Here is a 115,343-nt window from a genome sequence, read left to right on the forward strand (position 1 = left end):
CTATTACTTGGTTATCAGCTATGGAGTGAAGTGCGTACGGAAGTGAATGCTAACGCCAATACGGCTGAGTTGCCTGCGGATAAGCTGCAGCTCATGCAACAGAAAAAAATTACGCTGTCTACTAATTTACCGTCGGAAACGCCGCGAATGGGTGACCTCACCTATTTATTACAGTCTGATAGTATGGAAAATCATAAAGCAGCGCCTATTAATCCACCTGTAGACAGTTCAGTGGTTTTCATTAGTAAGCAATTGACTAAGTCACTAGGTGATCTCATTCCGGATCTATCGGAGTATGCGTATGATGTGCATAGTAGTCGTGATGGTGTGTTCGTCTTGCAACGGATGGTCAATGGACGCCCGATGTTCCAGACGAAGCTAGAGTTATACAATAGTAATTTGAAAATTACAGCGTTTTTGCAGGATCGAGTGGAAATTACAGGTACAGGTGAGGAGCAGCAAGTATTATCTGCTTCAAAAATAGTATCTAGCTTAATTGAATCGTATCTAGAAAACGGTGTAGTCATTGTAGATATTCAGCTAGGATACTATGGACAAATATTTGACTCAGAAGTTCAGGTTGCAACGCCGGCGTGGCGTGTTATGCTAGATGATAGTAAAGTTTATTATGTTGATGCTATTAGTGGAGAGGTATTAACTGACAATACGGAGGACAAGCTATAAAGGCTCCTGTCAGCCAGGAGAAGGGATATGAACGAAGTATTATGGGATTACGATTTACAGTACTAGCGAGCGGCTCTACAGGAAACGCGACAATTATAGAAGGCAATGATAAGACGGTGATGATTGACGCCGGATTAAGTGCCAAAAAGCTCGATGAGTTAATGAAACAGCAAGGTATTAGTGGACAGTCGATTGATGCACTGCTTGTTACCCATGAGCATTCTGATCATATTAAAGGTTTAGGGGCATTTGCTAGAAAGCATAATCTACCAATTTATGCAAATGAAGCAACATGGGGTGCGTTGGAACGTCATGTTGGTACCATTAGCCCAGAGAAACGCAATGTGTTCGAAAGTGGCGAAAGCTTGAAGTTCGGATCTATGGATGTGCATACGTATAATATTTCTCATGACGCGGCCGAGCCAGTAGGCTACACATTTGAACAAGACGGACAACGATTAGGTGTTGCTACTGACCTTGGCTATGTAAGTGAAAAGGTAAAACAACAAATTATTGATTGTGATGTGCTTGTATTAGAATCTAATCATGATACTGAGATGCTGCGAATCGGGCGTTATCCTTGGAATATTAAGCGTCGCATACTTAGCGATGTTGGTCATCTATCGAATGTTGCTGCAGGAGAAGCTTTGATAGAGTTAATGACGGATCGTACAAAGCGTGTATATTTGGCACATCTTAGCCAGGATCATAATCAGATGGACCTAGCTATGTTAACTGTTAATTCTATATTCGAAAGTAATGGAATATTTTATAAGCGGGAGGAGTTTCCGCTAAGACCTACCTTTGCTGATCGACCGACACCTTGGGATGGGTTAGGTTTGCAATAAGCTGTTCAAGTGTTCGATCAATCCGATTCATCGTTCGTTGTAGCTCCGCATCGTTAACGAGTCCTTTCGAAGTTAGAATAGCAATTAGAGCGTTCAATGTAAGAAGGGTATGGTAATGCTCTTGCTTTAAGTCAGCTAATTGTGCGGCTAACTGAACATGTTCTAATGAATAAGAAGTTGACATATAATAAGCCCCCTATAGGAATTTTTTGTGTTTATAAATGATTTGCATAAGTAGTCTCTTATTAGTGTAGTCTAATCTCGCAAAAACATTCCTATTTCATGGGAAAGGTTAGTAAGATATAGAATAGTGGAGAGGGGCGATTATAGTATGGGCTTGTTTGATGACGATTTTTACTCATCAAAAGTTTCACGTAAAGCGTTACGGGAGCAATTTGGAGTAGGTAAGCGTTCACGTAGGCAGCAGCCTTTTTTACGTGATTGGAAAGTAGGTAAGCTATCAACACTGCAAATTGCATTGATCTCATCATTCTCAAGCGCTATAGTAGCTTGCTTGCTATTCGGATTTATATTTGGCTTTGGCGGAGGAGCGCCCTCTGATCGTGAAATTGCTGGTCTTGATCCGTCACAGCGTGCCGTTCAAGCGACAGATAAAGTACGACCAGCCGTCGTAAGCATTATTAATGAGCAGAAATTCACACTGGGTCTCGATAGTAAAATCGTTGATCCGGAAAGTGATGAAGGTAGTGTATATAAGGAAGCAGGGGTAGGTTCAGGACTTATTATTAAGAAGGATGATACTTACGCTTATATTATTACGAACTTTCATGTCGTTGCCAGTGCAGGACGTGTGCAGGCGGTGTTAACAACAGGTGAGAAACGCGAGGCGGAAATCGTCGGATTAGATCAAATTACAGACCTCGCTGTATTGAAAATAAAGGCTAAAGGTATCGAGAATGTAGCAGAGATCGGAGATTCCTCTTTATTACGTGCAGCTGAGTTTGTATTAGCTATTGGAAATCCACTTGGGATGGGTGAATCGATTACGCTTGGCGTTGTCAGTGTCACGAATGAAACAATCGCAGTGTCGCTTAATCAGAATGGGGTTATGGACTGGGAGCAGGAAGTTATTCGTGTCGATGCAGCCATTAATCAAGGAAATAGTGGTGGACCGCTCATTGATCTGAACGGTCAAGTGATAGGGATTAATAGTATGAAAATCTCGAATTTTGGCGTTGAAAGTATTGGTTATGCGATTCCGATCAACAATGTCATGCCAATTATCGATCAGTTAATTGAGCAGGGTTATGTATCTAGGCCATTTCTAGGTATAGGTATGCTTGATCTGCAGCAGTATTGGGCACAGCAGGAGTTAGATCAAGAAGCGGATAAGGATGAAGAAGGTACCGAAGGCGAATCGCAGCTTAGTTTGCCACGAGGAGTGTATGAAGGTGTTTTAATTACAGAGGTACAAGGCCCTGCACTTAAAGCTGAATTACAATATAACGATGTTATCGTGCAATTGGATGATACGAAGGTGAATAGTATACGTAAGCTTCGTAAATATCTATACGATCATAAGCAAGTTGGCGAAGAGATGATCGTTCATTACTATCGTGGCAAAGAACTGCTGCAGACGAAGGTCACACTTGGCGAAAATACGCCGTAATAAGTAGGAATAATAATGAATAACAACCTCACAGATAGGAAGAGACGCTATGTATTGTGTATGTAAAGAATGTATTGACGAAGCAATTGAACTTTTTGTAGATGAATATGAGGATGCACCAGATATGGTTGATTTGAACGAAACAGAATTTGCAGACTGGGACCCACCGCGTAAATGCGATTTGTGTGAGGAAGCCGCTGTAGTGTTGGTGGTCTAGATGCATATACAGATTATTGCAGTAGGAAAGCTGAAAGAAAAGTATCTCGTAATGGGTATGGCCGAGTATGCGAAGCGATTAGGGCCATATATTAAATTAACCCTTTCTGAAGTGCCGGACGAGAAAGCACCAGAAACGATGAGTGCTGCAGAAGAAGAACAAGTAAGAGATCGCGAGGGAGAGAAAATCCTCGCTCAAATAAAGCAAGAAGCTCATGTGGTCGCTCTCGCAATTGATGGAGAGCTATGGTCAAGTGAGGACCTTGCCCAGCAACTAGACAAGCTAGCCACGTATGGAAAAAGCCACGTGGCTTTTGTTATAGGTGGAAGTAATGGATTGTCGAGCAATGTGCTGAAGCGGGCGAATCAACGGTTGAGTTTTGGAAGAATGACGTTGCCGCATCAGTTGATGCGGTTGGTGTTGATTGAGCAGGTGTATCGTGGGGTGAAGATTAATCGGGGAGAACCATACCATAAATAGGGCGAAATTTTTGGCAAAAGGGCTTTGCAAGAAAGGGTTAGTAGAAAAAATTAATAAAGATAAAGATAACAAATACACAATGCTGGCAAACAGTTAGAGGATGGGCTTTCATTCCCAACGAAAGTCATGTGCATTAGGGTCTTGCGCAGCGGGAACGGAAAGCGGTGGAGCAAGGAGTCGAAGGGCCAATCCGGGAGTACACTTGCACGTAGGAGGCGGGTAATCTTTTACAGTCTATATATTAAAGAAGCTCGCTGTCGCAGCGAGCTTTGTTTGTGTCATCTTTCAACCTATTTCCAACAACCGTAATTCAACTACAACCTTTTCTCACCTATTAAAATAGTGGCCCTGTTCAAGGTCTTGGATCAGGCTAGGGTGGACCTGATGCCATCCTAAGCGTTCCTTTGTCAGCGAGCTCGACGCTGGATTATCCGTGGAGGCAGCGAAGGAGAGCCAACCGAAGTGAGCGTCTGCCTCTTCACGGGTGATGCTGACCACCGGCAGGTTTAAGTGACGTCCGATGACGCCGGCAATATCCCGGAAGGGCACTCCTTCTTCGGTGACCCCGTGATAGATGGCTTTCTTGTCGCCTTTGTCAAGCACCAGTCTAAAAAGACGTGCTGCATCCAATTGATGTACTGCCGGCCATCGGTTGAGTCCATCTCCCACATAGGCTGAAACCCCTTTTTGACGCGCGATCTCGATGAGGGTCGGAACGAAGCCCTGCTCGCCCTCACCATGTACGGACGGCGCGAGGCGGACGATCGATGACCGCACCCCGTGCTCAGCCAGCTCAAGCGCTGCCTCCTCGGAGCGTCGCGGCGTAGATTGCGTCGACGCTTGTTCTTCCGTCCCCAGGATTCCTGGTATGAGCATCAATGTGCCTGAGGTGGCCACGAATGGTTTCCCGGTACCCTTGAGCACCGATCCCATGGCCTCGATCGCCAGACTGTCGGCTGCTGCAGCCGCCTCAAAGCTGGCGAAGTCGTGTTTGAAGGCCAAGTGAATGACCCCGTCTGCCGATCTGGCACCTTCTCGCAGGCTATCAAGGTCATCGAGGTCGCCGCGGTGTACTTCGGCGCCGGACGCCTTCAACGCTGTGGCGGACTTATCCGAGCGGGCGAGTCCAACAACCTGATGCCCCGCATTGAGAAGTTCGCGTACGACGGCAGAACCGATGAACCCCGTTGAACCAGTTACAAATACACGCATAGTATCCATCCTTTCATCTCATTGGCATGATTAGGTACAGGAAAGATTATACAGCAAGGAATCTTTAAAGTAAACAAAATTTACTAAATTGGTTAAGTTTATAAAATAAGTTAATGAAGTTTGTAATCCTAGCGATTTTGCTATACTATTGTGAAGTAAGCATCAAAGGGGGCTTAAGTCGTGAGAAAACCAATGAGCGCAAATCATTATATGAATAAAATCAAGCCTATCGTTCGAAAGACCAAGTATAGCCAATTGAGAATCGACGATATCGCAAAATATATGGATATTAGCAAAGTGACGTTATATAAACATTTTTCATCCAAAGAGGATATTATCGAACAGGTAGTCGAATATGAAATTCAGTATTTGCAGCAGGCTGATCTCGTTGTAAATGATGATTCCCTCTCTTTTATAGATCGCTTCCAAAAAACATTTCTGCAATCGGTGCTGTGCGTTGCTTATATATCTGATTTGTTTCTGCAAGATCTCAAGGAATTTTATCCGACACTTTATGAAAAGCTTGTCTATGCCCAACAAAATCGGAATAAGAATTTGCAGGATTTTTTTGAAGCCGGGATGGACCAGAAGGTGTTTAACCGAATGAATGCCGTGCTGTCCTTGGTTCAAGATGACGCCACCCTGCGGCGTATTATGGAACCGACCTTTAGTATCCAATGGTATGATCTCACGTTAAAACAAGCCATTATCGAATATTATAAGATGAAACAGTATCAAATGATTAGGCCGGAACATTTGGGTACGATTGACGACTCCAATTTGGAAAGTCAGGTAGCGGAGATTTTACAAACCATCTCGTGACGTCAACGATGCATTTTTCGCAGAGATGATATCGGGGTAACCTTCCAGTTGGATTTGTACTACCTTGTCAGCATAAAAGTATGATTCGTAAAAGTATTCTTCATTCGGGTTAGTAGTGAAGACATCGACATCATTATGAATCGATATCCTCACGAACCCTAGATTCTATATGTGAAATCCTATGGAATAAACTCTTCATGGATATATTTCATGAAGGTTTTTTTCGCCCTATTTGTGTTACGGTGAACCGTATCATAAGTAGGGCGAAATTATTGGACAGAAATGAGCATCTTCGGACAGGAATGGAATCGCTTGATTATGTACAATGAAATTGAAAGGAGATGAGGTCTATTGGATACGTTAAGTTCGCTTCGTCTAGCTATTGATTATATTGAAGATCAACTTCAATCAAAGCTTGAGCTAGATGACATCGCAAGTGCCGCATTGTCATCAAAATATCATTTCCAGCGAATGTTCCATGCTTTGACGGGTTTCACTGTAACCATATATGTTCGAAATCGTCGCCTAACGCTTGCCGCTGAAGAATTGGCAGGGACGGACAGCAAGGTAATTGATGTCGCACTTAAGTATGGTTATGAGAGTCCGGAAGCGTTCGCCAAAGCTTTTCAACGGTTGCATGGTGTGACACCTTCAGCTGCAAAGAGAAAAGATGTAAAGCTCAAGTCGTTTCCTCGGATCTCCTTTCAAATTCATATCAAGGGAGATTCGGAAATGAACTATCGTATTGTGGAAGAAAATGAAACTCATGTAATCGGCAAGGATGTAGTCATTAAGAATGATGCTTATACGGAGATTCCTAGATTTGTGGAGGAAATATGGAAGAACGGCACGCATGATCAAATTAACGAGTCTTTGGGTAGATCAGCGGGAACACTGCTCTATGGTTATCATTATGATTTTGATGATGATGGAACAAAGCGTTATCTGATGGGTTATGAGCTGCCGGAAGGGAACAAAGTTCCGTCAGGGCTCACCACTCTAAATATTCAACCTCAAACCTACGCTGTATTCGAGGGCAAGGAAGAAGTTACGGAGGACGTTGAGAGTGGTCAGGGAATTCAGATTATTTGGAAACGTATCTATTCGGAATGGTTTCCGTCAGCAAAATTTGAACAAGTCGAAGGTCCGTGTATTGAAAAGTATTATTGGGTAAACGACCAGCAAGTCGATTCAATACACGAAGTATGGATTCCTGTTAAGCGAATAACTTAATCGCAAGCAAAAAAGACAGTAGAGCCCGGCGAGGGCACTGAAAAAGTCCATATAGTTTTCATAGTGGGAGGTATTCGGCGATTCAATCGTCAAATACCTCCCTTTTTTTTATTAAAAGCTATTTTTGATGTATCAGGTGTAGACATTGTTGAACGTTCAAAATATGATATGCCTTTTAAATACTTCCTAGATATGCTTATTGGGAAAACGGTTGAGATCGCACTGGAAAAGAACATGATCAAAAGTAAAACTATTATTATAGACGCCACCCAAACACTCCGTATAATGATAATTGTTGTAATAGCGAATGTATTCGCTAACGTCTTTGAGGACATTTTTATAGGTTTAAACTATAATAAATACCTATTTAAGTAATTTTGTGGTAATATAATGGGAGGAATTGCATAAGTAAATAAGGGTCTCAAATGATGGATACCCATATTAACAAGTTATTATAGGATGTCGTTATCATCCTATATGGAACAGACTTCTTTGACCTGTCCTCTTTTGATGGGGAAGCTAATCACTTAGTCTATTGTTTAATTACAAGGGGTAACCCCTTTTCATATAGATATGATAATAATGGAGGTTACATGTTATGAAATTTCTACGTCAATCTATAGTATCTGTAATATCGGTTATTCTGGCTTTGAGTCTTGTTCTTTCAGTTTCAGCTAATGGGGGTAAAGAGCTTACTCTTAATGATGTGACGCACTCCAAAGGTTTACTTTTTTCTAATGCTAATTTAAACAAGCTTGATGAAGGTTCACTCCCTGATCTAAAGGATGCTTTTGCTGCACAGGAAGCAACAATCTTATTCAATCTCGGAGTAATAACAGGAGATACCGAGGGTAACTTCAATCCTTATGCTAAGGTTACAAGGGCAGAGTTTGCAACTTTTTTAGTCCGAGCATTAGGGTACGGTGGCATGTATATAGGAGAGCCTGTGTTCGATGATGTATCGAATAAGTCTTGGTATTACTCTTACGTTATGACGGCATACACTGAAGGTCTTATAAAGGGAAAGAGGGATACTGTGTTTGATCCCCTTGCCCCTGTAACGCGAGAAGAAATGGCAGTTATGATAGAACGAGCAATCAAAACATTCGGATTTGACTTAACCTCAGTCGAACAATATACATACGAGGATTCCAATACGGTAAGTGACTGGGCGAAGGAAGCTGTTTCTTTTTTAGGTGGACTTGGCATACCTAGTTACTTCGAGGAGGGCTATGCTCCAAAGAAAGAAGCAACTCGATCTGAGGTAGCGTACATGATTTTTGGTCTTGTTGCAGTAAAAAATCTAAATAAATAAAATAGGCACAGAAAAGGCTAGAGCAGAAGCAGCAGTTGTTATGTTACGACATCAAAAAACCTTATAGATTTTAATTGAAATACCCAGAACAGATAATGGTGAATTCTTATTCGAATTTGAATGAGAGTTCGCCTATTTTATTTCGTTTTATAGATGTTACGTTGAACCGTATCATAAGTAGGGCGAATAATTTTGAGTGTAACTTTTTCATATATGTAATAAAAGAAAATAATTTCCATCTTGTGGTATAATTTCACTAGTAGCAAATATGTTCCATTAAGGATTTTAAGGAACAAAAACATACTAGGAGAGTGACATAGGTTATACAACCATACAAACTTCTTTCTGAGCTCCTATCCCGAATAGAAGCAAATGTTTCTGGTACGAGTGAGACAGAATATCTGAACGATCTCCCAATCTCCACGGTTCATTTGCGTCGACTTTTCAAGTTCGCTTTTGGCGTGCCGTTACAAAGCTATATCCGCTCTCGAAGGCTAGCCGTCAGCTTAGAGGATTTGATGCAAACTGAGAAGCGGGTCCTCGATATTGCCATCGAATGTGGTTATGAACATGAACAAACCTACATACGCGCATTCAAACGCGAATATGGGATAACGCCTGGCGAATGCAGGGAATCCGGCAAAAACATTCACATAACCCCTCCGCTTCATCTATTTCCAAAGAACGATGTTTGCGGAAATATGGTATACGGGCCGGATCTGGTCATGATTCCATCCTTTCATGTAATCGGGCGAAGGTATCAAATTGAGATTGCTGAAGCACCGACCAAAGCACCCGAAGCTGCCAAACAGTTTTGGTGGAACAAGCGGCATCATGTGCCTAATCCGGTGGAACCCAATATCTATTACGGTCTAACGAGGATAACTGATTCATCGCTTAGTTGGACGTACTATCTACCATCTATGCGTGTAACGGATCTGAACGATATTCCTGACGACTTTACAGGCGACACCGTCCCAGCTTCCATGTACGTCGGCTTTCGCTATATTGGAAACCATCATTACGAGGAGATTAGCGAACTACGCGCAGAGGCGCTGTATACTGCCATCGATAGGCTTGCCAAAGAGCACAACGGGAGATACGAACTTCTGGATAGCGAATTCTTCTTCGAAAAAATTGATACGGATGCATATGATGGGGAGTATTGTCAAATGGAGTGGTTTGCGCCCATTAGAGTGAACACCCTCTTAAAATGATCAAAAAAGTTCATTGAGCTTGCCATTATTGAGGTATGCTATTTTTGTAATTCATAAATGTTTGCACGAAAGGGAGAGATAGTTATAAATTATAACGAAGTTGTTGCAATCGGAGATACCTATTTACTTACAGTCGTATCAGAGATGTTCGGATTAGAAGGCTATGAAATTCAGCGAATTCCGGCACATGATGGAGGACGAAATGTCGTTTATACCTGTGAAAAAGAGGGCGAGAGCGCTAAAATACTCCGGATCGCTTTCTTACTAGACAGGAGCCGAGAAGATTTCCTAGGCGAAGTGGAATTTGTTCGGTATCTATTTGAGCACGGAGGCAGTGTCTCAAATGTAATCAGCTCCCGAAAGGGGAATCTGCTGGAGGAGATCACCCACAATAACCACATCTTTTTTGTCTGCCTGTTTGAAAAGGCTAAGGGAAAAATGCTTGTAGAAAATAATTATCGGTACCGAGAAGATGCTCCAATTACCGAATATTATTATAATTGTGGCAAAACCCTGGGTAGACTGCACCAAATATCGAAAGGGTATACGCCTGTCCAACGCCGGTATAGCTTTTTTGACAAATACAATGCCGAATATATCGATAAACTGATACCGGGCTCCTTATCTCTACTTAAGGAGAAGATGGTAGAGCTTCTTAAAACCTTAGAAGAATTGGACAGGAACCATGAGTCTTACGGTATGATCCATTTTGATTACAACGATGGGAATTACTCGATAGATTTTGATACCGGACAAATAACTGTATATGATTTCGATAATTCTTGTTTCTGTTGGTATATGTTTGACTTGGCCAGTCTCTGGACAAACGGAGTGGGCTGGATACAATTCGAACCAGACGCCGGCAAACGTAGAAAGTTTATGGATGAGTATTTTGGAACAGTCCTCACGGGATACAGATCCGAGACCGAGATCGACGATTCGATGTTGGATAAGTTGCCCTTATTTATTAAGGTATGCATTATGGAGAATATTGTGGATGCATTCGAAGTGATGCAGAATACCGGTGAGGAACCGGAGTGTGACGAGGAACTGTCTTATCTCATAAAATGTTTGGAAGACAATATTCCGTATAAGGGATTCTTCGATGAAATTTATTCTAGTGAAGAACCGTTTGAATATGAGGAATAAAATATTTAGTCTATTACCCTTTCAGCCTATAACCCAGATCTGAATTCCATCGAGCAGTTAGGCAATATTGTTTACGTTAATTAACCGGATCTCTAGGAGCTGTCACGCCGTGACAAGTTCCTTTTTACTTTTCACCGATAGACCCGTTAAGCTCAGCCTTACCATAAATAGTGCGATTTTTTGCTTAAATAAGAAATAAAGAAAAAGGCCCGACCAGCTTGTCTTCGCAAGCTAATCAGGCTGAGTAGAAGATTAACTGACCTGAGCAGAGGGGCGAATAATGATTTCATTCACCGAGGCCCATTCCGGTTGCTCGATGGCATAGCAGATCGCTTTAGCAATGTCTTCGGGTTGTAAAGGCTGTGTCGTTCCACGAGTTCTTAAAGCCTCCAGCGCATCTGTATCTGTAATCGTATCCTGTAACTCAGTTTGAACAATACCGGGAGAAATAATCGTTGTTCGAATGTTGGAAGGGGCTAGCTCCATACGGAGGCCTTCTGTTATGGCGCGAACCGCAAACTTGGTACCACTATATACAGCTCCAGCGACACCGACACGGTGGCCGGCAACAGAAGAAACATTGATGATATGGCCGGCTTGTTGTTCTTCCATCGCAGGCAGACATGCAGCGATTCCGTTCAATACTCCCTTAATGTTCACATCAACCATACGATTCCACTCATCGACTTTGAGCTTATTCATGAAAGACAGTGGCATGAGTCCGGCATTATTGATCCATACGTCTATATGACCGTAGCGTTCAAGCGTGATGCTGGCCAGTGCCTTCATTTCTTCGAGAGAAGTAACATCTGCGGCATAAGGGAATGCTTGCTTACCCGCTTGATTGATGCGTTGAACGGTTTCTTCTAATCGTTCGATTCGTCTTGCTGACAAGACCACCTTAGCGCCGAGGGCGGCTAACTTCTCAGCGGTCGCTTGACCAATCCCACTGCTGGCTCCTGTAATTACAACGACTTTTCCTTCTAGAGTTACCATGTATACCTCCTTAAACATTGGAGCGGGTGCTCCAATTGATGTTGTTGACCCGCAGCGTGGCTACGGGTCAACTTGAATTTGGGAAATGTGATTTTACAATTTGGGGGAACTTACCTCGCAGGGCTGTATTCTTCATCGAGAAATTGCTGTACAGCCTGGAAGACTTGTAATCTGTTCTTCTCAAGCATGACCATATGCGTTCCTTCTCCGATTTCGGCCCAACGCCGGTAAGGAGCGCCTGTTATTTCGGAGAATAACTCTTTTGCCAATTCGATGGGAACATCGATGTCCCAATCTGCATGAACCAATAGGACTGGAACCTTGATATCTCTAGGTTCATAGAATTTTTTGCCTGCGCCCCAATACTCACGTACATCTTGTATGGGACCGTTAGTGGCTTGGATACTCGGAGGGGTCCGCATCTTGCTAGTGGGGTCAGAAGCAAGTGTGGCTTCCGACCATTTCTCGAACCAGCCTTCTGGGAGGAGGCTGTCTCTCTTATGTTCCGGAGCAGCGCTTAACCATCTAACCTTCATTTGGTTTGTCGGAACGAAGCGATATGCTTCAATCTGACCGCCGGGATCAAGCGGAATTGGCTCTGAGCTAATCCATTGCGGCGCGACTAGTGAAAGTTTATTCACCTTATCGTTGTGCATACTGGTGTAAGCGGCAGCTATGGTCCCGCCCCAGGACATCCCGAACACATTGATTTTGGACAGTTTCTTTCGCTTCAAAATAAAATCAACGGCAGTACCAAAATCTCGAACGGCTGTTTCGGTTCGGACGAGCGGAGGATTGTGATCAGCAGGCTGCTCCATCTCGGGTGGGCGAGTCGATCCACCATAACCGCGTACGTTCACGGCATACACATCATAACCATGGCTGGCAAGGTAATCCAAAAAGGTAAAGCCATCGAGTGCGACATCGAAAAGACTTTCGATTGGATAGGTTGCACCATGTACGATCAATATGGTCCGTTCCGCAGAAAAGCTTTCACTGGAAGCCAAACGTTTATTTCTAACTAGCAGTTCAATGCCTGGTGTATCGCTTTGAATTCTATAGTCTTCCTTCACAATGAATTGCTCGTTAAATAATAGGCTTGCATTCATGTTATGTCACCTGCCATTCAACCAGATTCAATTACTCATAGCGCCATTCGTAGCCGTCTCCATCTCGACTCACATAACCTGCCGAAGTGCCAGGGAAATGCGTACCGAAATAAAGGGCGTTGCGATCCGCTGCATAGGCAAGCGCCCAAAGCCGCGACTCACGTGCTTGTTGATCGAATTCACAGAAGCAAGAGTTCCATTCTGGACGATATACCTGGATCGGATGATGCAAGACATCAGAGGCGAAGAAGGCTTCTTCCCCATGTGATGTTATACTGATCGACATTTGACCGATGCTATGACCCGCCGATGGGATGAATTTGATTCCATCAATAAAGTCTCCGCCCTCTGGTCCGATAAATTCGGCTAATCCCGCCTGGATGATCGGTAAAACACTTTCCTCGTAGGCATTAATGCTTACCTGGTTTGCCTCGTTATGGCTTTCCGGACTACCAAAGAATTTTTCCTCTATCTTCGGCATAATGTATTTGGCATTTGGGAAGGTTGGAACCCATTTTCCGTCAACTAGCTTAGTGTTCCAGCCGACGTGATCATAATGGAGATGCGTCAGCAAGACGTAATCCACTTCCTCGGGGGTTACGCCAGCTTCCTCCAACCATTGGAGATAGGGAAGCTGAAGATTGGAAAGACCCGGATTATTGGGCAAGTTTTTATCATTTCCAGTAGATGTATCTATTAAAATGGTATGCTCGGGAGTTTTCACGATCCAATTTCCGATCGTAATGATGACATGTTCCAGATCCTCATCCATGCTTCCTTTAAGCAACCAGTCTTTATGCTTTTCTAAGAAGGACGGATCCCAATCAGGAAGAAGGTCCTTCGCCGTATATCCGTTTGTTTCCAATTCATTTATGCGTCTGACTGTGATGTCTCCCACTTTATAGATCTTTGAGCCTAATGCCATAATTGTTTCTCTCCCACTATAATTTATTTATCGGATATTATGTCTTTGCAGGAAGAAACATGATGCTTGTTTCTCTTCCTAGAGCGTAAATTACGCTAGCAACGAATACTATCCAGATAGGTCTGAAAAATTTTAATTCGAAGGTCTTCTATCTGAAGTTGATGCATACTAGCCCCGGGAGCTAGCTTTGCATCAGCCTTGATATAAATACTAATGCAATCATGTTCACAAATCAACGTTTTTAGAACGTAATCCTGCCCTACTTCAAATGCTTGTAAAAGCACAAATTATGGCATATAATAACGATAATATTTCGCTGTCAGCGTAAAAAATAGAAAAGAGGAGAAATATCTACATGAATTCAATAGGCGATTCCATCCGTAAAGTAAGAAAAGAGAAAAAATTAACTCTCCATGACGTGTCCGAAGCAGCCTCAATCTCGCTATCGTTTCTTAGTGAGATTGAGCGGGATAAGGCTAATCCTTCTATGAGCGTATTAAAACGGATCGGCAATGCATTGCAAATTAATTTTAGAGATTTATTGGCAAATGATGAGCGAAGCACTGTCATAAGAAAAAACGAACGAAAGCCTCTTGTTCAATCTGAAGGCTCCAGGATTACCTGGTTTGCGCTTAGTCAGGGAAACAGCAATAAAATGGGCCCGCTTTATGGGGTACTTGAGGAAGGTGGCACTTCTGGGGAGATCGGTGTCGGTCACAGTGAAGGGGAAGAATTTACATTTGTAGTTGCAGGAAAATTAGAACTCTTTATTGGTAATGACCGCTATATTCTAGAGGAAGGAGATAGCATTTACTATGATGCTACCCTTCCCCATCGCTATAGAAATATTTGGAAAGGCGAAACCATACTTCTTGCAGTTTCGACTCCCCCGTTCTAATGTAGAGTATATATTTTTCATCTAATTCGTCTACAGATAAATGGCGGCCATGAGGCCGCCATTTGTTCTCGCTGATTGATCCGTTAAGGTGAGCCATATCAAAACAGGGCAAAATACTTTTCAAAAAGAGACGTGGCTGCGTAAGTTTTTTACATACAGTCCAATAAACGAGGAGCACCCATACAGGTGCTCCTCATTTATGATATTTAGAAAATTACGCAAACAATTCATTAAATTTCTTTTATACCTCTTTGCTGAAATACATTCATTATCTGCGTAAACCATGAACGTTTCAGCGTCAGTCCCATCATTGGGATAGATTGCTATACCGATACTCGCAGTTACATGCTAGACATTCTGGGTTTTGTTCACTTCTATCAATAATGTTGGTATCTTTGTGAATATTGAACGTTTCGACCACAAAATCGTTTACTGAACTAATGATGCCATCAGCATTTGTGATGATTATGCAATTCAGTTGCAGTCATGATACAAATACTTCCGAGTAAATTATTGTTATCTGTGTAATGAAAGGCCACTCCGTAGCATGCTGTGCCATAAAGGAGAGTATGGTAATGATTTGAACCTATAATTTGAACCGGATGGCTTTGTTGAAGAGATAGGCTCACGACATTCGTACCCATATCTTCTTGCGTAAATTGTGCGCCTACATGTATACCTAATGGATGAATTGTTTTTTTAATCGTTTCATCGCCAACCATATGTAGCAAATATCCATTTTCATCAGATATTACAATTAGTACAGGTGTTCCGCTTAACGAGTGCAAAATCTTTTTTGAAAAAAATTAACAACGGATATAATAATGCGATGCGAGAGTTTATTTTTCTTTTAAGTGTTTTGTATGAACTTTAATATCTTTGTATTTTCAGCCGTAGGAGTCACCCAATATTCTCCACAAAATGTTACTGCAAATTGAGTAGCTAAAAAATTTCGCTGTTAGAGTGATAAGGTGAACCGTACCACAAGTAACGGCAAGTTTTTCGGAGATACCCGAGTTCTTGGAAAGGCACTTTCCCAGGCATGAGTTTGGGATGGATCTTACTCGGAGGAAAAGTCGGTGTAAACGGGCTGCTGCTTGCTTTTGGAGTACAGAACGATGGGGTACCTAGAGGGGACTGTTGCTTGCTGAAGCAAAAGCCCCTCCGTTATTTGGTGGAAGGGGCCGGTTCAATTGACATTCAACATATTTGTTTCAAAAAGCGTGGTCACGACGTCGAGGCATTACTAGACGCTGAAGACCCTTTTTTTGTTCTTTCCGCCAGCTTCGTAATCGACTCAATGTCTAGATCGGTTAATTGATCTAGGAAATGTTTGCGTATGGCCATGGAGACAATGGGCCGGGCATCATCTAATGCTGACTTTCCAATGGGAGTGATGATGACTTGAACACCGCGATCTGCGTCTAATGGCTTTCTCATCACAAGGCTACGTTTTTCCATCCGAGTCAGATGATGTGACAATCGGCTCTTATCCCAGTCCATAGATTCGGCCAACTCTTGTTGGCGAAGGCTGTCGTTCCCCAAAAGATCTAAACGATCCAATACCCCATAATCGCCCTCGGATAGTCCGGTGCGCTCGGACATCTCTTTAATTACGCGACCGAAGATGCTGTGAAAGGAGCCTTTCCACTTATACCATAATTGAATTTCTTCATCGTTCAGTTTTCTCTTATCCATAGAAATATAATAGCACGGTTGACGTGACAACTTCAACCGTGCTATATTTGCTACAGGTTGACGCGTCAACCTGTTCTTAAATTGAGAAGACCAAGAAAGGAACATCTATTATGAAAATGCACGTAAGTACGTCTACTCCAGTCATCTCGGTAAAGCCGATAGTGCTGTCAGCCCCGGGCCGCAGTGAGGATTTGCAAGTGCGGGTATCAGCGCCAGCGACGGGTAGCCAATTACCTATTATTATTTTCTCGCAAGGCTTTGGTTGGTCGATGGATAGCTACGGTCCGTTAGTCGACTACTGGGCTGCTCACGGCTTCGTGGTCATTCAACCCACCCATCTCGACTCGAGGACACTGAATCTTCCTCCTGACGATCCCCGTACACCACTGATCTGGCGTTTCCGCGTCGAAGACCTGAAGCACATCCTTGACCAACTTGATCTTATTGAAGCTTCCGTTCCAGGCCTCAGCGGACGTCTCGACCGCAGCCGCATCGCCGCTGCCGGACACTCCTGGGGAGGCCAAACGGTGAGCATGCTGCTTGGCGCGCGAGTCCTCGATGCCAATGGCGAACCGGGAGAGGACATGTCGGACTCGCGGATCAAGGCGGGCGTATTGCTTTCCACGACTGGTCTTGGTGAAGCTGACTTGAGTCCGTTCGCGGCAGAGCACTTCCCATTTATGAACCCGAGCTTCTCCGATATGAAGACGCCGACTCTCGTGGTCGCGGGGGATCATGACCAATCCCACCTGTCCACTCGGGGGCCGGACTGGTTCACAGACCCCTACTTCCTGAGCCCGGGCAGTAAGAGCCTGCTCACCCTCTTCGGGGCAGAACATATACTTGGCGGAATCTCCGGGTACAACGTCGCGGAGACGACGGACGAGAACCCCGAACGAGTTGCTTTGCTCCAGCAGCTCACGTGGTCTTACCTTCGCGATGCGCTCAATCTCGACGATTCAAGCTGGTTGGCAGTTCGGAAAGATCTGGAGGAGGGTGCCAATCCATTAGGTCGTATCGAATCTAAGTAAGAACCTAAAAGGCGTGATCAAAGCGAATCAAAGAAATGGCTATCAAAAGGAATGCCCTAAAACTTGCCGTTACAGACAGTGCGGTGATGCGTATCGCGCATATTGGTACAGCAAAGAGTTGAGTTGAAAATTGAAGCAGCAATGCTAAAAGTGACAGTAGGTACGTAGGTCACAGCACTCGACTCATGTGGAGTGCTGTTCACTGTTAGTGAGGAAAGATTAATAACAAGATGTATCCAAGACGAGGGCTAATTATTAGTATTCGATGCAATGACCTATTGAATATAAAAGTGTATTGTTTAGGTTGGCTTTATTTCACATTAAATATTTACTTTTCAGTTCATCTTGTTGCTCTTTTGTGATATCAAGTTCTTGTTCGAAAAATGCACTAACGGAACCATATTGTTCGTCAATTGTTTGGAAGACGGCTTGGATATAACTTTCAGTAACACCTTGTAATAAACGAACGTTAGCTAGTACTTGCTCGTCTGAGGTTTTTTGAGAAGCTAATTTTACAGTTCCATCGATTTTTGGCTTAAGGAATTCATTCGACTTCAAGAAATCCTCAATGACTGTTTCGCGATCTACTCCGAGTACACTAAGCAATAACGCAGTTGCCGTGCCAGCTCGGTCTTTTCCTGCAGTACAGTGATACAATACGGCACCATCTTCATTTGCCAGTAAATATTCAAAAAATGATTTCAGCTGACCGATGGAATAGTCCTCTGTAACCAATTCGGGATATGATTTTACATTGTACGCTTCGACGTCTCCGCCCATCGTATCAACATAAGCTAGCAATATATCTGCAGGGTCTGTAAGCTTTGTTTTATTTTCATGCGTAATGCCTAGCTTCGTATCTTTAATAAGCGGAATAGCCGTATTCGTCACGCCATTAATAACAATCTCCGGATCTTTCGCTACCTCTGCTTCTGTTCTGAGGTCAATGATGTTTTTTATTTGATAATCATTCACTAATGTTTGAATATCTTGTTCAGTTAGTTTTTCAAGTGAACCACTACGAATGAGCATATGCGGCTTTACGACTTTCCCATCTAACGTTTCGTAACCACCTAAATCACGTGTATTTAGAGAGCCTTTAAGTTGTATTTTTGTTCCTGACGTTACAGTTGCTGTTTCGTTCGTGTCTGCAAGTTGATTGTTGGCTGTCGTTTCACTTGTAGGCTGGGGATTGACTACTTCCTCTGACTGATTCGAGCATGCTGCTAAAAGTAAACCGATTGCTAAAATAGAGCACAATAAATATGATTTTTTCATGATGCTTTATGTCCTCCTAGTTTTTAGTTACAGAATCAATAATACTACGTAATTATTAAATTCATGTAGAAGTTATGTTTTACTATTGTAAAGTTTATTGAGGCTGAGAGTTAGAGCATCTTGATATGAATGTTATAAAGAAGTACTCAAAGGGGTTCGATAAAAAGGCAGCCCAAATTGCGAAACAACTTGCACAGAACAATTTGAATAGCAAAGAGTTGTTCCTAATGAATGGTTTTAAAGCAAAATACCATTTGGGGTATAGCAACTTGACGTTCGAGTTGCTGAGATCGCCTAATCAATCATTTGTCTTATCAAATTCATGATTATTATTCTGTCTTAAAGTAAGCGTCAAATAGCTGGTTGCAGAAGGCAAGCCCTTGTTAGGCAGCGGTCGCCGTCTTGTCCTGCGTAGGGGCAACGCTTTTAATGCCTCGTCAAACTATAATAAACTTCGGTTCATTCCTTTGTAGAGCTCAAAATGCCTGTTTGTTTTGTTTAATTGAGAATCATCCATAGTACTACCACCTTATTGATCTAAATGTTTAAGGTGCTGCTTTTGCTTAAGCAAGGACTGTTTCAAATTTGAAGGGGTCTTCCAATCACAATTTCAAAGCTCAAGTGTTAATCATACTGTTCTGCCAATTCGTACGAAATTGCGCCGACCCGTTTTTTATGTTGACTCCCTTTCAAAACATCGCTATTGACATAGAGTAAACTCTAGACAATATAATGAAAACAACTTGTGATTAGGAGGATTTATAAATGAAATCAATATTTATTACAGGTGCATCTACAGGGTTAGGGAAAGCGACAGCCGTACATTTTGCAGAACAAGGATGGAACGTCGTAGCAACTATGCGATCCCCGGAAAAAGAAACCGAACTTATTAAGTATAATAATGTTCTTGTGACTCCTATGGACGTCCAGCAGCCAGAAAGCATCCATCGTGCTATAAGTGAAGCCGTAGAACGATTCGGACAAATAGACGTACTTATAAACAATGCAGGATATGGAGCAGTGGGAGTTTTTGAAGCAGCTACAGAAAAACAAATTCACAACCAGTTTGACGTAAATGTTTTTGGATTAATGCGAGTGACGAAAGCCCTATTACCACATTTTAGAGCAAATCAGAAAGGCATGATTGTAAACATTTCTTCTCAAGGCGGAAGAATCACGTTCCCTTTAACCTCTTTATACCATGCAACTAAGTTTGCCGTAGAGGGCTTCTCCGAATCGCTGTCCTACGAACTCGCTTCCCAGAATATTCAGGTTAAATTAATCGAGCCGGGCATTGTAAAAACTCCGTGGTACAGCTCCGCCGAAAGATTGAACGATGAATTGCTGTCAGACTATAATGATTTCTCCGAATCTTTCAATAAGGGGTTTGAGAAATTCACCCAGAAAAATGCTCACCTACAAGCCACAGCAGAAATGGTCGCTCAAACCATTTTTAGAGCAGTAACGGACGAAAGTGATCAATTTAGGTATCCCGCTGGCCAAGATGCTGAGGAAATATTGAAGTTTCGCGAACAATTAAAAGACGAGGAGTTTAAAGCGTACGTACACAGCCAAGTTCTTGGTTAAAGGGGGGGTTCTTATTAATTACTCGATTGGCAAGGTTGCAGAAGAAACCGGTCTGTCTATTCATACCTTACGATATTATGAAAAAGAGGGGATTTTTCCTCCTATAAAACGTAACGAATTCGGCACAAGAGTCTTTGACGAGGATGACATGGAATGGCTTAAGTTCGCTCTCTGTCTCCGGGACACCGGCATGACCATTGAAGAAATGAAGACTTTTGCACAATTAACCCACCAAGGCGATGGAACAATCCCAAAACGTGTCGATCTCCTGAATCGGCAAAAGGAGAGGGTATCGAACCAAGTCAACCAATTAATGACATATGCATCTATGATTGAATACAAGCTTGAAAAGTATGGTGAGAAGTTCTGAAGGAAGTTTTCAATTTAAAGTTAAACCTGATCGGACAAAAGTAAAGCTTTTGTCCGATCAGGTTTTCGTTTTAAATCAGCAGACTGGATCATCAGGCATCACGATGATGCCGATTCCGTGCAGCGCCAATCAGCATGGGAATGGCAATCAGAAGGCTGATCATGACCGGAACAATTGAGCCCTCGAGTCCAAAATCCCCACCTGTGAGAAATGCAGTACCGTTCACTTTCACAGTAAACAGACCTGCTATAGAGTGACCAGAAATAGGAATGCCAAGTAAACCCTCAAGTGTATTCCAGGAAAAATGCAGCCCCATGGCAAACCACAGGTTCCGTCGCCACAAGAATGCAGCTCCGAGCAGAACCCCTGCTTCTAAGGTGATAGCGAATGCACTCCATAGCGTTGCCCCTGGATTGCCAAGATGGGCAACTCCAAAGAATAGTGAGGTCACAGCGAGTGCAATCCAGCTGCCCCCCAATTTCTGAATGGCTTGAAACATAAGCCCGCGAAAGATAAGTTCTTCAATAATAGCTGCACTTAAAGCTGCTGTAATAGAAGTGATTAGAACAGAACCCGTATTCGCAGCACCCGCCCATTGAAAGGAATAACCTCCAGCAGCAACAATAATAAAAGTGGACACCGTGATAAAGATTGCTCCGGTTAGTAATCCCATGCCAGCTTCAATTCCTGCACGTTTTCTTGATATCTCAGGAATTGACCGACGGGCCATGTATTTCATTGTTAGCCTATAGACGATGATGGCCACAACCCCAGCCGTTAGCGTCAAAAGAAGGGAGGCAACTCCCCCTGCTTGTTCTGCTAATGGCCGGAATAATGCATCCACGAGAATAATGCCGATAGATCCCACAATCATCCAGATGATTGGAAAGCGCCAAAATCGATTCCATGTACTTAATTTCCCACCAATTTGCTCTTTCTCTTTATGTGCTGACATTTTCTTCATATCTTGCTTCAGCTCCTCTATTGCTTGATAGTCATGAGTATAAGCTGAAAAAGTCATAAAGAGAAAGTGCACTTTAGTCATTATTTGATCATATGAACATGCCCAAATAAGCTGGCATCTATAATAGCTACCAGCTTATTGGGTATCGGCTTCTTAGTGATCCATGAATCCCGAATCTCGTGCTTTACGGGCAGCCTCTCGCCTTCCCCTCACATTAAGCTTCGAATAAATCGTTGAGATGTAATTTTTAACCGTCCCTTCGCTAAGAAACAGCGCCTCAGCTATGTCTTGATTGCGCAGGCCAGAAGCCAGCTTATGCAGCACTTCAACTTCACGAGCGCTCAGCCCGTATTCATTACTTTTCGTGGCGGAAGTATTGTTCATACTTTTGATCATTTTACTTGCCATCTCCTGCGTGATTAAAGTCCCTCCCGCATGAACCACCCTTATGCCTGCAGCCAGTTCCCTGGGATGAATGGCTTTGAGCAGATAACCTTCTGCTCCATGGCTTAACGCCGCCAACACATATTCTACTTCCCGATAGGAGGTGAGTATGATAACTTTGATTATAGGCATCCGTTCTTTAATCAGGGCCGTTGCTGCAACGCCATCCATGACTGGCATATTGATATCCATGAGCACAATATCCGGCTGAAACTGCTCACAGCCTTTGATTGCTTCTTCCCCATTCTTGGCTAACCCGACGATATCTAAATCCTCTTCCATGGACAGTACAATATGCAGACTCTCCAGAATTAATTCCTGATCATCGGCAAGCAGCACTTTAATTTTCGCCATGAAGCATCGCTCCTTTCAGCGGAATTTCACATCTGACTTCGGTAATCGCTACAGTTCCCACTTTAGATGACACAAACAGGCTGCCTCCCAGCCGCTCAACCCGATGTTTCATAGAGGTTAAGCCGAAGCCATATTCCAGCTTGTCAATCGGCTTTCCATTATTTTGAATGGATAATTGCAGAATGGACTTGGAAAATCGAAGCTCCAGATGCAGTTGAGACGCTTTTCCATGTTTTAGTGCGTTCGTAAAAGACTCCTGGATGACTCGAATAATCGCTTGTCGCACTTCAAAACGCATCGGCTGCTCTGTTCCTAGCAGACTCATAGTCAGGACTGTTCCAGTGTGCTCCCGGAAACTGACCACAAGCGCCTCAACCTGTCGTATTAAAGTCGACTCCTCTTCTTCTCCCATCTCGTGTACAATATTTCTCATTTCGTCCAGATTCTGCTCAGCCAATGCTCTTAAACGAATTAACCTGTCTTTGACCTCGGTAGGCTTGTGATCCATAAGGGCAATGGAAGCATCAAGGCTCATAATGAGTGAGATAAAGGAGTGACCCAGTGTATCATGAAGCTCCTTGGACATGCGGTTGCGCTCTTCAATCAAAGTCATCTTCTCAATCTCAGCGGCGTAGTGGGTTAACAGTTTATTTTGCTGTTCCACTTCGGCTACCAGCTCATTTTTCTGAGAATACGCATTGGCTACGAAGCTTGCCCAAATGCCGATGAAGCAGAATAAAAGATTGTCTGTTCCGATACTAAGGGTTTGTTCCCAAGGTAATTTTAGATAAGACTGAAAGATAAAAGGAATTAAAGTAACTGTGGGAATGATCCAGAGCGTCTGCTTAGTCAATAAGTACCCCATTATAAGACTCGGCAACAAGTAGTCTGCTTTTGAAGTCAGATCCGGGTGGAAGACAGAATTCACATAATAAGAACCGCCCAACAATAGCTCCAGTATGCAAAACCAGACTTTGTTCACCCGCCGCCCAGGAAACCAAAATATCATAGGGACGATAAGCGCTGCCATCAGCCAGATTACGTTTAATAATGTATGATTTGACAGCTCGCTTTCTGTAAAAAACCGAGACGACAGCAAAATATAATGGTAAAAACGAAGAGCAAATATGCCCCAATCCATGAAAGATAATATTTTTTTTATATCGTCATCCCACTTTTCTAGTAAAATAAACCAGTATCAATGAACCCAGTGTATCATTATAGCTTTCTTTCAACAATTGTACTTCTGCTTATAAGCATTTATTTTTTTTGCAGCCTTTCCCATACCTGATTGGTTGCTTCGGTGGAGGGCATTTAATGGGGGACCCTTCGATTTCGCTCTATAAATGTTACGATGAACCATATCACAAATAAATGAGGTTTTTGTTTATCCTTAAATAACCGAATTGAAACGCACATATTTCCAATTTTATAACAAAATTAAGTTGTTTTATGGAAAGTGTTGTTTAGAGTGAAAAAAGGTATTATAATAACTTGTGGTTTAAAACAAGTTAATTAACTATTATAGATACTTGTAAGTGTAGTTGTTATTAAGTTAGAGTAATGTGGAATGGTATTTTGTATATTTTTTTGACTAAATTGAAATCGATTTCAATTTAGTCAAAAAATGTTTTCCATGAATTTAACAATCCACTATAGATCCTAGTAAATAACAACACAGAGAACCAAATAAATATAAGTGGAGGATGTAATGATAGCTGAACAGTCTGAAAAAATGAGTGGTGTAAGTACAATAAGACAACTACCTAAACTTCCAATTAGTATGATTTGGATGATAAGTTTTGGTTTCTTGGGTGTACAAATGGCGTTTGCTTTACAAAGTTCAAATATGGGGCGTATCTTTCAAACGATTGGTGCAGATCCTCACTCATTAGGGTTTTTCTTTATATTACCTCCGCTTGCGGGGCTAATTGTTCAACCTATAGTAGGTTACTTATCGGATAGAACTTGGTTTCCCAGATTAGGAAGACGTATTCCTTATTTAATTGTCGGTGCTATAGTCGCCGTCATTGTTATGTGTCTACTACCCAATTCAGGTAGTTTTGGATTTACATCAGTAGTAGCATTGACTTTTGCAGCCGTTACTATTTTATTCATGGACGTTGCTTCAAACGTAGCTATGCAGCCATTTAAAATGATGGTTGGTGATATGGTCAATGAAGAACAAAAGGGTTTTGCCTATTCCATTCAAAGTTTTCTTTCAAATAGTGGTGCTGTACTAGCTAGTATTTTTCCGTTTGTTCTTACGATTCTAGGTGTCTCCAACACAGCGCCTGAGGGAGTTGTACCACAATCAGTAGTCATTTCCTTCTATGTAGGTGCAGTTATACTAATCATTTGTAGCTTATTTACTGTATTAAAAGTTAAGGAGTATACACCTGCTGAATATGCCGCATATCACGGAATAGAACATAAGACGAAAAAAGAAAAAGTAAGTATGATTGCGTTACTTCGTAAAGCTCCAAAAATATTCTGGACGATTTCTTTAGTTCAACTATTTTGTTGGATGGGTTTTCAGTATTTATGGACGTACGGTACAGGAGCAATTGCAGACAATGTTTGGAATACAACTGACGCATCTAGTGCAGCCTACCAAACAGCAGGTAACTGGTTTGGTATTCTTTCTGCAGTACAAGCCATTGCCGCAGTAATTTGGTCACTTGTACTGTCACGTATTTCTAATGATCATCGCAAAATTTGGTATGCATTAAGTTTATTAATTGGTTCAATTGGATTTGGTACTATATTCTTTATCGAAAATCAAAATGCATTAATTGTTTCATTCTTTTGCATTGGTATTGCATGGGCAGGTATGATGATGTTCCCATTCACAATGTTAACCAATGCTTTGTCAGGTGAAAATATGGGCACATATTTAGGTCTATTTAACAGTAGTATTTGTATCCCTCAAATTATTGCTTCTTGTCTTAGTTTTGCGTTGTTCCCATTATTGGGTGCTTCAATGCCAGCTATGCTTTTAGTTTCAGGTGTTTTACTTGTATTGGGAGCGATATCTGTTGTGACTGTTAAGGAAACTTATTTAAGTTAGGTAGTGTTATTTATAACACTATGGTGGGTCGTACTATAAGGAAGCACATCACTTGGATTTTTAGAAGCGTCAATGAGCAATTCAATGTCTTTGACGCTTCTTTTTATCTTTGTAGACTTAGGCTATAGATTTGTTGTCTCTTCAGGAATATAATTGGGTAATTAAATGAATCCCGATTTCATTTCTATGAAATGACCAAATAGTTTAGTACGGAGTGAAATATATGCCTAATATTAACGATGTTGTCCGCCTTTCAGGAGTTTCAAAGTCAACGGTGTCTAGGGTAATCAATAACTACCCGCATATTGCATCAGATAAAAGAGAACGTGTTTTAAAGGTTATGAAGGAAATAGGATATATACCGAACGTAGCAGCTCAAAGATTAAGAGGGTTAAATGGTACTATAATTGGCGTAATTGTCCCTAGAATAGTTAATCCGTTTTTCTCACACCTAGTGGAAGCGATTGAAAAAGAAGGCTATATAAGAGGATATCAGACGATTATTTTTCAAAGTCATGAAGATAGTGAGCGTGAAATAAATTTTCTTAACTTAATGAAACATAAACAAGTTGATGGCGTCATTATGACGGCATATGAAAATGATTGGAATATAATCAATAACTATTTGAAATATGGTCCGATTGTCATGTGTAACGAGTATTTATCTGAACCGGTCGTACCAATGGTAAGAGTGGATCAATTTATGGCTTCATACGAAGGTGTAAAACATTTAGTTAGCCAAGGACATCGAAAAATTGCTTATTGCACAGGTGGCTTATTTAGTCAGTCAGGAAAAGATAAAGACAGAAATCAAGGATACCAGAAAGTATTAACAGAAGCTGGAATCGAAATCAATCCGAATTGGATTTTTATAAAGAGACATACTGTAGAAGATGGTCGAAAAGTATTGCATCAAATTTATGATATGCAGGATAGGCCGACAGCTATTTTCACAGGAAGCGATGAAGTTGCCGCAGGTATAATTATGGAAGCTAGAAATCAGGGGATACGTATACCAGAGGAACTTGCAATCATTGGATTCGACGATCAACCTTTAGCACAAATGCTATCACCAGAACTGACTACGATTAAACAGCCTGTCAGTGAAATGGGCTATACTGCAATGGATTTAATTATTAAGCGGTTGGAAGGTAAAGATGTTGAAAATAAAATGTACACATTACCTTTTCAATTAGTGGCCAGAAAAACAACATAAATGTATAAAGGTGAAATATCCTCTATCTATAATCAATATTTTTCGAATCAAATTGAAATCGTTCCCAATAATTAAAGACATTCAGTAGTAATCAATAGAGTATTTTTTATAATTAGGAAATGTGAAAGTGAGGAAATAAGTATGAAACAAACATGGTGGAAAGAAGCTGTAGCTTATCAAATTTATCCACGTAGCTTCGTTGACACGAACGGTGATGGTATTGGTGACTTACAAGGTATAATAACAAAGCTTGATTATCTAAAGGATCTAGGAATTGATGTCATTTGGATTTGTCCAATGTATAAATCTCCAAATGATGATAATGGCTATGATATTTCTGATTATAAAGATATCATGGCTGATTTCGGTACAATGGCTGATTTCGATGAATTATTAGAACAAGTACATGCTCGTGGTATGAAGTTGATTTTGGACCTTGTTATTAACCACACATCCGATGAACACCCTTGGTTTATTGAATCGAGAAAAAGTAAAGATGATCCATACCGTGACTATTATATTTGGAGAGATGGTAAAGACGGTAAGGAACCGAACAACTGGGAAAGTATTTTCCACGGTTCAGCATGGAAATATGATGAGTTAACCGATCAGTATTTCATGCATATCTTCTCATCTAAACAACCTGACCTTAACTGGGAAAATCCAGTAGTACGAAAAGAACTAATCGATACTGTAAACTGGTGGTTAGATAAAGGTGTAGATGGATACCGTGTAGATGCGATTTCACATATTAAAAAAGCGCCTGGTTTCCCTGATTTACCGAATCCAGATGGCTTAGACTATGTATCTTCATTCCCGTATCATCTAAATCAACCAGGCATTCAAACTTTCTTAGAAGAACTTCACCGTGAGACCTTTGCAAAGTATGATATTATGACTGTTGGTGAAGCTAACGGTGTAACAATCAACGAAGCAGATGACTGGGTTGGCGAGAAAAACGGTAAGTTTAATATGATTTTCCAGTTTGAAGCGAATGGACTTTGGGGTCAAGAAACTGAAGGTAAATTAGATTTATTGGCACTGAAAAACGTATATACGCGCTGGCAAAATGCCTTAGAAGGTACAGGTTGGAATGCGTTATTCCTTGAAAATCATGATTTACCACGTTCTGTATCTGTATGGGGCGATGATAAAAATTATTGGTTAGAATCATCTAAAGCACTGGCTACATTATTCTTCTTTATGCAAGGAACTCCGTTTATTTACCAAGGTCAAGAAATTGGTATGACGAATACGAAATTTGACTCTATCGATGATTACAACGATGTATCTGCAAAAAATGCTTACCGTATCGGAATTGCCGCTGGTAAAACGCATGAAGAAATTATGGCACCGATTTGGATCAATGGACGAGACAACTCTCGTACACCGATGCAATGGACGGCTGGAGAAGGTGCTGGCTTTACAACAGGTACACCTTGGTTGAAGCTAAATCCAAACTATAAAACAATTAATGTTGCTGCAGCGGAACAAGATAAAAATTCTATCTTAAGTTATTACAAGAAGATGATCAAGTTGCGTAAAGCTGATAAGCTATTAGTATACGGTAAATACGACCTAATCCTGCCTGACAATGAGCAAGTTTATGCGTATACGCGTGAATGGAATGGCGAAAAAGCAGTTGTTATTGTTAATATGTTCAGTAAAGAAGTACAGATTTCATTACCTGAGCAGTTAAACAACTACAATTTTGAGTTAGTATTAAGTAATATCAATACATCGGATTCATATGAACAAAGTATGACGCTTGCACCGTATGAAGCACGTATTTATCGTTCGAAATAATGAAGACATCAAAAAGAAGTTTAAGTTAGTGAGTAAAAAATCCCCAGTAAGATAGACACTTTACAATGGTCATCTTATTGGGGATTTTTTGTCTTTCTCCCTTAACTACAGCACCATCCCCACCTACTGATACAACCAAATCCCCGAAACCGTCATAATCCCCGGCAACGCAGCTTCATCTACCGACACATTGTCATACCAGCCGCCTACGGCAAGGTTGAGCACTAGATAGAAGGACTCGTCAAAGGGCATAATGTCCGGCTGCTGGTGACGCTCGGCGTAGCAATGTCCATCTACTAGCCAGCGGATCGAGTTAGCATCCCATTCTAGCGCATAATCATGAAACTCATTAATCGTACTATTTTTAAGCTTATAGGAGAACTCATCAGTTACTTTATGGTCCCAATCTTTCCCGTAGTGTAGCGTACCTGATACTTGCTTAGGTAGGCGACCTTTTGCTTCCATAATATCGATCTCGCCCGATGCGGGCCAAGGTCCATAAACTTCTTGCTGTGGAAGCAACCAGATCGCAGGCCATAACCCCTGTCCTACAGGTAACTTTGCGCGTACAATTAGCTTGCCGTAGCAATAAGAAAGATGGTTTTTAGTGTCCAAACGAGCGGATGTATAGGCAAAGTTACGGCCGTCTACTTCGATTGATTCGCGGTGCGCACATAGGTTTAAGCCAAATTCATTGATATACAGGTTGTTAGAATTCCCCGTGTAAAACTGCTGTTCACCATTACCCCAACCTGGGCATACGACATTACCATTACTATCAAGTAAGTCATTGCCTAGGCGTATGTTCCATGCACTTAGATCGGTTTTATCATCTGTAAAATCCTGCTGCCATATAAGCTTATTCATCTCTTATACACTCCTTTCATCTATCCATAGCATACTTAAATTTAGTGTATGGTCAATCGAATCTAAAAAATTGGGATAGGGTCAATTAAACTGTACCCTACAGGGTAGACTTTTTTCAAAGTGTCTACTCTATAGGGTACAGTTTATATGTAACATCTAATTGGAGGCCGGTCCTATGAAGAAAATCGATTATAGTCTTTGGCTTATCCGGATGAGCCAAGGCGATGAGGAAGCCTTTCGGACGGTATATGAAGTGACGCGGGATCATGCCTACGGGCTGATTTATTATCTCTCTCCGAGCAAGGAGGATGTTGGAAACATCATGAGTGAAGTTTACATCGAGTTGTTGAGTAGCGCGGAAAATTACCGACCAGAGCAATCTTTTGTATCATGGTTTAATGGGCTAATCGTAAGGCAAGTGCGGAATTGGAAAAGAAAAAGCTGGAGGTACTATCGGATCCTAGAGAAGGTGAAAATGTTGGTAGATGTGTCATTTGATCGTAAGGCAGAATCGCGATTGTCTGCGATAGGTGACCAAATGGAGCTTCTGCCCATCTTGAAAACACTACCATATAAAGCTAAAGAGGTTATTGTTCTTCGATGCACAGCAGTGGAAAGCAGTATTGGAGGAAAAAGAAGTTACTGAATCGGTTCCAGAATCATTGCTTGCAGGAGCTTACGAATTTGAGGCAGGGGCGATAAATAGCCCGTTTTATTCTACGATGGGATTGGACGCAATGGATTTAATAGATGAAATGAAAGCTGAGAAAAAGAACATAGACGAGGATAAGCCATTGTGGCGATTAACGGACATTACCACCTTTCCAGGGCAATCTGTCTACACTTCTGTTTATCGCGATACGAATGGAGAAGCACTCTACTTTACTTGGCAAGTCTTTAATGATTCATTCATGAAGGTCGAATCACTTACTTCACCCTCCACTGAATACGTGGAGTTTGATTTAGATGATAAGAAGATTCACTATGTGAAGAACAATGAATCGTTATTCGGCGATAGTACTGTACTTCAAAGCATGATGTGGATTGAAGAAAAGGAAAATGGAACTATTGTTTACAGTATAGAATCTGATTCTGTAAATATGACGAAGGAAAAATTAATTGAAGCTGTAAAGGGCTTGCGTTAAATTTAGTATACTAAAAAAGTGCCTCTTGAGAGAATAACCTTCTTCAAGGGGCACTTTCTTTTGCTGCTTTTCTTTTGATCGCCATCTGACGTTCATGTCGCTGTTATTTCTCCGTTTTTTGCATTCCAATAAGTCATTATCATAAACATTGCCTGAACATGCTTTAGGTCTTACATCGATAGGGGCTGAACACGCAAGATATTCGGCCGATTATATATGGCAGTGGTTGGAAGGTCCTTGTGCATAACGGTGGTGATGTGATACGATATCCTGATCACGGCGAGCATAAAGAATGCCTTCTTCGCGATATGTGTATCGGTATGATGAAATACCGCAGAGCGGTTGTGCCTTTTGCCGGGGGTACAAGCACCCTAGTAAAATGTTCGCAGAAATATGTCCGTATGTTCCAGCGACGATCGATCCCCTGAATGTAACAGGGGATCGGTCTTTTATCTTTTTTAGAAGCATTTTGAAAAATGCTAATTATAAGTAACCATGAAGACGATTAAAAATTATCGAGGTGTCAGTTGGAATGAATTCAGAGAAATTTTTCAAGCATCCTTTGGGCGTTATGTTCGCTGCAACATTAGCGTCATTACTGTGGGGGAGTGCTTTTCCGTTTATTAAGCTTAGTTATGGCGAACTGGAAATTGGCAATGAGGATTGGCCTGAGCAGCTTTTGTTTGCAGGCTATCGCTTCGTCCTTGCCGCGCTGCTCATCCTTTTGTTCATGAAATTAATCCGCAGAAAAGCTGGGTATCAGCGAGGGACAATACTCAAGGTCAGCAAAATCGGACTTTTCCAAACCTTTCTTCAGTATGCCCTCTTTTATTACGGCTTGAGTATGATCACAGGAATCCAAGGTTCGATTATCGCGGGGACGACCTCATTTTTCCAAATATTGATTGCCCATTTTATGTATAGGAATGATCGTTTTAATTTGAGGAAAGTCATTGGTATTGCACTAGGTTTCGGGGGAATCGTCTTGGCCAATATGACGAAAGGTGAGATGTCCTTTCATATGGGCGTTGGGGAAATCTGCTTGCTGCTAGGCTTGTTTTTCGGTGCGTTTGGTAATGTTCTTTCCAAAAATGAAGCGACAGAGCTGGATGTCCTGTACATGACGGGTTGGCAGATGTTACTTGGCGGAAGCGCATTGTTAGCTGTCGGCGCGTTTTTTGTAGGGCCTTTTCCGTTTGCTTTCACTTGGAATACGCTACTAATGCTGTTCTATTTAGCGTTTCTGTCTGCCACAGGCTTTGTGCTTTGGAATAATATTATGAAATACAATAAGGTCGGGAGCGTCTCGATGTATTTGTTCTTGACGCCTGTGTTCGGTGTGGTGTTGTCAGCGTTGATGCTAGATGAGGTTGTGCATCTAATGGTGCTTGCGGGGCTAGGTTTGGTTGCTTCGGGCATTGTCATCGTTAATCGGCAGAAACAGGATGCGATAGATCCTTCCTAACTTCCATCAATGCAATTACGAGGCGACAAATAGTTCTCTCGAAAAATCCGCACTATAGATGATATGGTGAAGCGTATCAGTGTAAATTATCGAGGAAATAAGGGTATTCTTTACAATAAGAATGGCAAGTTGGGAATTAGGAACGCTAGTCAAAAAAGCCTTAACCCTTCTAATAAAGTAGGGTTAAGGCTTTCGTTATTCATTAAGCTAGTCGCATCTTAAAATCTTCATAGCCGAACTCGCGAACGACACGGCAATTGCCGTCTTGCTCCTGCACTGCGATGGCAGGCAGTGGCATACCGTTAAAGGTATTAGTTTTGACCATGGAGTAGATCGCCATATCCCCAAATACCAACCGGTCGCCGTTCTTTAAGGGCTGATCGAAGGAGTAGTCTCCGATTACATCACCCGTAAGACAGGTCGGACCGCCAAGTCGATAGGTGTAAGGCTTCTCGCCAGCTTCGCCAGAACCGAAAAGCGGCGGACGATAAGGCATTTCCAGAACATCTGGCATATGACATGTCGCCGATGTGTCCACGATAGCAATTTCGATACCGTTCTTATTCATATCCAGTACGGAAGTGACTAGATAGCCCGCATTGAGCGCAATGGCTTCTCCAGGTTCAAGGTAGACTTCTAAGCCGTATTTATTCTGCATACGCCCAATACAAGCTTCAAGTCTTGGGATATCATAGTCTTCTCTAGTGATATGGTGACCGCCACCGAAGTTGATCCATTCCATTTGAGACAACCAAGGTCCGAACTTGTCTTCGACTGCATCAAGTGTAGTCTCCAAGTCGTCCGAGTTCTGTTGACAAAGGGTATGGAAGTGCAGTCCCGAAACGCCTTCAAGTAGATCCGGACGGAAATCCTCTAGCTTCACACCAAATCTTGAACCTGTCGCACAAGGATCATAGATTTCATGTCCCTCTTGTGTTGAGCATTCTGGATTGATGCGAACTCCTATTTTTCTACCAGCAGCAAGAGCTTTTGCTTTATACTTTTCCAGCTGAGAGAAGGAATTAAAGATTATATGATCACAAATAGCAATGATTTCTTCGATTTCATCTTCACGATAGGCAGGAGCAAAGACGTGATTTTCTTTGCCCATTTCCTCGTGACCTAGCCGCGCTTCGTATAAACCACTCGCAGTCGTGCCGCTTAAATATTTTCCAATGAGTGGATACATAGCAGTCATGGAAAAAGCTTTTTGCGCCAGCAAGATCTTGGCTCCCGTACGCTGCATAACGCCGCTTAGAATATTAAGATTTTTTTCGATGAGTGCTTCATCGACTACAAAACAGGGTGTAGGTAATTCTTCAAACCTCATGTTAGCGAACCAACTCCGGCTTTTTAGCTTCCTCCGGCAATGCGTCAACAAGCACCGGATTAAAATCTTCTACCCATGGAAGTCCCCATTTGTTTAGCTCTTCCATGAATGGATCTGGATCGAACTCTTCAATATTGAATACGCCCGGTTTATTCCATTTACCAGTCATGACCATTGCCGCACCGATCATTGCAGGAACACCAGTTGTATAAGAGACAGCTTGGGAGCCAACTTCTTTATAGCACTCTTGGTGATCGCAAATATTGTATACATAGTAAGTTTTGTCTTGACCGTCTTTTTTACCTTTGAAGATACAGCCGATGTTCGTCTTGCCCACCGTACGAGGTCCAAGTGAAGCCGGGTCTGGTAGTACAGCCTTCAAAAATTGAAGCGGAATGATTTTTTTTCCTTCGTATTCGATCGGTTCGATAGAAGTCATTCCTACGTTCTCAAGAGCTTTTAAGTGCATAAGATAGCTCGGTCCGAAAGTCATGAAGAAACGGATACGTTTCAGTCCAGGCATGTTCTGTGCAAGAGATTCAAGCTCTTCATGATACAGTAAATACATGTCTTTTTGACCGACTTCAGCGAAGTTATATTCACGCTTAATTTCCATCGGTTTCGTCTCGATCCATTCTCCGTTTTCCCAGTAGCGTCCATTAGCGGATACTTCACGAATGTTAATTTCCGGGTTGAAGTTAGTTGCGAACGGATAGCCGTGATCGCCGCCGTTGCAATCCAAAATGTCGATATATTCGATTTCATCAAAATAGTGTTTCAGTGCATAAGCAGAGAATACGCCAGTTACGCCTGGATCGAATCCGCTACCCAAAAGAGCTGTAATTCCAGCTTTTTCAAAGCGCTCACGGTAATCCCATTGCCATTTATATTCAAATTTCGCCGTATCTTCTGGCTCATAGTTTGCCGTATCCATATAGTTCGTTTTAGTTGCTAGGCAAGCATCCATAATCGTCAAATCTTGGTAAGGTAGAGCTAGGTTCATGACGATATCCGGTTTGACTTCATTAATTAGAGCGATTAGCTCATCTACATTGTCTGCATCAACTTGTGCAGTCGTAATTTTAACTTTGCCACCGTCCAATTTTGCTTTCAGATCATCGCATTTTGATTTCGTGCGACTCGCGATACAGATTTCTTCAAAAACCTCACTGTTTTGAACACATTTGTGAATTGCTACTGATGCTACGCCACCGGCGCCAATGACTAGTGCTTTTCCCATTTTTCGATCTCCTATCCCAAGTGAATTTTTATAAATGTAAAAACGGCAACAAAAAAAGCAAGCGAAACACGCACGATGCGCACCACACTTGCTCTGATATATATAAATAATAAGATAGTCCCATTAAATATGACTGGACAAACTTCTTGCGTGCTCGTCAGTCATCAAACGTATAGTTTCATGGAAAGGTTCTTAATATTCAAATATATCATGTTAGGATCAGAGTCTATATAGCAAATAATTACTTTTACCACTCTTATTGACCGTTTCACAAGTTATGTGCATATGCACTGGTTGTAAAGTAACCAACTTATAAAATTTGAGCTTTTAACTCAATCAATAAGGCAACTAAAGTTGCCAATCGGCATTTGACCGGGCTGTCCGTATGGCCATAACTTCTTGTTAGAAGTGGTCAAAGGTTATCTGCTTGGAAAGATCCTACATGCTTTGAATATTAGCTTTCCAAAATTTTATTCTTTTTCATAATAGCAGGATAGGGATGAGCAAGCAAGAGATTTTTTTTGAAGAATGTAATTAATTTAGAAACGTTGAAAATACAATGGGATAAGGAACTATGCCCTGACCTTTACTATTCTGCTTATTCTGCCTATTATTTATACTCACTTGCCTATTGTTAGACATCTAGAAAGTCGTCTTAACCTTGAATTTTGACCGTTTAGCTTAAAAGCGTATCTTAATCTACACTCACCGCTTAGATTAATGTATGAGTACATGAAGCGAAAGGTGGGCCATATGAAGAAGATAACATTGAGAGTAATCGTTTGTGTGATTATTGTAGTTGGCATTGGATGGGGTATATTAGCGATTATGAATAGACCGATATCGGAAGAGGCGGTTATTGAAAAAATCGAAAAACATTTAACCAAAATAGTAGAGAACAACGATTCGCTATCTAGCGTATTATTAACCATTCAATCCAATCAAACAGACTACTTTGAACAATTTGCAGTTGGTACGCAAAATCAATTGTCAGATCAACCTGTTCAATTTGATAGTCAATATCATTCAGCCAGCATAGGTAAAACGATGTGTGCTGCTATCTATGGTATGTTAGTTGACGAAGGGAAAATCAGCTATGACGATAAAATCAGTTCTTGGCTAGGTGATGACATCCTAAAGGGATTATTTGTAATAGACGGAATAGATTATAAAGACCAGGTAACGCTACAACAATTACTGAGTCATACATCGGGAGTTGGTGATTATTTCGAAGGTCCAGTAACAAGCGGAAAACCACTATTAGAAATGATTTCGACTAATCCGGATCTTTCATTTACTCCAGAAGAGTTGATTGCATTTACTAGAGAAAACCAAGATTCTGTAGGACTTCCGGGTCAACAATTTTATTATACGGATACGGGATATATTTTGCTTGGACTTATGCTGGAAGCTATCGAGAAAGAGGCGTATTCTAACATTTTAGAAGAAAGAATATTTGAACCCTTGGCCATGAATGATAGTTATTTAATGTTTTATAACGATGAACCGGCTGATATTGTTGGGATTTATATCGATGGCATTGACTATAGCGGTAGAAACGCGTTATCGATTGATTGGGCAGGCGGCGGAGTTGTTACGACTATGGATGATCTGTTAACGTTCATGAGGGCTCTAGAAAATGGCGCTTTACTGTCTGCTGAAGTGTATAGTCAGATGACTAACTTTAGTCAACGCTATGAGAAAGGTATTTACTACGGCATGGGCATGATGTATTTTGATTTTAGTGAGTTGTCATTTCTGCTTAGCTCAATGAGTGATGTTTATGGTGCTGTCGGAGCTACAGGAACTTATGCATTATATGATAAAGAGGAAGATACCTTTTTTATTGCAAATTTTGGATCGACTGATTATGCGGAAAAAGGTATAGAAGAATTAGTTAAAATAAGAATGATTTATGATAGGATGATAGTAAAGTAAACATTCTATAAGTTGTAAATAGGAGACACATGATGGTTCAATTATTGTGTTCAAATAAAGTGTATGAAAAAATGAAACAAGAATTAGCCAAATACCAAATAGACATTATGGGGTGTAAAAGGATTTATACGAATCAATAAATCACAACTCGTTAATCTGCTGCACGTTAAAGAAATTATTCCTTGGTTCAACTCTAGATATGTACTTAGAATGGATAATAACGTTGAGTTAGAAGTGTCAAAAATGTACTCAAAAAAGCTTCGCAACACACTCAAAATATAGGAGAGCCACAATGGATAAAATTCATTTGGAAAATATAATAAAGTCATTTTTTTTGGGTCTCTTTATAGGTATTCTACTACAGTTTTACAACGATACAGATGTGCTTTTCGCATATAAAATCATGACGGTATTAGCTAGTGGAAGTATAGGTTTCATCATTGGTTTTATAACGGAATGGCTAACAGTAATACTCCCAATTCACATCGCAAACTCCAAAATGTACTTCTTTATAAACAACCTCATTGCATTAATTATTACCACTTTAATCATGTTATTCTTAGTTATAATTACAGGTAGTCAAATGGAGAATCAAGGAGAATTCATGCCAATATTATGGACAGTGCTTGGTATTGTATGCATAGCAAATCTATTCGATTATATGATGTATCGGCGAGTCCAGCATAAATTAAAAACCTTTAAGGCATTGATTAAAGATAAATAAAGGTATTTACAGTATGTTATAATGTAAAAAACTAGATGAACCTAATTTATTTGCAGAAGGAGTCAATATGATGAAACTTATTTATACTGGTAAGACAAAGGATGTATATGCGCTGGAAAATGGGGATTACCTATTGAAGTTTAAAGATGATGTAACGGGAGAGAATGGTGTGTTCGATCCAGGTGCTAACACAATTGGTTTAGTTATGGAAGGTTCTGGGCGTGCGGGACTAAGCTTAACGAAGTTCTTTTTCGAGAAATTGAAAGCAGCAAATATTCCGACTCACTACATAGATGCAGATATTAATGAAGCAACAATGACTGTGGCACCTGCCACTGTATTTGGAAAAGGACTTGAAGTAATCTGTCGTTATCGTGCGGTAGGAAGTTTCCTTCGTCGCTACGGCTTGTATGCACAAGAAGGTCAAGCATTGGATGCTTTTGTAGAAGTGACGTTAAAGGATGATGATCGCCTGGATCCACCAATCAGTGCGTCTGCTCTTGAGATGCTAGGTATATTGTCAGCAGAGGAGTATGCTGATCTTGAGCAATTGACGAAGAAAATTAGTGAAATTGTGAAGGACGAGCTTGGCAAGAAAGGCATCGAGCTTTATGATATTAAATTAGAATTTGGTCGCATCAATAAGGATGGGCAGGTTGTTCTTATCGATGAAATTTCTGGTGGCAATATGAGAGCTTACAAGGACGGAGTATACATTGCACCTCTTGAGTTGGAGAAATTGATGCTAGCAGCTGAATAAATCAATATCGAATTCATATGAAACAAGTTGATTTTTACATAGAAGCCGTTCTATTTCCGGGGTTTTTCTGGATAGAACGGTTTTTTTGTGTCCAGTCATACGATCTAGTGCTATTCGAAAAACTAAAGCATGTCAAGCAGCAACAAAACTGAAGAGGCTCACAATAACGATTTGATTATAAGATTCAAATGTTCTATAATATTTGAAATCCATACGTAAATACGAATGGTAGAGTAATGAACCTCTCTGCAACAGCGGAGGGGGTATTGCTTTTTTTTGTTTTAAAAAATACATATTAATCGAAAGAGAGGATTATTAAAGTGAAATTATTTAATTTTAAAAGTATAAGATCGAAAATGTTATTTGGATTTTCTTTAGTTATTGCATTGGTCGTTATTTTTGGGGTTTATACTTTTTTGGTTGTCGACAGAAGTAATAAGGAAGCTAAAAATATTGTAGAGAAAGAGCTGCCACTTTTAATTGCTAATGAAGGTATGACGACGACTCTTGCGAATCGAATCTCAACGGCTCGCGGTTATGTACTATATGGTGGTGATTATAAAGAAAGATTTGACGAGTACACTGAACAGGGAAAACGTTTTGAGGAAGTAGCTAGAGGGATAGGTGCATCCGAGGAATTTGACAAGCTTATTGAACAGACAGTTGTATGGAGAACATATGTTGCAGAAAATGTATTCGCTGAATACGACAAAGGAAATGTAGAGCTAGCTCGAAGAAATCTAGCAGAAAAAGATCCGATGATCCGCGAACTAATGGCTGGTTATGAGAAGATTGCTGCAGAACGTCGGGATTCAATTAATGAGATCGAGCGCCTCATTGTCGCAAACGGGGAATCAACATTAATTTTTACAACGATCATAACGATATTGGTTATACTACTTAGTCTAGCTACAGCACTAATTAGTTCTAAGCTTATTACAACTCCTTTAATTAAGGTTATGGAGCGAATGAAGTTAATTGCGAACGGTGATTTAAGTCATGAACCTCTAGTAACGAAGTCACAGGACGAAGTAGGTCATCTTGTTGCTGCAACAAACCAAATGAGCAGTAATGTTCATGAGTTATTGAGAGAAATAAACTTTGTTTCCAGTTCAATAACAACTCAAAGTGAAGAGTTAACGCAATCAGCAGATGAAGTGAATTTAGGTTCACAGCAAATCGCAATTACTATGCAAGAATTGGCGATTGGTACAGAATCACAGGCTACAAATGCAAGTGGCTTAGCTGCAGTTATGGGAACATTCTCTACAGTAGTTCAAGAAGCTAATGAAAATGGTGAACGTATTGACCAAGCCTCCAGTGAAGTACAAATAATGACTCGTGAAGGCAGTAAATTAATGGAGTCTTCGAACAATCAGATGGGAAAAATTGATCGAATTGTACAAGATGCAGTTCAAATGGTGCAAGGATTAGATATGAAGTCACAAGAGATTTCAAAATTGGTTTTGGTTATTCATGAAATTGCAAGCCAAACGAATCTACTGGCATTAAATGCGGCCATCGAGGCTGCAAGGGCAGGTGAGCATGGTAGGGGATTTGCCGTAGTAGCAGATGAGGTTAGAAAGCTTGCGGAACAAGTGTCTGCATCTGTAACTGATATTACAAGTATAGTAGCTGGTATACAAAATGAATCCAGTATAGTTACGGAATCATTACAAGAAGGCTATAAAGAGGTTAAGCAGGGAACGAGCCAAATTCAAACTACGCAGGAAACTTTTGCTGAAATTAGCTCGGCTGTATCTGGAATGGCGGATAGAATTAAAATAGTATCTGAGAACCTTTCAAATATCGCTTCAAATAGTGAAACAATGAGTCAATCGATTTCTGAAATTGCCGCTATTTCAGAGGAGTCAGCTGCGGGTGTTGAACAAACCTCTGCTTCATCTCAACAAATTAGTAGTTCAATGGATGAGGTAGCCGATAGTTCCAATCAACTTGCACAATTAGCTGGAAAATTAAATGGATTGATTCAACAATTCAAACTTTAGAGTGCGGAGAATACTATTTATTAAGCCATATTGCTGGGTGTTAGTAGATAGTTTTACTTGTAAACAAGAGCATACGTTCAAACAATTTTTCCACTTTGCACCGGGGGAAGTTGGCTTGGACCAAGAGACGAAAATTTGCCGAACTAACAATTTGAATGAAGCAAATTTGTGTGTTATACCGGTTCAGCCCGAAAAACTTCAGACGGAAATGGACGAAGATGAAGGTTGGGATGATTACATTAAGCAGCTTAATAACATGGGATTGGAACAATTAATGAAAATTCGTACTGATGCGTATAATCGTTATATGAACGTACAATAAATAGTATTTTATAAACAGCACTGCCCTAGCATTATTGAGGGCAGTGCTGTTTTGTTAATTTCAAGAAACAATTGTAACCGTTTTCCTTTCGTTATAGAATAGATTGAAAAAGTGGTATCGTCGTGACACGGCATAAAGGAGCATGTGTATGGAGAGGTTCTTATCTAGTGAAAAGTATATTCCGTTCACGTATAAGATGATGATTCCATATCTCATTCTAGTATTGCTAACAGATCTGTTGGTAGGCTATATAGCATATACGATGCTTATCCAATCTAGGACTGAGATGGCGGAAACGAGTATCCGTACGGCATTGCAGCAGACAAGGAATAATATCGAGTACCAGACGGATGAAATTAAACGGATGACTGATTCGCTGTTTCTCAACACGCTCTATACTGTTAATGAGTCGATGCTTGAAATTACTGGTGACGATATGTCGCTGCCTATTGGTAGAAGCGATTATTATATTCTTTCTCATCAAGCTATCGAAAACAAGGAATGGTTCAAGTCGATCATTACGAATAACAAAGACAGCTTGTTTCTTCAAGTGGATACGGATCGTCACGATGAACGAAGGGCGTGTCTATATCTCTCTCGAAAAAGAGTTGGAGCAGGTGAGGATGTATCTTGAAATCCAGAGGGTAAAGTATGCGGATGCCTTTAGAGTTTATTATGATATTGATCCGGAAATTTTACATATCCCCATCATTAAGCTGATTTTACAGCCATTTGTTGAGAATATATTCAAGCATGCCTGGTTCGGGGAGACGATCGCGATCCGTATTACTGGAAAGCGTCTTGGCGACCGTATTGAACTCAAGGTCATTGATAACGGGATTGGTATGCGGCCAGATACACTTCGGAAAATGCGGTCAAGCGCGATTCATTCGGACAGTTACGGTCTAAGAAACGTGGAAGAACGAATCAAGCTGAGATACGGTAATGATTTTGTTATTCATATCGGTAGTCACTTTGGAGCGGGAACGACAGTTCAAATCATCTTACCCGTCAATAATGCGGAAATCCGAGAAGTAATGGGAGATTAGGAGCACTTATGGCGATGGAGATTAACGTTCTGCTAGTAGATGACGAAGTAGTAGATTTGGAATGGTTGAGACGACGTGCGGCAGGTGTTTTCCAATCTGTACTTGGATTTGCGAAGATCTTGACGGTGAACTATGCTGTCCGTAGATACGATAAAGACCGTGCCCTTTTCTAACCGTATAAGGAGCTAATTTTCGGGTAATGGAGGTAACGATATGAAGCAGCTCGATCGTAAATTATGTTCGGGTACGTATATGGAACGATCCATTTGATATGCGATTAATATTTGCTGGCAAACAGCTAGAGGATGGACGTACTTTGGCTGATTATAATATTGCGAAAGAAGCAACACTACATCAGGTACTTAGAGGTGGACCTACAATTTAAAATAATTACGTTACCAGAACTTGAATATGGAAAGTTACAGTTACGTGCCGACGATGGAACTCTCAAAACGTATAAATTAACGATTAATCGCCTTGTTAATGATGAGGATACAGCTCCGCTGTGTCAATTTACAGATATTAGGAATCAATAGGTTGATTTAATTTGATTTATATGTTATAATTTTAATTTGCTGTTATATATGTCTATGTATGTTTTATGATAAGTCTATGCTTACATAAAACTTCCGATTAATATGAAAATCAACTATTTAAATATATGAATGTGCGGCTGTGAAAATCATATCGAATAGTATTACGATATAATCTTAGTGAAATTATAGATTTTTATGTTAATGATGTTTACGAAAGTGATGACCTTAATTAGTAAATAAGGGAAACCGGATGTATCTAACAGATCAAGGCAGGACAGAATTGTTGGATCTTTTTTTGGTGAATGATACGCTCTCACTTGAGAGATGAATGAACAATTTTCCGTGTACAGATTTGTAAGTGGAGCCGCTTAAGAGTGGTGACTGTTTCGAGAGGTAGGGCGAAACCGTAGGACAATTTGCCTTAAATATTGCAAAGTCACAACCAATTCATTGGTTGTGACTTTTTTTGATTTACAAGAGTATGTGTTATGCTATTGTTCTCACTAATATTCATTTGAGGAGGGGAAAGATAAGGTAAGTAGTGTGACAAAACAGCACATATATTAAAAAGTTAAAAGAGGAGTGCAAACGAAATGAACAAATACAGTAAATGGTTAATTCGCGTCTCTGCAGTTTATGCATTAATTGGCGCATTGATTGGATCTGATGTGGCAGGAAGAGAAGACTATGAATTGGTTCCTGGTCACGCCCATATCCTAGTTGTCGGTTGGTTAACGTTGTTTGCATATGGAATTTTTTATCATGTATTTAAAGAGATCGGTATGAGAAAGACAGCAAAGTTACATGCTTGGACCAGTCTAATAGGCGGCGGACTTATGCCGCTTAGTATGCTTTTGTACAAAAAAGTTGATAACACGTTCACATTGATAACATTTATTTCGACAGCTTCTATATTGTTATTGGCTATGTTCCTGTTCGCCATTCTTGTGTTTTTTGATAAAAAAATATTTTCTCAAAAATAATCAAGCATAGACAAGGAGCTTCAGTTGTTCTTTTAATATCGGCCTAATTACTTTTCGAAAACCATAACAAGTGCATTACTTAAATCTCTGCCAGCGGGTGTTATATATTTGCCGCCCGCATATAAGGCACTTGATGCGCCACCGTCTAAATTCATCGCTTCGACTGCTTTAAGTTTAACCATTACCTCTGCTAGCTCTGGAATCGATGCCGCAGATGTGGTTACAATAATTACTTTTCCATCCGATGTAATGCCAATTGCACTACGTGCACCGCGGCTAGTAAGAATTTTAGGGTCTTTAAACCCTTCGCCTACGGGATCAGTTTCCACTTTACTGTTACGTACAAGTCTTGGACCTGCCTGCAGTGCAGTTTCGACAATACCTTCATCAAGAAGCTTTTTCAACTCACTTTCACCATCCGCGATAAGTGCCTCACCGTTTGTTGTATACACAAAAACAGAGCGTTTATCCCCTGAAGCTTTATTAATTACTTTTCCATCCTTCACGATATATCCGTAAGGGATCTTCGTACTAGTTTCCGAATATGCATTGAAAAACGTACCATTTACAGCAACCGAAGCTTTAGAGCGCTCGACCATTTGCTTGAAAGACTCCGTATTACCAATTTTATTGTTGGCATACACCGCATCGAGTCTAACTTTTGGATGGTAGAGGTCAATATGTACTGTGTTAACGTTAATTGTTTTGGTAGAGGTCGCTATTTTTGAACTGCTTGTCCGTACAGATTCATTCAACGCTTTTTCAACTCTACGTAACGGAACAGCTTCAATATCTGTTTGAACGGTATCATTTTGTATAAGAACAGGTCCTTCTTTAAGCCAAGTTACCTTGACACCAAGTGCTTCTCCAATAAAGCGAAGAGGAACATAGACCGTTCCTGATAAATTAAAAGGAGCGGCATCGAGGTTGCGTTGTTCACCGTTCACAACAGCAATTGTGGAACCAACGATAAGTTCAACGCTATCCGTATTATTTGAAATTCGAACTTTATTATTAGTGCCGTCCCATTTGACTTGGAATCCAAAAGTTTCAGCAGCATAGCGAATGGGTACGAACGATCTTCCTGCTGATTCTTGTACAATTCCGTAAGTTTTGGCTGCTGAAGCTGAGTTGTCGAAATTAAGCTGAACAAGAAGAATAAGTGCTGCAGATGCTAATATAATTTTTTTTATCATTTAACATTCCCCTATTCCATAAGATGTTATTATTAATCATTTTACATGACAAAATAGTTTCTGGAAATTATATTATGTAGAAGAACAATATATAATCGTGTTTAATATGTTTGTTAGCAATAAACTAGATGCGAACTTAAGGGATGATGCAAAGGTGGGGACTTTAGATGAAAGAAAAACTTTTAGCTGAAATTGTGAATTTACATAGACCAACACCTGAATATATTGAGACCGTCCATAAATTAAGAGAAAAACTTCTGCATGCCATACAACTTGGTGATCGTGAGTTGATGAGAGAATAGACCAAATTGCTTGAATGGTTATATAAATGTTTCATCAATCATTATATAATTAAGCTACTTATGATCATGTTGTTTTTCGAGTAGGAGGCGAACTTGTTGAAGTGGATTATGGGAAAGAATAAGAAACTCATTATCGTATTAATAATTGTCGTTGTAGTTATTGCTGGTTTGCTCGATATAATATTTAAAGGATTATTGTATCAAGTATTATCTAGCTTGCTTTAAGCTTATCTATTGCAAAGAACGTTTCGTTAGAAGTAGACGGTAAATTGTATAATGGTTAGCACGAAGCGAAATAATGTAAGGTAGAATATACAAGTTAGACTACAATTAGCGGAGGTGCAGGATGGAGCTTTGGTTTCTGGGTACAAGCGCAGGTATGCCGGTTCGTGGAAGGAATGTAACATCTATAGCACTACGAACATCCCAGAATAGTGGATCGTTTTGGATGTTTGACTGCGGAGAGGGTACCCAGCACCAACTTTTACATACTTCCTTGAAGCTTACCCGTATGAGTAAATTGTTTATTACTCACTTGCACGGGGATCATGTCTATGGTCTCCCAGGTTTATTGAGTAGTCGCTCATCGCTTGGCAGTACAGAATCGTTACATATTTATGGACCGCCAGGATTGCGTGAACTTATAGAGACGAATTTGCGGATAACTGGAACTCACTTGAGCTACCCGTTGCAGATTATGGAAATTGCAGAAGGTATCGTATTCGAGGATGATCGCATAACTGTTGAGGCGGCGAAGCTGGATCATCGGGTCGATAGCTTTGGATATCGAATGATTGAGCATGAGCGGCTGGGCGCACTTAATGCCGATTGGCTTGCTGAGATGGGTGTACCACCGGGTCCAATTTATGGGCAATTGAAGGCGGGTAACGATGTAACCTTGAAGGATGGGCGTGTAATTCGTTCCGTTGATGCAGTTGGCGAGCCATTACCTGGTCGCATCATTACTATACTTGGCGATACAAGGCCTTGTGATAATGCTGTGAAGCTCGGCAAAGGGGCGGATGTACTTATTCACGAGGCAACATTTGCTCATGATTTGGTTGATAAGGCACATGAGTACGGACATTCCACTGCTTTACAAGCGGCAGAGATTGCGCAAGCTGCGGGAGCTCAACGACTATTTATTACTCATTTTAGTTCGCGATATATGTTAGAGGATTTGGCGAATCTTGAGACGGAAGCTAGAAGTATATTTAGCCGCACGGATGCGGCTATAGAACTTAAGCCATATACGATATCTTACTAAACAGTTCTTCGTACTCACAAGTAGTATTGAAGCAATATTTTATTTCAATCCATATGTTTCTTTGGGTGTGAAACTGCCGATACCTTTTAATTCATAATTAAAGAAATTAAGAATAATCTGATTTTCAGTTTCAATAGAGTAATATTTATTAATATCTGCTTTTCCACCTTGTAGCATATTTGCAAGTATAGGAGAAAAAAGAGGTAAATCCGTCAGACTTAAATGTTTTGCACCTTGAAAATGAACAGTATATACCTCTAAAAAGTTTCTATCAGCTACTTTGTTTGCCGCATAAGTGGAGCTACTATCAAGCTGTACCCAAACATCGTCAGAATAAATATTAAGAAGTGGGATCGTGTAGATGTTGCCACTTGCAACTAAATCATCAATTTCATGATTATAATTAAGCTCGCTAAACATCGGGCCATCAATATTGACAACTGCCTGTATATCGTCGCGCTCTCTGCCAAGCCCAATACTAGCTGCGCCGCCCATGGAGTGCCCAAACACACCTATTTTATTTGTATTGATAAGTTGATAAATGGGGTTATTGTCGCTTTTGGATTTATTGAGTATCGTATCAATTACAAAATTCATATCGTCTGTTCGCAGCTTCATCCATTTTTGAATGAGCCCATGGGTTTCCTCGATTGTGTAAATACCATCTTTGTTGGCATTGCTGACTTCTTGATAATATTCTGGATTGATCATAGCCGTTGTTCCATCTTCTGAAGCCGTATAAAAGGAATGATAGGGATGATCGATTGAAACGACTACATAACCATGGCTTGCAAGCTCAGTATAGGTCGAGGTATTGCTTGCCTTAATCCCGTATGCCCCGTGTGAGAATACTATAAGCGGGTATGTGTCATCTACAAGTTTGGGGTACCAAAATTCCACGTTAACAAATCTGTTTTCTCCCGTATCGGTAAATGTCTCAATACGATTTTCGTCAATGTAGGTGTAAGTAGCGGTTGCGACTTCATGTTCACCTGTAACTTTTGGTGATTGATACTGCGGAAATATGAGTACAGGTGCAAGAGCGAGCATCAACACCAATATCATAATAATTAATTTCCTTACAGTGTAATGGGGTTTGTATGGTTTAGTATGTATTTTATTACCGATAAGCGATACAGTTCCGATTACCGCCAGTATAAATAGCAGTATTGCAAGCAACATCCAGCGGAAACTCCAAACGATAACTGATAAAAGCGTGAATGTTATAAAGGTAATAAATACAACAATTCTGATCCAATTTCTTATTTTTTGATGGCTATTCTTCGTTACAATACAATATAATGCAAAAGCAATCTCAATAATTAAAGCGATAAAAAATATTAACATTCCCATAGAATATACTTCCTTCCCAATCTTAATCATTTATTATGACTTCATCATAAAAAACTGCTGAAAGGAAGTATATAGAAAATCAATAAGCTGTATCTATAGGCGAATAAGTTGCATTATTCTTTTATTGATTAACCTCAATTGCTTTGTCTTTTAAAATTCTTTAGTTTTTCGTTAATTTTTTTTGTTTCTCTTTTATCATTTTGCCATGACAGTAGACGTACTATGACATAGACTACTGCTATTTCTAACACTAAAATGAGTATGCTTGTTGCACTATTCACAATACCAATTAGAAGAGCAAGGGAAATCAATATAATCTCTAAAGCAAAAAAATGAATGACAATTCGTACACGCATTTTCTTCTCGCTTAGATCATGAGATGAATACAAAATAAATCCCGTTAATGCACCTAAAAGTGAAAATGCCATAATGATATAAATTGACTTCAAATCAAATGCCACATCGGGATAAAAAAATTGTCGCAAAATAGTAATGATAATGATTATTGAAGCAAAGATGGTCAAGAAGTCTTGAATAATCTCTTTTGTAAATACAGTAAGCTTCATAATTATCCTCCTCTTACAATCCCAACATATTTTTAAGATCAGGAACATACTGCCTGGATATAACAACGCGTTCCCCGTTATCAAGCACCGCTTCAAATCGGCCACTTATTGAAGGATGAATAAATGAAATTTTAGCTATGTTCAAAATAGTTGATTTGGATGCACGAAAACAGTTCTTTTCTTTGCATAATTCTTCTAGCTCATAAAGCTTTTGTTTTACCTCAAAAACCTTGTCTTTACAGTAAATAAAAACCTTTCCGTCAACTGCTTCGAAATAATAAATATCACTAAGCTTTATACGATGGACACTCTCATGATGAAATCCGAGCAGAATGAGATTTTCTGTGTTCAGTTTATTTACTATTTCGGATATTTTGTCGTCTACCTCATGGCATCTGATGAGGATTTCCTCTTCCTGTTCTTTGCTTATTTTTTCTATTGAAATCTTTATATCCTCACCTACTTATCAAATAATTGGTGAAAAATTTACCTTATTACCATCAATGTGAACTATATCATAAGCAATGGAGAAATGGTGGTTTAATTAATGGTATGATTGAAGTGACTGGTCAATATGTCTCGCCGACTAGATCTGGCACCATAGGTATCGACCTATATATATCGCTCATTGGGCTGCTGTCATTGTAGCGATCTTTGCACCAATTACAGTACGTGCATATATGCGCCGGATATAGAGACTAGAGGAGGGACAAGATGTATTCATGGCTCAAAATGGCGGTAGTTTTAATTGTGACGGCGTTCCTAACTCGATTGACCCCATTTTCATTCTTTTTTCGTAATGTAGATACGTTAATTCATGAGCTTTCGCATGCTATCGCTACTTTAGTGCTGTCTGGAAAAGTAATGTACATTCATCTGTTCAGTGATCAGAGCGGCTTGACGCTCTCTTCCTATACAAGTACGTGGAAGGGAATTCCGATCTCGTTGGCTGGTTATATGGGGTCAGCGCTGTTTGCAGTTTTTTTGTTCTTGTTATTCGCCCATCGCAAGGTAAAGGCGGGTTTAATTATTATTGCTGCTTTAGCGTTGTTTGGACTGCTATTATTTGTGCGAAATGGTTATGGAATGATGTGGAGCGGCGGGTTTATTGCTGTAACCGTTTTGGTATATGTAGCTGCGCCTGCTTGGCTGCGCAACGGCTATTATTTGCTGATTGCTTTTATATGTTTAGTAGAATCGGTGCTTAGTTCTTTTACGATCTTATTGATGTCGTTATTAACCCCTGATGCAGCAGGTGATGCGATAAATCTAAGTAAATATACGCATATCCCTGCTTTTGTATGGGGCATATTGTTCGTCTTATTTTCCTTGTGGTGTGCGAAGCACTCTACGGCATTGCTGTTTCGCAAAGAGCCAGCGCAGAATTAATTGCTGCGCTGGCTCCCTATTATTTCGAACTTTTTATTAGTCGCGGTCATGATCGTCATCATCATCATCGCGGTCGTTATGATCGTCGTCGTCATCACGGTCATCATCATCATCATCGTCGTCATAATCGACAGATAATATTTTGCCTGTGTAAGCGTGGACGTCTACTTCAACCTCACCACGACTCGTTGTTAGCTCGACTTCATATAAGCGAATACCGTCATCAGTGTCTTTCTCCGTACTTTGTACTGTTCCTTTTACGTGGTTAGCTGCGATTGTAGCCGCTTCTTTAGCTGTAATCATCGTTTTGCTAGCGTTGTTGTTTGCTGCTGCATTAGCTTGCTTTTGTTGCCCGACTGGTTTCTGCTCGTTTTCCATCTTGGCCTTTAAAGTTTCGCCTGTATAGGCATCGATGTGTACATCGTATTCTTGCTTGTTTTTGATAATATCAAAGTCATAGTAGGTGAAGCCGTCATCGTGCTCTAGCTCTACGCTTTTCACTTTACCTTGTACGGCTTTAAGTGCTAGTTGCTGCGCCCGCTCTGTACTAATTTTTTTGTTGTTGTCCGCTGATACGTTTGTCGATACTGCACCTGCTCCAATTACTCCTGCTACCAATACTGCAGCTGATAAAGCTAAAATTTTCACTCGTTTATTCATCTGTATTCGACTCCTTTGAATATTTATTAGGTACAGTTACTACTTTACACCCCAATAATGAGAAGAAAGAGAGAGAAACATTAGAAATTGATGAGAATTCGCTATTGATCGCTGTCGTCGTTATCATTATCATCGTCATCATCATCTTTTTCCCATACAACCGACATAATGGCTCCAGAAATCGCATTTACTTGTACGACTGCTTCTCTGTCATCGTCGACATCAATTTCGACAAGATAAAATTTTTTTCCGTCCTTGGCTGTTTTTAACGAAATATCTTCAACTTCACCTTTGATATGGGCAGCAGCAAGTTTACCAGCTTTATCTGAGGTTAGTTGTTCTCTACTTGTCCCATTAGAGCTACTTGGAACGCTTGATGGGGACGGTTTTGTAGTAGCAACTGGTGTCGGTGAAGGAGCTGGAGTAGTTGGCTTTACTGACGCAGTAGGCACTGTAGTAGATTCCCCTGTACCGTCTTGGTCCAGAGAAGAATCATCTTCCTCCGTTAATCCCTGTAGCCGCTGGAGTGTAACGACTTCTCCGCTGTACGCACCAACCTCTACTTCATATAGACCTTGGTCAGTTTGGAGCTCCATGAGATATACATCGCCCAATTTAACATTGCTGTTTATAACTCCGGAATATTTGGCTAATAGAGCTACTTCTGCCGCTTCCCGCGTCAACAGTTCGGCTTTTCCAACCCAAGGCTTCCAAGTTAGCGTCGTGACAATAACGGCAACTACAAGTACACTGCTGCCTAATATCCATCGCCATCGTTGATTCATAGTTATCACCTCGTATTGCATTTTTCGTTATTATAACCAATTAAAATGAGAAATTGATGAGAGTTGGAGCTTACCCCAGTTATAATTTATCCAGCGTTATGGTCACGGTTGTGCCGACACCCTCTAGACTATCCATCTCGATATGAGCTCCAAGCGCTTCAGCAATTTGCTTGGCTAGTGACAAGCCGAGTCCTAGACCGCCGCTCTGTCGGCTACGTGCTTGATCGATACGATAGAAGCGGTCAAATACTTTATTGAGCTCCTGCTTCGGTATGCCGACTCCACGATCCATAATACGAATCCAGCCGTTCATATCTGTTGATCCTAATGTAAGTGTAATCGGTTCATCGCTATATTTGCGGGCATTGTCCAAAAAAATATACAATAACTGCTTAAACAGCTGTTCATCTGTGGAGACGGTAAGAGTGGAATCTCCTTCTACATAGACATCGCGATTATAAGCATTTTGAAATGCAGCAGCAGTATTTTTCGTTAATTCCGCGGCATCAAGCTTTCCTTTTTTCATAATCCATTGTTCGTTATTTCTGGCAAGGAGTAACAGCTGTTCTGTCATTTCTCGCATGCGAATCGCTTCGGAATGAATAGCTTCGATCGATTCTAGGAAGAGATCGGGGCGCTCCAATCCTTTTCTTTTTAGCAAATTAGCATAGCTTTCTATAACGGTAAGCGGGGTACGCAATTCATGTGAGGCATTCGATACAAAGCTTTCCTGCTTGGCAAAGTTGCTTTGTAGCAATTCGATCATTCGATTGAATGTCTCTCCCATCTCGACAAGCTCGTCCTTTGAAGTCGTTGCGAGTGTCAACTGCTTAAATTGACCGCTCTGTTGTATATCTCGCATCGTAGTTGTCATGGAACGGATCGGCTTCATAATTAGCTCACCTAATAGCCGGCCAGAAATAATGACAGGGATAAGCGCCAGCAGTGTAACCCCAATGAGCAAAAAACGTAGTGATCGCAGCGTACTTATCGTTTCTTGCAAGCTTTCCGTTGTTTGAATATTAACGACTTCTCCACTGTGCCAAATAACAGGCATAGAAATGAGCACGTAGCTTTTCCCATCATGCTTTATGATTTCAGACTTTTTTTGCGCATAGTAAACAGGTAGCTTATTGCTCAGCGCAGTCTGCGATGGTGAAGTGACAGGTGGATAGCTCTCTCCGTTTGGAACAACAATTTGCAGCATTCCATCAATCGGGGCATATGCACGAAGCAAATCTGAGAGCGGCATTGCGGCATTGTCCTGTAAGCCGCGGGAAATCGCTGCTGTTTCGGTTTTTGCTTGCTCAATCTCGCTATTAAGCGACATATAATTAAATAGAACATAGATGGATGCATTCATAATAATAAGAAGTGCAGCGAACAAAATCGACGAGTAAAGATGAATTTTACTTTTTAGTTTCATTTTAGGTCGTTTCCTTTAATACATATCCGACACCGCGAACCGTGTGGATCAGCTCAGGCAGTCGGCCAGTATCGATTTTTTTGCGAACATATCGAATATAAACGTCTACAATATTTGTTTCTCCGTAATAATCAAATCCCCAGACTGCTTCGAGAATTTGCTCGCGCTCTAGCACCTGCCGTTTGTTTTTTAGCAAATAAACGAGTAAATCATATTCACGGGGGGTAAGCTCAATAGCGCTCCCGCCACGAATGACATCTCTCGTCTTTTCATTTAATTTGAGATCGGCTGCACATAGCCATTCCTCTTCTTCACGTTCTAACGTCGGCGTCGCCATGCGCAAACGAAGCGAAGCACGAATCCGAGCAAGCAGTTCTTCAATTTGAAAAGGCTTTGTTATGTAATCGTTGGCTCCATAATCAAGCCCGGATATTTTATCTTCAACAGAGTCTTTTGCGGTTAGCAAAATAACCGGTGTAACGGAATCATGAGTACGGATACGTCGTAGTAATTCAATTCCGCTCATTCCCGGAAGCATAATATCAAGCAGCACTAGATCCCACTTAGCGCTGTGGAACGCTTCCAAGGCTGTAAGACCATCTAAGCAGCGCTTCACTTGATAACCTTCCATTTCAAGCTCAATTTCCAGCAACCTAGCTATTTTTTCTTCGTCCTCGACAATTAGTATGGAATGCTTCATAGTTATGCTCCTCCCATGTTGCTACTTTTTCACTATAATAACATAATGAATGTAAAATGCTTAAAAGGCTAGACATCCCGAAGAGTCTGACCATTTGGACAGACTCTTTATTTGTTGTGTAATTTGTAAATAGATAACTGTCGACTGTTCCCAGCTTATATGCCATGCTACTTTGCAATCGTAAATGTGACCGATGTTCCTACACCTACACTGCTTTCAATAGTTAGGCCGCTGCCGTAAAACTGCATTAAACGGCGATGAGTATTGAGCAGGCCGATGCCTGAGCGCTTATTCGATTGTCTATCTAATATATGCTTCAAAGTGTCGGCATCGATGCCGATTCCATTGTCAGAAACACAAAACTCAACTGAATGACCAAGATCGGTAATCCGAATACGGACCTCCCCGCCTGCATTACGCATTAATAGACCATGGGTAACAGCATTATCGACCAGCGGCTGAATCGTTAACGGAGGAATGCTAATATTGATGCGATCGTCAACCTCCCATACAACTTGCAGTCTTTCTTCAAACCGCTCTTTTTGAATAAATAAATAGGAGCGAATGAGCCTAAGCTCACGTTCAAGCGGTACAGCCTGATCAGAGTTTTGAAAATCAATGCCGAGCCTAAAGTAATTCGTAAGCTCTTGGATGAGACCATCCATTTTATCCTTATCACTCCAGCTAAGTGCCGATAGTGCATTAAAGGTGTTGATCAAGAAATGAGGTTTAATTTGCGCCTGTAGTAACGCCGCTTCCATTCGCAATCTTTCATTTACTGAATTTTTCAAATTTGTTAATGATCTAACTCTAGCCCTAAGCTCTGTAGCATTGATTGGCTTGGTGACGTAGTCATTTGCACCTGACAGAAATCCTAATTCAATATCTTTATCGCGATTACTTGCTGTCAGCAGCAATATTGGAAGCTCCGTAATAGAAAAACGCTTGCGAATACGGGCAGTTAGCTCATAACCAGACATAATTGGCATAACGACATCCGAAATGATGAGATCCCACTGATTATTTTCAACTAGCTTCAGTGCTTCTTGTCCGTTGATTGCAGTAACGACTTCGTAGCTGTCATCCGAAAAAATTGTTTTGAATACACTTAGATTGACGGGATCATCATCGATGACGAGTAGACGAATTCGGTTAAGTGCTGAGCTATAATCATTAGACTCGTCATCACCTTCGGAAGATAATGGAGCGCTAGTGGTACTACTGTCCTCTGATACAATAGTAGTCACGTCAGTTAATCCATCGTTAATGACTTCAGAGTCAACGAGCTGTAATGTAAATGTGAAGGTAGATCCTTGATTCGGTATCGAGTTAACGGTAAGCGTTCCGCCATGCATGTCAACAAGCTGCTTGCAGATGCCCAGTCCCAGTCCAAATCCACTCTTGAATGGAGTTGAATTGGATAAGCTCTGCTCATATGGTTCGAATATAGTGCTTAACAACGCTGCATCTATCCCGATGCCTGTATCTGTAACGGCTATACTTGCCCATCCATCCGCAATATGAGCCTGTACGGATACCTCCCCTACATTGGAAAATTTAATTGCGTTATGCAGTAGATTGAACAAAATTTGATTCAGCCTATTTTCATCAGCATGAACATGTGGGAAATTGACTGGAATGTTGTTCACAAGCTGAATGGGCTTGCCCTCGGTCATAAAGCGTAGCGTATCGATGACGCTCGTAGCTACGTTATGTACTGATATATTAGTACGGTGTAAACTAATCCGATTTTCCTTCAAGCGAGCGATATCCAGCAAATCATTCAAAATATAGGACATTCGCCGACCGACTTTAACTAGCAATTGCAAATCATTCGCGCTATTATTGTCTAGCTTATCCTGTTCTCTTTCTGACACAGATTGCGAAATATTAATAATACCGTTGAGCGGATTGCTTAGCTCATGAGCAACCGTAGCAAGGAAGTCATCCTTTTGCTTGTCTGCCTGTTGCAATGTATTAGCAAGCTGATGCGACTCTTTCGATAATCGGAAAAAGCGTCTGAACCAAAACGCCGAGAAGCAGATCATCGCAATGATGAGATCGAACGGATAGGAAATTATATCGATCGCAAAAGTAATAAGCACGACGAGCCATATCATACTACTAAATGCCGCTACAGCAGCAAGCAGTAAGAAAATATTGTCGGAATCTATTTTGGTTGCTGATTTGTACATGACCGTAAGTGTGATTATACAAGGAATGAACGTAAGCAAAATATACACGTTTTCCAGTGTGATCGTAGTCGATAAAGGTAATAGTAATATCGATAGTGCTCCAATGACACATAACAGCTCGTAAATGAAAGAGAACCGACGATGTAGTGATAATCGAAGATTATCCTTAATTAACAGATGCAGCATAACTCCACCGAATAGCATCATGAGATACATGGACTTTAAGCTCCATTCAAATGAAAATGGAATCCATGTCAACAATAGTCTTTCGCCTTGCCACAGCGTTGCGAAAATGACGCATCCTATCATTAGTGAATAGTAAATTAGCCGCTTATTTCGATCCCCGACTAAATATAATACGAGGCCGTAGAAAAGATGGATCGCATAGGCGACGCAAGCAATCCAAACCATATTTTCGGAAAAGCCTAAATCCTTCCTTAAAGTACTATCTAATCCAAACTTAATCGGATCTACAATTCCACCATTACGAACGTTATCGAAATTGGCGACGTGAATAACGAGTTCAATTTCGCTTTCATCGTGTAGGGTAAAGTACATCGTATATGGAACGTCTTGTGGTGCATAGCTATCTTGGCTCTCGGCTGGTTGACCGGAATGACCGATAAGCTGTTTATTCAAGAAAACTTCTGAGGAGCTCTTAATACTAGATATGTGCAGACCGTAGGAATTCCCCTTGTCAGGATCTATTAAAATTTTCAGACGGTAAGTACCAAATCCGTATTTTTTGCTGCTATAATTGCTACCAATAAATGTCCAATTGCTAGGCACTTCAATGGACTGACTGGAGGTCTGCCGATTACGTAGAGTGGACTCATCGTGTAGTAGAAACGTATTAGCGTAAAATTCCCATTCGCCATTAAGTGGAAGTGAGCGGTCGGAAAAGTTATCCCAGTCCCGCAGGTCAAGCACACCATTCACGGCAACAGGCTGATTAGTCGTTGCGTTGGATTGCAACCATAGCAGTCGGAAACTAGTCAAAACGGCTAAAAACAGTATCGTTATAATCCATATTTTTTTTGTCGTCATAATAAACTAACATTCGACATGATGTGCAAGATTCCCTTTGAGATTGGATAGATATTACAAAGTTATGATCTGAATCTGAAAGAGACGGTATAATTGAAAACAATCTCATGTTATTTAATTTGATTAACGAAACATAGCGTTTCTAAGCCTTTTGGGCATTCGAAACGCTATTTTTAACTACCGCTACTGCAATATGACTGAGGGATTGGCTTTAGTTGTAGTTTTATAGTGCGGCTTTTATCACTTTTTTATAATAGAGTACAGATAGTATACCGAAGATGGAATATAGTACGGTATATAATAACATAACCACAATCATTGGTGTCCAAACTTCAGTTCCGAATAAGAACCAACCGGATTGAACGGCAAAATAGCTATGGAAGAGCCCGACGATTAAAGGAATTCCAAAATTGTAAAGTTGCTTTGCCCGAATCCCCCTCAGCAAATCTCCTTGGGTGTAACCTAGTTTCCGCAAAATGTTGTAACTCGGTTTTTCATCTTCACTTTCATCCATTTGTTTAAAATAAAGAATACATCCAGAAGCAATGAGAAAAGTTAGCCCTAAGAAGCCAATAATAAACATGATCAGACCCATACTTGTCTTTTGAGTACTGCTCATTTCAAGACGAGAAAAGTTAGCATCACTAAAATTTGAAGCTAGAAAAATTTCATTTGCTTCTTTAATTTGATTGTCATCGTAAATATCAATTCCTATATATAAGGATGATGGTTTTTGTATTGTTGGATCAATATCTTGCTGTAAACGTTGAAATACGTATTCATCTACAATGGCAACGGGCAGTCCGCCATCTGTAAAATTATATGAAATAACGTAGTCGTTTCTTAAGCCTGCATATTGTTGAGGAATAACTTCATGTTCGCCTATTAATTTGATTTGACCAGATTTTTTCAAGGACATAAATTTTTGTAGCAAATCATTATAACCGGTAAGAATGGTTTCATCAGCAGACACATCGATATCTTCAACGGTTTGATCACTAATTACAGAAATGGTCATTGAATTCGGCTCAATGTTTAATTCACTTAGGTTTGCATCTAATATATTTCGTGCGTCGATCTTTACTTGAATGACATCAATTACGTTTTCTTTAAATGTAATATCCTTTTCATGTAAGGCCAACTTAAATTGCTCGGCATCTTCTATGTTCGTCATCGAAAAGTTTGCAGGCACATTATTTACTGCTGATTTCTCTGCTGAGTAATAAGCGATATAACTTAAAGATAATAAACCGATAGCAAGTGCAGAAACCGTCGTAATAATTGTTAATAATGAAGCATTCGATTTCATTCGAAACATAATCGATGAAAGGGATAGTACTTCATTAATATTTAGATACCCGCCTTTTCTTTTCCTAATAATGTTAGCAATAAAGCGGACAGACCCTTTATAGAAAAAGAATGTTCCGATAATGACAGAACCGAGAATAAAGCTCATTGCTAGAAATAATTCCATCATCGATGTAATGTCTCCACCAAATAATTTGGTCGATACATAGTATCCTAACAAGATTAATGAAATACCAAATATACCGATCAGCATTTCAAGGAAAGAGGTTTTCTTTATTTTACCTTCTGTTGATGATGTCACTCTAAATAGGGACAATATCGTTTGCCTTCTAATAAATGTATAGTTCATCATCATAATAAACAGGTAGATGACACAAAAAACAATGATTGTTTGTATAAACGCTTGTTTAGAAAAATTTAGCTGAGCGATGTCTTCGATACCAATCGTTTTAAATAAGATCATGATGATTAATTTTGATAAGGAAAATCCAACAAATATCCCAATGAATAAGGAAATGAAATATAGTATTAAATTCTCTACACTTAAAATGCGGAAGATTTTATTTTTTGTCATCCCTATTAATTGTAATAGACCAACTTCTTTACTGCGTCTTTTAATGAAAATATTATTGGCATATAAAAGGAAGATTGAGACAATCAGAACAAGGAGCACTGAGGCGGTTTTAATAGCTGCTGCACCTTTAATAGATCCTTTAACTTCATCCATTGATAAATCATATTGCAGTGTGACAAAAGCAAAATAAAGGGCAATACTAAAGACTAGTGCAAATACATAAAGATAATAATTTTTAAGATTCTTTTTCAAATTTTGAAGGATGAGCTGATTAATGTTCATAGTGCACCCCACCCAATACACCTTGCGTTTTCATAATATCGGTAAAGAAGGATTGTCGTTCTTGTTCACCTCTAGTAAGCTGCGTATAAATTTGCCCATCTTTAATAAAAATGACTCGATTACAATAGCTTGCAGCAATTGGATCATGAGTGACCATAATAATGGTAGAGTTACGTTTTTGGTTTAAATCACTTAGCTTGTTTAATAGATCAGAAGCAGATTTTGAATCAAGTGCACCTGTGGGTTCATCAGCGAAAATAATACTGGGCTCATGAATAAAAGCTCTAGCTGCTGACGTACGTTGTTTTTGCCCACCTGAAATTTCATTTGGATACTTATCTTTCAGATCATAAATTCCTAGCTCTGTAGCGACTTCCTTAAATTTTTGATGGGCTTCTTTTTTTGGCGTCTTTGTTATCGATAATGGCAATAGAATGTTCTCTTTCACCGTTAGCGTGTCTAATAAATTGTATTCTTGAAAGATAAAGCCTAAATATTTTTTGCGGAATTCGGCTAGTTGTCTTTCTTTCATTTTTGTCATTTCAAGGTTGTTAATTTTGATCGTTCCATAACTAACTTTATCAATGGAGGAAAGGACATTGAGGAGTGTTGTTTTTCCCGATCCGGATGCTCCCATAATACTAACGAATTCACCTTGTTTAATGGTAATGTCGATTCCCTTTAATACTTCTTCTTTATTCGATTTATTTCCAAAGCTTTTAGCGATTTTATTTGCCTCTAGAATATTCATATCGAAATCTCCTTAAATTTTTTTATATACTTTCTAAAATTACTTCTTCGATAATAAAAAGTTACCTCAGAAGCATTAGCTAAAGTTAATAACTTTATTATAAAAAGGGATCACGTTCTTTGCCTTTCATTCACCTAACAAAATACAAAAGCATGTGACATTATTGTCACATGCTTACAATATTAACGAAATCATTATTTTTTGGAAACGTTAAAGTAAAGGTTGTACTTGAGTTTAGGTGTGACTCCACATCTATATGGATGAGCAATGAATCTGCTGCTTTTTTTGTTAGATATAAGCCCATGCCTGTTGATGAATTATCATAATGTGTAGTCGTTGATGTAAAGCCTTTATCAAAAATCCGAGGAATATCTTTGGCATCAATTCCACGCCCAAAGTCTTTTATTCGTAAGTGAGTTTGATTATTATGCTCATAGCTTTGAATGATAATATCATGTGCTTCACTATATTTAATGGAATTAGTTAAAAGTTGTCGGATGATGAAGGACACCCATTTAGCATCGCTTGTAACTTCTTTTATTTCTAACTGAATGTCAAAGCCAATTCCTTTTTGAATACACCATGACTGTAACGATTTAATTTCTTTGAAAACTAAAGATTTTAAATCAATAGTTTCTATATATAAATCATTTTCTATAAATAATAGACGCTTCTGATGTAACTGTTGGTCCAAGAGCAAGTGAATTCTGAGCCATTCATAAGTTAGATGAGCTTTTAATGTTTTATCATCTAATCGCTCAATCATTAAATGCATAGTCGTCAACGGTGTTTTCACTTCATGAATCCAAGACAAGAGTTCGTCTTGCTCTTGCTCTAACAGAATACGATTTTGCATAGCTATCTGTCTCAAATGCTCTGATTGATCAGTAATGCTTTGTTCAACTATTTTTTCAAAAGGACTATCAGGTTGGTTTATAGCTGATAAATCAAGATTGTTCTCCCATTCCTCTAGGCTTCTATAAAATTTTGTTTCTTTGTTGTAGCGAATGATTAAAAAGAAGATAAAAATCATCATTGTTAAAAAGACCATATAGAGAATGGGCTGGAATGAGATCGTCGCATCAATATAAGCAATAAAGATGATAAGAAATTGCTGGAATAAAAACAGAACAATCCAGCTCCAACGTTCACGTAAAAATGTTATGACCATTAGTGAGCCTCTTCCATAGCGATATAACCTTGCCCGGTTTTTGTCTCGATAAACCGCCCTAAACCAAGCTCATCTAGTTTTTTACGTAATCGATTTAGATTGACCGTTAAAGTGTTATCACTTACAAAGCGTTCATCATCCCATAAGCTTGTTATTAATTCTTCCCGACTAACGATCTTATTTTTTTTCTTGATCAGTAGTTTTAGAATGTAAATTTCATTCTTCGTTAATTCGATTGATCCTACCTCATTGGTAACGATATTTTTTTCATAATCAACCGTTGCACCGCGCCATGTTTTCAGTGTTATTGGTTCCGTATTATAATTATACACACGGCGAAGAATAGCTTGTACTTTAGCAACCAATACTTCAAAATGAAACGGCTTTTGAACAAAATCATCAGCTCCCAACTGCATCGACATAACCATGTCAGTTGGATGGTCACGGGAAGATAAAAATATAATAGGAACGTTTGAATGTGACCGAATTATTCGACACCAATGAAACCCATCAAACTTTGGAAGTTGAATATCAATAATAACTAAATCGGGTTTTATCGCTATAAATTGTTCCATCACCATACTAAAATCTTGAATGCCGTAAACTTCATAAGACCATTGCGTAAATCTATCTTTGATTTCATTAAATAGAGTTTCATCATCTTCAATTAACATCAATTTAAACAATGGATTCACCACACTTTCAACTTTTTCACCATTTAAAGTTTATAGCAAAACTTTTATCAATTTGATTGTATACAGACTAGTATTTGAACGGTGCCGGGAAGTCATTTTTAGAACCAGGCACTTACGCTATTTAACATGAATGACCATCTATTTGTGGTTATTTAATGTTGAATTGTGATGAGTTGTTTGGTTTTTTTATATTCATTTGAAAGATTGGAGCGTAACGATTATGTTGAAGAAGATTGTTATACACCTAAAGTGGTGGATATTTGTTTATATATTGCTAGGATTCACAATTCAATTTTTAAGTAGTTTAGGTATTGTGCTGTTCCAGAAAATACTCGATATGATAATGGTAATCAATAGTTTTAGTGACGTGTCATCCTTAATTATTAGCTATGCACTATTGCTAGGTGGGGTAGCTACACTTAACTATTTTGCGGAATACCCAAGTGTACATTTATCAAATAGTATAACAGAAAGATTGAAAATTATGGCATTATCGAAAATATCTCGAATTGATTATCAAGCATATCAACATATTGGTACGGGACAAATGATAAAAGTTATTGAGAATGGAGCTTTTGCTGGAAACAGTATTATTTTTTCATTCTTTCTCAGAACACTTCATGAGTTACTGCCAACAATTATTTACAGCTTATTTTTTATTAGTTTCTATGACATAAGAATCATGGTAGTGATCGCGGTTGGATATGTATTCATCTTTCTTGTAACGAATATACTATTGAAATATTTGTACAATATAAAATCTACGATACTTAAAGAACAAGAAAATATGTCTAGATATTCGATACGTGGATTCATGGAGTTAGTCGTCTTTAGAACCAACAAAAGATATGATGCAGAGATCAATAAGTTAAGTGTTACTGCACGTAATATTATAAAAAGCAGTTCTCAACTGAAAATGATACATGAATCTTTTTTCGCTATTTTTGAGTTATTTATCACTTCTATAAAAATCATAGTTATGATTTACGGAATTAACAGTGTGTTAGCAGGTGAGATATCGATTGGGATTGTCGTGGCACTGTTTATGTTTATTGATAAGATTTATTCCCCAATTGCAATTTTCAATATTCTTTTTGTGGATTATAAACTTAATAAGGTTACTTATAATAGGTTTAATGATTTTATTAATGCCCCAGAAGATAGCAATTTGGAATCGGGGCATAAGATTATTGAACTACAAGGTGATATTGAATTTAGAAATGTTTCCTTTAATTATGGTAGTGTCAAGATATTGAACAATATATCTTTCTCGGTTGAACGAGGAGCATCGGTTGCTTTTGTTGGCTTAAGTGGGGGTGGAAAGTCCACAATTATTAAATTAATTGTAGGGTTATTAAAGAAAAAGAAAGGTAACATCTTATTGGATAAGCTAGAGATAGATGATATTAACCTTAACAGTTACTATGATCATATTTCCTATTTATCACAAGATACTCCGATTTTTGATACTTCTATTAGAGGCAATATTGTATTTGATCATAATATTTCAGACGAAGAGATATATAGTATTTTGGAAAAAGTTCATTTGAAGGAGAAAATATTAAATTTACCAGAGAAATTGGATACTTTGATCGGTGAGAAAGGTGTCAAATTATCCGGAGGAGAAAGACAACGATTAGCATTCGCCAGAATACTTTTTCAAAAAAGAAATGTGTTAATACTTGATGAACCCGTATCGGCATTAGACAATCTCACGGAGAAAAGTATAATGGAAACTATTTTGAACGAATGTAGAGATAAAACAATAATTATAATTGCTCATCGGTTAGATTTTATAAAGGATGTAGATAAGATATTAGTTGTGGAGAATGGCTCTATTGTGGGTGAAGGGAAATTTGATTGCTTAATAGAACATAATGATTCATTCAAAGCGTTATGGAATCGAAAAAGCAAGGATATATTGAGCGAATGAAGCCACGGTAACATCTTAACTATACTGAAACAACGAAAGGCACCCATATTGGGTGCCTTTCAATTTTGTATTTAGATTAGGTGGTTTAATTCACCTTGCATCTGAATGGGTTACTTAACACTTGTTGTATTACTTCGTTTCAATTATCGCTACTGCTTTCGCATCAAGTGTTAGCTGCTGCGCTACTTCATTCTCGCTAATCAGTTCTGTACCTTGCAGCTGACCCAAATCAATCTGCACAGCTTCATCATTATGATTCAGAATAAATAGTAATGGCTGCCCCTCTGGAGATACTCGTGTTGATACCTCTACACCAGAAACGGGTGCGATCGGAGCAGTAATTCCTTTATCTTCACAAATATGAGCCAATAATCCCTGCAAAAATGCTGGCTCAGGGCTAGTAGCTACATACCAAGCTTGACCTGCACCAAACTGATTCACGGTTAGTGCAGGCATTCCTTTATAGAAATCACTGCCGTAAACAGCTTTAACTTCTGCTCCCTCAGCATGAATCAGATCGCAAAGGATGTTACAGCTATATTCTCCTGATAATGCTCCAAGTTCAGCAGGCAGTACGATTTGATTGCTTTGATCAGGGAATAAAGCATCAATCTCCTCAGCCCATATGCCTAGCACTTTACGGAGCTCGCCAGGATACCCTCCAAGCGTGACGATATCATTCTCATTAACAATTCCACTAAAGAAGGTCGTTAAGAATGTACCTCCTGCGTGCACAAATTGCTCAACCTTAGCAGCATAGCCTTCCTTAACCATATACAGCACAGGAGCAATAACTATATCATAGTCTGATAAGCTATCTTCTACGCCAATCATGTCAACTTGGACGTTTTGCTGGAACAAGGCATCATAATATTTGTGTACCTCTTTAACGTAATCTAAGGCAACAGTAGGACCGCTAGATAGCTCAATTGCCCAGCGATTTTCCCAATCAAACACGATAGCCACTTTCGCTTTAATGCGACTATCTAATATTTTATCTGATAAAGTATATAGCTCTTGTCCTAATTGTGCACATTCACGAAATACTCTTGTATGCTCATGTCCTACATGCTCAATAACAGCACCATGGTATTTTTCACATGCGCCGACTGATCTTCGCAATTGGAAGAACAGTACCGTATCTGCACCATGCGCAACAGCCTGATAGCTCCAAAGCTTCATAACACCTGGGCGCTTCAAGGAATTGTATGGCTGCCAATTTTGCTGACTTGGTGTTTGCTCCATGAGCATAAACGGCTGTCCTTGCTTAATACCTCTCATCAAATCATGCGTCATCGAGGTTAAACTAATAGGTGTATCAAGCGACGGATAATTATCCCATGAAACTACATCTACTTCTTTAGCCCATTTAAAGTAATCCAGCTCTTTGTATAAGCCCATCATATTCGTTGTAACGGGCAGATCAGGAGTATGCTTTTTGATAGCAGCATGCTCAAGCTTATAGCATTCAAGCAGGCTGTCAGACATAAATCTACGATAATCTAACGATATTCCTTGGAAGTTAGTACGGTCTGCACCCCATTCCTCAGATAAAGCACTAGGAGGCACAATTTCCTCCCAATCGTAGAAGGTATGTCCCCAAAAGCGTGTATTCCAAACTTTATTAAGCTGTTCAATGGTATGATATTGTTGCTCTAGCCATGTACGGAAGCCTGCTGCACAATTATCACAATAGCAGTATCCACCATATTCATTACTAACATGCCAAACGAGTAGTGCTTCATGATCTTTATAGCGATGAGCTAGCTTTTCGGCTAATCTTTCAGAATATTTCCGATAGGTAGGACTGCTGGGACATGAGTTATGTCTGCCGCCAAATTTGCGCTTACGCCCATCAAAGTCTACACGCAATACATCAGGATATTGGCGAGCCATCCAAGCAGGATGCGCCGCTGTACTTGTCGCTAAGCATACGTATACGCCATCTGCATGCAATCGTTCAATAATTTGATCTAAACGAGAAAAATCGTACGTATCTTCAGTAGGCTGCAATAATGCCCAAGAAAATACGTTAACCGTAGCTACGTCGATGCCGGCAAGTTTGAACATGCGTACATCCTCGTCCATAACCTCGTGATCCCATTGCTCAGGGTTGTAATCCCCACCGTACCATATTTTTGGAAGCTTGCTATTGATCATGTATACACCTCATTTACCAGAATTAGATATAAGAATAAGTACAGTATATATTAATCTCAAATGTGTTAAAATATAATATATTTTCAATCTTATATAATAATATGGAAGTATAATGATAAAGAGGTGAAGGGAATGCGGCATACGCGATTTGAATTAACGCCATCTGCAAGCGGTGGTTTTCCTTTGTTTATCGAGAGTATAGGACATCATGAGGATCAAGAAAAGCTAGTTCGACCCGACGGGTTTACACACTTTCATTGGCTGCAAACGTACGAGGGGGAAGGTGAATTTATTATTGAGGATAAGTCGTATCGACTTACTAAAGGGTCGGGGGTTTTGTTATATCCTGGAGTATCCCATACGTATTATGCGGTGACAGAGCAATGGTGCACACAATATATTACGTTTGGCGGTAGTGATGTTGATACGATCCTGCGCACGCTTAATATGCAGCAGTCTGCCTATTTCAGCTGGGAGGAGCAATCTCCGCTACATATGGCGATTACGAACATCATCGAAAAGCTTATAAACATGAATAATGAATTGTATTATTCTAGCTATGATGCATCGGCTGACTTATACTTTTTCTTTATGCAGTTGAAGCAGCATGGTCAAATGAATAACCGTACCTCGATTCAGCGTCATATTGTGCAACTGCAGCCAGTACTGGATTGGTTAGAAATCCAGTATGCTGATCCAAACGTAGGTCTAGAACAGATGGCAACGGTGCTTCAGCTCACGCCAAGGCAGATGAATACATTGTTCCAAACAGCCTTTCTTGTATCTCCTTATGCATATCTTATAAGGCTGCGACTTAGAAAATCTAAGGAAATGCTATTGCATGAACGAGAGCTAACGATTACGCAAATTGCGAGCCGTGTAGGCTTTCGCGATGTCAGTCATTTTGTAGCTAGTTTTCGTAAGCAGATGGAATTAACTCCTGAGAAGTTCAGGTTAATGAATTAAGTGGAGGAGGAAGTGGGTTCTATTTAGTTTATTATGAACCTATTTAGGTGCCTATTTTAAATATTTCAGTAAAATTCAGAATATTTCATTTGAAACATGGATAAAATGAAACTATAATTTAAAAAACGTCTATTTTTTGAAAATAGAGAGGTGAATTTATGAAGTATGAAAAGTTATCTAAGCTTTTTTATAAATTGGATGCAAGCTCTTATCACGATGAGTTGCAAAAAAGAAAAGATAGCTATGGTAGCTATCTAACATCATTAATGATCCGAGGATTTAGAAAAGAGCAGCATACGAAACAATCATTTGAGCTGTTTTATGTAAACACGCATGACTTAATGAATCTTAATAATGAAGTATTATTGAATAGTTCTAAAATATCTTCACTTATTAGTATGTTACCTGACTTTGTTGTAAAGCCTTATTTTAATAAATTGATTATTAATGAGGCAAAAAGCAATAATGAGATCGAAGGAATCCGTAGTACAAAAAAAGAGCTACAAGAGGCTCTTCGAGCATTAGAAAAATCCGAACCTAAATATAAGAGGTTTCAGGGTCTAATGAAAACATATCGATATATCGATCAAATAAACGCATTTGAAGATGTTCAAGATTTTAGAACGTTGTATGATGACTTAGTGGCTGATGAAATTACAACAGAAGATATTCCCGATGGAGAATTGTTCCGCAAAGAATATGTTGAAGTCAATGACGGTGGTGTAACGACTCATATCGGTATGAGCTCTGAAACGAAAATTATTGAAGCATTAGGCGCACTAATTACTTACTTGCAAAATGAATCTCATCCTGCATTGTATCGGTATATGGTTGCTCACTATTACTATGAGTACATCCATCCATTTTATGATGGTAATGGCCGAACAGGACGTCTAATTGTGGGGAGTTATTTGTCGAGATATTTGGAAAAATACTCGGCCATAACCTTTTCTTATGCTGTGAATAGAGATAAGTCAAAGTATTATAAAGCATTGGAAGAAATAGCATCGCCTTTGAATCAAGGAGATATGACGTTCTATTTAATTAATATGCTGGAATTACTATCTATCGGACAAAAAGGCATTATTGAAGATCTTGAAGTTAATTTAATGAAGCTCGAGCGGATTAAACAATATATTAAACATAATAAGTGGCAAAGCCTGAAAAACGAAAGCGAACTATTGTATATCATAATTAGCATTAACACATTTGTAAAAGATAATTTGATTTTATCTGTGCAAGATTTAATGGAGTTATCTCATAAATCTAGACATCTAGTTAATAAAGTGATGGATTATTTGATGCAGCAGGGATATGTTGAACTAGTAAGCAAAAAACCAAAAGCATATAAAATTTGCGATGAATGCCTAGAAAATATTTTATCATCCTAACCGCACTTCTAATGTACTCACAGAATGTGGTATAAATAACCGTTAACCTCTTCCTATACAAGGTCTACCCCTACTTAAACTATATGTAGAGATAGACCTTATATTTTTTTGTTGCCTTATTTCTATCTACAACTAGACGTTCAACTCCGGTGTCTGTCTAGTCGATGGTTTAACAAAACTAACTAATAACCAACGTGAGATTGGTCCAACGATTAGTAATTGCGCTGGAAGTGCCACGATAATATTTAGTCCAACAGTTTTAACATATGCAATGAAATATGAACCCTCAATTCCAATCAATGTCGCCTTTAGAATAACTCCGTAGACTGACATAATAAGAACCATGGAGGGAACCATACAAAAAGCAATCGCCAAAATAAAATTGATTTTCTTCGATTTATCATATGGAAGTGATAGGGCAAGTTTTCGCGCTCTAGGCTCAACTAATGATTCAACGATAAAAGCGACAACAAACGTTATGACAAATTGAATCAATGCACTTCCAATTGTCAATTCTGAAAATCCGTGTAAAGCTGTGTTATAAGTGGACATAATAAAAACCATCCCAAAACACATAAATAGTCCGAAAATAATACCTTCTTTTTTGTTACTAGGCAAACTAAGACATCCTTCCTTTTAAGAGCATAACGTTGATTATAGAGGACCGATTTTCTTTTCATAAGTGACGTTTTTGTGAATTTTAGAAATTAAATATTTTGTTGGCATTTAACGGTAGTTACTACCATGACAACACCAACGTATTGAGCTATACTTAGAAACGTTATAAACACCCTTCAAATTTTTATTTTCAGCCGAGAACACTCGTGACTTCAGTCGTGAGAGGTTCAAAGAAAGGGGTTTTTGTTATAATTAAATTACATAATGTTAGTAAAAATTACTCGCAGTTTCAGGTGATTAAACCTACATCTTTAACGATATCTAAAGGTGAAATATATGGAATTATTGGAGCTAGCGGAGCAGGGAAATCCACCTTGCTGCGGCTTATCAATTTGTTGGAAGTTCCCGATCAAGGTGAAGTGGAGGTTAATGGTCAGCAGCTAACACGTTTGAACAGTTATAAGCTGAGGCAAGCACGGAAATCAATTGGGATGATCTTTCAGCATTTCAACTTAGTTGCCAATAAAACAGTTTATAATAATGTAGCAGTGGCCTTACAATTGGCAAATTATCCAAAGGAAGAACGCCGAAGTCGCGTGTTGGAGTGTCTACAATTTGTTGGCTTGGAAAGCTATATGGATAAATATCCTGCACAGTTGAGTGGTGGTCAGAAGCAGCGTGTAGCTATTGCTAGAGCATTGGCGAATAAGCCACAGCTACTACTCTGTGATGAACCAACCTCGTCTCTCGATCCGAATACAACGGCTGAAATATTAGCAGTACTAGAAAATATTAATAAGCATCTCGGAGTGACAATCGTTATCGTTAGCCATGAGATGGATGTCATTCGCAGTATATGTCATCGCGTAGCTGTCATGGCGGATGGCGAAATCTATGACACGGTAGCGATCCAGCCTAAAGGGATTCACAATATAGACCATAGCCCTGAAAGCTTTGTAAAGCAGCTAACAAAGGATGGTGCGAGCGACCATGCCTGAAGTTTTAGTGCAATATCAAGCGGAAATAATCAAAGCTCTCGGCGAAACCTTTGTCATGGTTGGTGCTTCTATTGTGGCTGCGGTGCTGATCGGATTGCCTGTTGGTACGTTTCTGTTTCTCTGCAGGAAAGAGCAGATGCTAGCGGACCGATTTACCTTTCATCTTTTAAATTTGTTAGTCAACACGATACGTTCGTTTCCGTTTTTATTGCTGGTTGTTTTTCTTATCCCATTTACAAGATTAATTGTTGGGACTGCGATTGGCACTATAGCCGCAACTGTGCCATTAGCAATTATAGCGATTGCCCACTATTCGCGCTTAGTCGAGCAATCGTTGCTTGATGTACCTAAAGGAGTGCTCGAAGCGGCAATTTCAATGGGAGCATCGGTTAAAGATATTATTTTCAAGTTTCTGTATGTAGAGGCTCGCTCTGGACTTGTGCTCGGATTAACGACATCGATCATTAGTTTTATTTCATACTCGACGATTATGGGTGTTGTTGGCGGGGGTGGTATAGGGCAATTTGCGATTCAATATGGTTATCAGCAGTTCAAAACAGACTTGATGCTCTATGTTATTATTATTATAGTTATACTGGTACAGCTGATCCAATGGGTTGGCTCAACTGTATCCAAAAAAATAGATAAAAGATAGATAAGAGCTTATGCTTTCGAAGTAACTTTTTTATCGAAGAGGCAGATTTTGCAAGTACATAAAAAGTATAGCCTATGCTTTCGAAGCAACTTTTTTATCGAAGAAGCAGATTTTGAAAGTACACAAAAAGTTTTAAGGAGAGAAATAAAATGAAAAAAATGCTGTTAATGTTTACGATACTTACATTTATTGTAGCTGGTTGTGGTCAGGCGAACGAAGGTAATAAAGCGAATGAAGTCAATAATAGTGGAAATGCGCAAGTAACATTGAAGGTTGCTTCATTAATTGCTCCAATGACAGAAATTCTCGAGCTTGCTAAGCCGAAGCTAGCGGAACAAGGAATTAATCTTGAAGTTGTTGTACTAGGTGACAATGTTCAGCCTAATAGCGCGCTTGCAGCAAAAGAAGTGGATGCGAACTTCTTTCAACATGTTCCGTATATGGAAGAATTCAATAGAAACAAAGATACAGAGCTAGTTCCTGTTACACCGATATATTTTGCCAACTATGGTGTATATGCTAAATCGTACAAATCTATGGATGAATTACCTGAAGGTGCGGTCATTGCTATAGCGAATGATGTATCTAATGTGGATCGTTCATTGGCGATGCTGGCTCAGAATGATGTCATTACGCTGAAAGAAAAGACGGGTACTTATTATACACAAGCAGATATTATCGACAACCCGAAAAATTATAAATTCGAAGAAATTGATTTGTTAATGCTAGCGAGAATGTACGATGACGCAGATGCAGTCGTTATGACACCTGCGTATGCTGCACCGCTTAACTTAACGCCGAAGAGTGATGCTCTTCTTACGGAAGGAATCGAAAATGATTTTGCGATTACGTTAGTAGCACGTAAAGATAATGCTGACTGGGAGCCAATTCAAAAGCTAGCTGAAGCGATGACAAGTCCAGAAGTAAGTAAATTTCTAGAAGAAAATTATAGTGAAACGGCAATTCCAGCATTTTAAACAAATTAAAGGCGAATTCTCATTCACAGTTGAATGGAGATTCGCCTTTATCTATTAATAAGCTTCTTAGCTCACATCAACTCGATCTATACTTCTAAAGCTTAGATAGCTTATTAGTATTCCAATTGCAGCAAGAGATAATGGAATAGCTATGATGGAGCTTAGGGAAAAACCCATATTGTTGGAGCATATGATAGACACGATTAGAATCGACGATACAATAGTTGCTGGTACCGATTTCTTACGCATACCAAACGCAAGTGGCAGTAGGCTCATACCTGCAGCACCGAGAGCTTGCATCACCACATAAATGGCATGTTGAACTAAAATCTCACGTGTTAACGTGTCGGATACGTAACCAAACCCAGAATTAATTGCGATAAACAATGCGTCAATGATAAGGTTCGCTATAATGACATTGGCAAATACCCAGACGAATACAATCGACAGCTTAGCAAAGATGAGTTTCTTACGACTAATTGGATAAGTGAATAGAAGTGCCATCGTCTTATCTTTGAATTCCGTAATAATTAGTTTGGACAAGAGAACTGATGCGTAAATAATAAACGTCGCTCGAACGAAAATGTCGATCATTTGGAACATTTCTGCATAGTTCTGAAAAACAGGATCTGTACTGTCTATGCTTTCAATAAAGTATAAGAGTAACATAAAACCAGCAATGACCCCATAAGCGATCAACGAACCCCAAATATAGCTATTAAAACGTCCTTTCTTAAGCTCTAGCTTGATGAGATGGAACATAATCAACGCCTCCTTTAATCATATCGAAGAAATATTCCTCTAATGTATGATGACGACGATTAATTGACTCGATGGGTACATTGTTCATGATGAGTCCTTTGGATAACGCTTCTTGCGTAATGCTTGAATCATAGATACGAATAACATGATCGCTAATCTTTCTGAAATTTTTAATTTTCAGCGTTTCAGCTAACACGAATGATGCTGAGATAGTATCTGATGTTGTAATTTCTACATAAACAGTAGCAGAAGCACGTACTGTCTCCATCGATACCTCTCTGATCATTCTTCCCTTATTGATAACCCCAATCGTATCAGCTACTTGCTCGATCTCTGTAAGCAGATGACTGGAGATAAGTAGAGTCATGCCCCAATCATCACGTAATCTACGGAACAAATTTCGCATAGCGTGAATACCTTCTGGATCTAAGCCATTAATAGGTTCGTCTAATAGTAATAATTCGGGTCGAGTAGAAATTGCTCTAGCAATACCTAGCCTCTGTCGCATACCGACGGAGAATTGCTTTACAGGCTTGTTCTCTACACCAATCAGCTGTACTAGCTCTAATGCATCGTGAATGGCTTGTTTGTTGTAGTAACCCATGTATTCTGTATGCAGCTCCAAGTTTTGTACCGCCGTTAGTTTTTCGTAGAAGGGCGGGATTTCTATTAAGTGCCCAATTCGCTTAAGATGATCTCTTGAATCAAAGTTTATTCGCTTCCCAAACAGTTCGATTTCACCGCTAGATGGTTGCACCAGTCCAAGCAGTATTTTCATTAATGTCGATTTACCAGCACCATTAGGTCCTAGAAATCCATATATCTCACCCTGTTGTACACTCATATTGACGCTAGACAATACATCTGCCTTGTCATAATTTTTGTCGAGTAACCGCGTTCGAATAATTTCTGCCATTGTGTTCACTCCCCTTGATATCAACATAATGTAATCATATCGTGGAAATCTCACTTTTTAATGTCGTAAAGCTTACTTATTTCTTACTTTCTTGGGGAGATCTTATTGCTGCAGCTGGAAGTGTTATGGTGAAGCTAGTATGCAGACCTGGGACGCTCTCAAGATTAATGCGCCCTCCTAATCGTTCAGTAAGTTTTTTTGCGATAGTAAGACCAAGTCCGCTACCCTGTATATTACGATTTCTTGAGTCTTCTATTGTATACATTCTCTCAAAAACTCTAATCAAATCTGCTTGAGGTATACCACGACCTTGGTCTTTCACCACAATCTGAATCTTTCCTTCTAATGGAGTGAGAGATAATCCAAGATAACGACCATCGGCACCATAGCGAACGGCATTTGAGAGTAGGTTATCGAGAATTCTCGATAATGCTTCTTCATTCGCATATACGAATACCGCCTCGTCGGGAAGATTAATATCGACCTTGAAGTCATGCTCAGCGAGGAGATCGTAGTATGCTAGTATGCGATGACGGCAGACTTCGCACGCATCGATAACAGAAAGTGGAAGATCAAAGTCATCGGTCTCGAGTCTTGTTAGATCGAAGAATGTATTGATCAGTTCATGCACCTCAACGGTCTTTTTATATACTTGATTAAGCATTCTTTGCCGTTCATCTTGTGATAAATCTGTATTCCGTGTAAGCATTTCTGCATAACCCATAATAACGGTGAGTGGCGTCTTCAAATCATGGGATACATTAGCTAGCATCATACGCATTGCCCGTTCCGTTCTTGTGTAATCAGAAGCTAACTGACTGGAATGATCAAGTAATGTATTGATCACTTGAAGTAATTCTCTTAAATGGCTATCACCAGTTACAATAAGGAGACGTTCTTGTAGTTGATAGTTTTTACTCTCTGTAAATTCATGGAGCTTTGTACTTATGTACATTAGCTCTTTTCGAGTTAACTGGTTCGTCATGCGCTCGCGTACATACAAAAATAAAAGTCCGACAATAGGGATGATCCAAATCCACCAGAAGTCTCTCATCTAGAGTTCTCCTAGCCGGTAACCAATTCCCCATAGTGTACGAATGTAGCGTGGGTTGGATGGATCATCTTCAATTTTCTCGCGTAAGCGTCTCATATGCACGTTAATGACATTATCATCTTGGTAATATTCTTCGTTCCATATGAGTTGGTAAAGTAAAGCCTTCGTATAAACCCGTGTTGGGTTTTGAACAAATAGCTTTAGAATTTGAAATTCAGTTGCCGTAAGCTTGATTTCCTGATTACGCTTCAACACCTTAAAGTTATCAGGATCAATCATTAATTCACCAACGGAAAGCTTCTGTGAGATCGATTCATGTTCAGATTCCACATTTGAATATTGAGTAGCTCTACGAATGGATGCCTGAACACGAGCAGCCAATTCAAGAAGAGAAAATGGCTTCGTTATATAATCATCAGCACCAAACCGTAAGCCAAGCGCTTTTTCAACTTCGTGATCTTTCGCAGAAAGGATAATTATGGGCACACGACTTTGTCCCCTTATAAGTTGCAAAATGTCTAGTCCATTCAGCTTAGGTAGCATTAAATCAAGCAACACTAGATCATAGCTGCTGGACAGGAATTGCTTAAGAGCCTGTTCACCGTCATTAACAACAGTGGTTGTATAGCCCTCTTTGGTCAAGTAATCGGCCACCATTGTGCTGATGGCAGGATCGTCCTCGATAAGCAGCAGGTTTCCCTCCATTGCTTAATTCCCTCACTTCATTCATATATTTTCAGTTATTTCCTATTTTACGGTAGCGGTGTCTTTCCTACAAGAAGTTTCCTATTTGGATTAATTGTGTAGATTTATTCGCGTGAGTGATTAGTTAATTGAGATTTGGTTTATTTTAAAATGATTTACAAAAAAACTATTTTTTAGTATATTTGAGAAAGGACATAATATATTTATAGATTGATAGTTTTATGTTCTACAAATATTCTCAGAATGGAAGTGGAACTAGTGGAGTCTCTTAATTACCACTCTACCATATGAGAGAGAACACATCGTTTGTTTCCTCCCACTTGTAATTACATATCATATTATAGTGAATTGGAGTAATGAATATGAAACAGAGTTTGGTTCGTATAATCATTATAAGTTGTTTTATGCTTACCATCGTAGGATGCACTAATAAAGATACCGAGTTAGTAATAGAGAACCCAATGAAATATAATCCTAATACGGATTATCAATATTATCTACATCATCAAGGAACGGGGCAAGGAATAACGGAGACCGAGGATGGTTATTATTTTCTTAATGGATCGTATTTGTATTATATGGATAAGCAAACTATGGAGCCTATCTTATTAGATAATAATCCTAACAACGATTGTAGCTCGTCAGATAATGAAAGTATTCCTCAAAAATGTAATGCCTATATATATAACTCCTATATAAACTTTCCAGGATCGATCACTTATTATAAAGATCATTTATATGTTTTAGAGAAGAGTGATCGAACGGATAAGGATGCATTCGGAAGTAAGCAGTATGTGCTAGTTCAAATGAATACAGATGGCACGAAGCGTAAGGTCATTCGTGAATTTGATACTTTACCTATGCCAGTTGTTATACATCGTGATCATATTTATTTTGTGAAAAATACAAATAATGATGAAAATTCAACGATCTTTTCAGTGCCGTTAGCTGAGCCTAGAAAGGAAGCAACTGCAGTATATACAGTTAAACAGTCAAATATGAATCTTAATGATATTAGACCCTATGGAAATTATTTATATTTTATGGAATCAGGACCGAATATGTATCGCACAGTTATGCATAATTTAAGTACGCACGAGAACAAATTGTTGTATAGCGAATATGAAGGAAATGCTCTAATTACTAGTATTCTGGGAGATAGATTGTTTTTTAGTTTATTTACGGGCGATGTACTAGATGAAAAATCATGGGATTCATATAGCTCGAACTTAGTAGGAGAAGATGTTGTTAAGCTCCCGACAAAATTGCCGATAATTAGTAAGACTCATAAGGATGCTCAATACATCTTTCTTAATCCAATCAGGGTGTATAGTATGCATGAAGATTTTTCAGATGTAGAGGAAGCAATGGTAATTTACGATTCGAATTATAAAGAGGTTGATCGGATCGATATGTCGATGTTGGATCGTTATTCTGTCGATATTACTGGAAACGATCAGCATATGTTTTTTCGATCTTATAGTGATGGTAGTCTCGTAAGTCTGTATTACTTAGATAAATCGAAGATTAGCAACGGTTCTGCAAAACTAGAGTTGTTATTAGAATCAGCTTTCCCTCAGCGTTAACTGAATATGGATAAAATATGAAGTAGGGATTAATCTATGAAAATACTACTATATGAAATATTAAAAGTAACTAAAAAGAAGGTAATGATAACACTTATTCCGCTATTAATTATTGGTAATTCATGGATATTCATTCAACAGGAGATGAAGACTAATCGAGAAATAATCGAACATCGAGATCAATATACTGCCTATGAGACTCAATTTCGTGATCTTCCTGTTGAACAAGCCTACAATCAAGCGCTAGTGACCCGTGATAAATTTAGTGGATTTCAATATTATCTTTTTATTCAACAAAATTCAAATAGTGATATTGCCTATATGTTTGAAGCCGATGAAGATTATAAACGGTACGGGTCATTATATCCAGATAGTGAATATTTTAATAATGAATCGTTACTATTACTTCATTCCAATTTTAATTTTTCAGTAATTGAGCAACTCGAAGCACTGATGGCGTATCCTGATTATGTAACACGCATCGAAATGCAGGCTAAGAACATGCTTAAGTACTCTATTTTTAATCAAGAGGACAGTTTTACATATCGCAACATTGTTAAAACAGAGAAAGATTTTATTGCAGTGAAAAATGTACCTTTGCAGCTTGACTTGGATTATGGCGTCGTATCCAGCACCACGTTTCGTATGACAGATATAATGATGATTACCGTTCTATTTATGTTAACTATATTCATATTCAGTACAGAGAGAGAACAAGGACAATTGATGTTGCTGCGCACGATGAAGCATGGTCGAGCACGGTTATTTATTTCTAAACTACAATTGCTCATTGGCTTGACCTTAATAATATCACTTATATTTTATGGTTCAATTATGCTTATCGCAAATAGGCTGTATGGCTTCGGAGACGTATCGCGATATATCCAGTCGATGGGAGCTTTCAAATTTGCCCATTTACCCTTGACGGTTAATGAATTTTTAACGTGGTTTCTCATTGGTAAATTAACGATATGTATATTTTTGGCACTCTTATTTGCAATTATATTTCTACTTTTTAATCATCTAAGCAAATCGATTGTCGTACTTGCTCTATTACTTAGTTCAAGTTATATGGCCTATCAATTTATTCATCCATCCTCTTACCTCAATACAATCAAGTATATAAACATCATCGCATTTTTAGATACCTCTTATCTATTATCGAACTATGTTAACTTGAATATATTCGGATATCCCGTTAACCGTGAATTTGTTTCGTTGTCGATTATTATATTTTTAATATTACTATTTTTTATTATATGCAATATCGCTTTTGCAAGATCGAATTCAAAATTAAATGGAGTTAACTGGATATTTTCGAGAAGATCTATGCAGGAATTAGCTAATATAATTAATGGTAGTAGTAGAAGTATATCCATCATATGGCATGAATGTATAAAGCAATTATGGACTGCTAAAGGATGGATCGTACTAATCATTGCAGTACTTATTTGTGTTCACGATATCAATAGTGCAAAAATGATCATGGATAATGATCAATATTACTATAACGAGTATATGGATACATTAAGCGGTCCATTTACTGAAGAAAAACAAGCATTCGTTGAACAAGAAATGAAGCGTCTGGATAATGTCGGAACTGAATCAAAATTGGCGGATATACAATATCAAGCTGGTGAAATAAATTTTGAGAAATATAAAGCAGCCCAAGATGAACATGCCCAACTCATGGTGAGAGAGCAAGCTATTTCAAAGGTGTATTTGCAATATCAATATTTATTGGAAAAAAAACAGACAAGTAGCATTGATGTTTATTTCGTTAATCAAATTTCGGCTGATTACTTATTCAATAATGTGAATCGAGATCAGATTAATGTAATGATGGTTGGATTGTTATTGACTTTATATTTGGCAAGTAGTTATACAGTTGATCATCGTTATCAATTATTAATGTTGCTAAGGACAACAAAGCGAGGAAGATCACGTTATTTTACTACGGTCTGGTTATTTGGATTAGGATCTGTAACGTTAATATTATTTTTAATTTACATTCCTCAATATATAAATGTCTTACGATTGTATCCCTCTATCGAGTGGCAGGCGCCTATTCAAAGCTTAAAACAGTATGGAGCATTAGATATTCAAATAACATTAAAGCAATTAGTCGTTATTGTTAGTATTGGTCAATGGATAGGTGTTTTAGCGATTAGTGTCGTCTTTTTATTACTATCACAATGGTTGAAAAGATTATCTCTAACATTGCTATCAGGAATTGTGCTGGTGCTTTGTCCGACTTTTACAATATGGCTTAAATACTACGAGATTGCGAAGTACACGTTACACTATCCTCAAGTTTTATATATGATGCTCGCTCAGCAACAAATTGGTGAAGTATATATTTATTTCTTCGGAATAGTTACGTTGATCATTGTTTGCTTATATTTGTCATGGCGCTATTATGTATCTGGAAAGATATGGACTAGTAAATCATCTAACAATGAAAAAGTTAATGAATTTACTGCTAAGGAGGTTGAGATTGATTGAAGCTGCATATTTCCCAGGTGAGTAAAAGCTATCAGAAAGGTAAAGTAAAAGCGTTAAATGGAATAGATTTAGAACTGACTCCAGGTGTATACGGCTTATTAGGACCAAATGGTGCTGGAAAATCAACTTTAATTAACTTATTAGTCGGAAATTTAAAAGCAGATACTGGAACGGTTCTTTACAATGATTGCGATATTGAGACGCTAGGACAGAAATATCGCGAGGTTCTTGGATATATGCCACAGCAACAACAAATATACGATGATTTTACAGGGACAAGGTTTTTATGGTACATGGCTGCAATGAAAGGACTAACTAAAAAACAAGCGAAAACATCAATTAATCGATTACTTGACGTAGTAAACTTACAGGAGCATGCTCATAAACGTTTATCGACTTTTTCTGGCGGGATGAAGCAAAGGATATTGATAGCCCAAGCTTTACTTAATGACCCTTCTATTCTAATTTTGGATGAACCTACCGCAGGTCTTGATCCAAAAGAGCGGATTAACATTAGAAATTTTATTTCTACCATTTCACTTAATAAAATTGTTATTGTTGCCACACATGTTGTAACTGATATTGAATTTATAGCAAAAGAAGTGATTTTATTAAAAAAAGGGAAGCTTGTCTTGAAGGACGAGCCTATACGGTTATTAAAAACGATGGATGGGCATGTATTTGAAGTGAATATATCAAATGCTCAAGAGCTTGAAAACTTACAAAATCATTATCGAATTAGTAATATTACGAACGATAGCCGTGGAATTTATGCGAGAGTTGTAAGTGAGAAAGCTCCATTGGAGTATCATCATCAAGTAGTGCATCCGAATTTAGAAGACTTGTATTTATTTCATTTTGACTAAATAATTAGCTTGCATAATAAAGGCGAATTCTCATTCAGAGTTGAATGGAAATTCGCCTTTATCAATTTCTAAATGATATCAATACGATCAATATTTCTAAAGCTTAGATAAGAGATTAGAATTCCAATTGCAACAAGAGATAATGGAATAGCTATGATGGAGCTTAGGGAAAAGCCCATATTGTCCGAGCATGTAATAAGTACATAAGAATGGAGGATACAATCGACAGCTTAGCGGTGGTCAGCTCTGGTTCGCGTTACGTAATAGTAACTACGATGCAGTAGGAATCTCTAGATCTATTGCTTCTGCATTAGGATCTAACCATGCTTTAATAGCTAATTGTACTGCCTCTAAACTACTGTCTCTTGGCATATAATAATATACTCCGTTGATTCTTTCATCATAACCATCAATCATGTAGTTAGATATTTCAGGAGTGGATTTTACTAAGGCTTCTGCCCAATTCATGATATCTTCTGCCTTCATATTTGTTTTGAAATTTTCTCCACCTATTTGAATAAGATCGTCGATTTTTGATAAGTTTCCTATATTCTTCATTTCCTTAATCATCGCACTAATAAAAATTCGTTGTCTTTCCGTTCGCTTGAAGTCAGAATCTTCACGATAGCGAACATAGTTAAGGGCATCAGTGCCAAAGTATTCAGGCTTATTTGCTTCAATTGTAAATTTCTCGTGACCCCTGCCCTTATTAACAATATCCTTTGTAATAGGAAGCTTTACTCCTCCTATCGTGTCTACCACATCTTTTAGTCCATTAAAGTTAATCGTAGCGTAGTAATGGGCAGGATTCCCCAAAAACTGCTCAATCGTTTCGATGCTCATTTTTGCACCACCAAAGGCGAAGGCGGCATTTACTTTATCCTTGTATTTCCTTCCTACAATATCTACACGGGTATCCCTCGGTATTGAAATGAGCAACAATTTACTATCCTTTGGTCGAACTACAGCGTAAATTAAAGCATCAGATCGCCCAGTTTCCTGCTCTCTTTGATCAACGCCCAGTAACAATAATGAAAATGGTTCCTTATCTTTAATTCCTATCGGTGGCTCAACATTATCTATCGGGACATAAGCTTCCTCGAATGCTTTACCGATCTCTTTGGAGTACAATGCTTTAAATAAATAGAGGGCAATTTGATTTTTGAATGTTAACCCACATATTACAGCGATACATATGACTATTAAGCTTATATATAATATTATTTTTTTGCGTTTCTTTTTATTGATATGATTTAGAGTTCTTGAAGTAGTCTTGTTTGGCTTGTTAGTTGACTGCTTTACAGTACTCAATCTTTTCACCGCTTCCTATTATATAATTGCAATATTATGTAATTAATAAGACGTAGAGTGATTATTAAAGCTTGCATTTCATATCTAAACGATAAAACCCAGTATAACGAAAGAGGAAGATAAACCTCCTATTCGGATGATTTACCTTCCTCTTTATATGTATTATCATTTAATTATTTAATCTAACAAAATAAATTTAAGAGGATGTTAGAAATAGTGAATATGCTCTTACGTTAACAGTTCTTGAAGCGCATTTTCCAGTGTTGGATAAGAGAAGGAAAAGCCATGCTCTAATAATGAACTTGGTAGAACTGTTTGACCTTCCAATATGAGAATACTCATTTCTCCTAATAGAAGCTTTAGCATAAATGCAGGAACAGGCATCCAGTGTGGTCGATGTAGCACTTTCCCAATCATTTGACCGAACACTCTTATATTTACAGGATTAGGTGCTGTAAAGTTGACTGGACCTACAATGGAAGGGTTGGATATACAATAAAGCGCTGCACGAATGACATCATCGATATGTATCCAAGATAACATTTGCTGACCACTTCCAATAGTACCCCCGCCATACAACTTATAAGGTAGGACCATACGAGGTAGTGCCCCTTCATGTTCACCAAGAATAACGCCAAAACGCATCAATACAGTTCGTATTCCGCTATTGCTGGCTTCATGTTCCCATTGATTGACGGTGTCAGATAGGAAATCTGAAGGTTTCATCTGATGTTGCTCTGTGAACGTTTCAGTATGGGAAATGCCATAATAACCTACAGCACTAGCATTCAGTAACACGCTCGGTTTATGTTGCAAAGCTGCAATAATTCGCTGAATTTCCTTTGTTGCAGAGAGGCGACTGTCTAAGATTCTGCTTTTTCTTACAGTTGACCAGCGACCGCTATTCAGTGACTCTCCTGCAAGATTAATAATAGCCTCAACGCCCTCTAATTGTAGCTCTGGTTGATCTCCGTCATTAAGCCAATTGACATAGGTGACACCTTCCATAGGAGAATAAGGCTTCGTATTGCGTGTAAGGATGAATACCTCATGTTGATGATCTAGAAGATGTGATTGGAGCGCTTTCCCGACAAAACCATTACCACCAGCAATTGCAATTTTCATGGTTTTCTCCTCCTCGTATAGATGAGATATACTTTATGAACATTATAGTACATATCCACATAATAATTTACTAAACGTCTAACGATTATTACAAGATCACGTATCTGAATATTTAGATGCAGATTTATTGCTATTATCGGAGAATGTTTTTGGCAAGGATGCTATATTACAAATCAGAACCATATTGGATACCGGAAGAACATTAATGTTACGACACCCATCTTATCTCATCCATGGAGATTTTGATGATTCACATATATTCGCTCATCAAGGAAAGTTCACTGGCATTATTGACTTTGGAGAGATTCAAGGAAATAGTCCACTATATGATCTAGGTCATTTTAAATTGCACGATGGGTATTATGGATTGGGGTTAGAAGACTTGGTATGGTGTACAACAGAACGTGGGGCAGATATCGTGAACACTCCGTTTGTTGATGATGACCAAATCCCAGCATGGGGTAAAGCATATGTTGAAGCAACCCGTAAGCATGGGCTAATGAACGGTCGGCAAGAAAATCACTTTGTGCCAACGGGATTAACGACAAGAGCAGAAGCTACCGTCGTTCTTTTACGTCTATGGAAGCAGCTTCATCCATAACATCTACTATGAATATAAGAAATGGCGATGCAGGAATTAATTCCTACATCGCCATTTCTTTATGTTCGGAAAAGCTGTAATATGAGAATCATAAAGAGAAAGGAGTTTCTTTATGATATTTACGGCAGAACTTATCTTTATGATTATTTCTGTACTTATGATGGGGATTGTATTTTCCGTTTTGTACCGATTTAGACGAGAACCTGGCGTTCGCTATATGATGGGCGTGGTCATTTGTCGAATTATATTTGCAAGCAATGTTGTTCTAGAGACAAACAGCTTTTTATTGATGGAAAAGCTAATTTTTCGTAATATTCAGCAGACCGCGTTGCTTTTTATAGTGCCATTATTTATTGTATTTATATATGAGTTAACGGGATCCCGTAGAGTGATGAAGTGGTCATGGAAGCTTGCATTATTTGCAGTATTTACTTTATTCGCCATACTTATTTGGCTTGATCCGTATATTCATGTCATCTATTACTCCGTTGAGTTATATGACGATCAATTAATTACAACAAGAACAATGTTTGCAACGATGTTTAATTTGCTTTGCTACGGTGCATTAGCACTGAGCATGTACTTATTACTTAGATATATATGGGCAATACCGCATCATTTTCGCAAACCAGGAATGCTAGTGGTGCTATTAGCCACATTGCCATTTCTGATGGAGCTGATGAAATTTGTTAATCCACTATGGTCACCGTGGCTAAAACCACTATCTGTTTTTTGTGGGGTGACGGGTACGATCATGGTGTTAATTGTATTGCGAACTAAATTTTTCTCAGTTGTACCAATTGCGAAAAATATTGTATTTGACACGATTCAAGAAAGTATTTTAATAACAAATGCTGCGGGGAAAGTGATCGATAATAACAAAAAAGCCATTCAGTTTTTTTCGGAAATGGGTTATGCCGATTTTTATGGTCACTCGATATCCGAGCTACTAGAGCGTTGGCCAGAGTGGCATCAATTATGTCAGTCTGCTCAACAGGGTAGTGTGGAAATTGATGTGTGGCAGGCAGGAGAACGGAAAATTTATCGTGTTAATGTATATCCGCTGCGGGTATTGCGCAATCAAAGCCAAGGAAGTGTGTCAGTAATCTTTGATATAACAGAGAAACAGGGACATTTGGAGAAGATTGCTCATCTGAATAAATTAAAGGATCAATTATTTACGATTGTTTCTCATGATATTCGAAGCCCACTAGCGATGCAATATCAATTAATAGAGCTGCTAGAGCATGATCTTGAACGCTTCGATGCGGAGCATCAGGAAGTTATCGTTAAGCTGGGTGAGCAAATCCGAAATACACTGGGCATGTCTAACAATTTGCTAGAATGGTTCCGTAGTCAACGAGAGGATATCGCACTCAGGCCACAACTGTTAGAGTTGCTAGAGGTTGTAGGGGAAAGTTGTCAATTACTACATATGAGTAGCGCAGCAAAGCATTTGCGTATACATAATAGCATTCCTGCAGGTACTTGCGTGTTTGCCGATCGCGAAGCTATTGGATTAATTATTAGAAATCTACTATCCAATGCAATCAAATTCACTCAAGTGGGTGGTTCAATCGATATCCGTGCAGAGCAGTCTGGTGATATGGTCATTGTATCCGTTCGGGATAACGGAATTGGGATGGATATAGATATGGCGAAGCAACTTTTCGTTGCTAAGCAAATTTACTCATCTATTGGTACATTAGGTGAAAAAGGGGCAGGACTTGGCTTGCTTGTTAGTAAACAATTTGTACAGCTAAGCGGGGGAACGATGTGGGTAGAGAGTGAAGTAGGGCAAGGGAGTAGCTTCTACTTTACGATAAGAAGCGGGGCGGATTTATGAAGGTTGTTATCGTAGATGATGAGCCAATTATGCTGTTAGCTATGAAGCGAATGCTGTCTAGCATGGAAGAAATTGAACTTGTTGGTAGTTTTCAAAATGCGGCGGAAGCAAGTGATTATATAGAAAAATATCCTGTCGATCTTGCATTTTTGGACATTCAAATTGCTACCGATGATGGAATTGAGTTAGCGCGCCATTTACGCTTAACGCATCCAGATCTGGATATTGTATTTACAACGTCGCATTCAGATTATGCAATGGCAGCTTATGATGTTTATCCTCTGGATTATATGGTAAAGCCGATTGGCCGACAACGATTGACCCAAACGATCACTAGAGCAATTCAAAGACGCGGTTCATCCGCTAATGCAAGTAATCAGCTAGCGGGTGCGAATAAGTCTAGGTTAAAAGTACGTACACTCGGCTGTTTGGAGACTAGCAGTGTGGAGCAGGGCATAGTAAAATGGAGCTCGAAAAAAAGCGAGGAGCTATTTGTCTATTTAATATTACATCGAGGTCAAAGTGTAGCGAAATTGCGGGTAATGGAAGATTTATTTCCAGATATGCCTTATAAAAATGGAGAAGTATATCTTCATACAGTCGTTTATCAGCTAAGAAGAGCACTTAATCCTCATGGATTCAAAGAGATCCTAATATCAGGGCAGGAGCGGTATAGGATAGAGATGAGTCAACTAGACGTTGATTTTATTCAATTTGAGCAGGGTGTAGATCAGCTAACGAACATTAATGATGATAATGTTGCGAGTGCTATCGAACTAGAGAAGCAATCTTCGGGAGAGCTTTTTGAGGAGCAGTCGTTTGTCTGGGCAGCGATGGAGCGGGAGAATATGAATGTGTTGTACCAAACGTTCGCTAATCATCTGGCCAACTGGCTAGTTGCGAGTGAACGATATGGAGAAGTAATCCAGATTGCACGAAAACTAGTTGCCCGTAATGAATTTGATGAGCGATCGAATCAGCTTCTACTTAAAACCCTTGGAGCAATGGGAGATAAGCAATCGTTCCATAACTACTATGAACGGTATGTACAGTTGTTGCAAATCGAGCTAAGTTTGCAGCCATCGCCTGCGATACAGAAAATTTATCGTCAATATCGGTGAAAAAACATATTGTTTTTATGAGCAGTGTTACATTGACAGCTCCAATCGGTGTCGCACATACTTTTCGCAATGGGCATGATGAGCCCGTTATATTTCAGCTGAAATTGACACCACCGCAACAGTTCGAAGGATCTGTACGTATTCATTATGGATTAATAGATGTAAATGACGAGTTTCTATAAAAAAAGTGCTAGAGCCTCATGGATAAGTCACTTCATGTCTATTCAAGTTTAAACAATATATAATTATTATTATAGTGATAGATATTTTTAATCCTTAAATAATTTTGATCAGTTTATAATGGATATATAAAAGGTTTGTGACTAGGTCGTACCTTGGCTTGTTTTGACTCCTATAAAGGAGCGCCTACGTCTTTTATGAAAATTTCAGGGGATAAGGAAGGTAGAAATGAGCGACAGACAGCAAAAAACAGACGTTATTTTAATTGGAGCCGGAGTCATGAGTGCGACTTTGGGAGCATTACTGAACGAATTAGTACCAGAATGGGAAATTAAAGTGTTTGAGAAGCTTTCAGATGCAGGTGAGGAAAGCTCTAACGAATGGAATAATGCGGGAACAGGACATGCTGCACTGTGCGAACTTAACTATACCTCCGAGAAACCGGATGGATCAATAGACATTAGCAAGGCTATAAAAGTTAATGAACAATTTCAACTTTCAAGACAATTTTGGTCTTATCTTGTGGACAGCGGTCTGATACGCAACCCGCAGGACTTTATTATGCCCTTACCTCACATTAGCTTAGTACAGGGTGATAAAGATGTTACATTTTTGAAAAAGCGTTTTGAAGCGTTATCATCTAACCCATTATTTCAAGGGATGGAATTTTCCACTGATCCTGAAAAGCTGATGGATTGGATTCCGCTTATTATGGAAGGTCGTCAATCGAATGAATCCATAGCGGCAACGAAAATCGACTCAGGTACAGATGTTAACTTCGGTGCTTTAACACGCATGATGTTTGACTACTTAAAGCATAAAAACATTCAAATAAACTATAAACATAGCGTTAGTGATATTAACCGTACGAGCGACGGCTTATGGGAATTGAAAGTACGTAATCTTGATAGCGGTACCGTTGAACGTCATACTGCAAAATTCGTCTTTATCGGCGGTGGTGGTGGAAGTCTACCCTTACTACAAAAAACGGGCATTCCTGAATCAAAGCATATCGGAGGATTTCCGGTAAGTGGACTATTTATGGTATGTAACAATCCAGATGTTGTAGCGCAGCATCATGCCAAGGTATATGGTAAAGCTAAGGTTGGCGCTCCTCCAATGTCTGTCCCGCATCTTGATACAAGATTTATCGATAACAAAAAATCATTACTGTTTGGACCGTTTGCTGGATTTTCACCAAAGTTCTTAAAAACAGGTTCGATGTTTGATCTAATTGGTTCTGTAAAACCGAATAACGTCTTAACGATGTTAGCAGCGGGTGTCAAAGAAATGTCATTGACAAAATACTTGATCCAGCAAGTTTTGTTATCGAATGAAAAGCGTATGGAAGAGCTAAGAGAGTTTATCCCGAACGCGAAAAGCGAGGATTGGGGTATTGTAGTAGCAGGGCAGCGTGTACAGGTCATTAAAGATACTGAGGCTGGCGGCAGAGGAACACTACAATTTGGTACGGAAGTTGTTAGTGCAAGCGATGGCTCAATTGCTGCATTACTGGGAGCTTCTCCAGGTGCTTCTACTGCGGTTCACGTCATGCTCGAAGTTTTGCATAAATGCTTCCCACAATATATTAAAGAGTGGGAGCCGAAACTTAAAGAAATGATTCCCTCTTATGGCGAGTCACTTGTGGAAAATCGGGAACTTTTCAATCAAATCCATGCTTCAACAGCGGAAGCGCTTGGCTTAGCGGGTAAAAAACAACAACTAAATACGAAATAATCTGTAGTGGTACGTACGTTGTATACGACGAAAAAGAGGATTTCGCACATGATGTGTGAAATCCTCTTTGTATTGCGATACTTATGATGGAAACTCAGTTTTAGTAGGTGCTGCATAGCCTTCTGCATACGTATTATCAATAATCGATCTAATTTCTTGTAGAGTTTTTCCTTCTTGAGTCATATTGATAGCATCAACCGCAATAGCATGGCATCCATTTTATAATTTCAGTAGACAGTCCAGCGGCCTCGTAAACTAGGCGGATCTGTTCGTTTTGTCCATCCAAAAAGGAAGGTAATATCGTTGCGGATGCAGTTTCTTCTTGTATATCTCCACTTACATGTAAATGCTCATTGGTTTCTACATGTCCATTTTCATTAGTGTGTTCTTGATTATGTGCCCCGTTTTGCGAGCTACAAGCAGTAATAACAATAACTGACGTTAACAAAATGCTAATCTTCGTAAGAAAAGAGCTCATTATTTCACCCCATCATCCTGAGTATATTTCATTATATTATACTGCTTCACTACTAGTCCAAGGTTGCGTTACGGACACTACCGTTTCTCCAGTTCTTATCGCTTGATCAATTAGCATTCCGATATAATGATCTTGAGACGCTTCCGGAAGACCATAGAAGGATGGACCTCCTGCAGCATAATCTGCGATCTTGATAAGACAGGTTGCAATGGCAATCTCATCATCATACAATCTTGCTGGCATAAATGGATTTTCATACACCCATTGCTCGCCTGCCATAATTCGTTTAAGGAAATAACCTTCTGCATTTTCGTACTCGCCTTTATTGATCCGTTATGAAATCGTAAATACCAAGCTTGCCGCCAAAATCTAACCAAGCAAGATCTCTCTCTGATTCAACTAATTTATCTTCCGTTGGCGGGCCACTTCGGTTAGGTCCAGCTACCCAATCGGAATGAAATCTCATACCCCTAATGCTCACATTCTCGAATTGTACGCCGAGCATTTTACGGATAAGGCTCACCGCATGATAAAATTGCGAAATGGATACCGTCACTTGATTGACTTTTCCTAATTGACCTGACTGAATGACTGCAGCACGCGCTTCCTGGATCGGATGATATTGATATTGCTCAGCCACTTGAACTCGCGCACCTTGCAGGGTAAGTTTGTCATGCAGCATAATTAGTCCATCAAGATCAGGGGCAGGAGGAGTTTCCACTAATACAGGGATTCCTCGCCGAGATAGCTCTAGCTTATAATGAATAGCTGCTGACGGGTTAACGGATAGAATAACGAAATCGGGCTGCTCCTTAAGTAATAGCTGATCTAACGTGCGATACGTATTGACATGCCATAATTGCTCCATAGATTTTCCTATCGCTTCATCACGAACGACCATTCCACTAACATGAAACTTCTCGGTTAGAGCGTGCGCAATTCTCAAAAAATATTGTGCACGGAATCCCCCACCGCCTACAATGCTGAATTTAATAGGTTTACCCATGAAATATATCACCTCTTTCTTTATATGAAAGGTCGAGGCGTGGGACTGATTGGCTTCAAGGTATTTGATTCTATTTGATTAAAGTTGAATTTATTGTGCGGCATACTATGTGGAATCAATTCTGTGTAAGTAGAAGAAGGAATATTTAATTCTACATTATCTTTCGTAAGAGTAGATACTCTTGAAGAAGCTATCGTATTGTCTAATCAATCTGAATTTGCAAATGGCGGTGTTCTGTATACGGATAGCGCGAAGGCCATTCGTTACTATCGCGATCATATTGATGCGGGAATGCTAGGTATTAATGTTGGTGTCCCTGCTCCAATGGCATTCTTCCCATTCTCAGGATATAAGAAATCTTTCTACGGTGATTTACATGCAAATGGTAAAGATGGCGTAGAGTTTTACACTAGAAAAAAAGTGGTAGTGGCTAGATATTAATGTAGATCGAAGAAAGTTTATACCAATGCATAACAGACTAGGTTAATATACCGCTTGCTTTTTTGGTATATTAACCTAATCATTTTAGAAGTTCTGAGATTCTATTCATTTGTTTGAATTCAGCAGGTACTGGTAAAAAGTTACTTGCTTTTTTGTATGCGGAAATAGCTGTAGACATATTTTACTAATTATGTTAATATCCATTTAACATATAACCAACATTGGATATTTAAGATTGAGCAAAGAAAGGGATCGAGCTTTTTGACAAATCTAATTATTCTAGCACTACTACGCGATAGACCGATGCACGGCTATGAAATACAGCAAATTATACAACTAAGTCATATGGATGAATGGGCTAATTTACTGTCAGGCTCCATTTATTATGCACTTAATAAACTCGAAAAGGATAAATTGATCCGTACAGAAGCAGAGGAGCGTCAAGGTGCTCGGCTTCGTAAAATCTATGCTATTACAGAGGAGGGAGAGCAACTATTTCAAACCTTGGTGCGTGAATCATTAACATTAACCCCGCATTCGGTGAAGTCAGATTTCACGGTAAGTTTGAACTGGATTGAAATACTTTCGAAAGAAGAAGCTATTACTTTATTGGAGAAAAACCTACAGCAAGTCGAAGACAATTTAGCGAACTGGGAAACCGGGAAGTTATTAAAAGGTGAGCATGGATTATCACTATTTGCGATAGCTTCATTCGATAATGCGATCGCTATATTGGAGCAAGATATTAAATTTATTAAGCAAATCATTTCAATTTTAGAGCAGTAATCAAATCGTCGACATCCATCGACGTTTTCTTTTAATCAAATACCCAACATTGGATAAACAATATTGGATAAAGGGGGAGTAGTATATGAGCAAATTGATTGAGGTTAACAATATCGTAAAAAAATATGGTAATCGGACAGTTGTGAATGGTATTAGCTTAACTATTAATCAGGGTGAGGTCATCGCGATTATTGGTCCAAACGGCGCGGGGAAATCAACGACATTAGACATTATTCTAGGACTTAAGCAGGCAACTCAAGGATCAGTTACTTATTGGAAGGAGCAGGCAGCCCAACATATTGGTGTACAGCTACAAACCATGCCATTCTTTGCAGGTTTTACAGCATTAGAAAATATGAGAATGTTTTCTGCTTTCTATCAATTGAAATTAAAAGATAATCAATTGTATTCCTACTTAGAAAGATGTGGTATTGGAGCTTCTGCCAAAGTAGAAGCTACCAAACTTTCTGGTGGACAGCAGAAAAGATTATCTATTGCGCTAACATTAATGCATCATCCGCAGTTGCTTTTCCTTGATGAGCCAACGGCGGCACTTGATCCTAGGGCACGCAAAGAGATAAGAGAACTTATCCAATCACTATCTGCTACAGGAACAACGATCGTATTTACTTCTCACGATATGGAAGAAGTAAGTAAAGTAGCTTCTAAAATTATAATGATTCATAATGGCGAAATTGTTGCTGAAGGTACTGAAGAGTTGTTGTTGAAACAGCACGAAGTAGCGCATTTAGAACAGCTTTACCTTAATTTAACAGAGGCGTAAATTTAGAATAAAGGGGATTTTTTATGTTAACAATTATTCGAACAATGTTAATTGGTGTATTGCGTGATATTCATACGATCGTGTGGACAATTCTATTTCCAATTGTGATGCTAGTTGGACTTGGATTATATATAGATAATGAGATGTACTCAGCTCGATTATTAGCTGGCGTATTAGCGACAAATGTCTTGTTTGCTACAACAATGGTGACGGCCTTTTATATTATGGCACATCGTAACAGAGGGATTTATAAACTTCTTCAAGTAACGCCATTCTCAACGTTGAAGTTTCTACTTTCTATTACTGCGGTAAGAGGAATTATGATTGCAATTATTAGTATTAAACTAATGATCATAGGATGGTTAGTTTTTCATGTATCGTTATCACTTTACAGTATCGTTGGAATTAGTATAGCGCTATTGTTAGCAACGATATGCTTTAATTCAATTGGTATAATAGCGGCTAATTTATCTAAAGATGAAAGTAATGTAAATATGATATCCAATTTAATTAGTTTTCCAATGCTACTAACAAGTGAAGCCTTTTACAGTTTAGATCAAGCGCCAGTATGGGTACAATGGTTAGGTCATATTCAACCTCTATATTATTTTGTAGACGCATTAAATGCTGCTATAAATGGGAAGGAGAGCTTAAATGAATTTTGTTTAGCTTTAGTCATATTGTTAGGGTTCACAATTGTATGTATAGGAATGGCCGTGAAAACATTTCGTTCAGATGCTAATGAACCTATTCTGAGAAACTAATTGCTTTTTTCAAATTGAGTTAAGTGTAAAGTAATTCTGTTCAAAAAGTAAATCATGCGGTGAAGCAAGCGATGTCACACCCGGATGAGTAAGCTTATAATGCATTATCTCATGCTGAAAATGCGCTTGGTAACGCAGAACAACAAAATGGCGGTTAAGGAGAGTATTCCGTAACCGCCATTTTTATTGTTAACGAACATTTCTGATCAAAGTGAGCTGTCTTCCTTGCTAGCAGAACAATCCAGTTACAATGTTGATGTGCGAGAGCTAGATGGTTCATCTTTTCTTTCTAGAACACGTGCCCATCCAGTTAATATAACAGCTCCAAGAACCATAATTGCTCCAACCCATGGTGTATGAATAATTCCGATGGAGTCAGTTACTACTCCTCCTAAATACGCTCCAATCGCGATGCCGGCATTAAATGCGGCAATGTTAACAGCAGATGCTACATCTACAGATTTAGGTGTATAACGTTCAGCCAACATAACAACATACACTTGTAATCCAGGTACGTTCATAAAAGCTAACAATCCCATAAAGAAAATAGTAATTAATCCAGCAACTTTGAATGGGATAGTGAATGTTAGAACGATCAGTACAATGAATTGTAGAATAAACATGTAGAACAAGGCAGATACAGGCTTACGGTTAGCGGATTTTCCGCCAATGACGTTACCGATAGCGATGGCAATACCGTATACAAGCAGAATAACGGTCACTGTACTTTCACTAAATCCAGTGATGTCTTGCAGTAACAGAGATAAATAGGTAAAGACTACAAAAGTACCTCCGTAGCCAATCGCAGTAATAGCGAATGCAAGTAGTAAACGTCCATTCGTCAGAAGTTTCAGTTGATTATGAAGTGAAGTTTTAGTTCCTCTACGCAAATTAGAGGGAATCAACATCATATTGGCGATGAAAGCAATGATGCCAATAATGACAATTCCGATAAAGGCTGCTCGCCAACCCATATGTTGACCGATCCAAGTACCTAGTGGAACTCCAGTAACCGTGGCTACTGTAAGTCCTGAGAACATAATTGCAATGGTAGTAGCCCCACGCTAATAAACTCTGTTGTCCCTATTGCGAATGCACTTATTGCTAACGCAAGGAGTGCTAAAGTACTTCTTTTTTTATCTAGTGTCATGTGAATGCTTCTTTCATAATGTATTACCGGCCGGTAAATGCTATTATGAGACTTCTAAGCACCAATGAACAGTACGTACTTTTTAGTGATATAGGTACTAAAAAGTGTCTAATAAGCAAACGTACTTGCCTTTATGGATCCGTTTTGAGTTCCATTTGTATATTAGGAGGGGGCTATAGCCATAATGCAGCCATTTACGAAAAGAGTCATTGAAATTATACAAAGTATTCCAGTAGGGTATGTCATGACCTATGGACAAATTGCTGAATTAGCTGGAAGTGCAAGAGGAGCGAGACAAGTAGTAAGAATTTTGCATTCGATGAGCTCGCGGTATGAACTACCTTGGCATAGAGTTGTTAATGCCAAAGGAGAAATTGCGATTACGGATGATGAATTTCGCTTCAAGCAGCAGCTGTATCTAAGCGATGAGGGTGTTATAACAGATGGAAAAGGCCTAATTGACTTGGAGAAATTCCGTTACAAACCGCTTAAAGAGAACTTTATGATAGAAGATCAATAGCTAATGAAAATTATGTTTCTGGGCATCTTATGGAGAAAGACGTCTAAGTGTATGCTTTCGAGGTGAACTTTTTGTTAACAGAGAAGTTTACTCAGAAGGTAAACAAAAAGTTTTTAGGAGTTGAACATAATGGCAAGAAGAAAAAGAAGCTATGTGGTACCAGGGGTAGAACAAGAAATGCAAGCATTCAAAGCTGAAGTTATGAAGCGTGAAGGATATACCGTAGATCCAAACCAAGCAGATGATGTGAAGTATGAAGTTGCTGCGGAACTTGGAGTTCCGCTTCATCCTGGAGAGAACGGTCAATTGACTACGGAAGCGGTAGGGCATGTCGGTGGAAAAATTGGTGGCTCCATGGTTCGGGAAATGATTCGTCTCGCCCAAGAAAAAATTGCAAATAAGGAGTAGTCATAAACCTTTTCGAGAATGCACTACATGGCTTATTGATCATGTAGAATAGGGTAGTATGCTTGAGGGGAGAGGGGAACTATATTGAAGCAATGGTCAAGAGAAATTGAAATAAATACATCCATTGAACATGTTTGGTCGTATTTAGATGGGTCATTAGAACAGATGCAAAAGATTATGCCACAAGTGGTAGAAAATAAACCAATTAAAATGACAAACGAAGTTGTAGGCAGTATATATCGTCAGCAATATAAAGAAGGTAAGCGCATTGAGGAGTATGATGTGCATACGTTGGAATATGTAAATCATCCGAACGATAAAAAAATAAAAATTGGATTTACACTGGCCAATGCATTTGAGATTACAGCCTTATATGAATTGCGCCGCATCAATGATCAGAAAACGGTGCTTACATATACAGCTACGAATAAAGCATTAAAGTGGTTTGTAAAAATATTTATGATCTTTGCAACAGAGAAAGTCGTTGTTAAATTTTTGGAGACGGTTAAAAGAGTTGCGGAATCAGAGTTTCAGGAAGAACAGAATTGAGCTAGGGTTAATAAAGTTTCGCCGATTGTTCTAAAAAGACGAAGCCAGCTGTGGTTTCGTCTTTTTAGGTGGATCTCTCTTTGACCGTATTTTCCGGATATTGAGAGAACATCTAATAATAATGTTAGCGTGTTGCTAGGCCTGACTTTCTATTTCTTGATAAGACCAGATTAAGCGAATCGTTGTACCTTTGCCTAATGAAGTTTCTACTGCAATAGTTCCATGCATTGCTTCCACAAGATCCTTTGCAATGGCCATTCCAAGCCCCGAACCCTCTGTCATCACGTTCGTATCCGTTCCTCTAAAGTATCGTTCAAAGAGCTGCGCTGCTGTGTTCTCATCCATCCCTTGGCCGTTATCAACGAATTGGATAATAATTTGCTGCTTCGCTTCATCGGACCATACAGATACATTAAGTCTCGTATCTGGGGAATTGTGAATCAGTGCATTAGCAGCTATATTCAATACAACTCGTTCAAGCCATGGACCATAAAGCGTTACTACAATGTCTACTGGGGCAGGCTTGAACTGAATATGTTCTTTGACAAAGGATGGATGATTGCCTGCTCGATCCAATACTGAAGACAGCCAGCTATTCAGCTCGAGCAGTTCTCCCTCAGCAGGTTTCACGCCTGCATTGATTCGATAAGTGAGTGCAAGATCGTTAATTAGTACATCCATATGTGCAGACTTTTCTAGCATAATCGTTGAGAACTTACGTACTTCTTCGGTGCTCCAATCATAACCAGGTTCAGCGAGCATATGAGCGTATCCTTTAATAGATGATAGCGGAGTTTTCAAATCATGGGTAATCCCGCTAATCCATTCATCCCGCAAACTATTATTTTGCTTACGCAACTCTTGTTGCCGTAATAAAGTGCGAGAGAGATTGTCAATAGAATGTATTACTTCAATAAATACACGATATCTTGGTCGCCATTTCCCTGAACGTTTCTTGCTTCGTGTTACGCCACGTCGATCAAGCGGCTCCTTATATTCAGCTCGACTTAAGCCATCCAGCCAAGTAAGTATATGTAGCATAGGACCGCCAAAGCGATGAGCATTCCATAGAGAAAGCAGGAGCAATATAGCAACTACCGCTACAATCATACTGCTGCCCCCAATTAGCAGAATTCTACCCTCCGGCGGCAAAAAGCTTCCTTGTCCATTAGTGCCTCCAGTCTCATTGGGAAGCATAACGACCCAAGTACTCCCAGTGTTAGCATCATAAGATGAGTTCATCTGATACCCGTATCGATCGTAATACATAGACCGAAGTGCTAACTCTGAAACACTGTAATATGTGCCGATATGATCCGGTTTATTATAAGAAGCAAGCTCCGTTCCTTCAGGGTTAAGCAGTTGGATAAACCCACCTAGTGATTCGAGTTGCTGGGCAATAGCTTGCGGAATGATTAATTGCCCCTGTGGGGATACACTCGCTTGCGCAGTCGTCTGCTCTAATATTTGCTTGATCTTGCTATGAAAACCATATACTAATGTGTAGGTTTTTCCGTTTTTTTCTTGAATCCACAGGTACAGCTCATATGGGAAAGGTTTCTTTTCCGTCCAATAGTCTACTAACTCTCCTGGGGCATAGCGCTTTGGCACATCATTTGGAACAAGATAGGAATGATCGACGATTCCATCTTCATCTAAGCTTTGTAGCCAGCCGTTATTGAGTTTCACTTGTTCTAGCAATCTAGCGTCAAATCGTATACCATCGGGCGTAAGCTCCGATGATTCGACTAACTGCTGGAGACCAATTGAAGCAAAGTCTTTATTGATGCTAATTTCGTTCAATTGTTGAAACACCCAAATTAAGCAAACTGAAGCGATGATCAAGGCCATAAAGGCGGCAACGATCATCTGAATAATAAAACGGACGGTAAGGCGTCGTTTCATATTCATAATATATCTCCGAATTCAGTACGGAGCGGCACAAGCTTATATCCCATTCCGCGTACATTCACAATCCACCTTGGATTTGCTGGATCAATTTCAATCCGCTCCCGTATACGATGGATATGTACCATAACCGTATTATCATCGTTGAATGAATCTTCACCCCAAACCTGCTCGTACAGCTCTCTTTTGCTGAAAATTTGGTTGGGATGCTGGCATAGAAATAGTAATAGCTGGAACACAAGTGCGGGACAAGCTACTGATTTTCCATCAACGATAAGTTCCCCAGCCTCCTTATGTACCTGAAATCTCCCATAATTATATATAATACTTTTTGTATGACTAGCTAGCTCAGTATTGCTACTATCGGCGCCACTTTGATTGCTAGCAGCCCAATAACGGCGAAGCTGAGAACGAATCCGTGCTACGACCTCAAGTGGATTGAAAGGTTTCGCAATGTAATCATCACCGCCAACTGCAAAGCCGCTAAGCTTATCAAAATCGGAAGAACGAGCGGACAAAAATAAAATTGGAGCGTTCGTTACTTCTCTCAGAAATGGTGTTGCCTCAATACCGCTACGACCTGGTAGCATCACATCTAGAATAATAATGTCATAGCTATTGTTCTTACAAGCGTCTATCGCTGCTTCTGCTGAACTAGCCGAATCTATTATAGTAAAGCCTTCCTTAAGTAGAACAGTTTGTAGTAGCTCTACAATGGATTGTTCATCATCTACTAGAAGAATAGCCGCTTCCTTCATAAACTCACCGCCTTATGTATCTATATTGTCATTCTATCATGCCTGCTTCTCTAATATTAGAAGGGAGTCTTAACGGAGTCTTAATTTTATCGTGCTGTCGGTAGAGGATAGTTAAGGTAATGTTTATGTAGTGTTTCGGCTGACATAAGATTGCATTGCTACACTATAGAGGAAGTTCAAAACGTACGACTGTGATCACGATGGAATGCGTTGTAGCTTAGTCGGTGGCGAATATGCCCTCCATCAAAAGCCTAGCATAAGCTTCCGATGTATGTTTCTTGCAGAAACATTGTAGGTGCTCGTGTACCAATTACGTACACTGTGCTACTCGTTTTTGCTGAAGTGCATCTTCTTGGTGCTGACAGCCGAACTTTTTGAACCTTTATTGGAAGAGGAAGTTCAAATAGCGACCATAACACTAGGAGGACAAAGAGATGACAATGAATACTAAGAGAATGAAAGATACCAATCGATCCAAAAAACGTATTATGACAGTAGTATTAGTGGCAAGTATAATGCTAGGGACATTAAGTGCCTGCGGAAATGGTGGCGATAACAATATGAAAGATGGACAAACGATGACAGGAGAAACAACTGTTACACCAGCAACAGAGCAAGCGGCGATGCAGCCAGAAGAATTGGCTGATTTTATGCTGAGCGGTAAACATGAAACGATTTACAAACAGTTCAGTTCCGAGTTTCAAGCGCAAGTGAGCCAAACAGATTTTGCAGCGATGTCGACATCCTTTACCGCAGAAGTTGACACTTTCCGTATTTCCTCCAGTCTTCTTCACAATGAAATGGATATACGTGTTTGGTTGAGCAACGAGGGAGATAAAGGGATATTAGCGGCATTTGGAGATGGTGGAGAGATTATCGGATTGCAAATTCAAGAGCTGGTCACTTATCCAGATACAGATGGTAATATGACACAAACTGCATTTGATTTTCCGTTTCAAGGAGAATGGTTAGTGTTCTGGGGGGGCACGAATGTATTTCAAAACTATCATTATGAACTAGCTAGCCAACGTTATGCGTATGACTTGATACAAGCAAAGGAAGGAAAGTCCTATGAAGGGGACCCAAGTCTCAATGAAAGTTATTTTGCCTTCGGACAAGATGCACTTGCTCCTGCGGATGGTACAGTAGTCTCTATTGTCAATGATATCGTAGACAACGAGCCTGTTGGAGTGGCTAATGAAAAAGTTCCAACTGGGAATTTGGTCGTCATTGATCATGGCGGCGAGTTCAGTTATCTCGCTCACCTCAAAAAAGGATCAGTTACTGTAAAGCCAGGTGACAAAGTAGAACGGGGTCAAGTCATTGGACAAATAGGTAATTCAGGAAACTCCAGCGAAGCCCATCTCCATTTCCAAGTTTCTAATGGCAGTAACTTATTCGAATCGGAAGCGATTAACGTGCAATGGAAGGATGGCAGCGGACCTGTTCAGGGGGGAATTATTAATGCTGATTAACTTTTAATTTGTTGTAGACTTGGTTTAAATCAAAAAGGCGATATTTCGTTCACATTGGAACGGAATATCGCCTTTCTCTTTACTTTAAATCGATCATGAGTTGTCTAATCAGATAATGGATATTTTGCAAGTGGTTATTGCAATAAGAATTTTGTTATTCAACGTGTCACTTTCATCAAGCAATGTAGACTAGATCAGGCGGCGTTTTTGGTGCATGCAACAAAATTTACTTTTTATTGAAACAATAACAATCGAATTATGATAATACAACTTTCCTCGTATACGTGTTACTACATCTATTGTAGTGCAGTAAATAGACAAGAGCCTTTCCGCAGGGAAAGGCTCTCACGTGAGTTATAATTTTATTCTTGGACTTTGAATTTTGATGGAGAACTGTTCGGTGCGTTAGAGTTACCTTGTCCTTGACCGGAATTGTTGCCATTACCAGCACCGTTGCCAGTACCTTGTCCTTGACCGGCACTGTTACCAGCGCCATTGCCTTGTCCTTGACCAGCGCCTTTACCGTTGCCAGTACCTTGTCCTTGACCAGCGCCTTTACCGTTGCCAGTACCTTGTCCTTGACCAGCGCCTTTACCGTTACCAGTACCTTGTCCTTGACCAGCGTCTTTACCGTTACCAGTACCTTGTCCTTGACCAGCGCCTTTACCGTTGCCGGTACCTTGTTCGTTACCAGTACCTTTACCGTTGCCAATACCTTGCTCTTGACCAGCACCTTGTCCGTTACCAGTACCTTTGCCGTTGCCAGTACCTTGTCCGTTACCAGTACCTTGTCCGTTACCAGTACCTTGTCCGTTACCAGTACCTTGTCCGTTACCAGTGCCTTGTCCGTTACCAGTACCTTGTCCGTTACCAGTGCCTTGTCCGTTACCAGCACCGTTACCAGTGCCTTGTCCGTTACCAGTACCTTGTCCGTTACCAGTGCCTTGTCCGTTACCAGCACCTTGTCCGTTACCAGTACCTTGTCCGTTGCCAGTACCTTGTCCGTTACCAGCACCTTGTCCGTTACCAGTACCTTGTCCGTTGCCAGCGCCTTTTCCACCACCAGCGCCTTGCCCATTCCCAGTACCTTTAGATGTAGGGAATTTCAAAGTTGAATAAGAGTATGTGATTGATTGGAATGTGAGATTATCAACCGCACCCGTAACAGGTAGACCATGTTGTTTCTGATAGTATTTAACACCGCGAGCAGTGACCCTATCGAACTTGCCGTTAATTTTGCCTTCATAGCTACCAAGAGATTTTAACATCCCTTGAATGACGTATACATCGGGTCCTTGAGCACCCTTACCAACAGCTAATGCTACGTTGGACATCGACAGCACGAGCATTAAGGCTAGTGCAAAAACTCCGATATACTTTCCTAAAGCCTTTTTCGTTATCGTTCTTGTTTTGAAAGAACTAAAAATTGAATCCCATTTCTTCAACTAATACACCATCCTTAAGAGTAAGTATTTTCTTCAACAGAGTTACTTTTCCCAAAAAAGAGATTTTTATTGATCATTTTACAAAGATTTTATAAAAAGAGAAGATAGTTTACCTATATCGACATCATGTTATTGACCCGTGTATGGTTAAGACCAATTACTTATATGAATTATGGTGTGGTTCAGCGTGGTGTAAGTTAGTTTTTTAATTAACAATTGATATTAGTTGTTTTACACAAGCAATCTCCTTCAAAAACTCATACACTGTTTTATTTACAAGAAAAGGAGGTCTTGCTATGGAACAAATAAACCAATATACAATCACTATTCTTGGAAGTATGGGTGGTGTTGCTAAGTCAATCCTATCCATTCTTAATCAATCTGTTACCGATAACAATGATCCAATTCATCATGTTATTACAAAATCAAAGCTTTTTTTAATAGATATCAATCAAAAAGAATTGGATTATTATAATCAATTATTTCCGAATTTAAGTGATAAATTGACCCTCTTACAATTTGATCTTAATGATAAAGCCAAATTTACTGAACATCTAAAATCAACAAGCACAAAATTAGTTATTGATGTATCATGGGCCGATACCATTGAAATGATTGAATGTTGTAATGAACTTGGTGTTTCTTATATCAACTCGGCATTAGAGAATACTGCAGTTGATGAAGATGAAAGCTTATATGGTTTTCCACTTACTGAACGATATAATCGATTTGAAGATAAGAAAGAAATATTTACAAACACAAGAGCAATTATTGGTTCAGGTATGAACCCTGGAGTAGTTCAATGGATGGCAATTAAGCTCTTGAAAGAAAATTCAAGTAATCCTCCGCTAGCTTGTTATATTATTGAGCATGACAGTTCCTTTTATAAAGACAAAAATCTTATACAACCTAAAACTATTTATACTACCTGGTCCGTAGAATGTTTTTTGGATGAAGCAATTTTAAGCTACCCAATGTTTGTCCGACATCATCTACCTCATTACTTATATGAAGATGTCTATGCTATCGAATTTAAGGTCAAGTTAGGAAGTAAAGAATTTTATGGATGTCTTATGCCTCATGAAGAAGTACTAACATTAGGTGAACTATATGATATGGAAATGGGATTTATCTATCGAGTCAATGAATATACAACAGAATTAATTCGAAATAATCTAAGTAATGTAGATGACCTTTGGAATTGGAATCAAAAGATAATTGATCCCACTGATGGAGAGGTAGAAGGAGAGGACCTTGTTGGTGTTCTTTTGGTATACGATGATAAGGAAATTTATATGTATAACTCAATGAAAAGTAGTGATATATTTCAACAATATAAAACTAGTGCAACATACTTCCAAGTTGCTTGTGGATTATATGCGGGAACTGCGAGTTTAATCTTAGACAATATTCCTTTAGGTGTATATTATGTGGATGAATTATTAATTAATACGCAAAGTAACTATGGGAAATATTTAACTTATTATATGCGAGATTTTATCTATGGTCAGAATAGCAGTTCGGATGGATTATTACATCAAAGAATGAAGAGAATTGAATAATAGTTCTCTAAGCAAGGGATATTTGATTTTATACCCATCAGAAAGAAATGAAACATGTAGAACAGTAGCTGTTCTACATGTTTCTATATTTAAAGAAAGTAAATAAGAATCTAAAGAAAATAAATAAGACCTTCTTCTCTATAATAAAAAAACCTTTTTAAAAGTGATCCTTTAAGTCTATTGTAGCAATTGTTCAATGGAAATAATTCATCACCCACTCATGAAGTGTAACATATCATTTAAATGGGGATTACTTCTAAGGAGGAATAACAAATGATGCACCCAGATACAGAAATTCGATTTGTAAGTGAGGAAATAGGCGTTGGTGTGTTTGCAACAAGATTAATTCTTAAAGGAACCATTGTCTGGATTAAAGATGAATTAGATATGACTCTAACAGAGGAGTATATTGAAAGTCTTGATAATTTGCAAAAAGAGAATATATATAAATACAGCTATTTAGAAACTGACGGCATATATGTTCTTCATTGGGATCATGCAAAATATATGAATCATAGCTTCAATCCAAATTGTGTAGATACAGCTTATGATTTTCAATTGGCTGCGAGAGACATTCAACCTGGGGAGCAATTAACATGTGATTATGGAGTTATGGGTGATGATGAAGAGTTTGAATGTATACCTGAAGAAGGAACATCAAGAACAAAAGTAACTGCAAATGATTATTTAATATATTATGTAGAATGGGATGAGATGGCAAGAACAACGTTTGAGTATTTCAATGCGGTAGAGCAACCGCTAAAATATTTAATTAGGGAGCAATATATTGATAAAGTAAATGCGGTAGCTAATGGAAATGAACCACTAGATTCCATTCTCACGTTATTTATTGATAACGAAGACGAAAAATAAATATGATACGGTTCACCGAACAGTAAAGTTTACTACAGTCCGTATACAACCTACTTTATATATAAGGGATAAGAATTTAGAGGAGATGGATAACCGAAAGGTTATTCATTTTTTGTTTTATTCATAACTGTGGCTATAGTACATACTTGTTAACTCAGAATTAGTATCAATTATTTCAAATATCTACAAATTAATGTTTTTATTTGGTTGTTGAAATAAGGACGGATTTATTTGAGAATAATAAGTTGGAGAATGTTTAGCAACTGGGTTTCGACAGCTTGCAAGAGAGGCGGATATAAATGCAACAAATGTTAGATAATATAATTATCGCCACAAATGATTTTCTATGGTCATATATTTTGATCATTCTACTTGTCGGTTGTGGACTTTATTTCACAATTAGATCGAGATTCGTACAGTTTGGTATGTTCAAGGAAATGTTTGTCGTTCTGAAAGGCTCTAATGAAAGGTCACCTGATAGCATTTCATCATTCCAAGCATTTTGTATTAGTATGGCGGCAAGAGTAGGAACAGGTAATATAACGGGCATTGCCATTGCTATTGCAATTGGTGGACCCGGGGCTGTATTTTGGATGTGGGTTATAGCGATTATTGGTGCAGCATCTAGCTTTGTCGAGAGTACATTAGCTCAAGTATACAAAATCAAGGATAAAACGGGGTTTCGTGGTGGTCCTGCCTATTATATGGAGCAGGGATTAAACAAACGTTGGATGGGAGCAATATTTGCAGTACTTATTACATTGTCTTTCGGCCTTGTATTTAACGCTGTACAGTCCAATACGATCAGCGTTGCTTTTGAAAATTCTTTCGGCACTAATCGTGTCGTTGTCGGCTTAGTGATGGCTGCAGCATTTGGCATCATTATTTTTGGTGGTATTAAACGTATTGCAAGAATGTCAGAATATATTGTTGTCGTTATGGCTGTCATCTATATCGGTGCGGCATTTTGTATCGTTCTTATTAACATCGAAAAAATGCCAGAAGTTATTACGCTTATTGTGAAAAGTGCTTTTGGGTTTGAACAAGCGGTGGGTGGAACTTTTGGTGCGGTTATTTTACAAGGTGTGAAACGTGGGTTATTCTCCAATGAAGCAGGGATGGGTAGTGCACCGAATGCGGCTGCAACAGCAACAACAAGTCACCCCGTTAAGCAAGGACTTATGCAAGCACTTGGCGTACTTGTGGATACCTTACTAGTATGTTCTAGTACTGCTTTTATTATATTACTGTCTGATGCGTACAAGCAGCCTGGGCTGGACGGTATACTGCTTACACAAGCTGCTTTAAGCGAGCATATAGGGTCTTGGGCATCTGGAGCATTGGCTATTATGGTTTTCTTATTCGCATTCAGTACGCTAATCGGAAATTACTATTATGGTGAAACAAACATTGAATTTCTTAACTCGAAGAAGTCAGTAGTGAGGATCTATCGCTATAGTGTGTTAGCGATGGTAGTGTTTGGTTCCGTTGCTCAGGTACAATTGGTATGGAATTTGGCCGACTTGTTCATGGGTTTAATGGTCATTGTGAATTTGATCGCGATTATTCTGTTATCTAAAGTAGCTTTTGCAGCTTTGCATGATTACAAACAGCAGAAACGAGCGGGTAAAGATCCTGTTTTCTATAAAGATAGCATTAAAGGCGTGGAAAACGTTGAATGCTGGGATAACTCGCCAGAAGTGAAGAGTAAGTAGTAGAAAGTCCATTGTTGCGGGGGAATCTAAGCCCCATAACAATGGACTTTTTAATTTAGGCTCTATTATACGTCATTGTTGTTTTTGCTCATTGAGCTAACAGGCAGGATGGTTGAAAATAACGTTGGTTCATATGTAATTTTATAGTATAATAAACATGCAGTATTTTGAAACGTAGTTTCACTTAATGAAACTACAAGGAGGATTTAAATGCCTATTAACTTCCACGAAGACAGAAACAGAATGACCTATACAACAAGAGATGCTGATGAATCTTGGATTTCTCTAATTGAAAAAAATGTTGATGTTATTGGTAGTAAAGTTGTTGATATCGGTTGCGGCGGAGGCATTTACACAAAAACCTTTTTATGTATGGGTGCATCACAAGTTACGGGCGTAGACTTTTCTGAAGAAATGTTAAAAGGTACTTCACAGAACTGTATGGATTGCAATAACGTTACGTTCGTGCAAGGAGATGCTTATGATACGAAGCTTCCTGAGTGTGAATACGATACAATTTTAGAGAGAGCTTTAATTCACCATCTAGTTGACTTGAATAGGTGTTTTAAGGAAGCAAATCGCATTTTGAAGAACAACGGTATTTTAATAGTTCAAGATAGGACATCTAAGGATTGCTTAATGCAAGGAAACGAAAGCCACCTTAGAGGTTATTTTTTTGAGAAGTATCCTAAATTAGTTGATAAAGAAATTAATCGCCGACATGAATCTATTAACGTTCGAAATGCACTCGAATCTAATGGATTTAGACTGATTAGTGAAAATCAGATATGGGAAACTAGACGTAAATACAATGATGTTGAATCATTACTCCAAGACCTTCAAGAAAGAACAGGTCGTTCAATTTTGCACGAGTTAACAGATAATGAACTTAATGAACTAGTATTGTATATTGAAAGTAAAATTGATGGAACACAACTTCCGATAATTGAAAAAGACTCTTGGACGGTGTGGTTTGCTGTAAAAATAAGTTAAGCTAACGGAGAATGTTAACTGAATAAACCGCCCTACGTGGGGGCGGTTTTCTTAAGGTTGAAAATCAACATTAAGATTTAACATAGCCTTTAATTAAAGTGAAGGAGATAGCGTCTGTACTAGACAGGCGTCATCTTCTAAATATTATTAATTTCCATTCTAATGATAGATTATTTGAACAACGCCAGATGAGAACGTTCTTGTACTAACCACTTTTAAGTTCAATCTCTGTTTTATATCAATAAACAACGATTTTCCTTCCCCCAAAACAACAGGGTGAATTGATAATCTAAATTCATCAACAAGCCCTAAGTTTATAAAAGTTGTAATGAGACTTGCTCCGCCATATAGCCAGATGTCTTTACCAGGCTTTATCTTCAATTTATTTACTTCTTCAACAATATTTTCGTTTATAAATATGGCTTGTTTATCAGTTTCTTTTTGTGTTCTGGAAAACACATATTTCTTTTTACTATGAACCAATCTCCAAATCTCTTTTCCGGCATCAGATTCTTCATTTTCCGGGATATATTGTCCCCATAAATCGTAACTTTTTCTACCATATAAAATAGTATCAATTTGATTCAAAAAATTAGTGAACCCCATATCAGGGTCCATAATGCACCAATCAACATCCCCATTTTTCCCTTCAATAAAACCATCTAAAGTAACCGCTAAATCTAAAATAACCATTCTCTGTGTTACGTTATGTGACATAATTCATCCTCCCTTTATCATTTGTTCTATATCTGTTCATATTCATTCGCTCCTTTGTATCGCTTATGATACATTATAACTATGACAAATTATGACGTAATTAGGTGATGAACTTGAATAATAGAATTTTAACCATGATGAGGTTATTAGATTCACGAAAAAAATTTACTGCCCGTGAGCTTGCGGATCGGTTTAATGTCTCGATCCGTACCATTCAGCGTGATCTAGATCATTTACAGCAAATGGGCTTTCCGCTCTATGCAGAAGTTGGTGCGAATGGTGGTTATCGCGTACTACCGAACAGAATTTTGCCACCTCTTCAGCTTACAAAGCATGAGGCGTTAGGGCTGTTTATGATGATTGAGTATTTGGAGAACGTGTCGGACTTTCCATATGGTTCTATTCGTACCCAATTAGCGGATCAATATTTTACAAGCTTACCCCAAGAAGTACAGGACGAGATCGTACGAATGAGGCAGCATATAGCCTTTGTTCAACATCATGGGGTGCAGTTGGAACCTTTAACCACTTTTATATTAAATGCTGCAGTGGACAAGTGTGAACTTGAGTTCAGTTATGCCGCCCGAAGTGGCACAAAGCAGGTACAAGCTTATCCCCTAGGAGTCTACTACGAGCATGGGTATTGGTATATGCCTGCCCAAAAAGGGGATAAGGTGTTGCTGTATCGGGTTGATCGGATGGGGCAATTGGAAACCCATCAACATATTGATGAATCGGTTCCGACGCTGAATGATTGGCTTAATTCGAAGGATGGTCGGCAAAGTGTCGAAGTCATTGTGCAATTTACTGACTTTGGAGCAAGACTGGCACAATCAGATAAGTTATTCGAATCCACTCTGCATAACCAATATTGTGGTCAGATTCTACCAGAGGAATTTCCATTCGTAGCAAGAAGGCTACTTGCGTATGGACCAGATGCCAATGTTATTAGTCCGCCACAATTGAGAGATTTAGTAATTGAGCAGCTTGAAAGTAGTTTAAAGCAATATGATTAAAGTTGATGAAATGTAGACTGCTTTGCATATACAATTCGTTTGAATCACATATAAGTCAAAGATTCTAATCGAGTAGATTCCGTATTCTCAGCGCAATAGTAAAAAAATTCTACATGAGGACGGTTTCTCATCTGTTCTTCCGTCTAATGTATTGAGATTGATATGAGGAGGATGAAAGTGGCTGGTATCGATGCAGAGCTGATAGATAGGGTGCGCAATGGTGATACTGATGCATTCAGTGAACTTATTAGCAAATATGCTAATGCCGTTTACGGGGTAGCCTACGGAAAATTGGGTAATTTCCACGCAGCAGAAGATATTGCGCAAGAAGTGTTTCTAAAGACCTATAGGAGATTATCGAACGTAAAGGAACCTGAAAAACTTGGTAGTTGGTTATATGCGGTGACTACGAGAGAGTGCTTGGATTGGTTTAGATCGAGCAAAAGTAAGGTCGTGTATGAATTGGTGGATCAACTAGATACTCCGCAACTAGAAACTACTGAAGATAAACTGCTAAGGAAAGAACTTCAAAGTGAGGTTTGGGATGCTCTTAATACGCTATCAGAAGCAAATCGTACTGTCACGATTCTTTACTACATTGATGATTATAAGATTAGGGAAATTAGTGATTTCCTTAGTATATCAGTCGAGGCAGTAGAGAGCAGACTCCGCAGATCAAGAAAGTTATTAAAAAAGGAGATGTTACGTATGGTCAACGAAAATCTCAACGAGAACAAATTGAATGAACAGTTTAAGAAGAAGGTATTTGAAGATGAACGAATGACAGAAACTCAATTTCGTCGCATTACTATGGGAGAAAGTGATTTTGATGACATCGATATGTACAAAACAAGATTTTACAATATTAATCTAGAGGGGGCTAAATTCAATAATGTCAATATGAGTAAGACATATTTCAATGATATCAACATGCATCTTGCTAAGTTCGAAGAAGTTGGACTTTGGGATATTGAAATTGGTAAATGTGCGATGGGTGGCGCTTATTTCCACGATATTGCTTTGGAAGGAAAAAGCAATAGATTTGAAAACGTAGAATTAACCGGGACTACTTTCCGCAACTGTAATCTTTCAAACGTAGATATTAAAGATTGTGACATTACAGGACTGACAATCAATGGGGTATCCATCGAAGCTCTGCTCGAGAGCTATAACAATAAATAAACACTTGCTGTAATGAACAGATTGATTAAATATTAAGTCTTGAATTAATTGGGAATAGATTATATATTATTACATGTATTGGTTAAATTATCAATTATCCGAAGGAGGATCCTATTATGTATGTGAATAAAGATGTTTCAGAGAACACGCTCTATGCAAAGTCTACACTATAAACAACGGCGGTTGTTTGTATAGAGCGAATCATGTTAGTACCGCCTTAAGCCTTTGATGGCCAAATATGTTTATAATGTGACTTTGCTACCTTAAAATTCTTATCATTTAAGGGGTAGAGTAATTATGAAATATATTAATGCAGACATTGTCTTACCAGAAGAATTATTAAAGGAAGTTCAAAAATATATTAATGGTGGCATGATTTATATACCTAAACCTAAAGGAATACGAACAGGTTGGGGTGTGAATTCAGGACACAGAACATATATAACACAAAGAAATGATCAAATTCGTGAAAGTTTCTTACAAGGTGCCAACATACATGAACTTTCTAATCAATATTTTCTTTCTTGCGAGAGCATTAAGAAAATAGTGTATAAGAAGACGATATAGTTTTTATAGAAGACACATTAGATTAATTTCTGATGTGTCTTTTTGTGTAAAGAATAGGTAAGAGTTGTTTCTTACATATTTATCTAGTGCTCCTCTAGCTATAATGGCATTAACAGCACTGAATATTGTCCTTAGCAAGAGGAGGGAAACACTATCCAAAGAAACATGATAGAAAACATGAATGCACATAAAGGTGGAGTTATTTGGTTTACTGGTTTGCCTGGCTCGGGCAAAACTACATTGGCTAATAATGTTCAGCATGAATTACTTAATTCCAATATACGATGCGCGATTATCGATGGTGATGTTATAAGACATCGACTTAACCGTGATCTTGGATTTTCAGAAGAAGATCGCATGGAAAACCTTCGTCGTGCTGCTGAAGTAACGCGTATGTTCATAGAAGCTGGAATATTCGTGTTAGCTCCATTTATTACGCCAAATGAAGCATGCAGAGCAATGATCAGACAACACTTTCAGCCCGAAGATTATACGGAATTATATGTGAAGTGTTCATTAGATACTTGTATAGATCGAGATCCGAAGGGAATGTACGCCCTCGCTCTGGCAGACAAACTTCCTAATTTTACAGGAATATCGGCTTCATACGACCCACCAATTGCCCCACATCTTACATTAGATACGCAGAAGTTGGAATTACAACAATGTGTAGACAAATTAACAGAGTATATACAGTCTATAGTAAAAACTAATTAATCTTACTGGAGGATATTGTGCTAAATATAGATTACAGTAATTATTTTTGGCAGGATGATCAAGTTAGATTGCGTGCAATACAGTTAGAGGATTGGGAAAGTTGTTATATGTCTGATTTTGATACTCCTGCACGTCGTTTTCTAGAATGTGCAATTGAATTACCGCCCACAATTTCTGGAGCGAAAAAATTCACTGAGGAAAATGCTAATTTTTCTTCAACGAATGGACGAATCATGTTTACGATTGAAAATTTGAATGGAGATAGTATCGGCGGTATTAATTTAAACAGTATAGATCAAAGAAACGGTACGTTTAGTATAGGTATAGTTATCGATAAACAGCACCGTAGCAAGAGTTATGGTACTCGAGCTATGAATATACTATTAAGATATGCTTTTCTTGAACGAAGATTAAATAAATTCAATGATTATGTACTTGAAGGAAACGAAGGTTCTGCAAAAATGATGAAGAAACTAGGCTGCGTTGAAGAAGGAGTACGTCGACAGGTAGTTTATATGAATGGACAATATTTAGACTTTATACTGTTTGGATTAACTAAAAAAGAATTTATAGAGAAGAAAAACAAGATAGAAATTAATATATGAATTATGAAGTAAGTAACATAAAGAGGAGAGAGTTCTATGAAACCAACATTAAGCTATACAATATGGTTTTCGCAACGTACAGGAAGCACTTTACTTAATCATGCGCTCACATCCACTGGAGTAGCGGGAAATCCTACGGAATGGATTACATCCCGAGATCCAAATACGATAACCAAAGAAGATATTGAGTCAATTTGGAAAGATGGCTCAACTTCCAATGGCGTATTCGGAATGAAGACATGTTTATCATCGGAGTGGATTTCTGGACTTAGAAAGCTTTATGAACTACCTGAAACAGCTACGCAGGCTGAAGTATGGCGTACAGCTTTCCCTAACAGCAACAAGCATATATGGATGACTCGCAGAAACAAAATAAGATTAGCGGTTTCCTGGTGGCGCGCAATCGTATCTGGCGAATGGCATAGACAATATGGTGAGAAGCCACAAGAGCATGATATTGCAGATCAATATAACTTCGATGCAATTAATCATTTACTTGCGGAAGCTACTTTTCGTGAGGCGGCTATGGAACAATTTTTCAGCGAAGAAGGAATTGTACCACTGACGATTGTATACGAGGATTTTATTCAAGAGTACGCAGGAACGGCCATGAGCGTATTAGAGTATCTTGATATTCTAACAGACAACGTTGTGGTAGCGCCGCCGTCACTAGATAAACTAGCGGATGATGTTGCTGAAGAGTGGGTTCAAAGATTCAGGAAAGAACGTCAGCAAGGCTGGGGAAATATTGGTTGGTAACTAGAAGGCTACGGCTTCTGCACAAATAAAAAGGCTACTGTTAGTGAGTAATTACAAATGGCTAGCAACTATAATCTGAAACAGCTCTTAGCTCGGTTGCCGAGCTAAGAGCTATTTTTAATGCCAGAGAACGTTTGATGAGCATACGTTTGATGACCTAACGTTTCATAATATATCTTAATTGTTCCTATGGCATTAATTTCTTAATCGTAAAATTATCATTCAGCAGTACCCAGTTTTGCGGATATGGAAAACCAAGTGCCCAATAACTGACGCCGCGAAGATTATATTGTTTGACCATATCAAACTTAGCTTGCGCGCTTCGAGCATCTTCAAACCATACCTCATGACTAATTCCTTGTTCATTCACATAGCGGAAATAAGGAGATTGCGTCGTCACATTATACTGAATGGGAGCTCCATATTGAACGGCCCTTCGAATAGCTTCCTGGGGGCTAAAGGTCTCTGCTTCTTGACCTTGAACATGTGGAACAACCCAATCTCTAGCATAGATTTGGAACCCCAAAAATATATTTTCAGCAGGGATTACAGTTAGCGCATATTCAACAACTTTTCGCATTTGGTTAATCGGCGATATTGCTTGTGGAGGTCCTTTGCGATATCCCCATTCATACGTCATGAGAATAACAAAATCAGCAATTCTTCCATGTTCCTCGTAATCATGAGCTTCATATAGAACCCCGGCTTGATGTTCACTCGTTTTCGGTGCAAGGGCAGTCGATACTAGATATCCTCGGGGATGAAGACGGTCTACAGCTAATTGTAGAAATAGATTGTAGTTCTCACGATCTTCGGGCAATACATTTTCAAAATCTACATTGAGAACGGTATAACCTCTTTCTTCCATCACTTGAAGTACGTTAGTAATAAGTACTTCGCGTAGCTCGGGACTAGACAATACAATATGAGACAAATTGGAACCAGCTTCTGTTGAGGTAAAGTTAGTAATTGACAGCATCGGTGTAATATTGTGGGCTATTGCTGCTTCAACCATTTGTTGATCGTCAAACGGTTCTAATGATCCGTCTTCTTTAATCATGTAAGCAAACGGACTGAAATAAGTAAGGAGTTGACCGATATTATTAAGTGTATCTACAGCGGCTTCATTCGATTGATAAGTGTATGCATTGACTTCAATCTCAGGTTTTTTTCTAGGAATAATTAAATGCATTCCAATAGTAATGTTGTTCGGATTTTCAATATGATTTTCATTCATAATGGCTTGAGTAGATATACCGTATCGGTTGGAGATTGCCATTAGTGTCTCGCCAGGTTGTATAACATGTATGATTGGTGGAATTATGATCGACATACCTGGTTCAAGTAAGTTAGGATTTGCGATTTGATTCGTTTGTACGATAGCTTCAACAGTAACACCGTATTGATGCGCAATAGACCATAAACTTTCTCCTGCCCTCACCCTGTGTGAGGTGTACGGTGAAGGTATTACTAACGATTGTCCAATTAGCAATTGATTGGGATTGGGTAGTTGGTTCAACTGATTAATAGCATTTGCAGTCGTATAATAATCGTTAGCAATCTTCCAAAGTGACTCACCTGCATTGACAACATGTATAAGCAATAGGATTTCCCCCTAAAATATTTACTGATACATCTTATGTACCAATGATTAAAATGTGTATTCGTCTAGGGGGATTATTAGCGAAATTACTATCTACTATGAATATGAATTCTCTAACGGTTATAATGGATAATATCATCGATGCCAAAATTTCGATATAACTGAGGAGACCATAACTATTTATGAAAAATAATAAGCCATCCCATCGTCAGAATAAAGATAAGAAAATTGCACCTAGATCTTCAAATCGACAAAATGGACCTGAGAAAAGCAACAAAAATCCATCTAGTCGCCATGTAAGTACATTAAGAAATGCGACTCCACCCAAACAATTTACCGTGACTGAAGAAACAGAGTTACTTGTATTTTTGCTGGAAAAGTTAGTAGGTCAAGGACGTAATTCAATAAAATCTGTATTAGCTCGTGGACAAGTTTCTGTAGATGATCGTGTAGAGAAGCTCTACAACTATCCACTTAAAGCTGGACAAATAGTCGCGGTTAGCAAAGAAAGAATAACGGCTGCACCAAAATTGATCGGTCTTCGTATAGTGCATGAAGACGATGATCTTATCGTTGTGAATAAAGACGCTGGTTTGCTTTCCGTAGCTTCTGAGCAAGAAGGTGAACTAACGGCATATCGTCAATTAACTGCTCATGTTCGTGTAACTACACCAGAGAGCAGAATTTTCGTGCTTCATCGTCTTGATCGAGATACATCAGGAGTTATGATGTTTGCTAAGAGTGAACAAGTTCAGAAGAAGATGCAGACAGCATGGACAGATGTTATGAAAGAAAGAACGTATGTTGCTTTAGTTGAAGGGTTCGTTAAGAAATCACAAGGAACGATCTCTTCATATTTGAAAGAAACGTCAACATTGAAAATGTATTCTAGTCAACATGTAGGTGATGGTTTACATGCTGTTACTCACTATAAGGTGCTGAAAGCAAATCGTGACTTCTCCTTGCTAGAAGTGAATCTTGAGACTGGACGAAAAAATCAGATCCGTGTGCATATGCTGGATCTAGGGCATCCTATTGTCGGTGACAAAAAGTATGGTGCTAAGTTGAAATCAATCGGTCGACTTGGACTTCATGCACGTGTACTTGCCTTCGAGCATCCTACAACTGGAAAAATTATGAGGTTTGAAACGCCGATACCGAAACAATTTTCGAACCAATTCAAAGAAGAGTAATATGTTCTTCATTGTTTAGTGTCAATTTTCAACAAGGTGATCTGGATCAATGATCTCGATGAATTTTTTCGTGGCACGTGATACAGGGAATGTTTTTGCATAACAAATTCCTATATTACGTTTTGGGATGCTATCGATAAGTTTTATTTCGTGTAAAATCCCATTGTGCAAATAATGCTCCGAAAACTCTTTCGTAACACAAGCAATGCCCAGATTAATTTTCGCAAACTCTAACAATAAATCATGAGAACCTAACTCAAAGTCAGGTGAAATAAGATGTCCCTGTTCCTTCAGATATTGTTCAACATATTTACGTGAGTTTGAGTTTTTTTCGAGAAAAATTAATGGCATATGCATGAGATCATCTAGGCTAATCGGTTGCGATGTTAAATGCTTATATTTTTCACCACATACAAAAATATCATGTACTTCTTGGCAAGGGATGAAGTGGAATTTAGCATCTTGAATCGGTAAGTTGCAAATGCCTACATCGGCTTTGCCTTCTTTAATAAATTCACAAATTTCGGTTGTCGTCCCATTAATAATTTTTAGTTTAATTCCTGGGTATTTGGTGTAGAACTCTTCTAAGTAAGGCAATAAATAATAACGAGAGATCGTATCTCCTACACCAATATGCAATGCTCCTGTTATTAAATTTTTGGCTTCCATCATTTTTTCTTCGGCTGTATTTAAGATGTTCATCGCGGAATTGACATGTTCGTATAACAGTATTCCTTCTGTTGTTAACGTTACGCCCTTCGGTGTGCGATAAAACAAGGTGATGTCTAACTCTTTTTCGAGCTTGAGAATCGCTTGGCTAACAGCAGATTGTGTTAGATATAATTCTTGGGCAGCTTTTGAAATGCTTTTATTAAGTGCAACTTCTTTAAATATTCGGTATAAATCTAATTTGCCAATCATATTAGTACCCCTTATATCAGATATTATAGATATTAATTTTACTTATACCACGTTAAAGAGGTATAGTAAATCTATACTAATGTATAATGATGACTAGCATAGATATAATTAGTCCGTTAAAGGAGAAATTACATTGCAAAGAGTAGTTGGAACAGTCGTTAGAGGTTTACGTGGACCGATCATTAATAATGGTGACAATATTGAACAAATCGTAGTTGATACCGTGTTGAACGCTTCTAAAGTAGAAGGTTTTTCTATTGAGGATCGTGATATTGTTACGATAACGGAATCAATTGTTGCTCGTGCACAAGGAAACTATGCAACAATTGACGCGATTGCTGCTGATGTTAGTGCAAAGTTTGGAGAAGATACCGTAGGTGTTATTTTCCCAATTCTTAGTCGTAACCGTTTTGCTAACTGCTTGAGCGGAATTGCAAAAGGAGTACAAAAAGTAGTATTAATGTTAAGTTATCCAGCTGATGAGGTTGGTAACCATCTTGTGGATCTAGACGAGCTTGATGAAAAAGGCATTAATCCATGGACTGACGTATTAACGGAAACTGAATTCCGTCAACATTTCGGATACAAAAAACATACATTTACTGGCGTTGACTATATAGATTACTACAAATCATTGATTGAAGCAGAAGGCGCATCATGTGAAGTGATCTTCTCCAACAATCCAAAAACCATTTTAGACTATACAAAAAGTGTATTAACTTGCGATATCCATACAAGATTCCGTACGAAACGTATCTTGAATGCGAATGGAGCGGAGAAAGTATACGGTCTTGATAATATATTGTCTCAATCGATTAACGGAAGTGGATTTAACGAAGCATACGGTCTGTTGGGCTCGAATAAAGCAACAGAGGATAGTGTGAAATTATTCCCGAATAACTGTCAGCCGATTGTAGATGGTATTCAAGCAAAGATTTTAGAACAAACGGGTAAACTAATTGAAGTTATGGTTTATGGCGATGGTGCGTTCAAAGATCCAGTAGGGAAAATATGGGAGCTTGCTGATCCAGTAGTTTCCCCAGCTTATACCATTGGTCTTGATGGAACACCAAACGAAATTAAACTGAAATATTTGGCAGATAATAATTTCTCGCATTTGCGTGGAGAAGAGCTGAATACAGCTATTTCTGACTATATTACGAACAAGAATGACAACCTAGTAGGCGCAATGGAAGCTCAAGGGACAACACCACGTAAATTAACGGATCTTATTGGTTCATTATCTGATCTAACGTCAGGTAGTGGCGATAAAGGAACGCCAATGGTGTACATTCAAGGATACTTCGATAATTATACCAAATAAGTTTATCTGAACAATTGTCCAATCTGATTGGGTGGATGCAGAGTGAAAGAAGACCTTCACGTCGTCAGAACATGATGACAGGAAGGTCTTTGTTCATCGTACAGATCATCTACAAAACTGTAAAAAAATGTTGACTAAATGAGTGGAAATGACTAGTATAAAGCATGTAGTTATTTCCTAGTGGTTTACTTAGAATTAAACATAGAAGGTACTTTCACTGCAATGATGTATAAAAGTATGACGATAAGTTCATACATCGTATTTTTGTATTGGCATTCCTTACATGAAACAGGCCTTGAGGTTGTCATCTCAGGCCTGTTTATTATATATTTAACTCATTGAACGGCGTTCTAATAACAGATTTCTATGAAAAGGAGAGGATCGTCATCCATTTACATAAAGGAGAAATATTATTTCATCAAGGTGAATCGGGACCGCTATATCATCTTAAAAGCGGGCTACTGAAAATCGTTCGCGTTCATGAGAATGGTAACTTCGTGCTCGTCAATATTGTTGTGGCAGG

The 115,343-nt window shown here is 39.0% G+C and carries 111 protein-coding genes and 6 pseudogenes (2 of these 117 cut by a window edge); 73 read left to right on the plus strand and 44 right to left on the minus strand.

The window, feature by feature from the left end; all coding sequences use genetic code 11:
* Nucleotides 1–684, plus strand: the 3' portion of a protein-coding gene (gene yycI, locus AC1TPB_RS07035) for a two-component system regulatory protein YycI (protein WP_482063925.1). 54 nt of this gene lie to the left of the window's left edge; 684 of the gene's 738 nt are visible here — the last part of the coding sequence; its start codon lies off the left edge, out of view; it ends in the stop codon at nucleotides 682–684.
* A 41-nt stretch (nucleotides 685–725) separates the two neighbouring features.
* On the plus strand, nucleotides 726–1,532 hold the full coding sequence (locus tag AC1TPB_RS07040) for an MBL fold metallo-hydrolase (RefSeq protein ID WP_482075837.1): 807 nt from the start codon (nucleotides 726–728) through the stop codon (nucleotides 1,530–1,532).
* Here the strand turns inward: AC1TPB_RS07040 and AC1TPB_RS07045 are convergent.
* Nucleotides 1,483–1,716, minus strand: a complete 234-nt coding sequence (locus AC1TPB_RS07045; protein WP_482063923.1) for a hypothetical protein — start codon at nucleotides 1,714–1,716, stop codon at nucleotides 1,483–1,485. The two genes, AC1TPB_RS07040 and AC1TPB_RS07045, sit on opposite strands and share 50 nt — an antisense overlap.
* A 147-nt stretch (nucleotides 1,717–1,863) precedes the next feature.
* Between AC1TPB_RS07045 and AC1TPB_RS07050 the strand changes: the two genes are divergently transcribed.
* Genes AC1TPB_RS07050 through rlmH form a run of 3 tightly spaced genes read left to right on the plus strand, consistent with a single transcriptional unit; the run spans nucleotide 1,864 to nucleotide 3,859 of the window.
* Nucleotides 1,864–3,162: a S1C family serine protease gene (locus AC1TPB_RS07050; protein ID WP_482075838.1), complete on the plus strand. Its 1,299-nt coding sequence runs from the start codon at nucleotides 1,864–1,866 to the stop codon at nucleotides 3,160–3,162.
* 49 nt (nucleotides 3,163–3,211) lie between these two features.
* A complete protein-coding gene (locus AC1TPB_RS07055) occupies nucleotides 3,212–3,379 on the plus strand; it encodes a CxxH/CxxC protein (RefSeq protein ID WP_482063921.1) in 168 nt (55 codons plus the stop codon).
* On the plus strand, nucleotides 3,380–3,859 hold the full coding sequence (gene rlmH / locus AC1TPB_RS07060) for a 23S rRNA (pseudouridine(1915)-N(3))-methyltransferase RlmH (protein ID WP_482075839.1): 480 nt from the start codon (nucleotides 3,380–3,382) through the stop codon (nucleotides 3,857–3,859).
* 327 nt (nucleotides 3,860–4,186) lie between these two features.
* On the opposite strand, the gene AC1TPB_RS07065 is transcribed toward rlmH, so the two are convergent.
* Nucleotides 4,187–5,071: an SDR family oxidoreductase gene (locus AC1TPB_RS07065; protein WP_482063919.1), complete on the minus strand. Its 885-nt coding sequence runs from the start codon at nucleotides 5,069–5,071 to the stop codon at nucleotides 4,187–4,189.
* Nucleotides 5,072–5,251: 180 nt separating this feature from the next.
* On the opposite strand from AC1TPB_RS07065, the gene AC1TPB_RS07070 reads away from it, so the two are divergent.
* The 6 genes and pseudogenes from AC1TPB_RS07070 (at nucleotide 5,252) to AC1TPB_RS07095 (ending at nucleotide 10,807) form a co-directional block, all read left to right on the plus strand.
* Nucleotides 5,252–5,893 carry a TetR/AcrR family transcriptional regulator gene (locus AC1TPB_RS07070; RefSeq protein WP_482075840.1) on the plus strand — a complete coding sequence of 214 codons (642 nt, stop codon included), beginning with the start codon at nucleotides 5,252–5,254 and terminating at the stop codon, nucleotides 5,891–5,893.
* A 351-nt stretch (nucleotides 5,894–6,244) separates the two neighbouring features.
* Nucleotides 6,245–7,126 (plus strand): AraC family transcriptional regulator, encoded by an 882-nt coding sequence (locus AC1TPB_RS07075; RefSeq protein WP_482075841.1) that lies wholly within the window; start codon nucleotides 6,245–6,247, stop codon nucleotides 7,124–7,126.
* A 102-nt stretch (nucleotides 7,127–7,228) separates the two neighbouring features.
* Nucleotides 7,229–7,402: pseudogene (locus AC1TPB_RS07080) on the plus strand (IS5/IS1182 family transposase); the annotation flags it as partial.
* Between the two features lie 322 nt (nucleotides 7,403–7,724).
* Nucleotides 7,725–8,441 (plus strand): S-layer homology domain-containing protein, encoded by a 717-nt coding sequence (locus AC1TPB_RS07085; RefSeq protein WP_482075842.1) that lies wholly within the window; start codon nucleotides 7,725–7,727, stop codon nucleotides 8,439–8,441.
* Between the two features lie 416 nt (nucleotides 8,442–8,857).
* Nucleotides 8,858–9,658 (plus strand): helix-turn-helix domain-containing protein, encoded by an 801-nt coding sequence (locus AC1TPB_RS07090; protein WP_482076072.1) that lies wholly within the window; start codon nucleotides 8,858–8,860, stop codon nucleotides 9,656–9,658.
* A gap of 57 nt (nucleotides 9,659–9,715) precedes the next feature.
* A complete protein-coding gene (locus AC1TPB_RS07095; RefSeq protein WP_482075843.1) occupies nucleotides 9,716–10,807 on the plus strand; it encodes a phosphotransferase enzyme family protein in 1,092 nt (363 codons plus the stop codon).
* Between the two features lie 252 nt (nucleotides 10,808–11,059).
* Here the strand turns inward: AC1TPB_RS07095 and AC1TPB_RS07100 are convergent, their stop codons facing one another.
* From AC1TPB_RS07100 to AC1TPB_RS07110, 3 genes are all read right to left on the minus strand, one after another.
* A complete protein-coding gene (locus AC1TPB_RS07100; protein WP_482075844.1) occupies nucleotides 11,060–11,803 on the minus strand; it encodes an SDR family oxidoreductase in 744 nt (247 codons plus the stop codon).
* Between the two features lie 110 nt (nucleotides 11,804–11,913).
* On the minus strand, nucleotides 11,914–12,912 hold the full coding sequence (locus tag AC1TPB_RS07105; RefSeq protein ID WP_482075845.1) for an alpha/beta hydrolase: 999 nt from the start codon (nucleotides 12,910–12,912) through the stop codon (nucleotides 11,914–11,916).
* Nucleotides 12,913–12,943: 31 nt separating this feature from the next.
* A complete protein-coding gene (locus AC1TPB_RS07110) occupies nucleotides 12,944–13,837 on the minus strand; it encodes an MBL fold metallo-hydrolase (RefSeq protein WP_482075846.1) in 894 nt (297 codons plus the stop codon).
* Nucleotides 13,838–14,192: 355 nt separating this feature from the next.
* On the opposite strand from AC1TPB_RS07110, the gene AC1TPB_RS07115 reads away from it, so the two are divergent.
* Entirely contained in the window at nucleotides 14,193–14,735 is a 543-nt protein-coding gene (locus AC1TPB_RS07115) for a helix-turn-helix domain-containing protein (RefSeq protein WP_482055756.1), read from the plus strand.
* 449 nt (nucleotides 14,736–15,184) lie between these two features.
* On the opposite strand, the gene AC1TPB_RS07120 is transcribed toward AC1TPB_RS07115, so the two are convergent.
* The gene (locus AC1TPB_RS07120) at nucleotides 15,185–15,523 is read right to left on the minus strand and encodes a hypothetical protein (RefSeq protein ID WP_482075847.1); all 339 of its coding nucleotides are present in this window, start codon (nucleotides 15,521–15,523) and stop codon (nucleotides 15,185–15,187) included.
* 439 nt (nucleotides 15,524–15,962) lie between these two features.
* Nucleotides 15,963–16,280, minus strand: coding sequence for a MarR family winged helix-turn-helix transcriptional regulator (locus tag AC1TPB_RS07125; RefSeq protein WP_482075848.1), 318 nt, complete (start codon nucleotides 16,278–16,280; stop codon nucleotides 15,963–15,965).
* Nucleotides 16,281–16,543: 263 nt separating this feature from the next.
* Here AC1TPB_RS07125 and AC1TPB_RS07130 point away from each other — a divergent pair, with 263 nt between their 5' ends.
* The gene (locus AC1TPB_RS07130; RefSeq protein ID WP_482075849.1) at nucleotides 16,544–17,464 is read left to right on the plus strand and encodes an alpha/beta hydrolase family protein; all 921 of its coding nucleotides are present in this window, start codon (nucleotides 16,544–16,546) and stop codon (nucleotides 17,462–17,464) included.
* Nucleotides 17,465–17,779: 315 nt separating this feature from the next.
* On the opposite strand, the gene AC1TPB_RS07135 is transcribed toward AC1TPB_RS07130, so the two are convergent.
* On the minus strand, nucleotides 17,780–18,742 hold the full coding sequence (locus AC1TPB_RS07135) for a tyrosine-protein phosphatase (protein WP_482075850.1): 963 nt from the start codon (nucleotides 18,740–18,742) through the stop codon (nucleotides 17,780–17,782).
* Between the two features lie 765 nt (nucleotides 18,743–19,507).
* Between AC1TPB_RS07135 and AC1TPB_RS07140 the strand changes: the two genes are divergently transcribed.
* Both AC1TPB_RS07140 and AC1TPB_RS07145 read left to right on the plus strand, forming a co-directional pair.
* Nucleotides 19,508–20,329, plus strand: a complete 822-nt coding sequence (locus AC1TPB_RS07140) for an SDR family oxidoreductase (protein WP_482075851.1) — start codon at nucleotides 19,508–19,510, stop codon at nucleotides 20,327–20,329.
* Nucleotides 20,322–20,699: a MerR family transcriptional regulator gene (locus AC1TPB_RS07145; protein ID WP_482075852.1), complete on the plus strand. Its 378-nt coding sequence runs from the start codon at nucleotides 20,322–20,324 to the stop codon at nucleotides 20,697–20,699. Before AC1TPB_RS07140 ends, AC1TPB_RS07145 begins: the two co-directional genes overlap by 8 nt.
* 91 nt (nucleotides 20,700–20,790) lie before the next feature.
* On the opposite strand, the gene AC1TPB_RS07150 is transcribed toward AC1TPB_RS07145, so the two are convergent.
* The 3 genes from AC1TPB_RS07150 to AC1TPB_RS07160 all read right to left on the minus strand — a co-directional run bounded on the left by AC1TPB_RS07150 (nucleotide 20,791) and on the right by AC1TPB_RS07160 (nucleotide 23,602).
* Complete coding sequence (locus AC1TPB_RS07150; RefSeq protein ID WP_482075853.1) at nucleotides 20,791–21,720, minus strand: CPBP family intramembrane glutamic endopeptidase; 930 nt, start codon at nucleotides 21,718–21,720, stop codon at nucleotides 20,791–20,793.
* 96 nt (nucleotides 21,721–21,816) lie between these two features.
* The gene (locus AC1TPB_RS07155; RefSeq protein WP_482075854.1) at nucleotides 21,817–22,461 is read right to left on the minus strand and encodes a response regulator transcription factor; all 645 of its coding nucleotides are present in this window, start codon (nucleotides 22,459–22,461) and stop codon (nucleotides 21,817–21,819) included.
* A complete protein-coding gene (locus tag AC1TPB_RS07160; protein ID WP_482075855.1) occupies nucleotides 22,448–23,602 on the minus strand; it encodes a sensor histidine kinase in 1,155 nt (384 codons plus the stop codon). Before AC1TPB_RS07160 ends, AC1TPB_RS07155 begins: the two co-directional genes overlap by 14 nt.
* Before the next feature lie 570 nt (nucleotides 23,603–24,172).
* On the opposite strand from AC1TPB_RS07160, the gene AC1TPB_RS07165 reads away from it, so the two are divergent.
* The 3 genes from AC1TPB_RS07165 (at nucleotide 24,173) to AC1TPB_RS07175 (ending at nucleotide 28,553) form a co-directional block, all read left to right on the plus strand.
* Nucleotides 24,173–25,531, plus strand: a complete 1,359-nt coding sequence (locus tag AC1TPB_RS07165; protein ID WP_482075856.1) for an SLC45 family MFS transporter — start codon at nucleotides 24,173–24,175, stop codon at nucleotides 25,529–25,531.
* A 223-nt stretch (nucleotides 25,532–25,754) separates the two neighbouring features.
* On the plus strand, nucleotides 25,755–26,747 hold the full coding sequence (locus tag AC1TPB_RS07170; protein WP_482075857.1) for a LacI family DNA-binding transcriptional regulator: 993 nt from the start codon (nucleotides 25,755–25,757) through the stop codon (nucleotides 26,745–26,747).
* Between the two features lie 141 nt (nucleotides 26,748–26,888).
* Nucleotides 26,889–28,553: a glycoside hydrolase family 13 protein gene (locus AC1TPB_RS07175; protein WP_482075858.1), complete on the plus strand. Its 1,665-nt coding sequence runs from the start codon at nucleotides 26,889–26,891 to the stop codon at nucleotides 28,551–28,553.
* A 123-nt stretch (nucleotides 28,554–28,676) separates the two neighbouring features.
* On the opposite strand, the gene AC1TPB_RS07180 is transcribed toward AC1TPB_RS07175, so the two are convergent.
* Nucleotides 28,677–29,420, minus strand: coding sequence for a glycoside hydrolase family 16 protein (locus tag AC1TPB_RS07180; protein WP_482075859.1), 744 nt, complete (start codon nucleotides 29,418–29,420; stop codon nucleotides 28,677–28,679).
* 175 nt (nucleotides 29,421–29,595) lie between these two features.
* On the opposite strand from AC1TPB_RS07180, the gene AC1TPB_RS07185 reads away from it, so the two are divergent.
* From AC1TPB_RS07185 to AC1TPB_RS07195, 3 genes are all read left to right on the plus strand, one after another.
* Nucleotides 29,596–30,066 carry a sigma factor gene (locus tag AC1TPB_RS07185; protein WP_482075860.1) on the plus strand — a complete coding sequence of 157 codons (471 nt, stop codon included), beginning with the start codon at nucleotides 29,596–29,598 and terminating at the stop codon, nucleotides 30,064–30,066.
* Nucleotides 30,044–30,565 (plus strand): hypothetical protein, encoded by a 522-nt coding sequence (locus tag AC1TPB_RS07190; protein WP_482075861.1) that lies wholly within the window; start codon nucleotides 30,044–30,046, stop codon nucleotides 30,563–30,565. Before AC1TPB_RS07185 ends, AC1TPB_RS07190 begins: the two co-directional genes overlap by 23 nt.
* A gap of 532 nt (nucleotides 30,566–31,097) precedes the next feature.
* Nucleotides 31,098–32,030, plus strand: a complete 933-nt coding sequence (locus AC1TPB_RS07195; RefSeq protein WP_482075862.1) for a DMT family transporter — start codon at nucleotides 31,098–31,100, stop codon at nucleotides 32,028–32,030.
* Between the two features lie 202 nt (nucleotides 32,031–32,232).
* Here AC1TPB_RS07195 and nspC read toward each other — a convergent pair whose 3' ends face one another.
* Together nspC and AC1TPB_RS07205 are read right to left on the minus strand one after the other, a co-directional pair.
* Nucleotides 32,233–33,360 (minus strand): carboxynorspermidine decarboxylase, encoded by a 1,128-nt coding sequence (gene nspC, locus AC1TPB_RS07200; RefSeq protein WP_482075863.1) that lies wholly within the window; start codon nucleotides 33,358–33,360, stop codon nucleotides 32,233–32,235.
* A 1-nt stretch (nucleotide 33,361) separates the two neighbouring features.
* On the minus strand, nucleotides 33,362–34,600 hold the full coding sequence (locus tag AC1TPB_RS07205) for a saccharopine dehydrogenase family protein (protein ID WP_482063895.1): 1,239 nt from the start codon (nucleotides 34,598–34,600) through the stop codon (nucleotides 33,362–33,364).
* 753 nt (nucleotides 34,601–35,353) lie between these two features.
* Here AC1TPB_RS07205 and AC1TPB_RS07210 point away from each other — a divergent pair.
* The 12 genes from AC1TPB_RS07210 (at nucleotide 35,354) to AC1TPB_RS07265 (ending at nucleotide 42,921) form a co-directional block, all read left to right on the plus strand.
* Nucleotides 35,354–36,538: a serine hydrolase domain-containing protein gene (locus tag AC1TPB_RS07210; RefSeq protein WP_482075864.1), complete on the plus strand. Its 1,185-nt coding sequence runs from the start codon at nucleotides 35,354–35,356 to the stop codon at nucleotides 36,536–36,538.
* Between the two features lie 126 nt (nucleotides 36,539–36,664).
* A complete protein-coding gene (locus AC1TPB_RS07215) occupies nucleotides 36,665–36,820 on the plus strand; it encodes a LytTR family DNA-binding domain-containing protein (protein WP_482076073.1) in 156 nt (51 codons plus the stop codon).
* A 10-nt stretch (nucleotides 36,821–36,830) separates the two neighbouring features.
* Nucleotides 36,831–37,262 carry a hypothetical protein gene (locus tag AC1TPB_RS07220; RefSeq protein WP_482075865.1) on the plus strand — a complete coding sequence of 144 codons (432 nt, stop codon included), beginning with the start codon at nucleotides 36,831–36,833 and terminating at the stop codon, nucleotides 37,260–37,262.
* 70 nt (nucleotides 37,263–37,332) lie between these two features.
* Nucleotides 37,333–38,022, plus strand: a complete 690-nt coding sequence (locus tag AC1TPB_RS07225) for a phosphoribosylaminoimidazolesuccinocarboxamide synthase (protein ID WP_482076074.1) — start codon at nucleotides 37,333–37,335, stop codon at nucleotides 38,020–38,022.
* A gap of 320 nt (nucleotides 38,023–38,342) precedes the next feature.
* The gene (locus AC1TPB_RS07230) at nucleotides 38,343–40,031 is read left to right on the plus strand and encodes a methyl-accepting chemotaxis protein (RefSeq protein ID WP_482075866.1); all 1,689 of its coding nucleotides are present in this window, start codon (nucleotides 38,343–38,345) and stop codon (nucleotides 40,029–40,031) included.
* Nucleotides 40,032–40,068: 37 nt separating this feature from the next.
* Complete coding sequence (locus AC1TPB_RS07235) at nucleotides 40,069–40,353, plus strand: hypothetical protein (RefSeq protein WP_482075867.1); 285 nt, start codon at nucleotides 40,069–40,071, stop codon at nucleotides 40,351–40,353.
* A 148-nt stretch (nucleotides 40,354–40,501) separates the two neighbouring features.
* Nucleotides 40,502–40,987 (plus strand): hypothetical protein, encoded by a 486-nt coding sequence (locus AC1TPB_RS07240; protein ID WP_482075868.1) that lies wholly within the window; start codon nucleotides 40,502–40,504, stop codon nucleotides 40,985–40,987.
* A complete protein-coding gene (locus AC1TPB_RS07245) occupies nucleotides 40,977–41,402 on the plus strand; it encodes a sensor histidine kinase (RefSeq protein WP_482075869.1) in 426 nt (141 codons plus the stop codon). The genes AC1TPB_RS07240 and AC1TPB_RS07245 overlap by 11 nt, the downstream gene beginning before the upstream one ends.
* A gap of 14 nt (nucleotides 41,403–41,416) precedes the next feature.
* Nucleotides 41,417–41,575 (plus strand): hypothetical protein, encoded by a 159-nt coding sequence (locus tag AC1TPB_RS07250; protein ID WP_482075870.1) that lies wholly within the window; start codon nucleotides 41,417–41,419, stop codon nucleotides 41,573–41,575.
* Between the two features lie 98 nt (nucleotides 41,576–41,673).
* Nucleotides 41,674–41,787: a ubiquitin-like protein gene (locus tag AC1TPB_RS07255; RefSeq protein ID WP_482075871.1), complete on the plus strand. Its 114-nt coding sequence runs from the start codon at nucleotides 41,674–41,676 to the stop codon at nucleotides 41,785–41,787.
* Nucleotides 41,771–41,938: a hypothetical protein gene (locus AC1TPB_RS07260; RefSeq protein WP_482075872.1), complete on the plus strand. Its 168-nt coding sequence runs from the start codon at nucleotides 41,771–41,773 to the stop codon at nucleotides 41,936–41,938. Before AC1TPB_RS07255 ends, AC1TPB_RS07260 begins: the two co-directional genes overlap by 17 nt.
* Before the next feature lie 593 nt (nucleotides 41,939–42,531).
* Nucleotides 42,532–42,921 (plus strand): hypothetical protein, encoded by a 390-nt coding sequence (locus AC1TPB_RS07265; protein ID WP_482075873.1) that lies wholly within the window; start codon nucleotides 42,532–42,534, stop codon nucleotides 42,919–42,921.
* A gap of 47 nt (nucleotides 42,922–42,968) precedes the next feature.
* Here AC1TPB_RS07265 and AC1TPB_RS07270 read toward each other — a convergent pair whose 3' ends face one another.
* Nucleotides 42,969–44,117, minus strand: coding sequence for a phosphodiester glycosidase family protein (locus AC1TPB_RS07270; RefSeq protein WP_482075874.1), 1,149 nt, complete (start codon nucleotides 44,115–44,117; stop codon nucleotides 42,969–42,971).
* Nucleotides 44,118–44,284: 167 nt separating this feature from the next.
* Here AC1TPB_RS07270 and AC1TPB_RS07275 point away from each other — a divergent pair, with 167 nt between their 5' ends.
* The 3 genes from AC1TPB_RS07275 (at nucleotide 44,285) to rnz (ending at nucleotide 45,686) form a co-directional block, all read left to right on the plus strand.
* Nucleotides 44,285–44,419, plus strand: coding sequence for a hypothetical protein (locus AC1TPB_RS07275; RefSeq protein WP_482075875.1), 135 nt, complete (start codon nucleotides 44,285–44,287; stop codon nucleotides 44,417–44,419).
* A 96-nt stretch (nucleotides 44,420–44,515) separates the two neighbouring features.
* Nucleotides 44,516–44,644: a hypothetical protein gene (locus AC1TPB_RS07280; protein WP_482075876.1), complete on the plus strand. Its 129-nt coding sequence runs from the start codon at nucleotides 44,516–44,518 to the stop codon at nucleotides 44,642–44,644.
* 121 nt (nucleotides 44,645–44,765) lie between these two features.
* Nucleotides 44,766–45,686, plus strand: a complete 921-nt coding sequence (gene rnz, locus AC1TPB_RS07285) for a ribonuclease Z (protein WP_482075877.1) — start codon at nucleotides 44,766–44,768, stop codon at nucleotides 45,684–45,686.
* 39 nt (nucleotides 45,687–45,725) lie between these two features.
* Here rnz and AC1TPB_RS07290 read toward each other — a convergent pair whose 3' ends face one another.
* From AC1TPB_RS07290 to AC1TPB_RS07300, 3 genes are all read right to left on the minus strand, one after another.
* Nucleotides 45,726–47,039: an alpha/beta hydrolase family protein gene (locus AC1TPB_RS07290; protein ID WP_482075878.1), complete on the minus strand. Its 1,314-nt coding sequence runs from the start codon at nucleotides 47,037–47,039 to the stop codon at nucleotides 45,726–45,728.
* Nucleotides 47,040–47,173: 134 nt separating this feature from the next.
* Nucleotides 47,174–47,605, minus strand: coding sequence for a DUF3021 family protein (locus AC1TPB_RS07295; RefSeq protein ID WP_482075879.1), 432 nt, complete (start codon nucleotides 47,603–47,605; stop codon nucleotides 47,174–47,176).
* A 13-nt stretch (nucleotides 47,606–47,618) separates the two neighbouring features.
* Nucleotides 47,619–48,056, minus strand: a complete 438-nt coding sequence (locus tag AC1TPB_RS07300) for a LytTR family DNA-binding domain-containing protein (RefSeq protein WP_482076075.1) — start codon at nucleotides 48,054–48,056, stop codon at nucleotides 47,619–47,621.
* A gap of 134 nt (nucleotides 48,057–48,190) precedes the next feature.
* Here AC1TPB_RS07300 and AC1TPB_RS07305 point away from each other — a divergent pair.
* A pseudogene (locus AC1TPB_RS07305) lies at nucleotides 48,191–48,300 on the plus strand (ABC transporter permease); the annotation flags it as partial.
* Between the two features lie 19 nt (nucleotides 48,301–48,319).
* Nucleotides 48,320–48,994: a M50 family metallopeptidase gene (locus AC1TPB_RS07310; protein ID WP_482075880.1), complete on the plus strand. Its 675-nt coding sequence runs from the start codon at nucleotides 48,320–48,322 to the stop codon at nucleotides 48,992–48,994.
* 36 nt (nucleotides 48,995–49,030) lie between these two features.
* On the opposite strand, the gene AC1TPB_RS07315 is transcribed toward AC1TPB_RS07310, so the two are convergent.
* From AC1TPB_RS07315 to AC1TPB_RS07355, 9 genes are all read right to left on the minus strand, one after another.
* Nucleotides 49,031–49,654, minus strand: coding sequence for a PepSY domain-containing protein (locus AC1TPB_RS07315; protein WP_482075881.1), 624 nt, complete (start codon nucleotides 49,652–49,654; stop codon nucleotides 49,031–49,033).
* A gap of 101 nt (nucleotides 49,655–49,755) precedes the next feature.
* Nucleotides 49,756–50,439: a PepSY domain-containing protein gene (locus AC1TPB_RS07320; protein ID WP_482075882.1), complete on the minus strand. Its 684-nt coding sequence runs from the start codon at nucleotides 50,437–50,439 to the stop codon at nucleotides 49,756–49,758.
* Between the two features lie 79 nt (nucleotides 50,440–50,518).
* Nucleotides 50,519–51,865 (minus strand): sensor histidine kinase, encoded by a 1,347-nt coding sequence (locus AC1TPB_RS07325; protein WP_482075883.1) that lies wholly within the window; start codon nucleotides 51,863–51,865, stop codon nucleotides 50,519–50,521.
* A gap of 1 nt (nucleotide 51,866) precedes the next feature.
* Complete coding sequence (locus tag AC1TPB_RS07330) at nucleotides 51,867–52,565, minus strand: response regulator transcription factor (protein ID WP_482075884.1); 699 nt, start codon at nucleotides 52,563–52,565, stop codon at nucleotides 51,867–51,869.
* A gap of 167 nt (nucleotides 52,566–52,732) precedes the next feature.
* Entirely contained in the window at nucleotides 52,733–55,807 is a 3,075-nt protein-coding gene (locus tag AC1TPB_RS07335) for an ATP-binding protein (RefSeq protein WP_482075885.1), read from the minus strand.
* Nucleotides 55,808–56,030: 223 nt separating this feature from the next.
* Nucleotides 56,031–57,971, minus strand: a complete 1,941-nt coding sequence (locus AC1TPB_RS07340) for an FtsX-like permease family protein (protein ID WP_482075886.1) — start codon at nucleotides 57,969–57,971, stop codon at nucleotides 56,031–56,033.
* Nucleotides 57,961–58,722: an ABC transporter ATP-binding protein gene (locus AC1TPB_RS07345; RefSeq protein WP_482063869.1), complete on the minus strand. Its 762-nt coding sequence runs from the start codon at nucleotides 58,720–58,722 to the stop codon at nucleotides 57,961–57,963. Before AC1TPB_RS07345 ends, AC1TPB_RS07340 begins: the two co-directional genes overlap by 11 nt.
* Nucleotides 58,723–58,888: 166 nt before the next feature.
* Nucleotides 58,889–59,893 (minus strand): sensor histidine kinase, encoded by a 1,005-nt coding sequence (locus AC1TPB_RS07350; RefSeq protein ID WP_482075887.1) that lies wholly within the window; start codon nucleotides 59,891–59,893, stop codon nucleotides 58,889–58,891.
* Entirely contained in the window at nucleotides 59,893–60,579 is a 687-nt protein-coding gene (locus AC1TPB_RS07355) for a response regulator (protein ID WP_482075888.1), read from the minus strand. The genes AC1TPB_RS07350 and AC1TPB_RS07355 overlap by 1 nt, the downstream gene beginning before the upstream one ends.
* 229 nt (nucleotides 60,580–60,808) lie before the next feature.
* Between AC1TPB_RS07355 and AC1TPB_RS07360 the strand changes: the two genes are divergently transcribed.
* Nucleotides 60,809–62,521, plus strand: coding sequence for an ABC transporter ATP-binding protein (locus AC1TPB_RS07360; RefSeq protein WP_482075889.1), 1,713 nt, complete (start codon nucleotides 60,809–60,811; stop codon nucleotides 62,519–62,521).
* Between the two features lie 129 nt (nucleotides 62,522–62,650).
* Here AC1TPB_RS07360 and AC1TPB_RS07365 read toward each other — a convergent pair whose 3' ends face one another.
* A complete protein-coding gene (locus AC1TPB_RS07365; RefSeq protein ID WP_482075890.1) occupies nucleotides 62,651–64,681 on the minus strand; it encodes a beta-galactosidase in 2,031 nt (676 codons plus the stop codon).
* Nucleotides 64,682–64,813: 132 nt separating this feature from the next.
* Between AC1TPB_RS07365 and AC1TPB_RS07370 the strand changes: the two genes are divergently transcribed.
* Together AC1TPB_RS07370 and AC1TPB_RS07375 are read left to right on the plus strand one after the other, a co-directional pair.
* A complete protein-coding gene (locus tag AC1TPB_RS07370) occupies nucleotides 64,814–65,647 on the plus strand; it encodes a helix-turn-helix domain-containing protein (protein WP_482075891.1) in 834 nt (277 codons plus the stop codon).
* A 158-nt stretch (nucleotides 65,648–65,805) separates the two neighbouring features.
* Nucleotides 65,806–67,038 carry a Fic family protein gene (locus tag AC1TPB_RS07375; RefSeq protein ID WP_482075892.1) on the plus strand — a complete coding sequence of 411 codons (1,233 nt, stop codon included), beginning with the start codon at nucleotides 65,806–65,808 and terminating at the stop codon, nucleotides 67,036–67,038.
* 132 nt (nucleotides 67,039–67,170) lie between these two features.
* On the opposite strand, the gene AC1TPB_RS07380 is transcribed toward AC1TPB_RS07375, so the two are convergent.
* The gene (locus AC1TPB_RS07380; protein ID WP_482075893.1) at nucleotides 67,171–67,656 is read right to left on the minus strand and encodes a DUF2798 domain-containing protein; all 486 of its coding nucleotides are present in this window, start codon (nucleotides 67,654–67,656) and stop codon (nucleotides 67,171–67,173) included.
* A 248-nt stretch (nucleotides 67,657–67,904) separates the two neighbouring features.
* Between AC1TPB_RS07380 and AC1TPB_RS07385 the strand changes: the two genes are divergently transcribed.
* The 3 genes from AC1TPB_RS07385 (at nucleotide 67,905) to AC1TPB_RS07395 (ending at nucleotide 70,286) form a co-directional block, all read left to right on the plus strand.
* On the plus strand, nucleotides 67,905–68,654 hold the full coding sequence (locus AC1TPB_RS07385) for a methionine ABC transporter ATP-binding protein (protein WP_482076076.1): 750 nt from the start codon (nucleotides 67,905–67,907) through the stop codon (nucleotides 68,652–68,654).
* Entirely contained in the window at nucleotides 68,647–69,309 is a 663-nt protein-coding gene (locus AC1TPB_RS07390) for a methionine ABC transporter permease (protein WP_482075894.1), read from the plus strand. Before AC1TPB_RS07385 ends, AC1TPB_RS07390 begins: the two co-directional genes overlap by 8 nt.
* A 149-nt stretch (nucleotides 69,310–69,458) precedes the next feature.
* A complete protein-coding gene (locus AC1TPB_RS07395; protein ID WP_482075895.1) occupies nucleotides 69,459–70,286 on the plus strand; it encodes a MetQ/NlpA family ABC transporter substrate-binding protein in 828 nt (275 codons plus the stop codon).
* Nucleotides 70,287–70,352: 66 nt separating this feature from the next.
* Here AC1TPB_RS07395 and AC1TPB_RS07400 read toward each other — a convergent pair whose 3' ends face one another.
* The 4 genes from AC1TPB_RS07400 to AC1TPB_RS07415 all read right to left on the minus strand — a co-directional run bounded on the left by AC1TPB_RS07400 (nucleotide 70,353) and on the right by AC1TPB_RS07415 (nucleotide 73,723).
* The gene (locus tag AC1TPB_RS07400; RefSeq protein WP_482075896.1) at nucleotides 70,353–71,048 is read right to left on the minus strand and encodes an ABC transporter permease; all 696 of its coding nucleotides are present in this window, start codon (nucleotides 71,046–71,048) and stop codon (nucleotides 70,353–70,355) included.
* Nucleotides 71,020–71,964: an ATP-binding cassette domain-containing protein gene (locus AC1TPB_RS07405; protein ID WP_482075897.1), complete on the minus strand. Its 945-nt coding sequence runs from the start codon at nucleotides 71,962–71,964 to the stop codon at nucleotides 71,020–71,022. Before AC1TPB_RS07405 ends, AC1TPB_RS07400 begins: the two co-directional genes overlap by 29 nt.
* A 76-nt stretch (nucleotides 71,965–72,040) precedes the next feature.
* Complete coding sequence (locus tag AC1TPB_RS07410; RefSeq protein WP_482075898.1) at nucleotides 72,041–73,018, minus strand: sensor histidine kinase; 978 nt, start codon at nucleotides 73,016–73,018, stop codon at nucleotides 72,041–72,043.
* Nucleotides 73,019–73,723 carry a response regulator transcription factor gene (locus tag AC1TPB_RS07415; RefSeq protein WP_482063858.1) on the minus strand — a complete coding sequence of 235 codons (705 nt, stop codon included), beginning with the start codon at nucleotides 73,721–73,723 and terminating at the stop codon, nucleotides 73,019–73,021.
* 404 nt (nucleotides 73,724–74,127) lie between these two features.
* On the opposite strand from AC1TPB_RS07415, the gene AC1TPB_RS07420 reads away from it, so the two are divergent.
* The 3 genes from AC1TPB_RS07420 to AC1TPB_RS07430 are packed head-to-tail and all read left to right on the plus strand — an operon-like array spanning nucleotide 74,128 to nucleotide 78,680.
* Nucleotides 74,128–75,309, plus strand: coding sequence for a hypothetical protein (locus AC1TPB_RS07420; protein ID WP_482075899.1), 1,182 nt, complete (start codon nucleotides 74,128–74,130; stop codon nucleotides 75,307–75,309).
* A gap of 36 nt (nucleotides 75,310–75,345) precedes the next feature.
* Nucleotides 75,346–77,814, plus strand: coding sequence for a hypothetical protein (locus AC1TPB_RS07425; RefSeq protein WP_482075900.1), 2,469 nt, complete (start codon nucleotides 75,346–75,348; stop codon nucleotides 77,812–77,814).
* Entirely contained in the window at nucleotides 77,811–78,680 is an 870-nt protein-coding gene (locus tag AC1TPB_RS07430) for an ATP-binding cassette domain-containing protein (RefSeq protein WP_482075901.1), read from the plus strand. Before AC1TPB_RS07425 ends, AC1TPB_RS07430 begins: the two co-directional genes overlap by 4 nt.
* 270 nt (nucleotides 78,681–78,950) lie before the next feature.
* On the opposite strand, the gene AC1TPB_RS07435 is transcribed toward AC1TPB_RS07430, so the two are convergent.
* Both AC1TPB_RS07435 and AC1TPB_RS07440 read right to left on the minus strand, forming a co-directional pair.
* Nucleotides 78,951–79,991, minus strand: coding sequence for an LCP family protein (locus tag AC1TPB_RS07435; RefSeq protein WP_482075902.1), 1,041 nt, complete (start codon nucleotides 79,989–79,991; stop codon nucleotides 78,951–78,953).
* Nucleotides 79,992–80,219: 228 nt separating this feature from the next.
* Nucleotides 80,220–81,116 (minus strand): TIGR01777 family oxidoreductase, encoded by an 897-nt coding sequence (locus AC1TPB_RS07440; RefSeq protein WP_482075903.1) that lies wholly within the window; start codon nucleotides 81,114–81,116, stop codon nucleotides 80,220–80,222.
* A 205-nt stretch (nucleotides 81,117–81,321) separates the two neighbouring features.
* Between AC1TPB_RS07440 and AC1TPB_RS07445 the strand changes: the two genes are divergently transcribed.
* From AC1TPB_RS07445 to AC1TPB_RS07465, 5 genes are all read left to right on the plus strand, one after another.
* On the plus strand, nucleotides 81,322–81,717 hold the full coding sequence (locus AC1TPB_RS07445; RefSeq protein WP_482075904.1) for an S-layer homology domain-containing protein: 396 nt from the start codon (nucleotides 81,322–81,324) through the stop codon (nucleotides 81,715–81,717).
* Nucleotides 81,718–81,829: 112 nt separating this feature from the next.
* Nucleotides 81,830–83,563 (plus strand): sensor histidine kinase, encoded by a 1,734-nt coding sequence (locus AC1TPB_RS07450; RefSeq protein WP_482075905.1) that lies wholly within the window; start codon nucleotides 81,830–81,832, stop codon nucleotides 83,561–83,563.
* Entirely contained in the window at nucleotides 83,560–84,684 is a 1,125-nt protein-coding gene (locus tag AC1TPB_RS07455) for a response regulator (RefSeq protein ID WP_482075906.1), read from the plus strand. Before AC1TPB_RS07450 ends, AC1TPB_RS07455 begins: the two co-directional genes overlap by 4 nt.
* A 17-nt stretch (nucleotides 84,685–84,701) precedes the next feature.
* Entirely contained in the window at nucleotides 84,702–84,866 is a 165-nt protein-coding gene (locus AC1TPB_RS07460) for a hypothetical protein (RefSeq protein ID WP_482075907.1), read from the plus strand.
* Between the two features lie 226 nt (nucleotides 84,867–85,092).
* Nucleotides 85,093–86,601, plus strand: coding sequence for a malate:quinone oxidoreductase (locus AC1TPB_RS07465; RefSeq protein ID WP_482075908.1), 1,509 nt, complete (start codon nucleotides 85,093–85,095; stop codon nucleotides 86,599–86,601).
* An 81-nt stretch (nucleotides 86,602–86,682) separates the two neighbouring features.
* Here the strand turns inward: AC1TPB_RS07465 and AC1TPB_RS07470 are convergent.
* A pseudogene (locus tag AC1TPB_RS07470) lies at nucleotides 86,683–87,079 on the minus strand (PCYCGC motif-containing (lipo)protein).
* 36 nt (nucleotides 87,080–87,115) lie between these two features.
* A pseudogene (locus tag AC1TPB_RS07475) lies at nucleotides 87,116–88,085 on the minus strand (Gfo/Idh/MocA family protein).
* A gap of 141 nt (nucleotides 88,086–88,226) precedes the next feature.
* On the opposite strand from AC1TPB_RS07475, the pseudogene AC1TPB_RS07480 reads away from it, so the two are divergent.
* The 4 genes and pseudogenes from AC1TPB_RS07480 to AC1TPB_RS07495 form a co-directional block, all read left to right on the plus strand.
* Nucleotides 88,227–88,526 (plus strand): annotated as a pseudogene (locus tag AC1TPB_RS07480) (aldehyde dehydrogenase family protein); the annotation flags it as partial.
* Between the two features lie 261 nt (nucleotides 88,527–88,787).
* Nucleotides 88,788–89,312: a PadR family transcriptional regulator gene (locus tag AC1TPB_RS07485; protein ID WP_482063836.1), complete on the plus strand. Its 525-nt coding sequence runs from the start codon at nucleotides 88,788–88,790 to the stop codon at nucleotides 89,310–89,312.
* Between the two features lie 85 nt (nucleotides 89,313–89,397).
* Nucleotides 89,398–90,096: an ABC transporter ATP-binding protein gene (locus AC1TPB_RS07490; protein ID WP_482063835.1), complete on the plus strand. Its 699-nt coding sequence runs from the start codon at nucleotides 89,398–89,400 to the stop codon at nucleotides 90,094–90,096.
* 23 nt (nucleotides 90,097–90,119) lie between these two features.
* A complete protein-coding gene (locus AC1TPB_RS07495; RefSeq protein WP_482075909.1) occupies nucleotides 90,120–90,860 on the plus strand; it encodes an ABC transporter permease in 741 nt (246 codons plus the stop codon).
* A gap of 245 nt (nucleotides 90,861–91,105) precedes the next feature.
* Here the strand turns inward: AC1TPB_RS07495 and AC1TPB_RS07500 are convergent.
* A pseudogene (locus AC1TPB_RS07500) lies at nucleotides 91,106–92,010 on the minus strand (MFS transporter).
* A 184-nt stretch (nucleotides 92,011–92,194) separates the two neighbouring features.
* Between AC1TPB_RS07500 and AC1TPB_RS07505 the strand changes: the two are divergent.
* From AC1TPB_RS07505 to AC1TPB_RS07515, 3 genes are all read left to right on the plus strand, one after another.
* Entirely contained in the window at nucleotides 92,195–92,530 is a 336-nt protein-coding gene (locus AC1TPB_RS07505) for an MGMT family protein (protein ID WP_482075910.1), read from the plus strand.
* A 129-nt stretch (nucleotides 92,531–92,659) separates the two neighbouring features.
* Nucleotides 92,660–92,938 (plus strand): alpha/beta-type small acid-soluble spore protein, encoded by a 279-nt coding sequence (locus tag AC1TPB_RS07510; protein ID WP_482075911.1) that lies wholly within the window; start codon nucleotides 92,660–92,662, stop codon nucleotides 92,936–92,938.
* An 84-nt stretch (nucleotides 92,939–93,022) separates the two neighbouring features.
* On the plus strand, nucleotides 93,023–93,487 hold the full coding sequence (locus AC1TPB_RS07515) for an SRPBCC family protein (protein ID WP_482075912.1): 465 nt from the start codon (nucleotides 93,023–93,025) through the stop codon (nucleotides 93,485–93,487).
* 135 nt (nucleotides 93,488–93,622) lie between these two features.
* Here AC1TPB_RS07515 and AC1TPB_RS07520 read toward each other — a convergent pair whose 3' ends face one another.
* Both AC1TPB_RS07520 and AC1TPB_RS07525 read right to left on the minus strand, forming a co-directional pair.
* On the minus strand, nucleotides 93,623–95,398 hold the full coding sequence (locus AC1TPB_RS07520; RefSeq protein ID WP_482075913.1) for a sensor histidine kinase: 1,776 nt from the start codon (nucleotides 95,396–95,398) through the stop codon (nucleotides 93,623–93,625).
* Nucleotides 95,395–96,153 (minus strand): response regulator transcription factor, encoded by a 759-nt coding sequence (locus AC1TPB_RS07525; RefSeq protein WP_482075914.1) that lies wholly within the window; start codon nucleotides 96,151–96,153, stop codon nucleotides 95,395–95,397. The genes AC1TPB_RS07520 and AC1TPB_RS07525 overlap by 4 nt, the downstream gene beginning before the upstream one ends.
* Nucleotides 96,154–96,587: 434 nt before the next feature.
* Here AC1TPB_RS07525 and AC1TPB_RS07530 point away from each other — a divergent pair, with 434 nt between their 5' ends.
* Entirely contained in the window at nucleotides 96,588–97,628 is a 1,041-nt protein-coding gene (locus AC1TPB_RS07530; protein WP_482075915.1) for a M23 family metallopeptidase, read from the plus strand.
* Between the two features lie 362 nt (nucleotides 97,629–97,990).
* On the opposite strand, the gene AC1TPB_RS07535 is transcribed toward AC1TPB_RS07530, so the two are convergent.
* A complete protein-coding gene (locus AC1TPB_RS07535; protein ID WP_482075916.1) occupies nucleotides 97,991–99,073 on the minus strand; it encodes a peptidoglycan-binding domain-containing protein in 1,083 nt (360 codons plus the stop codon).
* Between the two features lie 296 nt (nucleotides 99,074–99,369).
* Between AC1TPB_RS07535 and AC1TPB_RS07540 the strand changes: the two genes are divergently transcribed.
* The 4 genes from AC1TPB_RS07540 to AC1TPB_RS07555 all read left to right on the plus strand — a co-directional run bounded on the left by AC1TPB_RS07540 (nucleotide 99,370) and on the right by AC1TPB_RS07555 (nucleotide 104,216).
* Nucleotides 99,370–100,635: a saccharopine dehydrogenase NADP-binding domain-containing protein gene (locus tag AC1TPB_RS07540; RefSeq protein ID WP_482075917.1), complete on the plus strand. Its 1,266-nt coding sequence runs from the start codon at nucleotides 99,370–99,372 to the stop codon at nucleotides 100,633–100,635.
* 273 nt (nucleotides 100,636–100,908) lie between these two features.
* Nucleotides 100,909–101,508 (plus strand): SET domain-containing protein, encoded by a 600-nt coding sequence (locus tag AC1TPB_RS07545; protein ID WP_482075918.1) that lies wholly within the window; start codon nucleotides 100,909–100,911, stop codon nucleotides 101,506–101,508.
* Between the two features lie 299 nt (nucleotides 101,509–101,807).
* A complete protein-coding gene (locus tag AC1TPB_RS07550) occupies nucleotides 101,808–103,223 on the plus strand; it encodes an alanine/glycine:cation symporter family protein (protein ID WP_482075919.1) in 1,416 nt (471 codons plus the stop codon).
* Between the two features lie 210 nt (nucleotides 103,224–103,433).
* Nucleotides 103,434–104,216 (plus strand): class I SAM-dependent methyltransferase, encoded by a 783-nt coding sequence (locus AC1TPB_RS07555; RefSeq protein WP_482075920.1) that lies wholly within the window; start codon nucleotides 103,434–103,436, stop codon nucleotides 104,214–104,216.
* 159 nt (nucleotides 104,217–104,375) lie between these two features.
* On the opposite strand, the gene AC1TPB_RS07560 is transcribed toward AC1TPB_RS07555, so the two are convergent.
* Nucleotides 104,376–104,933 carry a dihydrofolate reductase family protein gene (locus AC1TPB_RS07560; RefSeq protein ID WP_482075921.1) on the minus strand — a complete coding sequence of 186 codons (558 nt, stop codon included), beginning with the start codon at nucleotides 104,931–104,933 and terminating at the stop codon, nucleotides 104,376–104,378.
* A gap of 134 nt (nucleotides 104,934–105,067) precedes the next feature.
* On the opposite strand from AC1TPB_RS07560, the gene AC1TPB_RS07565 reads away from it, so the two are divergent.
* The 6 genes from AC1TPB_RS07565 to AC1TPB_RS07590 all read left to right on the plus strand — a co-directional run bounded on the left by AC1TPB_RS07565 (nucleotide 105,068) and on the right by AC1TPB_RS07590 (nucleotide 109,779).
* Nucleotides 105,068–105,949, plus strand: a complete 882-nt coding sequence (locus AC1TPB_RS07565; protein ID WP_482075922.1) for a helix-turn-helix transcriptional regulator — start codon at nucleotides 105,068–105,070, stop codon at nucleotides 105,947–105,949.
* Nucleotides 105,950–106,126: 177 nt separating this feature from the next.
* Nucleotides 106,127–107,131: a sigma-70 family RNA polymerase sigma factor gene (locus AC1TPB_RS07570; RefSeq protein WP_482075923.1), complete on the plus strand. Its 1,005-nt coding sequence runs from the start codon at nucleotides 106,127–106,129 to the stop codon at nucleotides 107,129–107,131.
* 297 nt (nucleotides 107,132–107,428) lie between these two features.
* Nucleotides 107,429–107,698, plus strand: a complete 270-nt coding sequence (locus AC1TPB_RS07575; protein ID WP_482075924.1) for a CD3324 family protein — start codon at nucleotides 107,429–107,431, stop codon at nucleotides 107,696–107,698.
* Between the two features lie 153 nt (nucleotides 107,699–107,851).
* The gene (gene cysC / locus AC1TPB_RS07580) at nucleotides 107,852–108,415 is read left to right on the plus strand and encodes an adenylyl-sulfate kinase (protein WP_482076077.1); all 564 of its coding nucleotides are present in this window, start codon (nucleotides 107,852–107,854) and stop codon (nucleotides 108,413–108,415) included.
* 17 nt (nucleotides 108,416–108,432) lie between these two features.
* Entirely contained in the window at nucleotides 108,433–109,020 is a 588-nt protein-coding gene (locus AC1TPB_RS07585) for a GNAT family N-acetyltransferase (protein WP_482075925.1), read from the plus strand.
* 36 nt (nucleotides 109,021–109,056) lie between these two features.
* Nucleotides 109,057–109,779 (plus strand): Stf0 family sulfotransferase, encoded by a 723-nt coding sequence (locus AC1TPB_RS07590; protein WP_482075926.1) that lies wholly within the window; start codon nucleotides 109,057–109,059, stop codon nucleotides 109,777–109,779.
* A 187-nt stretch (nucleotides 109,780–109,966) separates the two neighbouring features.
* On the opposite strand, the gene AC1TPB_RS07595 is transcribed toward AC1TPB_RS07590, so the two are convergent.
* Nucleotides 109,967–111,382: a glycoside hydrolase family 18 protein gene (locus tag AC1TPB_RS07595; protein WP_482075927.1), complete on the minus strand. Its 1,416-nt coding sequence runs from the start codon at nucleotides 111,380–111,382 to the stop codon at nucleotides 109,967–109,969.
* A 182-nt stretch (nucleotides 111,383–111,564) separates the two neighbouring features.
* Here AC1TPB_RS07595 and AC1TPB_RS07600 point away from each other — a divergent pair, with 182 nt between their 5' ends.
* Nucleotides 111,565–112,575, plus strand: coding sequence for an RluA family pseudouridine synthase (locus tag AC1TPB_RS07600; RefSeq protein ID WP_482075928.1), 1,011 nt, complete (start codon nucleotides 111,565–111,567; stop codon nucleotides 112,573–112,575).
* 21 nt (nucleotides 112,576–112,596) lie between these two features.
* Here AC1TPB_RS07600 and AC1TPB_RS07605 read toward each other — a convergent pair whose 3' ends face one another.
* Complete coding sequence (locus AC1TPB_RS07605; protein WP_482063816.1) at nucleotides 112,597–113,496, minus strand: LysR family transcriptional regulator; 900 nt, start codon at nucleotides 113,494–113,496, stop codon at nucleotides 112,597–112,599.
* Between the two features lie 133 nt (nucleotides 113,497–113,629).
* On the opposite strand from AC1TPB_RS07605, the gene AC1TPB_RS07610 reads away from it, so the two are divergent.
* Both AC1TPB_RS07610 and AC1TPB_RS07615 read left to right on the plus strand, forming a co-directional pair.
* Nucleotides 113,630–114,820 carry a coenzyme F420-0:L-glutamate ligase gene (locus tag AC1TPB_RS07610; RefSeq protein ID WP_482063815.1) on the plus strand — a complete coding sequence of 397 codons (1,191 nt, stop codon included), beginning with the start codon at nucleotides 113,630–113,632 and terminating at the stop codon, nucleotides 114,818–114,820.
* A 386-nt stretch (nucleotides 114,821–115,206) separates the two neighbouring features.
* Nucleotides 115,207–115,343, plus strand: partial view of a Crp/Fnr family transcriptional regulator gene (locus AC1TPB_RS07615; RefSeq protein WP_482063976.1) — the 5' end (the start) only. It continues 364 nt past the right edge of the window; the window shows 137 of its 501 coding nt (coding positions 1–137); its start codon is at nucleotides 115,207–115,209; its stop codon lies beyond the right edge, outside the window.

It is taken from the genome of Paenibacillus sp. Y951 (assembly GCF_056786395.1).

What these genes read in the sequence shown, in the direction of transcription:
- AC1TPB_RS07165 (WP_482075856.1), top strand. Translation starts at nt 24,173, where the DNA reads ATGATAGCTGAACAGTCTGAAAAAATGAGTGGTGTAAGTACAATAAGA.
- AC1TPB_RS07255 (WP_482075871.1), top strand. Translation starts at nt 41,674, where the DNA reads ATGCGATTAATATTTGCTGGCAAACAGCTAGAGGATGGACGTACTTTG.
- AC1TPB_RS07205 (WP_482063895.1), bottom strand. Translation starts at nt 34,600, where the DNA reads ATGGGAAAAGCACTAGTCATTGGCGCCGGTGGCGTAGCATCAGTAGCA.
- AC1TPB_RS07220 (WP_482075865.1), top strand. Translation starts at nt 36,831, where the DNA reads ATGGATAAAATTCATTTGGAAAATATAATAAAGTCATTTTTTTTGGGT.
- AC1TPB_RS07140 (WP_482075851.1), top strand. Translation starts at nt 19,508, where the DNA reads ATGAAATCAATATTTATTACAGGTGCATCTACAGGGTTAGGGAAAGCG.
- AC1TPB_RS07330 (WP_482075884.1), bottom strand. Translation starts at nt 52,565, where the DNA reads ATGAAGCATTCCATACTAATTGTCGAGGACGAAGAAAAAATAGCTAGG.
- AC1TPB_RS07600 (WP_482075928.1), top strand. Translation starts at nt 111,565, where the DNA reads ATGAAAAATAATAAGCCATCCCATCGTCAGAATAAAGATAAGAAAATT.
- AC1TPB_RS07545 (WP_482075918.1), top strand. Translation starts at nt 100,909, where the DNA reads ATGATGCACCCAGATACAGAAATTCGATTTGTAAGTGAGGAAATAGGC.
- AC1TPB_RS07225 (WP_482076074.1), top strand. Translation starts at nt 37,333, where the DNA reads ATGAAACTTATTTATACTGGTAAGACAAAGGATGTATATGCGCTGGAA.
- AC1TPB_RS07420 (WP_482075899.1), top strand. Translation starts at nt 74,128, where the DNA reads ATGCTTACCATCGTAGGATGCACTAATAAAGATACCGAGTTAGTAATA.
- AC1TPB_RS07370 (WP_482075891.1), top strand. Translation starts at nt 64,814, where the DNA reads ATGCGGCATACGCGATTTGAATTAACGCCATCTGCAAGCGGTGGTTTT.
- AC1TPB_RS07185 (WP_482075860.1), top strand. Translation starts at nt 29,596, where the DNA reads ATGAAGAAAATCGATTATAGTCTTTGGCTTATCCGGATGAGCCAAGGC.
- AC1TPB_RS07250 (WP_482075870.1), top strand. Translation starts at nt 41,417, where the DNA reads ATGGAGATTAACGTTCTGCTAGTAGATGACGAAGTAGTAGATTTGGAA.
- AC1TPB_RS07345 (WP_482063869.1), bottom strand. Translation starts at nt 58,722, where the DNA reads ATGAATATTCTAGAGGCAAATAAAATCGCTAAAAGCTTTGGAAATAAA.
- AC1TPB_RS07365 (WP_482075890.1), bottom strand. Translation starts at nt 64,681, where the DNA reads ATGATCAATAGCAAGCTTCCAAAAATATGGTACGGTGGGGATTACAAC.
- AC1TPB_RS07245 (WP_482075869.1), top strand. Translation starts at nt 40,977, where the DNA reads ATGTATCTTGAAATCCAGAGGGTAAAGTATGCGGATGCCTTTAGAGTT.
- AC1TPB_RS07150 (WP_482075853.1), bottom strand. Translation starts at nt 21,720, where the DNA reads ATGACTTTTTCAGCTTATACTCATGACTATCAAGCAATAGAGGAGCTG.
- AC1TPB_RS07210 (WP_482075864.1), top strand. Translation starts at nt 35,354, where the DNA reads ATGAAGAAGATAACATTGAGAGTAATCGTTTGTGTGATTATTGTAGTT.
- AC1TPB_RS07310 (WP_482075880.1), top strand. Translation starts at nt 48,320, where the DNA reads ATGTATTCATGGCTCAAAATGGCGGTAGTTTTAATTGTGACGGCGTTC.
- AC1TPB_RS07525 (WP_482075914.1), bottom strand. Translation starts at nt 96,153, where the DNA reads ATGAAGGAAGCGGCTATTCTTCTAGTAGATGATGAACAATCCATTGTA.
- AC1TPB_RS07375 (WP_482075892.1), top strand. Translation starts at nt 65,806, where the DNA reads ATGAAGTATGAAAAGTTATCTAAGCTTTTTTATAAATTGGATGCAAGC.
- AC1TPB_RS07390 (WP_482075894.1), top strand. Translation starts at nt 68,647, where the DNA reads ATGCCTGAAGTTTTAGTGCAATATCAAGCGGAAATAATCAAAGCTCTC.
- AC1TPB_RS07240 (WP_482075868.1), top strand. Translation starts at nt 40,502, where the DNA reads ATGGAGAGGTTCTTATCTAGTGAAAAGTATATTCCGTTCACGTATAAG.
- AC1TPB_RS07590 (WP_482075926.1), top strand. Translation starts at nt 109,057, where the DNA reads ATGAAACCAACATTAAGCTATACAATATGGTTTTCGCAACGTACAGGA.
- AC1TPB_RS07325 (WP_482075883.1), bottom strand. Translation starts at nt 51,865, where the DNA reads ATGAAACTAAAAAGTAAAATTCATCTTTACTCGTCGATTTTGTTCGCT.
- AC1TPB_RS07155 (WP_482075854.1), bottom strand. Translation starts at nt 22,461, where the DNA reads ATGGCGAAAATTAAAGTGCTGCTTGCCGATGATCAGGAATTAATTCTG.
- AC1TPB_RS07540 (WP_482075917.1), top strand. Translation starts at nt 99,370, where the DNA reads ATGGAACAAATAAACCAATATACAATCACTATTCTTGGAAGTATGGGT.
- AC1TPB_RS07425 (WP_482075900.1), top strand. Translation starts at nt 75,346, where the DNA reads ATGAAAATACTACTATATGAAATATTAAAAGTAACTAAAAAGAAGGTA.
- nspC (WP_482075863.1), bottom strand. Translation starts at nt 33,360, where the DNA reads ATGAGGTTTGAAGAATTACCTACACCCTGTTTTGTAGTCGATGAAGCA.
- AC1TPB_RS07505 (WP_482075910.1), top strand. Translation starts at nt 92,195, where the DNA reads ATGCAGCCATTTACGAAAAGAGTCATTGAAATTATACAAAGTATTCCA.
- rnz (WP_482075877.1), top strand. Translation starts at nt 44,766, where the DNA reads ATGGAGCTTTGGTTTCTGGGTACAAGCGCAGGTATGCCGGTTCGTGGA.
- AC1TPB_RS07050 (WP_482075838.1), top strand. Translation starts at nt 1,864, where the DNA reads ATGGGCTTGTTTGATGACGATTTTTACTCATCAAAAGTTTCACGTAAA.
- AC1TPB_RS07095 (WP_482075843.1), top strand. Translation starts at nt 9,716, where the DNA reads ATGTTTGCACGAAAGGGAGAGATAGTTATAAATTATAACGAAGTTGTT.
- AC1TPB_RS07455 (WP_482075906.1), top strand. Translation starts at nt 83,560, where the DNA reads ATGAAGGTTGTTATCGTAGATGATGAGCCAATTATGCTGTTAGCTATG.
- AC1TPB_RS07110 (WP_482075846.1), bottom strand. Translation starts at nt 13,837, where the DNA reads ATGGCATTAGGCTCAAAGATCTATAAAGTGGGAGACATCACAGTCAGA.
- AC1TPB_RS07465 (WP_482075908.1), top strand. Translation starts at nt 85,093, where the DNA reads ATGAGCGACAGACAGCAAAAAACAGACGTTATTTTAATTGGAGCCGGA.
- AC1TPB_RS07440 (WP_482075903.1), bottom strand. Translation starts at nt 81,116, where the DNA reads ATGAAAATTGCAATTGCTGGTGGTAATGGTTTTGTCGGGAAAGCGCTC.
- AC1TPB_RS07445 (WP_482075904.1), top strand. Translation starts at nt 81,322, where the DNA reads ATGTTACGACACCCATCTTATCTCATCCATGGAGATTTTGATGATTCA.
- AC1TPB_RS07055 (WP_482063921.1), top strand. Translation starts at nt 3,212, where the DNA reads ATGTATTGTGTATGTAAAGAATGTATTGACGAAGCAATTGAACTTTTT.
- AC1TPB_RS07560 (WP_482075921.1), bottom strand. Translation starts at nt 104,933, where the DNA reads ATGTCACATAACGTAACACAGAGAATGGTTATTTTAGATTTAGCGGTT.
- AC1TPB_RS07415 (WP_482063858.1), bottom strand. Translation starts at nt 73,723, where the DNA reads ATGGAGGGAAACCTGCTGCTTATCGAGGACGATCCTGCCATCAGCACA.
- AC1TPB_RS07320 (WP_482075882.1), bottom strand. Translation starts at nt 50,439, where the DNA reads ATGAATCAACGATGGCGATGGATATTAGGCAGCAGTGTACTTGTAGTT.
- AC1TPB_RS07160 (WP_482075855.1), bottom strand. Translation starts at nt 23,602, where the DNA reads ATGGATTGGGGCATATTTGCTCTTCGTTTTTACCATTATATTTTGCTG.
- AC1TPB_RS07170 (WP_482075857.1), top strand. Translation starts at nt 25,755, where the DNA reads ATGCCTAATATTAACGATGTTGTCCGCCTTTCAGGAGTTTCAAAGTCA.
- AC1TPB_RS07040 (WP_482075837.1), top strand. Translation starts at nt 726, where the DNA reads ATGGGATTACGATTTACAGTACTAGCGAGCGGCTCTACAGGAAACGCG.
- AC1TPB_RS07395 (WP_482075895.1), top strand. Translation starts at nt 69,459, where the DNA reads ATGAAAAAAATGCTGTTAATGTTTACGATACTTACATTTATTGTAGCT.
- AC1TPB_RS07315 (WP_482075881.1), bottom strand. Translation starts at nt 49,654, where the DNA reads ATGAATAAACGAGTGAAAATTTTAGCTTTATCAGCTGCAGTATTGGTA.
- AC1TPB_RS07180 (WP_482075859.1), bottom strand. Translation starts at nt 29,420, where the DNA reads ATGAATAAGCTTATATGGCAGCAGGATTTTACAGATGATAAAACCGAT.
- AC1TPB_RS07045 (WP_482063923.1), bottom strand. Translation starts at nt 1,716, where the DNA reads ATGTCAACTTCTTATTCATTAGAACATGTTCAGTTAGCCGCACAATTA.
- AC1TPB_RS07550 (WP_482075919.1), top strand. Translation starts at nt 101,808, where the DNA reads ATGCAACAAATGTTAGATAATATAATTATCGCCACAAATGATTTTCTA.
- AC1TPB_RS07105 (WP_482075845.1), bottom strand. Translation starts at nt 12,912, where the DNA reads ATGAATGCAAGCCTATTATTTAACGAGCAATTCATTGTGAAGGAAGAC.
- AC1TPB_RS07450 (WP_482075905.1), top strand. Translation starts at nt 81,830, where the DNA reads ATGATATTTACGGCAGAACTTATCTTTATGATTATTTCTGTACTTATG.
- AC1TPB_RS07530 (WP_482075915.1), top strand. Translation starts at nt 96,588, where the DNA reads ATGACAATGAATACTAAGAGAATGAAAGATACCAATCGATCCAAAAAA.
- rlmH (WP_482075839.1), top strand. Translation starts at nt 3,380, where the DNA reads ATGCATATACAGATTATTGCAGTAGGAAAGCTGAAAGAAAAGTATCTC.
- AC1TPB_RS07130 (WP_482075849.1), top strand. Translation starts at nt 16,544, where the DNA reads ATGAAAATGCACGTAAGTACGTCTACTCCAGTCATCTCGGTAAAGCCG.
- AC1TPB_RS07290 (WP_482075878.1), bottom strand. Translation starts at nt 47,039, where the DNA reads ATGGGAATGTTAATATTTTTTATCGCTTTAATTATTGAGATTGCTTTT.
- AC1TPB_RS07555 (WP_482075920.1), top strand. Translation starts at nt 103,434, where the DNA reads ATGCCTATTAACTTCCACGAAGACAGAAACAGAATGACCTATACAACA.
- AC1TPB_RS07085 (WP_482075842.1), top strand. Translation starts at nt 7,725, where the DNA reads ATGAAATTTCTACGTCAATCTATAGTATCTGTAATATCGGTTATTCTG.
- AC1TPB_RS07335 (WP_482075885.1), bottom strand. Translation starts at nt 55,807, where the DNA reads ATGACGACAAAAAAAATATGGATTATAACGATACTGTTTTTAGCCGTT.
- AC1TPB_RS07065 (WP_482063919.1), bottom strand. Translation starts at nt 5,071, where the DNA reads ATGCGTGTATTTGTAACTGGTTCAACGGGGTTCATCGGTTCTGCCGTC.
- AC1TPB_RS07460 (WP_482075907.1), top strand. Translation starts at nt 84,702, where the DNA reads ATGAGCAGTGTTACATTGACAGCTCCAATCGGTGTCGCACATACTTTT.
- AC1TPB_RS07565 (WP_482075922.1), top strand. Translation starts at nt 105,068, where the DNA reads ATGATGAGGTTATTAGATTCACGAAAAAAATTTACTGCCCGTGAGCTT.
- AC1TPB_RS07360 (WP_482075889.1), top strand. Translation starts at nt 60,809, where the DNA reads ATGTTGAAGAAGATTGTTATACACCTAAAGTGGTGGATATTTGTTTAT.
- AC1TPB_RS07410 (WP_482075898.1), bottom strand. Translation starts at nt 73,018, where the DNA reads ATGAGAGACTTCTGGTGGATTTGGATCATCCCTATTGTCGGACTTTTA.
- AC1TPB_RS07100 (WP_482075844.1), bottom strand. Translation starts at nt 11,803, where the DNA reads ATGGTAACTCTAGAAGGAAAAGTCGTTGTAATTACAGGAGCCAGCAGT.
- AC1TPB_RS07605 (WP_482063816.1), bottom strand. Translation starts at nt 113,496, where the DNA reads ATGATTGGCAAATTAGATTTATACCGAATATTTAAAGAAGTTGCACTT.
- AC1TPB_RS07295 (WP_482075879.1), bottom strand. Translation starts at nt 47,605, where the DNA reads ATGAAGCTTACTGTATTTACAAAAGAGATTATTCAAGACTTCTTGACC.
- AC1TPB_RS07520 (WP_482075913.1), bottom strand. Translation starts at nt 95,398, where the DNA reads ATGAATATGAAACGACGCCTTACCGTCCGTTTTATTATTCAGATGATC.
- AC1TPB_RS07490 (WP_482063835.1), top strand. Translation starts at nt 89,398, where the DNA reads ATGAGCAAATTGATTGAGGTTAACAATATCGTAAAAAAATATGGTAAT.
- AC1TPB_RS07115 (WP_482055756.1), top strand. Translation starts at nt 14,193, where the DNA reads ATGAATTCAATAGGCGATTCCATCCGTAAAGTAAGAAAAGAGAAAAAA.
- AC1TPB_RS07275 (WP_482075875.1), top strand. Translation starts at nt 44,285, where the DNA reads ATGAAAGAAAAACTTTTAGCTGAAATTGTGAATTTACATAGACCAACA.
- AC1TPB_RS07135 (WP_482075850.1), bottom strand. Translation starts at nt 18,742, where the DNA reads ATGAAAAAATCATATTTATTGTGCTCTATTTTAGCAATCGGTTTACTT.
- AC1TPB_RS07340 (WP_482075886.1), bottom strand. Translation starts at nt 57,971, where the DNA reads ATGAACATTAATCAGCTCATCCTTCAAAATTTGAAAAAGAATCTTAAA.
- AC1TPB_RS07195 (WP_482075862.1), top strand. Translation starts at nt 31,098, where the DNA reads ATGAATTCAGAGAAATTTTTCAAGCATCCTTTGGGCGTTATGTTCGCT.
- AC1TPB_RS07350 (WP_482075887.1), bottom strand. Translation starts at nt 59,893, where the DNA reads ATGGTCATAACATTTTTACGTGAACGTTGGAGCTGGATTGTTCTGTTT.
- AC1TPB_RS07175 (WP_482075858.1), top strand. Translation starts at nt 26,889, where the DNA reads ATGAAACAAACATGGTGGAAAGAAGCTGTAGCTTATCAAATTTATCCA.
- AC1TPB_RS07575 (WP_482075924.1), top strand. Translation starts at nt 107,429, where the DNA reads ATGAAATATATTAATGCAGACATTGTCTTACCAGAAGAATTATTAAAG.
- AC1TPB_RS07510 (WP_482075911.1), top strand. Translation starts at nt 92,660, where the DNA reads ATGGCAAGAAGAAAAAGAAGCTATGTGGTACCAGGGGTAGAACAAGAA.
- AC1TPB_RS07265 (WP_482075873.1), top strand. Translation starts at nt 42,532, where the DNA reads ATGAACAAATACAGTAAATGGTTAATTCGCGTCTCTGCAGTTTATGCA.
- AC1TPB_RS07400 (WP_482075896.1), bottom strand. Translation starts at nt 71,048, where the DNA reads ATGTTCCATCTCATCAAGCTAGAGCTTAAGAAAGGACGTTTTAATAGC.
- AC1TPB_RS07405 (WP_482075897.1), bottom strand. Translation starts at nt 71,964, where the DNA reads ATGGCAGAAATTATTCGAACGCGGTTACTCGACAAAAATTATGACAAG.
- AC1TPB_RS07495 (WP_482075909.1), top strand. Translation starts at nt 90,120, where the DNA reads ATGTTAACAATTATTCGAACAATGTTAATTGGTGTATTGCGTGATATT.
- AC1TPB_RS07270 (WP_482075874.1), bottom strand. Translation starts at nt 44,117, where the DNA reads ATGATAAAAAAAATTATATTAGCATCTGCAGCACTTATTCTTCTTGTT.